At 38.8% G+C, this 115,343-nt stretch carries 101 protein-coding genes, 2 tRNA genes and 10 pseudogenes (1 of these 113 running past the window's edge); 64 read left to right on the forward strand and 49 right to left on the reverse strand.

All coding sequences use genetic code 11. The features are described 5' to 3' along the window. The 11 genes and pseudogenes from BN67_RS06595 to BN67_RS06645 all read right to left on the reverse strand — a co-directional run. A pseudogene (locus BN67_RS06595) lies at positions 1-272 on the reverse strand (DUF7146 domain-containing protein); the annotation flags it as partial. Between the two features lie 100 nt (positions 273-372). After that, entirely contained in the window at positions 373-573 is a 201-nt protein-coding gene (locus tag BN67_RS06600; RefSeq protein WP_019222130.1) for a helix-turn-helix transcriptional regulator, read from the reverse strand. Positions 574-781: 208 nt separating this feature from the next. Further along, complete coding sequence (locus BN67_RS06605) at positions 782-1,948, reverse strand: tyrosine-type recombinase/integrase (protein WP_019223351.1); 1,167 nt, start codon at positions 1,946-1,948, stop codon at positions 782-784. 251 nt (positions 1,949-2,199) lie between these two features. Next, positions 2,200-3,276 (reverse strand): major capsid protein, encoded by a 1,077-nt coding sequence (locus BN67_RS06610; RefSeq protein WP_019223352.1) that lies wholly within the window; start codon positions 3,274-3,276, stop codon positions 2,200-2,202. Positions 3,277-3,288: 12 nt separating this feature from the next. Further along, positions 3,289-3,657, reverse strand: a complete 369-nt coding sequence (locus BN67_RS06615; protein ID WP_019223353.1) for a head decoration protein — start codon at positions 3,655-3,657, stop codon at positions 3,289-3,291. Continuing rightward, a complete protein-coding gene (locus BN67_RS11775; RefSeq protein WP_019223354.1) occupies positions 3,654-4,001 on the reverse strand; it encodes a hypothetical protein in 348 nt (115 codons plus the stop codon). Before BN67_RS11775 ends, BN67_RS06615 begins: the two co-directional genes overlap by 4 nt. Next, positions 3,917-4,996: a S49 family peptidase gene (locus tag BN67_RS06625; RefSeq protein WP_019223355.1), complete on the reverse strand. Its 1,080-nt coding sequence runs from the start codon at positions 4,994-4,996 to the stop codon at positions 3,917-3,919. The genes BN67_RS11775 and BN67_RS06625 overlap by 85 nt, the downstream gene beginning before the upstream one ends. Beyond that, positions 4,986-6,553: pseudogene (locus BN67_RS12775) on the reverse strand (phage portal protein). Before BN67_RS12775 ends, BN67_RS06625 begins: the two are co-directional and overlap by 11 nt. Beyond that, a complete protein-coding gene (locus tag BN67_RS06635) occupies positions 6,553-6,801 on the reverse strand; it encodes a phage head-tail joining protein (protein WP_019223356.1) in 249 nt (82 codons plus the stop codon). The pseudogene BN67_RS12775 and the gene BN67_RS06635 overlap by 1 nt, the downstream one beginning before the upstream one ends. Before the next feature lie 3 nt (positions 6,802-6,804). Beyond that, on the reverse strand, positions 6,805-8,733 hold the full coding sequence (locus BN67_RS06640) for a phage terminase large subunit family protein (protein WP_019223357.1): 1,929 nt from the start codon (positions 8,731-8,733) through the stop codon (positions 6,805-6,807). A 30-nt stretch (positions 8,734-8,763) separates the two neighbouring features. Next, entirely contained in the window at positions 8,764-9,315 is a 552-nt protein-coding gene (locus tag BN67_RS06645) for a hypothetical protein (RefSeq protein ID WP_019223358.1), read from the reverse strand. Positions 9,316-9,377: 62 nt separating this feature from the next. Between BN67_RS06645 and BN67_RS06650 the strand changes: the two genes are divergently transcribed. Beyond that, a complete protein-coding gene (locus tag BN67_RS06650; RefSeq protein ID WP_026088200.1) occupies positions 9,378-9,692 on the forward strand; it encodes a type II toxin-antitoxin system RelE/ParE family toxin in 315 nt (104 codons plus the stop codon). Positions 9,693-9,708: 16 nt separating this feature from the next. Beyond that, positions 9,709-10,005, forward strand: coding sequence for a HigA family addiction module antitoxin (locus BN67_RS06655; protein WP_019223360.1), 297 nt, complete (start codon positions 9,709-9,711; stop codon positions 10,003-10,005). Positions 10,006-10,050: 45 nt separating this feature from the next. Here the strand turns inward: BN67_RS06655 and BN67_RS06660 are convergent, their stop codons facing one another. From BN67_RS06660 to BN67_RS06675, 4 genes are all read right to left on the reverse strand, one after another. Beyond that, on the reverse strand, positions 10,051-10,329 hold the full coding sequence (locus BN67_RS06660) for a hypothetical protein (protein WP_019223361.1): 279 nt from the start codon (positions 10,327-10,329) through the stop codon (positions 10,051-10,053). Further along, a complete protein-coding gene (locus BN67_RS06665; protein WP_019223362.1) occupies positions 10,326-11,057 on the reverse strand; it encodes a phage antirepressor Ant in 732 nt (243 codons plus the stop codon). Before BN67_RS06665 ends, BN67_RS06660 begins: the two co-directional genes overlap by 4 nt. Positions 11,058-11,649: 592 nt before the next feature. Continuing rightward, positions 11,650-12,228: a hypothetical protein gene (locus tag BN67_RS06670; RefSeq protein WP_019223363.1), complete on the reverse strand. Its 579-nt coding sequence runs from the start codon at positions 12,226-12,228 to the stop codon at positions 11,650-11,652. Positions 12,229-12,231: 3 nt separating this feature from the next. Continuing rightward, positions 12,232-12,552, reverse strand: coding sequence for a hypothetical protein (locus BN67_RS06675; RefSeq protein WP_019223364.1), 321 nt, complete (start codon positions 12,550-12,552; stop codon positions 12,232-12,234). Between the two features lie 505 nt (positions 12,553-13,057). Here BN67_RS06675 and BN67_RS06680 point away from each other — a divergent pair. Next, positions 13,058-13,381, forward strand: a complete 324-nt coding sequence (locus BN67_RS06680; protein WP_019223366.1) for a helix-turn-helix domain-containing protein — start codon at positions 13,058-13,060, stop codon at positions 13,379-13,381. Here the strand turns inward: BN67_RS06680 and BN67_RS06685 are convergent. Then, complete coding sequence (locus tag BN67_RS06685) at positions 13,371-13,988, reverse strand: hypothetical protein (protein ID WP_019223367.1); 618 nt, start codon at positions 13,986-13,988, stop codon at positions 13,371-13,373. The genes BN67_RS06680 and BN67_RS06685 overlap by 11 nt on opposite strands. Positions 13,989-14,010: 22 nt before the next feature. Beyond that, positions 14,011-14,460 (reverse strand): single-stranded DNA-binding protein, encoded by a 450-nt coding sequence (ssb, locus tag BN67_RS06690; RefSeq protein ID WP_019223368.1) that lies wholly within the window; start codon positions 14,458-14,460, stop codon positions 14,011-14,013. Positions 14,461-14,700: 240 nt separating this feature from the next. Between ssb and BN67_RS06695 the strand changes: the two genes are divergently transcribed. Together BN67_RS06695 and BN67_RS06700 are read left to right on the forward strand one after the other, a co-directional pair. Beyond that, on the forward strand, positions 14,701-14,892 hold the full coding sequence (locus BN67_RS06695; RefSeq protein WP_019223369.1) for a hypothetical protein: 192 nt from the start codon (positions 14,701-14,703) through the stop codon (positions 14,890-14,892). A 68-nt stretch (positions 14,893-14,960) separates the two neighbouring features. Then, positions 14,961-15,389 carry a type II toxin-antitoxin system HicB family antitoxin gene (locus BN67_RS06700; RefSeq protein ID WP_019223370.1) on the forward strand — a complete coding sequence of 143 codons (429 nt, stop codon included), beginning with the start codon at positions 14,961-14,963 and terminating at the stop codon, positions 15,387-15,389. A gap of 275 nt (positions 15,390-15,664) precedes the next feature. Here BN67_RS06700 and BN67_RS06705 read toward each other — a convergent pair whose 3' ends face one another. The 5 genes from BN67_RS06705 to BN67_RS11800 form a co-directional block, all read right to left on the reverse strand. Further along, positions 15,665-16,078 carry a hypothetical protein gene (locus BN67_RS06705; protein ID WP_019223371.1) on the reverse strand — a complete coding sequence of 138 codons (414 nt, stop codon included), beginning with the start codon at positions 16,076-16,078 and terminating at the stop codon, positions 15,665-15,667. A gap of 10 nt (positions 16,079-16,088) precedes the next feature. After that, positions 16,089-16,751, reverse strand: coding sequence for a hypothetical protein (locus tag BN67_RS14870; protein ID WP_019223372.1), 663 nt, complete (start codon positions 16,749-16,751; stop codon positions 16,089-16,091). A gap of 161 nt (positions 16,752-16,912) precedes the next feature. Continuing rightward, on the reverse strand, positions 16,913-17,134 hold the full coding sequence (locus BN67_RS14875) for a DUF1376 domain-containing protein (RefSeq protein WP_019223373.1): 222 nt from the start codon (positions 17,132-17,134) through the stop codon (positions 16,913-16,915). Next, positions 17,124-17,858: a DUF1376 domain-containing protein gene (locus tag BN67_RS14880; RefSeq protein ID WP_019223374.1), complete on the reverse strand. Its 735-nt coding sequence runs from the start codon at positions 17,856-17,858 to the stop codon at positions 17,124-17,126. The genes BN67_RS14875 and BN67_RS14880 overlap by 11 nt, the downstream gene beginning before the upstream one ends. Beyond that, positions 17,848-18,270 (reverse strand): crossover junction endodeoxyribonuclease RuvC, encoded by a 423-nt coding sequence (locus BN67_RS11800; protein WP_051011286.1) that lies wholly within the window; start codon positions 18,268-18,270, stop codon positions 17,848-17,850. Before BN67_RS11800 ends, BN67_RS14880 begins: the two co-directional genes overlap by 11 nt. 184 nt (positions 18,271-18,454) lie before the next feature. Here BN67_RS11800 and BN67_RS06735 point away from each other — a divergent pair, with 184 nt between their 5' ends. Continuing rightward, complete coding sequence (locus tag BN67_RS06735; protein WP_019223377.1) at positions 18,455-19,231, forward strand: hypothetical protein; 777 nt, start codon at positions 18,455-18,457, stop codon at positions 19,229-19,231. 19 nt (positions 19,232-19,250) lie between these two features. Here BN67_RS06735 and BN67_RS06740 read toward each other — a convergent pair whose 3' ends face one another. Further along, on the reverse strand, positions 19,251-19,667 hold the full coding sequence (locus BN67_RS06740; protein WP_019223378.1) for a hypothetical protein: 417 nt from the start codon (positions 19,665-19,667) through the stop codon (positions 19,251-19,253). A gap of 15 nt (positions 19,668-19,682) precedes the next feature. Next, complete coding sequence (locus BN67_RS06745) at positions 19,683-19,928, reverse strand: helix-turn-helix transcriptional regulator (protein WP_019223379.1); 246 nt, start codon at positions 19,926-19,928, stop codon at positions 19,683-19,685. Positions 19,929-20,026: 98 nt separating this feature from the next. Here BN67_RS06745 and BN67_RS06750 point away from each other — a divergent pair, with 98 nt between their 5' ends. From BN67_RS06750 to BN67_RS06780, 7 genes are all read left to right on the forward strand, one after another. Next, positions 20,027-20,629 (forward strand): XRE family transcriptional regulator, encoded by a 603-nt coding sequence (locus BN67_RS06750; protein WP_019223380.1) that lies wholly within the window; start codon positions 20,027-20,029, stop codon positions 20,627-20,629. A 166-nt stretch (positions 20,630-20,795) separates the two neighbouring features. After that, a complete protein-coding gene (locus tag BN67_RS06755) occupies positions 20,796-21,173 on the forward strand; it encodes a hypothetical protein (protein ID WP_019223381.1) in 378 nt (125 codons plus the stop codon). Positions 21,174-21,257: 84 nt separating this feature from the next. Next, complete coding sequence (locus BN67_RS13615; RefSeq protein ID WP_156791641.1) at positions 21,258-21,629, forward strand: Rha family transcriptional regulator; 372 nt, start codon at positions 21,258-21,260, stop codon at positions 21,627-21,629. 64 nt (positions 21,630-21,693) lie between these two features. Next, complete coding sequence (locus BN67_RS06765) at positions 21,694-22,434, forward strand: phage antirepressor Ant (RefSeq protein WP_019223382.1); 741 nt, start codon at positions 21,694-21,696, stop codon at positions 22,432-22,434. A gap of 138 nt (positions 22,435-22,572) precedes the next feature. Next, positions 22,573-23,400 (forward strand): phage recombination protein Bet, encoded by an 828-nt coding sequence (gene bet, locus BN67_RS06770; protein ID WP_019223383.1) that lies wholly within the window; start codon positions 22,573-22,575, stop codon positions 23,398-23,400. A gap of 1 nt (position 23,401) precedes the next feature. Beyond that, a complete protein-coding gene (locus tag BN67_RS06775) occupies positions 23,402-24,025 on the forward strand; it encodes a lambda exonuclease family protein (protein ID WP_019223384.1) in 624 nt (207 codons plus the stop codon). Positions 24,026-24,096: 71 nt separating this feature from the next. Next, positions 24,097-24,300: a helix-turn-helix transcriptional regulator gene (locus BN67_RS06780; protein ID WP_019223385.1), complete on the forward strand. Its 204-nt coding sequence runs from the start codon at positions 24,097-24,099 to the stop codon at positions 24,298-24,300. Between the two features lie 100 nt (positions 24,301-24,400). Here the strand turns inward: BN67_RS06780 and BN67_RS06785 are convergent. After that, a tRNA-Phe gene (locus BN67_RS06785) sits at positions 24,401-24,476 on the reverse strand. A 408-nt stretch (positions 24,477-24,884) separates the two neighbouring features. Here BN67_RS06785 and BN67_RS06790 point away from each other — a divergent pair. The 4 genes from BN67_RS06790 (at position 24,885) to BN67_RS06800 (ending at position 30,136) form a co-directional block, all read left to right on the forward strand. Beyond that, complete coding sequence (locus tag BN67_RS06790; protein ID WP_026088203.1) at positions 24,885-26,048, forward strand: phosphoserine transaminase; 1,164 nt, start codon at positions 24,885-24,887, stop codon at positions 26,046-26,048. Between the two features lie 277 nt (positions 26,049-26,325). After that, complete coding sequence (locus tag BN67_RS13620) at positions 26,326-26,484, forward strand: hypothetical protein (protein ID WP_192813128.1); 159 nt, start codon at positions 26,326-26,328, stop codon at positions 26,482-26,484. A gap of 691 nt (positions 26,485-27,175) precedes the next feature. Further along, positions 27,176-28,468 (forward strand): adenylosuccinate synthase, encoded by a 1,293-nt coding sequence (locus BN67_RS06795; protein ID WP_019223387.1) that lies wholly within the window; start codon positions 27,176-27,178, stop codon positions 28,466-28,468. Between the two features lie 234 nt (positions 28,469-28,702). Further along, on the forward strand, positions 28,703-30,136 hold the full coding sequence (locus tag BN67_RS06800) for a hypothetical protein (protein ID WP_019223388.1): 1,434 nt from the start codon (positions 28,703-28,705) through the stop codon (positions 30,134-30,136). Between the two features lie 152 nt (positions 30,137-30,288). On the opposite strand, the gene rpoH is transcribed toward BN67_RS06800, so the two are convergent. The 3 genes from rpoH to BN67_RS06815 all read right to left on the reverse strand — a co-directional run bounded on the left by rpoH (position 30,289) and on the right by BN67_RS06815 (position 33,784). Further along, positions 30,289-31,173: an RNA polymerase sigma factor RpoH gene (gene rpoH, locus BN67_RS06805; protein ID WP_019223389.1), complete on the reverse strand. Its 885-nt coding sequence runs from the start codon at positions 31,171-31,173 to the stop codon at positions 30,289-30,291. 151 nt (positions 31,174-31,324) lie between these two features. Beyond that, positions 31,325-32,323, reverse strand: a complete 999-nt coding sequence (locus tag BN67_RS06810) for an RluA family pseudouridine synthase (RefSeq protein ID WP_019223390.1) — start codon at positions 32,321-32,323, stop codon at positions 31,325-31,327. A 30-nt stretch (positions 32,324-32,353) separates the two neighbouring features. Beyond that, positions 32,354-33,784 carry an aldehyde dehydrogenase family protein gene (locus BN67_RS06815; protein WP_019223391.1) on the reverse strand — a complete coding sequence of 477 codons (1,431 nt, stop codon included), beginning with the start codon at positions 33,782-33,784 and terminating at the stop codon, positions 32,354-32,356. Positions 33,785-34,226: 442 nt separating this feature from the next. Between BN67_RS06815 and BN67_RS06825 the strand changes: the two genes are divergently transcribed. Together BN67_RS06825 and BN67_RS11810 are read left to right on the forward strand one after the other, a co-directional pair. Continuing rightward, the gene (locus BN67_RS06825; protein WP_019223393.1) at positions 34,227-36,767 is read left to right on the forward strand and encodes a DNA translocase FtsK; all 2,541 of its coding nucleotides are present in this window, start codon (positions 34,227-34,229) and stop codon (positions 36,765-36,767) included. Positions 36,768-36,974: 207 nt separating this feature from the next. Continuing rightward, positions 36,975-39,242, forward strand: coding sequence for a PAS domain-containing sensor histidine kinase (locus BN67_RS11810; RefSeq protein ID WP_019223394.1), 2,268 nt, complete (start codon positions 36,975-36,977; stop codon positions 39,240-39,242). A gap of 2 nt (positions 39,243-39,244) precedes the next feature. Here the strand turns inward: BN67_RS11810 and mscL are convergent, their stop codons facing one another. Continuing rightward, complete coding sequence (mscL, locus tag BN67_RS06835; protein ID WP_019223395.1) at positions 39,245-39,658, reverse strand: large conductance mechanosensitive channel protein MscL; 414 nt, start codon at positions 39,656-39,658, stop codon at positions 39,245-39,247. A gap of 759 nt (positions 39,659-40,417) precedes the next feature. Here mscL and BN67_RS15415 point away from each other — a divergent pair. The 10 genes and pseudogenes from BN67_RS15415 to edd all read left to right on the forward strand — a co-directional run. After that, a pseudogene (locus BN67_RS15415) lies at positions 40,418-40,868 on the forward strand (Arm DNA-binding domain-containing protein); the annotation flags it as partial. Positions 40,869-40,878: 10 nt separating this feature from the next. After that, positions 40,879-41,007: a hypothetical protein gene (locus BN67_RS15225; RefSeq protein WP_280101216.1), complete on the forward strand. Its 129-nt coding sequence runs from the start codon at positions 40,879-40,881 to the stop codon at positions 41,005-41,007. Between the two features lie 706 nt (positions 41,008-41,713). Then, positions 41,714-42,802 (forward strand): quinone-dependent dihydroorotate dehydrogenase, encoded by a 1,089-nt coding sequence (locus BN67_RS06865; protein ID WP_033313243.1) that lies wholly within the window; start codon positions 41,714-41,716, stop codon positions 42,800-42,802. A gap of 136 nt (positions 42,803-42,938) precedes the next feature. Next, positions 42,939-43,015, forward strand: a tRNA-His gene (locus BN67_RS06870). Between the two features lie 172 nt (positions 43,016-43,187). Further along, positions 43,188-44,615, forward strand: a complete 1,428-nt coding sequence (locus tag BN67_RS06875; RefSeq protein WP_026088205.1) for a glutamine synthetase family protein — start codon at positions 43,188-43,190, stop codon at positions 44,613-44,615. 11 nt (positions 44,616-44,626) lie between these two features. After that, entirely contained in the window at positions 44,627-45,910 is a 1,284-nt protein-coding gene (locus tag BN67_RS06880; RefSeq protein ID WP_026088206.1) for an NAD(P)/FAD-dependent oxidoreductase, read from the forward strand. A 121-nt stretch (positions 45,911-46,031) separates the two neighbouring features. Next, positions 46,032-47,507: a glucose-6-phosphate dehydrogenase gene (zwf, locus tag BN67_RS06885; RefSeq protein WP_019223402.1), complete on the forward strand. Its 1,476-nt coding sequence runs from the start codon at positions 46,032-46,034 to the stop codon at positions 47,505-47,507. 10 nt (positions 47,508-47,517) lie between these two features. Next, complete coding sequence (pgl, locus tag BN67_RS06890) at positions 47,518-48,270, forward strand: 6-phosphogluconolactonase (RefSeq protein ID WP_019223403.1); 753 nt, start codon at positions 47,518-47,520, stop codon at positions 48,268-48,270. A gap of 51 nt (positions 48,271-48,321) precedes the next feature. Beyond that, a pseudogene (locus BN67_RS14215) lies at positions 48,322-48,639 on the forward strand (phosphogluconate dehydratase); the annotation flags it as partial. 264 nt (positions 48,640-48,903) lie between these two features. Further along, positions 48,904-50,411, forward strand: a pseudogene (gene edd, locus BN67_RS13635) (phosphogluconate dehydratase); the annotation flags it as partial. Positions 50,412-50,465: 54 nt separating this feature from the next. Here edd and folD read toward each other — a convergent pair. Further along, a complete protein-coding gene (gene folD, locus BN67_RS06905) occupies positions 50,466-51,365 on the reverse strand; it encodes a bifunctional methylenetetrahydrofolate dehydrogenase/methenyltetrahydrofolate cyclohydrolase FolD (RefSeq protein WP_019223404.1) in 900 nt (299 codons plus the stop codon). 308 nt (positions 51,366-51,673) lie between these two features. Between folD and BN67_RS06910 the strand changes: the two genes are divergently transcribed. Beyond that, positions 51,674-53,584 carry an AsmA family protein gene (locus BN67_RS06910; protein WP_019223405.1) on the forward strand — a complete coding sequence of 637 codons (1,911 nt, stop codon included), beginning with the start codon at positions 51,674-51,676 and terminating at the stop codon, positions 53,582-53,584. Positions 53,585-53,665: 81 nt separating this feature from the next. Here BN67_RS06910 and BN67_RS14470 read toward each other — a convergent pair whose 3' ends face one another. Beyond that, on the reverse strand, positions 53,666-53,806 hold the full coding sequence (locus BN67_RS14470; RefSeq protein WP_019223406.1) for a hypothetical protein: 141 nt from the start codon (positions 53,804-53,806) through the stop codon (positions 53,666-53,668). 214 nt (positions 53,807-54,020) lie between these two features. Between BN67_RS14470 and BN67_RS06920 the strand changes: the two genes are divergently transcribed. After that, the gene (locus BN67_RS06920; protein WP_019223407.1) at positions 54,021-54,764 is read left to right on the forward strand and encodes a 16S rRNA (uracil(1498)-N(3))-methyltransferase; all 744 of its coding nucleotides are present in this window, start codon (positions 54,021-54,023) and stop codon (positions 54,762-54,764) included. A 71-nt stretch (positions 54,765-54,835) separates the two neighbouring features. Next, positions 54,836-56,209, forward strand: coding sequence for a glutamate--cysteine ligase (locus BN67_RS06925; protein WP_019223408.1), 1,374 nt, complete (start codon positions 54,836-54,838; stop codon positions 56,207-56,209). Between the two features lie 102 nt (positions 56,210-56,311). Here the strand turns inward: BN67_RS06925 and BN67_RS14895 are convergent. After that, positions 56,312-57,352: pseudogene (locus BN67_RS14895) on the reverse strand (tyrosine-type recombinase/integrase); the annotation flags it as partial. A gap of 1,661 nt (positions 57,353-59,013) precedes the next feature. On the opposite strand from BN67_RS14895, the gene BN67_RS06945 reads away from it, so the two are divergent. Then, on the forward strand, positions 59,014-60,342 hold the full coding sequence (locus tag BN67_RS06945; protein WP_026088208.1) for an L-cystine transporter: 1,329 nt from the start codon (positions 59,014-59,016) through the stop codon (positions 60,340-60,342). Between the two features lie 41 nt (positions 60,343-60,383). Here BN67_RS06945 and BN67_RS06950 read toward each other — a convergent pair whose 3' ends face one another. Beyond that, positions 60,384-61,268, reverse strand: a complete 885-nt coding sequence (locus tag BN67_RS06950) for a methyltransferase domain-containing protein (RefSeq protein ID WP_019223413.1) — start codon at positions 61,266-61,268, stop codon at positions 60,384-60,386. A 194-nt stretch (positions 61,269-61,462) separates the two neighbouring features. Here BN67_RS06950 and BN67_RS06955 point away from each other — a divergent pair, with 194 nt between their 5' ends. Together BN67_RS06955 and grxC are read left to right on the forward strand one after the other, a co-directional pair. Next, complete coding sequence (locus tag BN67_RS06955; RefSeq protein ID WP_019223414.1) at positions 61,463-62,248, forward strand: ComF family protein; 786 nt, start codon at positions 61,463-61,465, stop codon at positions 62,246-62,248. A 36-nt stretch (positions 62,249-62,284) separates the two neighbouring features. Beyond that, on the forward strand, positions 62,285-62,542 hold the full coding sequence (grxC, locus tag BN67_RS06960; RefSeq protein ID WP_019223415.1) for a glutaredoxin 3: 258 nt from the start codon (positions 62,285-62,287) through the stop codon (positions 62,540-62,542). A gap of 7 nt (positions 62,543-62,549) precedes the next feature. Here the strand turns inward: grxC and ubiG are convergent, their stop codons facing one another. Beyond that, complete coding sequence (gene ubiG, locus BN67_RS06965) at positions 62,550-63,293, reverse strand: bifunctional 2-polyprenyl-6-hydroxyphenol methylase/3-demethylubiquinol 3-O-methyltransferase UbiG (protein ID WP_019223416.1); 744 nt, start codon at positions 63,291-63,293, stop codon at positions 62,550-62,552. A 196-nt stretch (positions 63,294-63,489) separates the two neighbouring features. Between ubiG and BN67_RS06970 the strand changes: the two genes are divergently transcribed. Further along, positions 63,490-64,746 carry an aspartate kinase gene (locus BN67_RS06970; protein WP_019223417.1) on the forward strand — a complete coding sequence of 419 codons (1,257 nt, stop codon included), beginning with the start codon at positions 63,490-63,492 and terminating at the stop codon, positions 64,744-64,746. A gap of 381 nt (positions 64,747-65,127) precedes the next feature. On the opposite strand, the gene BN67_RS15230 is transcribed toward BN67_RS06970, so the two are convergent. The 3 genes from BN67_RS15230 to BN67_RS06995 form a co-directional block, all read right to left on the reverse strand. After that, positions 65,128-65,262: a hypothetical protein gene (locus tag BN67_RS15230; protein WP_019223418.1), complete on the reverse strand. Its 135-nt coding sequence runs from the start codon at positions 65,260-65,262 to the stop codon at positions 65,128-65,130. 1,140 nt (positions 65,263-66,402) lie between these two features. Then, positions 66,403-67,758, reverse strand: a complete 1,356-nt coding sequence (gene nhaA, locus BN67_RS06990) for a Na+/H+ antiporter NhaA (RefSeq protein ID WP_019223421.1) — start codon at positions 67,756-67,758, stop codon at positions 66,403-66,405. A 156-nt stretch (positions 67,759-67,914) separates the two neighbouring features. Next, positions 67,915-69,594 (reverse strand): hypothetical protein, encoded by a 1,680-nt coding sequence (locus BN67_RS06995; protein ID WP_244427041.1) that lies wholly within the window; start codon positions 69,592-69,594, stop codon positions 67,915-67,917. Positions 69,595-69,941: 347 nt separating this feature from the next. Here BN67_RS06995 and BN67_RS07000 point away from each other — a divergent pair, with 347 nt between their 5' ends. From BN67_RS07000 to BN67_RS07045, 8 genes are all read left to right on the forward strand, one after another. After that, positions 69,942-71,714 carry an SLC13 family permease gene (locus BN67_RS07000; RefSeq protein ID WP_019223423.1) on the forward strand — a complete coding sequence of 591 codons (1,773 nt, stop codon included), beginning with the start codon at positions 69,942-69,944 and terminating at the stop codon, positions 71,712-71,714. Between the two features lie 605 nt (positions 71,715-72,319). After that, positions 72,320-72,991: a DUF2659 family protein gene (locus tag BN67_RS07005; protein WP_019223425.1), complete on the forward strand. Its 672-nt coding sequence runs from the start codon at positions 72,320-72,322 to the stop codon at positions 72,989-72,991. A gap of 4 nt (positions 72,992-72,995) precedes the next feature. Further along, positions 72,996-74,405 carry a ribosome biogenesis GTPase Der gene (der, locus tag BN67_RS07010; protein ID WP_019223426.1) on the forward strand — a complete coding sequence of 470 codons (1,410 nt, stop codon included), beginning with the start codon at positions 72,996-72,998 and terminating at the stop codon, positions 74,403-74,405. Between the two features lie 1,412 nt (positions 74,406-75,817). After that, entirely contained in the window at positions 75,818-76,237 is a 420-nt protein-coding gene (locus tag BN67_RS07025; protein WP_019223428.1) for an AtpZ/AtpI family protein, read from the forward strand. Between the two features lie 11 nt (positions 76,238-76,248). Continuing rightward, positions 76,249-77,007, forward strand: a complete 759-nt coding sequence (locus BN67_RS07030) for a F0F1 ATP synthase subunit A (protein ID WP_019223429.1) — start codon at positions 76,249-76,251, stop codon at positions 77,005-77,007. Positions 77,008-77,061: 54 nt separating this feature from the next. After that, entirely contained in the window at positions 77,062-77,292 is a 231-nt protein-coding gene (locus tag BN67_RS07035; protein WP_004855165.1) for a F0F1 ATP synthase subunit C, read from the forward strand. Positions 77,293-77,429: 137 nt separating this feature from the next. Continuing rightward, a complete protein-coding gene (locus tag BN67_RS07040) occupies positions 77,430-77,996 on the forward strand; it encodes a F0F1 ATP synthase subunit B (protein ID WP_019223430.1) in 567 nt (188 codons plus the stop codon). 11 nt (positions 77,997-78,007) lie between these two features. Further along, the gene (locus BN67_RS07045; RefSeq protein ID WP_019223431.1) at positions 78,008-78,502 is read left to right on the forward strand and encodes a F0F1 ATP synthase subunit B; all 495 of its coding nucleotides are present in this window, start codon (positions 78,008-78,010) and stop codon (positions 78,500-78,502) included. Between the two features lie 1,072 nt (positions 78,503-79,574). On the opposite strand, the pseudogene BN67_RS14900 reads toward BN67_RS07045, so the two are convergent. From BN67_RS14900 to BN67_RS07065, 5 genes and pseudogenes are all read right to left on the reverse strand, one after another. Further along, positions 79,575-79,754 (reverse strand): annotated as a pseudogene (locus BN67_RS14900) (tyrosine-type recombinase/integrase); the annotation flags it as partial. 313 nt (positions 79,755-80,067) lie between these two features. Next, entirely contained in the window at positions 80,068-82,284 is a 2,217-nt protein-coding gene (glyS, locus tag BN67_RS07050) for a glycine--tRNA ligase subunit beta (RefSeq protein ID WP_019223432.1), read from the reverse strand. Next, positions 82,284-83,228 carry a glycine--tRNA ligase subunit alpha gene (locus BN67_RS07055; RefSeq protein WP_019223433.1) on the reverse strand — a complete coding sequence of 315 codons (945 nt, stop codon included), beginning with the start codon at positions 83,226-83,228 and terminating at the stop codon, positions 82,284-82,286. Before BN67_RS07055 ends, glyS begins: the two co-directional genes overlap by 1 nt. A gap of 100 nt (positions 83,229-83,328) precedes the next feature. Beyond that, on the reverse strand, positions 83,329-85,023 hold the full coding sequence (locus tag BN67_RS07060) for a tetratricopeptide repeat protein (protein ID WP_019223434.1): 1,695 nt from the start codon (positions 85,021-85,023) through the stop codon (positions 83,329-83,331). A gap of 94 nt (positions 85,024-85,117) precedes the next feature. Then, the gene (locus BN67_RS07065) at positions 85,118-86,134 is read right to left on the reverse strand and encodes a polyprenyl synthetase family protein (RefSeq protein ID WP_019223435.1); all 1,017 of its coding nucleotides are present in this window, start codon (positions 86,132-86,134) and stop codon (positions 85,118-85,120) included. Between the two features lie 265 nt (positions 86,135-86,399). Here BN67_RS07065 and BN67_RS07070 point away from each other — a divergent pair, with 265 nt between their 5' ends. From BN67_RS07070 to BN67_RS15320, 8 genes and pseudogenes are all read left to right on the forward strand, one after another. After that, the gene (locus BN67_RS07070) at positions 86,400-87,194 is read left to right on the forward strand and encodes a tRNA1(Val) (adenine(37)-N6)-methyltransferase (RefSeq protein ID WP_019223436.1); all 795 of its coding nucleotides are present in this window, start codon (positions 86,400-86,402) and stop codon (positions 87,192-87,194) included. 182 nt (positions 87,195-87,376) lie between these two features. After that, complete coding sequence (locus tag BN67_RS07075) at positions 87,377-88,225, forward strand: S49 family peptidase (RefSeq protein WP_019223437.1); 849 nt, start codon at positions 87,377-87,379, stop codon at positions 88,223-88,225. A 266-nt stretch (positions 88,226-88,491) separates the two neighbouring features. Next, positions 88,492-89,400, forward strand: a complete 909-nt coding sequence (locus BN67_RS07085; RefSeq protein ID WP_019223439.1) for a 4-(cytidine 5'-diphospho)-2-C-methyl-D-erythritol kinase — start codon at positions 88,492-88,494, stop codon at positions 89,398-89,400. Positions 89,401-89,705: 305 nt separating this feature from the next. Beyond that, positions 89,706-90,347, forward strand: a complete 642-nt coding sequence (locus tag BN67_RS07090; protein ID WP_019223440.1) for a ribonuclease HII — start codon at positions 89,706-89,708, stop codon at positions 90,345-90,347. Further along, positions 90,344-91,306 carry an L-threonylcarbamoyladenylate synthase gene (locus BN67_RS07095; RefSeq protein ID WP_019223441.1) on the forward strand — a complete coding sequence of 321 codons (963 nt, stop codon included), beginning with the start codon at positions 90,344-90,346 and terminating at the stop codon, positions 91,304-91,306. The genes BN67_RS07090 and BN67_RS07095 overlap by 4 nt, the downstream gene beginning before the upstream one ends. 1 nt (position 91,307) lies before the next feature. Beyond that, on the forward strand, positions 91,308-92,717 hold the full coding sequence (locus tag BN67_RS07100) for an FAD-binding oxidoreductase (RefSeq protein WP_019223442.1): 1,410 nt from the start codon (positions 91,308-91,310) through the stop codon (positions 92,715-92,717). A gap of 148 nt (positions 92,718-92,865) precedes the next feature. Next, the gene (locus tag BN67_RS07105; RefSeq protein WP_019223443.1) at positions 92,866-93,393 is read left to right on the forward strand and encodes a DUF6101 family protein; all 528 of its coding nucleotides are present in this window, start codon (positions 92,866-92,868) and stop codon (positions 93,391-93,393) included. An 893-nt stretch (positions 93,394-94,286) separates the two neighbouring features. Then, positions 94,287-94,451 (forward strand): annotated as a pseudogene (locus BN67_RS15320) (DUF4102 domain-containing protein); the annotation flags it as partial. 434 nt (positions 94,452-94,885) lie between these two features. On the opposite strand, the gene purD reads toward BN67_RS15320, so the two are convergent. Beyond that, the gene (gene purD / locus BN67_RS07120; protein WP_019223446.1) at positions 94,886-96,160 is read right to left on the reverse strand and encodes a phosphoribosylamine--glycine ligase; all 1,275 of its coding nucleotides are present in this window, start codon (positions 96,158-96,160) and stop codon (positions 94,886-94,888) included. A gap of 91 nt (positions 96,161-96,251) precedes the next feature. Here purD and ubiA point away from each other — a divergent pair, with 91 nt between their 5' ends. Then, the gene (gene ubiA / locus BN67_RS07125; RefSeq protein WP_019223447.1) at positions 96,252-97,256 is read left to right on the forward strand and encodes a 4-hydroxybenzoate octaprenyltransferase; all 1,005 of its coding nucleotides are present in this window, start codon (positions 96,252-96,254) and stop codon (positions 97,254-97,256) included. A gap of 92 nt (positions 97,257-97,348) precedes the next feature. Here the strand turns inward: ubiA and BN67_RS14220 are convergent, their stop codons facing one another. Then, positions 97,349-97,501, reverse strand: a complete 153-nt coding sequence (locus tag BN67_RS14220; protein ID WP_156791643.1) for a DUF4102 domain-containing protein — start codon at positions 97,499-97,501, stop codon at positions 97,349-97,351. Between the two features lie 737 nt (positions 97,502-98,238). Beyond that, positions 98,239-98,862 (reverse strand): pyridoxamine 5'-phosphate oxidase, encoded by a 624-nt coding sequence (gene pdxH / locus BN67_RS07135; protein ID WP_019223448.1) that lies wholly within the window; start codon positions 98,860-98,862, stop codon positions 98,239-98,241. A 327-nt stretch (positions 98,863-99,189) separates the two neighbouring features. Here pdxH and BN67_RS07140 point away from each other — a divergent pair, with 327 nt between their 5' ends. The 7 genes from BN67_RS07140 (at position 99,190) to BN67_RS07170 (ending at position 106,635) form a co-directional block, all read left to right on the forward strand. Continuing rightward, the gene (locus tag BN67_RS07140) at positions 99,190-100,110 is read left to right on the forward strand and encodes a DnaJ C-terminal domain-containing protein (protein WP_019223449.1); all 921 of its coding nucleotides are present in this window, start codon (positions 99,190-99,192) and stop codon (positions 100,108-100,110) included. 162 nt (positions 100,111-100,272) lie between these two features. Continuing rightward, positions 100,273-101,091 carry an enoyl-ACP reductase FabI gene (gene fabI, locus BN67_RS07145; RefSeq protein WP_019223450.1) on the forward strand — a complete coding sequence of 273 codons (819 nt, stop codon included), beginning with the start codon at positions 100,273-100,275 and terminating at the stop codon, positions 101,089-101,091. A gap of 169 nt (positions 101,092-101,260) precedes the next feature. Beyond that, on the forward strand, positions 101,261-102,349 hold the full coding sequence (aroC, locus tag BN67_RS07150; protein WP_019223451.1) for a chorismate synthase: 1,089 nt from the start codon (positions 101,261-101,263) through the stop codon (positions 102,347-102,349). Positions 102,350-102,364: 15 nt separating this feature from the next. After that, positions 102,365-103,471 carry a 3,4-dihydroxy-2-butanone-4-phosphate synthase gene (gene ribB / locus BN67_RS07155; RefSeq protein WP_019223452.1) on the forward strand — a complete coding sequence of 369 codons (1,107 nt, stop codon included), beginning with the start codon at positions 102,365-102,367 and terminating at the stop codon, positions 103,469-103,471. Positions 103,472-103,478: 7 nt separating this feature from the next. Then, positions 103,479-103,733, forward strand: a complete 255-nt coding sequence (locus BN67_RS07160) for an exodeoxyribonuclease VII small subunit (RefSeq protein WP_019223453.1) — start codon at positions 103,479-103,481, stop codon at positions 103,731-103,733. 231 nt (positions 103,734-103,964) lie between these two features. Next, positions 103,965-105,863: a 1-deoxy-D-xylulose-5-phosphate synthase gene (gene dxs / locus BN67_RS07165; protein ID WP_019223454.1), complete on the forward strand. Its 1,899-nt coding sequence runs from the start codon at positions 103,965-103,967 to the stop codon at positions 105,861-105,863. Between the two features lie 25 nt (positions 105,864-105,888). Further along, positions 105,889-106,635 carry a TlyA family RNA methyltransferase gene (locus BN67_RS07170; RefSeq protein ID WP_019223455.1) on the forward strand — a complete coding sequence of 249 codons (747 nt, stop codon included), beginning with the start codon at positions 105,889-105,891 and terminating at the stop codon, positions 106,633-106,635. 181 nt (positions 106,636-106,816) lie between these two features. On the opposite strand, the gene BN67_RS13660 is transcribed toward BN67_RS07170, so the two are convergent. Next, a complete protein-coding gene (locus BN67_RS13660) occupies positions 106,817-107,035 on the reverse strand; it encodes an Arm DNA-binding domain-containing protein (protein ID WP_083871982.1) in 219 nt (72 codons plus the stop codon). Between the two features lie 168 nt (positions 107,036-107,203). Between BN67_RS13660 and BN67_RS12830 the strand changes: the two are divergent. Then, positions 107,204-108,255, forward strand: a pseudogene (locus tag BN67_RS12830) (class I SAM-dependent RNA methyltransferase); the annotation flags it as partial. Positions 108,256-108,802: 547 nt separating this feature from the next. Here the strand turns inward: BN67_RS12830 and BN67_RS14910 are convergent. From BN67_RS14910 to BN67_RS07210, 3 genes and pseudogenes are all read right to left on the reverse strand, one after another. Further along, positions 108,803-109,330, reverse strand: a pseudogene (locus BN67_RS14910) (Arm DNA-binding domain-containing protein); the annotation flags it as partial. Between the two features lie 263 nt (positions 109,331-109,593). After that, positions 109,594-111,009, reverse strand: a complete 1,416-nt coding sequence (gene tldD / locus BN67_RS07205; protein ID WP_019223458.1) for a metalloprotease TldD — start codon at positions 111,007-111,009, stop codon at positions 109,594-109,596. Between the two features lie 106 nt (positions 111,010-111,115). Continuing rightward, positions 111,116-111,655: an invasion associated locus B family protein gene (locus tag BN67_RS07210; protein WP_019223459.1), complete on the reverse strand. Its 540-nt coding sequence runs from the start codon at positions 111,653-111,655 to the stop codon at positions 111,116-111,118. Positions 111,656-112,057: 402 nt separating this feature from the next. Here BN67_RS07210 and cyoE point away from each other — a divergent pair, with 402 nt between their 5' ends. The 3 genes from cyoE to BN67_RS07225 form a co-directional block, all read left to right on the forward strand. Next, complete coding sequence (gene cyoE, locus BN67_RS07215; RefSeq protein ID WP_019223460.1) at positions 112,058-113,005, forward strand: heme o synthase; 948 nt, start codon at positions 112,058-112,060, stop codon at positions 113,003-113,005. A 440-nt stretch (positions 113,006-113,445) separates the two neighbouring features. Then, on the forward strand, positions 113,446-114,501 hold the full coding sequence (ispH, locus tag BN67_RS07220) for a 4-hydroxy-3-methylbut-2-enyl diphosphate reductase (RefSeq protein ID WP_019223461.1): 1,056 nt from the start codon (positions 113,446-113,448) through the stop codon (positions 114,499-114,501). After that, a protein-coding gene (locus BN67_RS07225; protein WP_019223462.1) for a homoserine kinase crosses the window boundary here: on the forward strand, positions 114,501-115,343 show its 5' portion. The gene runs 117 nt beyond the window's last position; 843 of the gene's 960 nt are visible here — the first part of the coding sequence; it begins with the start codon at positions 114,501-114,503; its stop codon lies off the right edge, out of view. The genes ispH and BN67_RS07225 overlap by 1 nt, the downstream gene beginning before the upstream one ends.

Here is a 115,343-nt window from a genome sequence, read left to right on the forward strand (position 1 = left end):
TAGAATTTTTTCGATAAAGAGAGGTTTTGACCATAAGCATTTTCAAAACATGCTTGTGTATCAACAAGACCAATGTTTTTAAGAGCTTTGATGATCTGTTCAAAAGAGCAGCCAGCATGACAATGAAATAATAATTGACCATTATAACCATAAGTAAGAGCTAAACTAGGAGTGCTATCATCATGAGCAGGGCAATGGGCAAGTCCATAATGCCCATGCCAGACACCATGCAAGGCACGTGTTATGCCCGCAGCATGTGTATAAGAATACATTTTTTTATCCTATGATCTTGCGTCACAGGACGGATTTTGCTATTCATAATTTGATAAGTAATGAAGAGCCTTGTCCGTCCTTACGTGACAAGGTTTTCTTTTATGCAGCGTTGTTGCTACGGTTGTTTTTTGCTTTCTCAATCACACCGTGAAGATCAGATTGTAACCAACGCGACAAAAAACCAAACTTTAAGGGTTTTGGTAAAACACCGTTTGTCACATGACGGCGGAATGTTGAAACACTCATATGGAGCAATTTTGCACTTTCACGGTCTGTGAGAAGAGTATCATTTTCGGTCATTTAAAAATCCTTTCAGAACACAAATTGTAAACAAATCATAACCACTTATTAACCATATTTCTGCAGGATTGAAAAGTAATATTATCTATAAAAAACAGTCTTTTATCATGTATTTTTAAAATTGAATCTTGATGATTCTTAATGATACAATATGAGAAAATAGAGAGAAAAAGTTATCCACAGATTATGGGGTAAAATACCCCATCTCTTAAGTTTGACCGGTGACATAAGCAGCCCATTTATCCATATAAACACGGCGCTGTTCTAAATAGTCAGTGCGACGATAGGCACGCTCTACTTTACCCCCGACCGTATGACTTAGAATGGTTTCAGCGACCTCATAGGGAGCATCGGTTGTTTCAGCGAGCCAATTGCGTAAACTAGAGCGAAAACCATGGGGGCAGGCTTTAAGACCAATTTTTCTCATATATTTTGCCATACATTTATCACTAAGGGGACCTCGACCGGTTGCAGAGAAAAAGAAATCATTGCGAGAAAGCAGGCGCGCTTGTTTCAAAATTTCTAATGCCTCTGTTGATAAAGGGACGCGAAACTCTGTTGTAGCATCCCGCTTTCCTTTCATATTCTCAGCAGGGATTGTCCATATATCTCCATCAACTTGATCTTTATGCATACGACACAAAGGATTGGTACGAACACCTGTCAGAATAAGCAAACGCAAAGCCAGTTGTGTGAGGGTTGTTGTTTGGCAAAGTGTTTGATAAAAAGCCGGCACATCTTTCCAATCCATAGCTGGAAAGTTTTGCGTTTTATGGCGTTGTTTCCCTAAAAGAGCGCGTGCTTTGGCTGTGACTTGTAAATCAACATCCAAACCCAAAGCAGCCGCATGTTTGAGACAAAGATTAAGACGAATGAGTGCTTTCTCTGCTGTTCCTGCTTTTGTATGCCATATGGGGGCAAGCGTATTGCGTATCTCTGTTTGTGTAATCTCTGAAATGGGAAGACAGCCTAATTTGGGGAGTACATGAAGTTTTAAGGGTAGAAACCAGTTCCCATTTTTCCCATCTCCTTTTAATTCAGCTTTACGACTTTCAAAAGTCTCTAAAGCAATGTCTTTGAGATAATGAAGATTGCTTATTGCTTCACGCTTTTGTTTATTGCGTTCTTTAATAGGGTCACGCCCCTCACGTAAAACAGAGCGCCACCCAGTTGCCAATTCACGGGCTTGTTTTAAAGAGACATCTCTTAAGGCACCCAAGCCCATTTCACGACGGCGCCCATGAATGGTATAACGATAAATCCATTGAGCACCACCATCTTCACGCTTATGAAGGAGCAAGCCGGCACCATCATTATATTTGCCAGCCCCTAATGTTGCGACAGTCCTTGCATTAAGACGGTTCATAAGAGCCATTTTTAGTCCTTTCTTATACAAATTTAATCCACACACTCATCCCACTTGTGAGGTGCAAGTGAGTAGTTTTGATTGATTCAACATAAACAGGTTTGGAATGAGAGAATCTTACGTTATTCGAGACTCTCATTCAACATACAAAACAGTGAATTATCATTATAAATCAATATCTTGCAGTGCAGATGACGGGTTGCCCAAAGGTGTTGCGCACATCTTGAATCATTTTATTAAGCAACCCGTGCCATCGCATGTTATTTCCCTCCACTTACCGCTTTAAAGAGCATTTCAGGACGCGTGCAAATATAAAGCGGATAGCTGTATACCTCCGGTTTTACCCATGCATTACGGTCGTTATCAACGATCAACATGGTGTAGAGCGGTTTTCCAACCGTGTTGGCAAAATCCAAACTTTCTCCCGGTGCAAAGGTTTTTTGAAACACACCAGGGGCGTCCATGGGAAAGAATTGACATTCATCAGGTTTAATACCTATGGCGCGCTTTGTTCCAGCCTTCGCACTCACATTATAGTTGTGAATACTCCGGTAATTAATGAAAGTGATGCCCGCAAAGTCAAAACTACCAAAGCTCCCCGAACCAATAGTGCTTGGTGTTGCAATACCTCCGGCACTATTCAACGTTTGTGCAAGAGCTGTGTTGAGATAAGTCTCACGAATTGTTTTATGGTTTTTTAATTTGGAGAAAAATTCATTTCCACAAAGCCCAATAATGCGTGAACGATCAGAAAACGCTCCCTTTGAAACTTCAATCATTTTCATAATGACTTGATCAACATGGTCCGCAACATTGGTTGTCTCATTATTTAATTTAAAGTCAATCGGCTTTGGTGGTGCGATTTCCCATTCCTTGTACCAATCGACAATGACAGAGCCATCGGCATCAAGTACTACCCCTTGAACAGCGCCAAGTTGCATGTTTTCCCATGTCAATTCGATTTCAGAAATCAGTTTCTTTTGTTTTCTGGCAATATATTTCATTGCCGTCTCGAGTTGATCTTCTGTCCCAAATTCACGCCGGTTCTGGATTTCTTCTGATTTCACCGTGTCACTTTTGGCAATCCGTGTTGTTTTGAAAAACCGAAGATTACGCCTCTCTCTGTCACCTTCTGCCAAGGGGGCGCCACGTTCACTGGTTTGAATCAAGGACAATGTATTGTCACGTCTTTCAATATCAACCACTGTGGTGCTTGTTTCCACTTCCTCAAAAAGATCAAGAGAACTAATAAGACCCGGTTGAAACTCATAGTTTTCAATCGCTTTCATCATGGTCGTGGCTGAGAAAGCATCATGTTTAAAAAAATTCATATCCATGTGCGCATTCTCCTATCGCAATAGAATGTTGTTATGGTTTTCGAGAGACTGAATGGCAGCATTTTTTTGCTCGTCCGTAATGGCATCTGGCCATAGCAGTTCAGAAGCCTTTACAGTGCATAAGCGTGCTGTCATCACGGCCCGTTGATCGGCTTGAGAGGCATCAACAGTGGCAAAAGAAATTCCAGCAGGGATTTGACTCCCATCTGATGCTGCTGGATTAAGGGGGGTATATTTTTGTGATGCTGTAATTTTTCCCATGACAGTTCCAGCTTCAATGAATGCTCCTGATGCAAAAACCACTTCTTCGTTTGACATATCCGGATCGTAGGGTCCAAGATAAGCGCCATTGCGGATGTCTTCATAAAAAATTTGACTCATTTTATTCCCTTCCAAATTGTTTCCCATTTTGTATGAATTTTTCCCTTGCTCGTCCCATCACCATGGGGAGCAATAGGAGATAGTTTCAAAGAGGTGCTTCTGGATACGGCAGTGTCTAAAACAATCTTTTTTGCTTTTTCTAAGCTCATGCCGTTTTTAATTGCTTGTGCGGCATTAAAAGAAACACCCAAACTTTGGGCTTGTTTTTCAAGGGCTGTTAACGCCCCAGCACGTCTTCTTTCTTTTGCAAGGATAGCCCTTACATCTTCGTCCTTTTCTTCGTTGTCTTCGTCTTCTTCATCTTCTTGGTCTTGGTCGTCAAAGACTTCGGTGTTTGTATCCATGTCGGTATCGGCTTCTTCTTCTTTTTCTTCATCTTCATTGATGATTTCGATGATCTTTTCATCTTCATTTTCTTCAATTCGATATCTTGTGCGTGCCATATATTTTGTCCTTCTTTTGCTGTTGACATTGGGGGTGATGAAAGGGAAGCCTCTAGGGCTTCCAAGGCTTGTGCGAGGGTGCCCTGCGCATCCGCTAATCCAAGCTCTATGCCTTGAGACCCAATAAAAGTTTCTGCTTTTGTTTCACGAATTGCAGTAGCGCTCATGGATCTGCTTTGCGCTACCAAATCGACAAACATGTCATAGAGCAGCGCGCAATCTGCTTGCATTTTTTGAAAAGCCCTCTCTGCTAAAGGCTCGTGAGGATTGCCATGAACTTTGTGATCGCCTTCAAAAACAAACGTCCATTTATATCCGCTTTTTTCATCAGCGCCTGATTGATCAAGATGCGCACAAACCACACCAATGGAGCCCACAACCCCTGTGCGTGCGACCCAGATTTGAGAGGCAGAACAAGCAATGGCATAAGCCGATGAGCATGCAAATTCATTCGCATGTGCCCAAAGAGGTTTGTTGTGTTGTTTTGAAAGTGCTTTAAACTCTTCAACAAGGTCAAACACTCCACCGGCTTCTCCACCACCACTGTCAATATCAAGCAAGACAGCATGAACATCAGGTTGTTGAATAGCTTCACGAAAAGAGGCGCTTAAACCCTCATAAGACGTTAAGCCTGAGAGTGCACCAAGCCACGCACTGCGGCGTACAAGCGTGCCGTGAACGGGTATTATGGCAACATTGTTTTGTACCACATAGGCTTCAACTGGTCTTAAAGCCGTAGCATCATCTTGTGATAAGGCTTTAACTGGAAACTTTTCCCCTGCAAAAAGGCGCGGTGCAAGAGCATTAAGGATGATATCAAGCTTTGTGGAGGCAAGCATGTGTGGAACCCCAAAAAGCCGTGATGCCAAAAACGGCATATCAAGATTATTCACCATTTTTGTGTGCCTCGCTGCCTTGGTTGCTTTCATAACTCTCAGAAGAGTCTGAATCTTCATCATCAATCGCTTGATTTTCACCAGAAGGCGCTGCCATATCCGTGTCAAAAGATAAGCCGCGTGCACGAGCATCTGTGTGCTCTTCCTCAAGTTCGGCATGAATGCTGTCGATATCAAAGCCGCGCTCGGCTAGTGCCATGCGTCGTGTTTTCAAACCTGTACGGATTTCTTCTTTTTCTGCCGAAATATCTTTATTGGGATCAATCATTTCAAGCGGGGGCGCAAAGCTTTCACATTGAAGCCATGGCAAGGGATTTTCTTCCCATCCGGATAAGTGAACGCGTCCAGAAAGTACGGACATTTCAACAAAACGCTCCCACACAATGCGGTTAAACTGAAAGGCAATGATATGTTCACGCCATTGTTTGACATGCCGTCTAAACTGAATGATAGAGGTTCGCACATTGGAGAAGTTCCCCCGCGTAACATCCCCTGTCACAACGGCATAAGGCATATTGAGAGCAGAACAAATTTTTAAAATATTACGATACTGAAAAGCCTCATAAGAACCACTAACTTCAACAGGATTTGAGAATGTAATTTGTTTTTCGCCATCGACCACGTTAACCGAGCCAGGGTAAATTGGATGCTCTTCGGGGACCTCTTCAATCTTCTTTTCCACCTTCTGTTCAATTTTCGTTTTTTCACGATTGTCCTCTAACTCTGCCTCATGAGATTCCTTCCCTGTAATAAACACTGCAAAAAGAGCCGCTGTTTTTTTCGTTCAAGTTCTGCATCATCATAGGATTCGAGTTGAAAGATTTTTGTCATACAGCGCGTTATTTTTGGAGAACCGCGCAATTGTCCGGCAATCCTGCGCTCTTTGATATGAATGACCATTTCAGTAGGCACACGTATGCGTTCTTGACTTTCAAAGACTGTGTTGAAAGGGCAATCATCATAGGGGTGATGTTTCCAGAAATGATAAGCAACGCGCTTACCACTGGCATCGAATTCAATTCCCATACGAATGTAATTGCCTTCAATCTCAGCAGGTCCATTGTAAGTAAGGTCCAGCATTTCAGTGGGATAAACTTGCAACTGAAGAGGCACACCAGAGCGCCCATAAAGGTCAACATAATGCAATCTTACAAAGCATTCGCCGGTTAAAAAGACCTCTCGTGCAATGGTTGCTTGCAGACCATAAAAGCTGGCATCTTCATCGTAGTCTGCTTCATCAACCCATTGCCACCATAAGTTTAAAAGCTTTTTCTTTTCTTCTTGGAAGCCTTCAATGCGAGGATAAGGTTTAATCCCATCACTAACCGCCGCTGATACCCATTCCTCCGTTGCAGCCCCATAAAGAGATTCATTGTCATAAAGCCATCTTGAACGAGCAACAATGGTATCACCACATTCTTCAATCGCTTTATTGATATGTTTTTTTGCAGGGGCAAAACCACTCATACGGCGGCTTTTGCTTGCCGCTTCAAAATGGGGATTGTGTTGACGAGAAATTTTAAAAAAGCCTGTGAGTTTATTGAAAAATCCAGCCATTAATAGCCTCGTGAGATATTAAAATAGAACATGCGTGAACCTTTGCGCCCTTCAAGGTCCGCTATTTGCGTATTGATCATTTCAAGAGCTCTGCGCAGTTCCTCAACAGAGCGGTTGCTGACTTGCTTATCGCCATGGCGTACCGATTGTGCTCCCGAATAAAGAGCCTCTTCAATTTGTTCACGCCGCCTTTTTAAACTTTCCAGTCTGTCAATTTTGCTGTTTACTTGGTTCAAGTCTGTACGCATAAATTACCTCCAATCCCCTCGCATATAAGGATTTATCATTGTTCTGAATGGCTTCTTTTTAGGCTGTGCTGTCTGAGATCTTCTTGGAGAAGGAGAGGGCACATGTTCTGATATTGGCTGCTCTAAAGCGCCTTCAATTTTAAGTTTTTCCAAACGCTCTTCTAAGATATCGACTTCTCGGTTAAGGTTTATTCCTGCCGAAATCAGACCTTGTAAAGCAGCATAAGCATAGACCCTACAATCCAAGGCTTCGTTTCTTGCCTTTTCACTTTTTTGCCATTCGATACGCTTGAAGCCTTTAAAATATTTGATGACTTTTCTTTCAGCGGTTAGCTGGTCAAAATATTCCAGGTCAAGGCTTTTGTGAAAGTGTGTTGCACCAGCTCCCGTTGCTTCAGGACCCGATTTTTTAAACCGTGCTGTAATGATATCTTTCGCGGCATCAACCCCAACAATATAAAGATTAATCTGTCCTTTATTGTTTCTGCTTGGTCGGCGTGGCCATACCGCACGCCATCCCGCCTGTCCTTTAATACCCCAGATACGCCGCCCCTCACGCGGGCGTACATAATTATAAACTGCCTGTGTATGTCCACCACCGGTATCAATGCAAGCTGCTGTTATCTTGATACCCTCTTTATAGCCTGAATGCGGCCAGCGTTTTGCAAGATATTCATCCAATTGGTCCCACACTTCAAAAGAAGAGGGATCACCAAGGATCACTTGATAATCAATATGCCAACTTTCTTCTCCACGCCCCCACCCCACCACTTCAAGTTCTAAACGGTCATTTTGTACATCAATGCCTGCTGTCAACACGACGGCTTGTTCTGGTGCTAAAGGATACTCTTCGCGTTTTGCATAGAGACTGTCTGGATCAATAACTTCGCCTGTTCTGTCCTCCCATGGCTCTCCAAGCACTGTATTGACAAAAGGCTGTAGAAGAGCTGGATCATCCTTAGCATTTAAAAACTCTCTTGCACATTCCCCCCACGTTAGCCAAGGAGAATAAAGTGCCGAAATATGATAAGAGCGCAAATTGGGTCTGCTTGTCTCACTGGTGGGGACCCAGCATGCGCCTCTTTCTTCACACATGAGATCTGTTTTTCGGTGCTCGGCATGTTCATGACCACAATGCGCACAAACAAAAACAGCTTTTTCGGGAGCCCCTTTCGGCCATTTGATTTGTGACCAAACAATCGGCTGTAGTGTACCACATGCATCACAAGGTACGTTGTAATATCGCTGGTCTCCTAGCACAAAATCCTTTGCAATACGGCTTGTGTCACGGTGGGTGGGTGTGGACAATTTAAAGATCTTTCGTTGTACAAAGGTTGAGGTACGCTTTTCCGCAATCATCACCGGATCACCTTCGTTATCGACACTGAGAGGATAACCATCCACTTCATCGAGGATCAGATAACGAATAGGCATAGAACGCAAACCAGCTGCACTGTTTGCTCCTGTAAGCATTAACGCTCCACCATCAAATTCTTTCGAAAACATGGTATTACCACTGTCACGTGCTCGCGCTGGAGCTATGCGTTCACTTAAAACTGGACTTGCCATAATCATGGGATCAAGCCGCGTCTTTGAAAGCTTTTTGGCTGTCTCAACCGTGGGCATGACATAAAGAGCAAGTCCTGGACTATAATGAATAGCATAACCGCAGAAATTCAATCCCGCTTCAGACATGCCAACCTGCGCTCCTTTCATGACAATGGTTGTTTCAATAGGCACGTAAGAGGAAAGGTTATCCATGATTTCGCGCAAATAGGGGGTCCGCTTTGTTTTCCACAATCCAGGTTCAGCACTGGCTACCGTGCTAAGGTATCTATTTTTGTCCGCCCATTGGGAAACCGTATACGGTGGGTCCGGTTGTCTTGCATCATTGGCATGGGCGAAAAATTCTGTAACAGTATTCTCATCCATTATTCATTCTTTGCTCGTCCCAAAACTCTCTCATTCTGGAGGTTGGGGATCATGATAAGGAACGGGAATATGAACAGCTTCAAGCAAAGCCTTTCGTATGTAATAATCAATGGCACCGATTAGGCTTGCAGCATCACATCCAACCTGTGCGGCAATGCTTGCACCAAATCGATGAGGAAAATTCAACATGGCGTCACGGTGTGCTCTTCCAAACTCACGCGCTGCTCTCTTCACTTCTTCACGGTCAACGGTTGTTTCGCGTAAGCGTTCAAGAGCAATCTTCTCGCTTTCAAGGGCAACTTGCATTCGCTCCAGTTTAATCTTGTATTCATTGGCTCCCTCGACAGAGCTTTGCTTTATCTTTGCACGCGGTTGACCATCCGGTGATAAAAGTGCGTAAGGGCGCTTTGTGGGATTCTCATTCCAGATAGCCTCTGCAAGTACTTCATTAATAGAACCATCTTCAAAAAGAGCATGATCAAATTTTCCTGTTTTGAAACGAGAAACAACTGCATTAGGAGACACACCCATCTTTTTCGCAAACGCACGAAGCGATAAACCCTTACGCGTTTTCTTATTCATTTCCGCTCCTGTTTTTAAATATTTTTCAACATTTATCCTTTTCTTTAGATTGGTATCATGTTATGATACGCAAAAGAACGAATGAAGGTGACTTGGTGATTGAATCTTCTGCGGATAAGCGGTGTAAAGATCTTTTAGAAGGCAATCCACCTAAAGGTTTTCCCGCAACTCTAGTACGTATAGCCCAAAGGAAATTGTTTATGTTGGATAAAGCAGTTGATCTCAAAGACTTGCGCAGTCCTCCGGGAAATCGTTTAGAAGCATTGAAAGGAGAACGTAAAGGTCAATATTCTATTCGCATTAATGACCAGTTTCGTATTTGTTTTGAATGGCGTTCTAATGGTGCCTATGAAGTTGAAATTGTAGATTATCATTGATTTGTAGGAGGTAGAGATGAAAAATTATGTAGCAATTCATCCCGGAGAAATTTTACGGGAAGAATATTTAAAAGAATATGCTCTCTCTGCTTATGCCCTTGCAAAAGCATTGAATGTTCCACGCACGAGGATAGAACGTATTGTTGCGGAAAATAGTCCAATAACTCCTGATACGGCACTACGATTAGCCTATTTTTTTGATACTACAGCTGAATTTTGGCTTAATATGCAAGCTGCTTATGATGTTCATATTTTACAAACCGAAAAAGCAGATGAATTTGCCAAAATTAATAAATTTGAATGTATAGCTTAACCACCTCCCCATTTTTGAGAACGGGAAGGCAATTTCTGTTTTTACTTAAGCAACCTTTTTAATAGGGCTCTCGAAGTTCGGTTCATAAGCGCGCAATAAAGAATCCATGCTATGCGGTAACTCTGAATCACCAAAATCCGTTAGAACTGTTAAGATTTTAAGTATACTTGGCATCTCATCTTGAAGTTTTAAAATTAAAGCTTTTTCTATCACACTCATAGTGTCAACCAAAGCAGTACAATCTTTATCATTCATATTTTCATGTCTAGAAAATTGAGATAATGCCATCCATAAATCACACAAAAAATTAGTATCTATCTTCATTGCACACCTCCCTGAATTTGCTCTCTCAAACATGCCAATCCTCTAGATGTGATTTTCGTTGAAGGGAGCACCTTTTCTGTACCATCAGGTCTTTGAATGGTGATAGCAGGGCAGTCCATAAAACCTTTCTTGATTTTATCCTGATAAGGTAACAGAGGCGCCCCTGGAGCACGCCGATAAACCCAGTCATGTTTACGCAAATAATCGGTTAAATCCTTTGGTCGCACTTCTAACATCTTTGCTGCTTCAATCAAACCAAACAGACCATCAGAGCGTTTTAGACCTTTTAAAGCCTCTGCTTTTGGTTGCAATTCGGCAATGGCATAATCCTTTTGCTCGATTTGACTTTGTAGGTGATTCAAGACACCAAGTAATGCTTCAGGTTTGGAGTAATCAACTTGTGGTGTTGTTACTTGTTTCAAAAGCCGTTCACATTTGATAAAATATTCTCTGGCTTCATGTCCTTTATTATTACGCTCTATCATGGAAAGGTGTTTAGCCATGTCTAAGGTAATGTGATACTCTTTTACCTTTCCACCGCTTACTAAATTTTTAGTAAGCGTTATAAAGCTTATATTTTCCATAAACTTACATTCTTTAATGCGGTTTTTAATCCAGTCATTAAAGCGGGCTTTTATCTCCAAAAATGCATGTAAATCACGAGCATTGACGGTTTGAACAGTTTCTTGATCAATAACCTGTTCTGATATTTCTATAAGTGTGTTCATAATGAACTCCTTGGTAATAGATGTTTTTGATTGACGCTCAAAAGAGTGCCGGGTGCTCAAAAACACGGTACCAAGTCCGTCGTTATGCTTTCCCTGCGAAGGTATTTTATAGCACAACCACACCCGACAAGACCTTTATATGCTACCACATATAATGAGTCAAAATCTTTAATGTTCAGAAGATTGATTATTTCGGCAATCAATCCGCTTGGTACTTGAAGGCGTTTTTGAGGCACCTGATTCGATTATTCATATTAGTAGTTTATTGTCAAGTGACAAAAAACTTTTTTCTAAAAAATAATCTACTATTGTACAGTCTGTATATGAGTACACATTAAATTTGTTATTTATCAATATGTTATGTGTACAATGTACAGTCAATTTTAAAATTCTGTCGCTAGCGATAGTTCGCGCTAGCCTGCCCCGCAACGAAGCCAACCCGCTGGGAAGTACCTTTTGAATTGATTTTATTGACTTTTTTATGAAAAAAATAAAGCGTAGGTGATAATCTGTTTTTAAAATTGCTATAAGAATATGGAATGTCTAAACTCATAAGGATATGTAAGATATAGATAAAGCTTGAGAACATGATCTAGCCTTTTTTATTAGCAGCGTATTCTTGACGAGAAAGTTGTCTCTGTATATTTTTGGTTAATCTTTCATTGGCATATTGTGCAATAGCATTTGCAATCTCTGGCTTTGACATAACTTTAGCAATTGAAGGTCCTTCTTGTTTTGCAATGGGAAATTGGTCTCCATCATCTCTTTGAAACACATTCCCTCCCATTTTCAATTCAACGCGCTTTGGAAAACTGCCTCCCTTGATAAAACCATGGGGAAGAATTGCTCTTTTTCCAAACATTGTGTAAACGACACCGCGCTTTGTTTCTCTGGCTTTAAAAAATTTAAGAGGTATCGGTGTTCCAGAACCAATGATATCTGTCTCAAGAAACCTTGCTGTCGCTTTTTCTTTAATATAAACTCCTCGCTTCACACGCTTTAACTTGGCTGAGGTCATGTCAGCAACTTGCTTTTCGGCAAAACGCTCAACCTGCTTTGCTGAAGTATTAAGAGCATTGCGCAAAGCCCAATGAAGACGCGGTGCTTGCAAACTGGTAAAGGTCTTTTCAACCTGTTGAAGATACCATTTTTGGCGGATGATTAATTTCAACTTTTAAGCCTTTTTTGGGGTAGATGTTGATGGCTTGGAAGCTTTAGATGCTTTTGGTTTTTCGAGAGAGGTTTCCTCTGTCACTGTTTCAGATGCTATTTGGTTGGGTTCTTTTTCTACTTGCTTAATGTGTTCAATTGTTTTGTCGGGTTTTATTTTTGTTTTGACATCAACAAAAGGTTTAGCAGCATTTGCACGCTTGAGACGTGCGTAGACTTGATTAGAAATCTCAACAAATGGATTATTGGGAGTTGAAGTTTCAAAACGAACCGTACTTTTATTATCAGCAACAACACACATGGGTTTCGTGATAACTGCTTTCATTTTTGCTCCTCTTAAAATAAGCCAATGAATGATCTTTGGTATTAACAACACGAAATGGCCTGCTTGCTCAAAAAACAAGACTCTAAGCCACATAGAAAAATTCTATTTTATTCACTATCAAAAAAACTCCTCTTTCCTAGCCGTAATTGGAACTAAGATTGAGGAGTTAGGGGGGGTATTGACAAATAAAAAACGAAAAACACAAGGAGTTTTAAATAAGAAAACGGGACGATTGAATCAAAAAAGCAGGACTGAATTCCTGCTCACATAAAATTAGACACAACTCCCCCGTATGATTAATTGCATTTTAATTAAATTTTTTCGCAAAGTCAAGTAAGAAAAACCTTAAAATATAAAAATAAGTCATATATTATGTGAAAAATTTTAAAAAATTCGGGTTTTTAAACTTATATCGTTCACGAAATTTTTCAAAAAGAACGGCTTTGCGACAATAAGCTTTGAGATTGATAACCGCTTATCACTCGAAAATTTACAGAGGTTCAAAATGAAAAAAAAGAATGACCAGCTTAACAGTGTTGATGACACCATTCAAGAACTCGCGTCTGCACTCTTCGAGAGTGGTGCAATAGACAAAAAGACACTGCGTAAATTTGATAAAAATATGCTAACACCCATTCATGAATTTACACCGGAACAGCTGCGTAAATTGCGTGAACGTGAAAAAGTAAGTCAAGCCATTCTTGCTGATTATTTGAACGTATCAGTAAGCTTTATTAGTAAATGCGAACGCGGTGAAAGAAAACCTGATGGTGGCACCTTAAAGTTATTGGTACTCGCTGAACATAAAGGTCTTGACGCTATCGCATAATAGACGACCGCCATATATAAGCCTTTTCCTTTGTTATATTGATCTCTTGTGGATTGAAATGTCTATAGAGAATATCACATAAAAGACGTAAATCGACCATGTAATGAGACATAGCAATATCACGTAAGATCACATACTTTATAATAATCTCGAAGTTTGCATGAGGATTGTCTCTTTGCCCCTCTATAAGCGCCTTATTAACATCATCATAACGCTGAAGTGCCCGCTGATACCATTTTTCATATTCACCATTATCATTCAGTAAAACGACTCCTTTTTCCCATTCTGCTCCGGGTGAAAGGAGTGCTTGCTTATATTCATTCACCACATGGAGGTATTTTTGAGCAGCGTCATATTGATCCGGTGTAATGCCCTTACCTGGTTCCTTTTCGTTTAAGAGCACTAACCTGCCTAAATTGGTAGCAGAACGTGGGTCTCTCGCCTGTTCAAGGCTTAAACCCATTAACCTCGCCCTTGTTTCAAGAGCCGTTTTATCCAATGATTTGTTTGCCCTTGACAGCTGCTCACTTGGCTCGCGTCGATTGCTCTCAAGCTTATTCCGCCTCGTCTTCCTCTTGGCACGTAATTTTGCTGCTTTTGTTTTCATATTCTTCCCTATTTAAATCAGCTTAAAATGGGATTGCATTCTCAAAAGAATTATGTGATGAGGTATGTGCCATTGTGGAATGAATGCCCCCTGCTGGCTGATCATTTCTTGCACCTAGACTGCTTTGTCCCAACTTTTCTAAAAGCATAATCTCACCATGAAATGCCTTTAAAACAATCTCTGTGCTAGAATGATTGTTACCACTTTTATCTTGCCATTTACGGGTTTGTAATTGCCCCTCAACATAGACCTTTGAACCCTTGTGTAAGTATTGAAGAGCAATTTTTGCCAAATGTGGATTAAAAACGACAATGGAATGCCATTCCGTTTTATCTATTTTTTGATTGGTCTTTTTATCAGTATAGCTTTCAGAAGTCGCTATACTAAAATTGACTACTTCTGCTCCAGAAGTCATGATTTTTCTTTCGGGATTAGCACCAAGGCGTCCGATTAACATCACTTTATTTAGCATGTTTTTAATGACCTTAAACTTGTATTTAAATATATAAAAAGACCATAGCACAATTTGTTTATTTATTCAAATATTTCAATTTATTAATCACTATTTTTTAAAGTATTGCATTATAATTTTATTTGATAAACTCACTCAATAGCTGTGTTATAAAAAGGCAAGGCTTTTTTGCCTGATTTATTATTGACAATCGAACTTTTTTGTGCGATATTTGTTTTACGAAATTCAAGGGGAGGTTAAATGAAACGAGAAGCACTGCTTAGAGAGTTACGCAAAGAAGCCAGAAGAAGAGGTATTCATTATAGTGAAGCTCATGATGCAGGCAAAGGGTCACATTATTTGATAACTTTTGGAGACAAAACAACTGTTATAAAATCTGGTGAATTAACACCACTTTATGTGAAAATAATAAAAAAACAATTAGGAATATGAAATTCGTAATTCAGCCGCTTTAATTTTTCGTTTCAAAAGCATTTTGATCATAGCGAGGAGACCGAAACATGGAATATACTTATCAAGCAAAGTTTGAAACTGATCCTGATGGTGGTTTTGTTGTAACTTTTCCAGATGTACCTGAAGCAATAACAGCTGGAGAAAATAGAGCAGAGGCATTAGAGAATGCTGTTGAAGCTTTAGGGTTAGCATTACGTAGCTATTCTATGCGCGGTCTACCTTTACCCGTACCACAGCAATATAAAGGTCTTGTAGAGGTCACTGTAGATGCGTGGAATGCTCTTAAGCTCGCAGTGGTAGAAGCCTTTAATGAAGCGAATATTACAAAAACAGAATTGGCACATCGTTTGGGTAAAAAAGAAACAGAAGCAAGACGCATTCTTGACCCAAATTATCCAACGAAGCTTCAGACTCTAGAGCAAACACTGAGTGTTCTTGGCAAGCAAGTCGTTATTACAATAAAAAACGCGGCTTAACTATCTCCTCGTCTTTGAAGACGAGAAGATGAAATCATGTTTTTTCCTTAGCCGTTTACTGTTTTTTAAAAATAAATCTGCGAATACTCCCATGTTTAAGAACCTCATCTTTACTAATAGGTTAATTTACCTCAAATTTGTCCGTACAGAGTGTTTTGTATTTCGGATGTGTTTTTCATCATAAAATCTTTAAATCGCTTTTTACGGTGCCTTTCTGTCGATTTAAACGCATATCTCATCATAAAACAATCAGCAGTTTTCACTACTTTGCTGTTTTAAACATTCTTTTCAGCTCCTGAATCCGACTTTGGACCTCCAAACATTTCTTTCATCTGTCTCATGAGCTCTGCAAACTTTTCATCAGACATAAGCTTTCCCTGCGGTTTAACTTCTGGTTTATTAAGGCTAAGGATGATAGAGTCTGCTTTTACTCGAACGTTATCTTCAAGCCTTTCACAGTAGCTATAAAACTCCGGTGCTGAAGGCATGAATGTTGGATTTAAACCTTCTGCTTTGCCTTTAAAAACGTCATCCATAGCTTGCTTTAATGCCCAGCTACTTACCCCGTTAAGAGCATAAAAATAAGCAACCGCCATTGATTTTTGATCTGAAAACTGGCTCTTAAGACCATTAGCAAGCACCATAAATGCTGCGTGAATTTCCTCTTCAGTCGCTTTCTTCTCAAGCATTTTCAGCGCCTCATTGGCTACTGATGTAATCCTCTCCGCTTCTGAAGGTAAGGGTTTCTGATTGGGCAGCCAATGGTGTGGATATTCTTTCGTCATCCTTGAACAAAAAGCTGTATATACTATCTGCATTTTTGAGATTGGACATTTCGTGTACAACTCTACGACTCCAGTGGATTGGTTCATTTCCTTGTCTTCCATAATTTACTCCCTGAGAAGGTTTGTTAAAATCTTTTGCGTTTCGCACCCAGTTACGCCACGTTGCTTGCCAATCCAGCTTGGTAGCGTTTGCTCCTGATTTGGAACTCCAGTAATCTCTAAACTTTGCAATCTCGATTTTCACTCGCTCTGGAGGCAAGCCCTCTTGAATCGCAAAATCAAAATCGGGTTCGAAGTCTTTAGGCAATCGACCGCCGCGATGAGCTTGAGACTGTTTTGTTTTTTTCAAAACATTTTTTTGCTCGTGAATGGGAGGTTGGTTTTCTGATGATATTTCGCTTTGCTCTGACACAAGCTCCAAAACCTGATCAGTGTTTTGATCAAAGCTCTCATCAATTTCTTTTTTTGCTAATACGATAGTATTAGTTTTTTTATTATATATGTTATTGTTAATGTTATTGTGTTGTCGTGATGAACTCATCATGATGTCATCATGACCTCGTGATGACGTCGTCATGACTTCATCACGTTCTCTTGATGAGTTATCTTTCTGCTTATTTTTCTTAGTATTCGCAGCTTTTATAGCTCTTTCCGAAAGCCTATTTAAATTCTCATTGCAATTTAGTAACTCTTCTTCAACTTGTGTACTCCATAAATATCCATTTTCTAATTGAATAATTAATTTTTTCTAATGAGTTTTTCTAATGATTTTTTAAAGGTTCGCACTGAACAACCAACGACGCGTGCTAAAACAGAAGTGTCATCATAAATCGGTTCGCAGGCTCGATACATAAGAGCTGTGAGCGTGCTATAAGTAGCTTTCTCTGCTGCATCAGTGCCAGCAAAGTCCATAATCCACTCTTGATAAAAATTACGTACCCAAGGTAACTTATTTGACATAATCTTTACCCCCCATGTTTTCATGCAAGGTAAGATTGTCTAAATCTTCATCAAAGCAGTCGAGATCTTCTTCAATACTGTTGAGCTCTGCCTCAACGCGACAATTCCACAAATGTCCACTATCTGTTTGAATAAGTTTACCTCTCTTGATTAAATATTCGACAACAGTTGCAAACTTTTTTTGTGAGCAATTGCAAACGCGTGAAAGCGTTCCAAAATCATCTTTAAGCGGTGCTTTCTTATCATACATATATAAGATAAGCGTGAGATAAATTGCCTTTTGTTCAAACGTCATCCCAGAAGTGCCATGTAGCCAATCATACAAATAAAATTTTATCCAGGGTAGCTTATCTGACTTAGTTGACATGTTTACCCCCCCCATGTTTTCATGCAAGGTAAGATTGTCTAAATCTTCATTAAAGCAGTCGAGATCTTCTTCGATACTGTTGAGTTCCTCTTCAACGGCTGAACTCCAGACATATCTGTTGTCCAAAAGAGAGATGTGTCCAGTTTCTTCTAAAATATCTAATGCATCTGCAAGTTCGTTAACCGAACAGCAAGCCAATGCAGCCAATGTCCGTAAATTATTAGTAAGAGGTTTGCCAGTATGTAACATTTTTAATCGCAACCTCATGTAAATATTGCCTTCAAGAGGAGGCAATTCAGCAAGATTAAGAAGCCATTTTTCCACATTAATTTTTATCCATTTGTTCTTATTTGCCATACCCAACTTCCCTTTCTTTAACTAAATATAAAATTGATAAAGCGTCTGCTTCGTTATCATCTTTCGGTGCATGCCCTTTTGCACGCATTGCACTCATCATCTCTTCTTTCGAGGCATTCCCCTTTCCCGTTGTGGCTTTTTTTATTGTACCAACCGGAATACCTTCATAAGGAATTTGTTCGTGTTCACACCACGCCGTTAATGTCGCTAGCAAACCACCATAAATATGAGCGGCGTCTGTACCCACATGCCGGCGCACTTCTTCAAAATAAACTTCATCAATGCCCCCTGCTGTAGCTTTTATTTCTGAAAGCCATTGTTTAAAGCGCAGATAACGCATTCCACCGCCTTCAAAACGACGGGGTTGGAAATGAATGGTGCCACTAATGATATGACCATCCGCACCGCGTATTGCCCAACCAGTCTTGGTGCCTAGATCAAGACAAAAATGGTTTGTGCATGAGTGATCATAAGCCCCCCCTTAAGGTTCTACGTATTTATATGTGTGCTATGACAGAACGTGTTGTAATTGCCTGTCTTGCAAGAATGTTTGTGAAAAAGTACCCTCCCAACGATTCTAAAAAAGTGGGGGAGTTATGATGCAAGAATGGGTAAAGATATTTCTTACAGGTTTGGTATCATTTACTGTGTCGCTTTCGGTAGCGCTTATTTTAAGATGCAAAGACCGTAAAGAAGCAGCCAAAATCCGCAAAGATGATTTAGAAACAGCTGCAAAAAAACGAGAAGAAGATAGAGAATGGATAAACAAGCAATTTGCAGAAAGCCAAGAACAGACGATAGCCCTTAAAGAGCAAGCGATATCGACAAAAGATCTTGCAAAATGGTCAGAGGAACATATTAGAATTTTGTTAGATAACAAAAGAGTACAGGATTTGGGTTTGCCCCCTTCCATATATACAACTGGCCCACATTTTCCAACAAAAGATAAGTGGACACTTCTTTTTTTAAAGATAAAAAACAATGCACAAACTGTCATCCACGTTTTAAATATAAAGCTAAAAGATGGTTCTCGCTTTATTCTTGGATATGGCATCATATACAAGCCTGAAACTCGATGGCGGCAAATACAATCACCATATGTTAATCCTGATGCCAGTCCAACGTCACACAAATCACGCGGCCGCTGTGAGGAAGCAAAGGATTTTCGAACGGGACAAGAAATCGATGTTAATATTCCTATATCTCCCTCAGAAAATAAGTACACAGGAATCCCTATTTTTGTAGCAGCGCGTGAAGAAGATATAAAAGCCCAAGTTACTTTAATCATTACTCATACCTCCCCATTGAAACCAGAAACAACAATGACTGTAACTACACAAACCAACCTCATAGACTTTAAAAAATTGGATTAATTCACTTAGGCAAACATTTTTATGCTAAGTCTATTAATTCGATTTCTTCTTTTCTTTTTTCAATGAGTTCATCCCTTAAGGTATCAAGCTTATTTTTGATTGAGACCATAAATAAGATCAGCCCATTTAAGCGATAAAAAGATGACAACTCTTGAGAAAAATAATTATCAAACCAAGCCGTAAAAGCTTGCATAAACACAGATGAAAACCATTGATCAAAGTCATCGTACGGCAATAACGGAAAATAATTTCTATCATCACGCACAAAGATACTATGCAGCGTACAGACAAGAGAACCTTTTGATAAGGGATCTATGCTTATTTCATCTGTACTACGAGGCGAGCGGATAGTACAACATATGTCTTTCTGTCCAATCTTATTAACAAGATCAATCAACTGGACTTTGCTTATAGTGATCTGTGGGACATCTATCATCTCTAATCTTTCTCTTTAAGACTGTGAATGCTGCTGTGAGTGTTTGTTGTTAGCTGTAGGACTAGCAATAAAAACAGACATAGCGCTAGAACCATCTTTCAACTTTTGCAGTTTGAGATAACTTTTTAATGACAATCCTTTGCCTTGTTCCCAACGACAAACAGAAGCTTGCTTAACGCCTAAAAGGTCTGCTAATTCCTTTTGTGTTAGCGATAAACACTTTCGGATAGATTTAATCTTTAATTTTTCTTCTGTGTTCATTTGAATTGAATCCATTATATTAACCGTATACGCAATTGTATACAAGTTAATAAAAAAACAATAGATTTTTTTAATTTAAAAATCATAAGTAATTAATTATGACAAAAAACATCATTGCTACATTGCAAGTATTGCAATCTGAATTCGGTCTAAATCAAAAAGAGCTTGCAAAGAGATTAAATGTAACTCAAGCAACCGTATCAAGATGGTTGGGAAGTGAATCAGATCCTAGAGGTTCACATAGAGATGCAATTCTAGAACTTTATAAAAGCTTAAAGGGCTATAATCAAATCACTACACTTGTTCCTCTTATGGGATATGTAGGAGCAGGACTAGAAATTAATACAGATGTTGAGCAAATTCCAGAAGACGGACTTGAAACAATAGAAATACCATTTGATTTGCCTTTTGAAGCAATAGGATTCATGGTTCGTGGAGATTCTATGTATCCCGTGTATAAAGATGGTGATTTAATCGTAGTTAAACATCTGCAAACAAAACCAATAAGCGATTATTACGGTGATGAAGTTGTTGTTCTAATAGAAGATAACAGGCGTTTTATCAAACAAATTACTCGTTCTTCAGAGGGTGTTGTACTCAAATCATGGAATGCGCTCCCCATTAAAAATGCTAAGATAAAATGGGTTGGGGAAATAGTTGCAATACTGCCACGTAAATCTTATTATCCACTTATGAAATAATCTCAGTAAAGATTTTGATTCTATTATTCTAAAGACAATATTTATACATAAATGCAAAAAAGTGAAATATTCATAATTTTTTTCTTGATTTTATTTATACGTTTGCGTATAAGCATTATGTAAATTAACACAAACAATAGCCAAGAGGCGTTAGGGAGGGGAAATTATGAAAAATCCAGTTTTTATTAATTCCGATGAAATACTCTTAGCTATGTGTGAAAATGGCTACGGAAACGCACAAGCCGGTCCTCTCTTAGAGGAAAAAGAGATCTTAGATTTTATAGATGATTGCGATAACGCTATTCAAATCTTACGAATAGACCGATCAACTAATAGGTATGATGATATCTCTGAAGAAATTGCAGAATTGTATATTGAACACAATGAACGGCTGTGTTTTGAAAACAAAATACCTCATGACTTTGTCAAACACAGTGACGCATATGATGAGTATTTAGATGATCTCAAAAAGCAGGAATATGAAGATAAAACCTTCGGGACTTACGAGCAGCAAAATAAATTAAAACTGAGTGACGTGATCTAAAAGCACGAAGTGCTTTAAGCGCTGTTTCAAATCCAAAAAATTAAATAAGCACAATGAGAATGTCTCACAACAAAGAGGTGGAGCATGCACAATCGTCTTATGTCTACAAAAGACAATCATTTTAATAAACAAAGCATTCAAACCATGTCGAGTGTTGAGATAGCAGAATTATGCGGTAAAAGACATAGCCATGTTATGCGTGATATTAAGAAAATGCTTGAAGAAATTAACGAGCCCAAATTTGGGCTGGTTGATTTCAGTGGCACTTATATTGACGCAAAAAGGGAAACACGCCCTTGCTACAACCTCCCAGAACGCGAATGCCTAATCCTTGTTTCTGGCTATAGCATTGGCTCGCTAGACAAAATGATCGATCACTGGGAGGAGTTAAAAAACCAAGTCACTACACAACAATTTGACCTTTTATACCGCCCCGCAAAATTCTCTCACTGCTAGAAACTTTAACGCCAGCGAGGCGGGAGCGCTTTCTTTTGAAAGCTTTTAATCTTTGGAGAAAGAAATGACACAAAACTTAATAAATGTTAATCAAACTCAAATCGATGGTGAATTCGTTCAAACTGTAAATGCTCGTGAATTGCACGCGTTTTTAGAGATAAAATCTGAATTTAGAAATTGGATAAAAAATCGCATTAAAGAGTGCAAGTTTTGTGAAAATATAGATTTTATAACCGCGGTAAATTTTTACCGGGGTGCACAAATGAAAGAATATCACATTACATTAGATATGGCTAAACACCTTTCCATGATAGAGCGTAATGATAAAGGGCATGAAGCAAGAGAGTATTTTATCGAATGCGAGCGGCGTGCAAAGCAGGCAGCAGCACCTCAACAAATAGACTACTCAAGCCCTCAGGTAATGTTAGGGGTATTAACTCATCTAAAAAACGAAAATGAGCGTAAAGATATCGTAATTGCTGAATTAAAACCAAAAGCAATGGCTCTTGAAAGCTTACAACGGTCCGACGGTCTCTTCGGTCTTACAGAGGCTGCTAAAATTATGGAAATGCAACCTAGAGAATTCATTATCTTCTTACAAAAAAGAGGATGGGTTTATCGAAGAACATTCGGCTCTCCTTTATTGCCTTATCAAGACAAAATCAAAAAAGGTCTTATGGATTGTTCAACTCACACCCTTCAAACAACAAAAGGTACAGAAAAAGTTGTACCAGCTGCAAAAATAACCACAAAAGGCATGGGTGTTTTATCTGAACAGCTGAAAAAACAAATATGCATTCATTAAAGAGAAACGTCATATCTCAGAAATATAAACTAACAAATAAACAGTCTTTATAGACCCATATTTTCCCAAAACAAATAATTTTTCAACATTGCGTGATTCACGCCACAGAGCAATTGCGCATAAATCAAGGAAACAAATATGACAAACTCTCCTTTAACAACAATGGCAAGCAAATATGGATTTTCTCATGATCAATTTCGAAAGACAATTATCAAAACATGTATCAATCATAACTTCTCTGATGAAGAATTTGCTGCTTTTATCTCTGTAGCTAATACTTATGGTCTTAATCCTTTAACTAAAGAAATATACGCACTCCCTAAAAGGGGTGGTGGGATCATCCCTGTTGTCTCTATCGATGGATGGATTAAGATCATTAAATCTAATTCTAAATTCGATGGTATGACCTTTCAAGATCAACTCGATAAAGATGGTAATCTGATTGCTATTAAATGTGCCATTCGTCTCAAAGACATAAAAGACCCTATCGAAGTCACGGAATATTTAAACGAATGCAAACAAAAAAGTGACACTTGGCAAAAATACCCTGCACGTATGTTACGTCATAAAGCCACTATACAATGTGCTCGTTATGCTTTCGGGTTTTCAGGGATTTATGAAGAAGATGAAGCTGCCCGTATTAATGAAGTCAATCAGATGGTTGAAAATAAACCAGTCTCTCATGATATGCTGGAACAAATTAAAGAGTTAATGAACCAAACCAAAACAGAAGAAAACAACGTTTTCTCTTTTGTAAAAGTAAACAGCCTTAATGATATGACTTATGAACAAGCTCAAATAGTTCTAGATGGTCTAAAGAAAAAACAACGCTTGCAAATGACTGAAACGCAAAAATCCCTCCCACAAACAGAGCAAATAGACGCTCCTATACAAGATGCCGAGTATATCCATATTCAAGATATCGAATATACAGCACCCCAACAAGAACAAGAAATGGCGGTGTGATATGGAACAAAGAACGGCAGAATGGTTTCGAGCACGCTTGGGAAAAGTTACAGCCTCGAACATTTATAATATCATGAGCAAAACAGCAAAAGGATTGCCTACAAGCAAATATGAAGACTACAAAATAAAGCTTATCACAGAACGATTAACGGGCGAGGCAAGCCCTTCTTATGAAACTGAAGATATGCGCTGGGGTATAGAGCACGAAGACGACGCCTTACAAGAATATGGATTCATTTATGATGCCAATATTGTAAAATGCGGTTTTATCCAACACCCTACAATAGAAATGGCGGGTGCAAGCCCCGACGGTTTGATTGGTGATGATGGGTTAATTGAAGTCAAATGCCCAAGATCCGTAAATCACATGCGCTTTTTTATGGATAGCCAGATCAAGCCTGAATATCTTGCACAAATGCAATTTCAGATGGCTTGTACGGGACGAAAATGGTGTGATTTTATCAGTTATGATCCACGTTTTACGGATCAAAAAGCTCACCTACGCATGAAGATCAAACGTATCAATCGTGATGAAGAACAAATTCAAAAAATGAATCAAGCGGTCGAGATATTTTTGGAGGAAATAGAACGAGATCTGAAACAGATCTTGACACAAGCCGCTTGAAGTTATGGGGGTGCTCTCTCCTCCCAGCACCCCCACCCATTTAAGTAATATAAAAATAGAAAGGTAATGAGATGATATTTGATGATGGCGATAGATATGTAACAACCCGTGAATGTGCACGGCTTTTTAGTGTATCAACAACAACGATTCGTAATTGGGTGCTTCAAGGGGAGTTTCCTCAACCCTATAAGCTAGAGAGAGCAGTAAGATGGAGAAAAAAAGAGATTCTCGCTTTTACTCCAAAGAAAAATACGGAGCAAATAACAACAAATTAAATAAAATTGTATAAACCACAAGAGGTGGTCTAAAAGGTGGTCTGAAAAGCAGCGAATCAAATAAAAAATTATATATTTCAATATGTTAAACAAAGAAAAGTGGTGCCCAGACGCGGATTCGAACCACGGACACGCGGATTTTCAGTCCGCTGCTCTACCTACTGAGCTATCTGGGCACATTTCACAAAACACGTGAAACGCGTGCGGTTATAACATTAAAATTTTCTCTGTCCAGCCATCAAAAGCAAAATAATTGATTTTTTTATTATTTTATCTCTGTATTCTAAGAAATTACAATGATTTTTTTATCATAAAATAAACTTGATAGCTGTATGACTATGCGTTACTGTGTGATTATCAAGATGCTGTTTTATCGTAGTAATGATGCGAGCAAATGCCTTTAAAGAATCAATCTTGAGACATAATTGAAAAGAGATATTTCTTACCAGGTTTCCGCGTATTTTAAGCTCACGAAATAAATAGAAAACATTTTTGATTTCTCAAAAGACTATTGGCACAGTCTTTTACAATGATAATTTGTTTTTCTTTAAAGAAAAACAAATTATATAAATTAAAGGGGAGCAATGATGATGTTAAAAAAACCAAGTTTTCGTCCAAATAATCCTAATTTTTCTTCAGGTCCTTGTAGCAAGCGACCTGGTTGGAGTTTTGACGTTCTTAAAAAGGCATTAGTTGGGCGTTCGCATCGATCGAAAGAAGCGGGTTTAAGACTTGCTGAAATCGTTAATTTAACGCGTGAAATTCTTGAAGTACCTTCTGATTATCGTATAGGAATTGTTCCTGCTTCAGATACTGGTGCTGTTGAGATGTCTTTATGGTCTTTACTCGGTGAACGTGGCGTCGATATGGCGGCATGGGAAAGTTTCGGTTCGGGGTGGATTACAGATGTTGTTGAGCAATTAAAGCTTTCTGATGTGCGCCGTTTTGAAGCTCCTTATGGTGAACTACCAGACTTGACGCAAATTAATTTTGATCGTGATGTTGTTTTTGCATGGAATGGAACAACTTCTGGTGTACGCGTTCCTGATGCAAGTTTCATTCCAGATAATCGGAAAGGGCTCACAATTTGTGATGCAACATCAGCTGCTTTTGCACAAAATCTTGATTTTTCAAAATTAGATGTTGTTACTTTTTCATGGCAAAAAGTTTTAGGAGGAGAGGCAGCGCATGGTATGTTAATCTTAAGTCCTCGTGCTGTTGAGAGGCTTGAGAATTATGTTCCAGCTTGGCCTATCCCCCAAATTTTCTGTATGACAAAAGATGGAAAATTGATTGAGAGTATTTTTAAGGGCGTAACAATCAATACCCCTTCTTTGCTATGTGTTGAAGATTTCCTCGATGGATTAAAATGGGCTAAGGAGCAAGGTGGTTTGCGAGCATTAATGGCGCGAGTTGAGAAAAATTATGCTGTACTTGATGCTTTTGTTCGTAAAACACCGTGGTTAGAATATTTGGCAAAGGATCCTAAAATACGTTCTAATATATCTGTATGTTTAGATATTGTGGATCCAGTTGTTACTGCTTTGAGTGCTGAAAAGCGGGCTTCCTTTATAAAAGCGGTTGTGAACCGTCTTGATGAAGAGGGGGCTGCTTACGATATTGGTTCGTATCAATCTGCTCCTCCAGGGCTACGGATTTGGACAGGTATAACAGTTGAGGCTTCTGATGTTGAAATTCTAACAGAATGGCTTGAATGGGCTTTTCAGGTTGAAAAAGCACGGCTTTAAGGCGTTCTTAGCGATTTTTGTAATACGGCTTTTTAAAAAACAAAGAATATGGGAGATCGTGGTGATTTTCCATATTTTTGTGTCGTGCAAGAGCCTTTAGAGATAATGAAAATTTGTATTATCTTACGCTCTTAATGGGATCACGAGCCTCAGGAAAAACAGAACGCCACCTCGCTGCACGAGTTTGTTTTAACGAGATATGTCTGAGAGCTCTTAAGCCTATTTTGCGGCGGCGTTGGTGAATTGTATACCGATAAATCCATCGAGCGCTTACATTATGGCAGTTTGGTTGCGTGAGAATGTAAAGAATAATCATAGAACAATTAATGATCGGCATAAATTTGTCATAGACTTGTCAGGAAATGCGGGTAATCTTGGAGTTAGCTTGAACAATTCAGTCAATGATAAACGATCGCTTTATACAGAATCCCATTGAAAGGACATACGATGAAGCAGTGGTTTCGGGATTTTGGGATTACACTATAATTTCTAAGTTATGTTGCTGTAACAAGCCGGCACCATCATTCTTTTTACCAGCTCATGGTATATTTACAAACTTAATAGTGTCTATTTACGAGCTGCAACAACCTTTGAATGAAGGTGGTTCATGAGTGGCATTTTTCTTCTTTCTTCTCTTGTTTTACTCCATGTGCTAACCCTACTTATTTATGGCGTACAAGCCCAAGTGAACAAAATTGATTCAATATAAAGAGGTTTGAAATGAGAGAAGTTTATGGGTATTCGGGGTTATAATTCAAGAGAATAAACGACAAATACTCTTTATGAATCAATATATTGTAGATAATATATAAATTGCGAAAATTTACGAAGGTTATACAAATATTATATCCCATATTTTAGCAAAATCAAAAACCAAAAGCTCTAAACTTTGATACTTTTTTATGCAAAATAACGGATTTAAAATACAAGCTCTTTTTTAAGTTGTGGTACTTTCCGCTTTTATTATTTGCTACTTTCTTCTTTTATTATTATGAATTTGAAGATTTAATCTTCTGAAGATTGGGAAAAGTTAAAATGAAGAGTCGCACTTGCTTTAAGGTTTCGTTATAAAGAAACGTTTGTTTTTGAATGCTGGTTTTATTTGACCACACACGACGGAGAAAGTTATGGCCAATGTAGTAGTTGTTGGTACACAATGGGGTGATGAAGGCAAAGGTAAAATTGTAGACTGGTTGTCTGAGCGAGCAGATATTGTGGTGAGATATCAGGGCGGTCATAATGCAGGCCATACATTGGTTGTCGATGGAGTGAGTTATAAATTATCACTTTTACCGTCTGGTTTAGTTCGTGGGAAGTTATCCGTTATTGGGAATGGTGTTGTCGTTGATCCCCATCATTTTGTAGCAGAATTAAAAAAATTACGTGATCAAGGTGTAAAAATTACACCGGAAGTTTTACGGATTGCAGAAAATGCTCCTTTAATTCTTTCTTTGCATCGTGATCTTGATGCAACCCGTGAAAGTGGTTTATCGGGTTTAAAAATTGGTACGACAAGGCGCGGTATTGGTCCGGCTTATGAAGATAAAGTAGGGCGTCGTGCTATCCGCGTGATGGATTTGGCGGAGCCTGAGACACTTATGACTAAAATCGAACGGCTCTTAGGGCACCATAATGCTTTACGTCGGGGGATGAGCGTTGCAGAAATTGACCCTCAAGCGCTTTATGATGAGTTAATGCAAGTAGCGGATGAAATTCTACCTTTTATGGATTGCACATGGCGTCTTTTAGATGAAAATTATAAGATGGGAAAGCGTATTCTATTTGAAGGTGCGCAAGGTGCTCTATTAGATAATGATTTTGGGACTTATCCTTATGTAACATCTTCCAATACAGTTTCTGGGCAGGCATGTACTGGTTCAGGGATGGGGCCAGCTTCAATTCATTATGTTTTAGGTATTGCAAAAGCTTACACGACACGTGTTGGAGAAGGACCATTTCCAACAGAGCAGATAAATGATATTGGCGATCTCCTTGGGACGCGTGGGAAAGAGTTTGGTGTTGTGACGGGGAGAAAACGTCGGTGTGGTTGGTTTGATGCTGTTTTAGTACGTCAGATGGTAACGGTTTGTGGTGTGCACGGTATAGCATTGACAAAACTTGATGTTTTAGATGGGCTGGATAAAATTAAAATCTGTGTTGGTTATGAGCTTGATGGTAAAAAAATTGATTATTTACCCTCTTCTATGGGGGCACAAATGTGTGTGAAGCCTATTTATGAGACATTGGAAGGTTGGAAGAAAGCAACAGCACATGTATTAAGCTGGGAAGATTTACCGGTGCAGGCCGTCAAATATATACGTTATATTGAAAAGCTCATCGGTACGCAGGTTGCCTTATTATCCACGAGCCCTGAACGTGAAGATACGATTCTGATCACAGATCCTTTTGTAAGTTCATGATTATGTTGAGATTTCTGTATAGGTTTTCCGTTTGTCTTTCGTGTTTTTTATGAAGAAAGACAAAGGATCGGGTAAGAGAAAGATACAAAATAGCATTGTTTATTTTTCATATTCATTTTAAACTGCTACGATATATCAATATAAATAACAATGAATTTAAAAGGCTAAAATAAAGGTGTTTTTGGTCTTACAGCTGGGTTTTCTTTTCTCAGTTTGAGAAAGATTATAGAGGATATGGTAGATTTCGTTGGAATCTTAAAAAAGGCAATTGATGCGCAAAATAATATGACGCCACACGTGCGTAAGCGGATTTATAAACGAGCTATCGAAGCACTAGAACAACAGTTTGCCGTAGCAACAGTACCACAAGCAATAGCAGATGAGCAAAAAAAGAATTTGCAAAATGCCATTGCAATTGTTGAAGAAGAATATTCAGTGAGAGACAAAAAGTTATGTTCTTCAGGGATTGAGGGGAATTCTAAAAATATAGTTGAAGATGATGAACATACACAAAATTCCCACTTGTCACAAAGTGGTGCGTTTTCAAGGGGAAAAGCAGAAAGAAAACAAGAAGGGGCTACAAATTCAAAGGATCATACGTCGCTTGATAAGTCTTCTGTATTCGTGCTGCCAAATGCAGAGCCTGTTAATATGGAAGCTTATTCGGTTCCTGAGCATGTTGGGGGTAGTCGATTAAAAACTTTTCCTTCATCTGTGTCTTCACAAGGAGATAATCCGCATATCATTTCGCATATTTTTTCTCAAGCTGTACGTCGTGCTAATCGGTTGTCGATACGCAGGCGTATTGTGATAAGTGTTGCTGCTCTTTTTAGTTTTTTCGTCTTAACTGTTGGTGTTTGTATTGTTGGTGGGCGTGTGTTTCTATCAAGTGACTATCAGGCTCTTGGGGAAAATCTTCAAGTTTCTCACGCCTTACCAAAAGCACTTTCGACTCATCGAAAGTTAACAAAACGCTTATTAGAAGATGGGAGCGAAATTGATGTTGGTTTAAATCAAAAGGCAGATTCTTTGAATGAAGCAGGAACGTCAAAAATTGTTGCGAGCAATTCGGAACGATCAGGTGAAGCTATCTTTTACCAAACACGGACGAATTATGAGGCGGAAAAAGTGGCAACAGGAAATGCGCATTGGAAACTTATAAAAGAGTCTCGTGTGAAAGGGGCGCCGGAAGAATTGGCAATACAAGGTGATATAACGATTCCAGATGAAGGATTATCGCTACGGTTGATTTTGCGTCGTAATACTGATTTGTCTTTTCCTGCTGCGTATATTATGGATCTCATTTTTATTCTTTCGGATAAATTTTCAGGGCAAGCTATAAGCAGTGTTCAAGCATTAACTTTTAAAGCAAGTGAGCAATCCATTGGGCAGGCTTTAACAAAGACTGTTACAGCGAAGATTGGGAATGATTTTTTTCTGATTGCATTAAGCGGCAATCATCCACTTCTTGATCGAAATTTGCAATTGATGCGGGAATTGGATTGGATACGCCTGGTGTTAACGGATAAAAACGGGCGTATTAATGAATTGACTTTTACAAAGGGACAAACAGGTAAATCCATTTTTAATGAAGTAATTGGTGAATGGCTCACGCAACCAAATAAACGAACAGAAAATAAACAAACAGTTTTGGGTCAGAAAAAATAAAACTCCAATATGCGCGGAAGTAAAAAATATAAAAGAGAACTTTTATCGTTAAAGAATCTTGGCAGCTTAATCTTTAAAAGCACAAAGCCAACAACGCATATCCTGTCTTTATTTGAAGAATACACAAGTCGTTGGCTCTCTATTCAACAACGCTACGTTTGGCTTTGGAATAAAGCGACAGCTTTGATAGAATCTTGTACTTTTTCAAATGCACGCATTTCAATTTGTCGTACACGCTCTCGACTTATGTTAAACTCATGTGAGAGCTGGTCTAGCGTCAACGGTTGATCGCTTAAACGACGTGCTTTAAATATGCGCTTTTCGCGTTCATTCAAAGCATCCATAGCATTTGTAAGCATGGAACGGCGATTTTCCAATTCATTTTGTTCGATCAAAATCTGTTCTTGATTTTTGGAATCATCTACTAACCAATCTTGTAATTCACCATTTTCACCTTCTTTTGTGCGAAGAGGTGCATTGAGTGAAGTGTCACCTCCAAGTCGACGATTCATGGAGACGACTTCATCTTCTGTGACATTCAATTTTGTTGCAATTTCTTTGACTTGTTCGGCGTTGAGATCACCACTATCAAGTGCTTGCAATTTACTCTTTAACTTACGAAGATTGAAAAACAAACGTTTTTGATTAGCCGTTGTTCCTATTTTCACCAAACTCCAGGATCGTAAGACATATTCTTGGATTGATGCTTTAATCCACCATATAGCGTAGGTTGCAAGACGAAACCCACGCTCTGGTTCGAAGCGTTTAACAGCTTGCATAAGTCCTACATTTCCTTCTGAAATGACTTCTCCAATAGGTAATCCATAACCCCGATATCCCATTGCAATTTTAGCAACAAGACGTAAATGACTCGTCACCAACTTATGCGCAGCTTTTAGATCATTATGTTGGCGATAACGTTGCGCCAACATATACTCATCTTTCGGTTCGAGTATTGGAAAACGACACACTTCTTCTAGGTAACGATCTAATCCTCCGTCACCTATTGTTACTGATAACAGATTCATATGGGCCATATAGCACCCTCCTTTTCAATGAATTCCCTCATAAGGCAAATTCTTTTTCTCGAGATTATAACATCTCTTTAATGTGATACTAGCATAATTTTAAACTTTGTTCAAAAAAGATATTTTATTATGAAATCTTGAAAAGGTTAAAAGTTGCAATTTATTTTTTAAAATGCTTGATAAGTTCAGCCATGTCTTGAGGAAGTGGTGAAGAAAAAGACATAACTTTACCTGTAGTAGGGTGTTCAAAAGTAAGAAGAATTGCATGAAGTGCTTGTCGGTTAAATTGATCGATTGCATTTTTAATGATGGGATTAAGCGTGTTTGACTTCGTTTTAAAAGCATTTCCATAAACAGGATCACCGATGAGTGGATGTCCGATATACGCCATATGAACACGGATTTGGTGCGTACGTCCAGTTTCTAAACGACATTCCAGAAGGCTGGCAATAGATGTTGTTTCTGCATGCGTTGTGTATTTTTCTAGAAGAGAAAAATGTGTGACAGCATGTCGGGCATGAGGATGTCCGTGATGGACGACAGCTTGCTTTGTTCGGTTATGGGGAGAACGTCCAAGAGGTGCATCAATTGTCCAAGCATTACGGCTAGGGGTGTCCCAAATCAGGGCATGGTAACGTCGATCTAATGCGTTGGTACGTCCATGGTCAGAAAATTGGGCACTAAGATTTTTATGAGCAAGGTCATTTTTAGCAACAACCATAACGCCACTTGTATCTTTATCGAGACGATGAACAATGCCCGGGCGTTTAACACCGCCAATGCCAGACAGACTATTCCCACAATGATGAATAAGAGCGTTAACTAATGTTCCCGTCCAATTTCCATTCCCGGGATGAACGACAAGACCAGCTGGTTTATTAATAACAATGACATGATCATCTTCAAAGAGAATGTCTAATGCAATGTTTTCACCACGAGGTTCTGCATCGCGGAGAACCGGCATGGTCAGTTCAATAATTTGATGAGGTTTTAATTTTGTGTTTGGTTCCTTTACACATTGACCATCAATTTTAATATAGCCTTCACGGATGAGGGTTTGCAGACGTGAACGTGATAGGGCGTTGTGATATTGTTGAGCAAGCCACTGATCTAGTCTTTGTCCAAGGGCACCTTCATCCGTTATTTTCTGGGTTACCATCTGTTTCCTATTAAACTTTTCATAAAATCTTTACCAATATGAAATTGCTTTGCTATCAAGAAACTCTTCGATTCCCCAAAGTCCACCTTCACGAGCACGTCCAGAGAATTTTACACCTCCAAAGTAACTTCCATCGGGTAATCCATGCCCATTTACCTCTACCATACCTGATCGTATTTGTGCAGCAATACGACGAGATTTGTTACGATCTTGCGATTGTATATAGTTTGTAAGACCGTATTTTGTGTCATTGGCTATGGCTATGGCTTCAGCTTCTGTATTAAAGGGAAGCATTGAGAGAACTGGGCCAAAGATTTCTTCTTGAAAAATACGCATACTAGGTTTTACATCAGCAAAGACTGTTGGGCGTACATAATAACCGCGGTCCATTCCTATAGGTAAACCTGTTCCACCGGTAACAAGTGTTGCACCTTCATCAATTCCAGATTGGATAAGGTCTTGAATCTTATCATATTGTTTTTTTGAAACGACCGGACCAATGTGGTCTCCTGTTTGGTTGTTGGGTCCCACTTTTGTTTTTTCGGCAACTTTTTTAGCTATTTTTATTGCCTCCTTATAGATACTTTGTTCTACAAGCATGCGTGTTGGTGCATTACAGCTTTGTCCACTATTATAAAAGCAATGTTGCACACCTCGCTGCACAGCGTTTGCATCAGCATCGGCAAAGATGATATTAGCGCCCTTGCCACCAAGTTCTAGGCAGACCCGTTTTAAAGTATCGCTGGCATTTTTAGAAATATCTTTTCCTGCTTTGGTCGATCCGGTAAAGCTGATCATTTCCAGATCTGGATGCGCAGAAAGATAAGAACCAACGCCAGCACCATCTCCATTAACTAAATTAAAAACACCTGCTGGGAGAGCAGATTCATCTACAATTTCAGCAAAGAGCATGGCAGAAAGAGGAGCAATCTCAGAGGGTTTTAACACCATGGTGCAGCCCGCTAAAAGAGCTGGAATAACTTTAAGGGTTACTTGGTTCATAGGCCAGTTCCATGGCGTAATCAATCCTACAACACCGATAGGGTCATAATGAAGAATCGCTTGATCATTTCCTTTTACTAAAGTTTTTTGGAATGCAAACTCTTTGTAAACTTTGATAAAGTTGCGGATATGGGAACTACCGGTTGCGGTTTGCGCATTAAGGGCCATATCAATAGGCGCTCCCATTTCCATTGAAATGGTTTTTGCCATCTCTTGCGAGCGTTTTTCATAAATTTCTAAAATTTTTTCAACGAAGCCGAGACGTTCATGAGGCTGGGTTGTTTTCCATGTTTGAAAAGCTGTTTTAGCAGCCTCAATTGCTTTATCTGCATCTTGTGTGCTGCCTAAACTAATAACAGCACAAGCCTCTTCTGTTGATGGATCAATGACGTGTAGATCATGAGGAGTACTTGGATCATCCCATAGGCCATTGATATAAAATTTCCGCTTGTTAAACATGTTTTTCTCCCTTTGTTACATTATTATAATTTATCCTATTTGAACTCTTTTAGAGAAGAATAACAAGGGTAATCTTATCAAACGTCGAAAAATAAGCCTATTTTATGTCAGTAAGATGGGAAAGCTATAAGAGCATTTCTTATGCTAACAAATTGTATTATTGTATTAATTTATGAAGTGACAAGAAAAGAGAATAATGAGCGATTTCTATCATTTTTTCTAAAAGAATTTTTTTATAAAAAGATGGGGGATAGTTCTCATCTCATCATGCACTTTGCAATTTATCCGACATTTGTGAAAAAAGTCTCATTGAGAAAAATTTCTGCATGATTTTTGTTAAAAAATATCAGTCAGCAAAATGTTATTAACCTTCATATTATAATCTCCGTGTGTTCTTTTTGAAGAAGAGATTATACTCATTGCTATAAATTTGTTGGATGTCATGCATAATTCGAAAATAAAATCCATTTCTCCGTCTTCTTTTTCTGATGAGAGTTCTCAAGATATATCAGAAGGAAATTCATATACTAAGCTTGCCGAGATATCCTCTTATCCGGAAATCTGGAAAAAGGCATTCACCCTTGGACAAAATGTGCGTTTTACGCGAACACCAGAAGTTGAAATTTTGCGTCGTCGCATAGAAAAAGATCCCGTTTTTGCGAAACAATTTAAAGCTTTTACAGACAGGAAAGAGCAAAAAGATCCTACAAATATGATATGCTGCAATAAGGGGACAAAAGAAACTCCGTCAACAAAAAAGGTTGTTAACCCTCAATCAATAGAAAATAAAGCCTCCATTTGCTATGAGACAGTTTTAAAGCAATTGTCACAGCAAGCTATGAATAAGTCCCTTGAGAAGGATAAATTACAAGTAGAAAATATGCAGCAAAAAACAAAGCCTGTTTTTTATCTTTCTGATGATGCATTTTTTGAATGTGGATCCTTTATGTTAGAACAGGTTGATATGCAAACGTCTAGAGAGGTTGTAACACCGATTGGTGATACGGGGCATGAGATTGCTTCCAGTGCGACTTCTGCTTTTGATGAGTCGATTACTGCTCTTTATCGCGTTCTTGAATATCGATTTCCACAGTTTTACGATTCTCTTACATCAGAATCTTCAGCAGAAGGGATACGGAAAACAGAGAAAAATTCTGATTTAATACATACAAAGGGTGATTCTGTTAAAGAGGTTTCAAAGGATCATTTGAGACTTGCTGTTGAAGATTTAGCTGATACGTTAAGCAACAGAGATGACACATCAAATGATGGAGGGGCGACGAGAGAGACTCCAAAGATCAGTCGTCTTACTGATGATAGAGTTGCAGAAAACGTAAAGAGTGCAGAAGTTTCTTCTGGAATGAAACAACAAGGTAAAATATCGCGATCCGCTCGCACACTGTTAGGTGATCATCATTCTGCTTTTATGTCAAATATTCAATCTCGTGATCATGATGTTTATGAATTTCCTCCGATTCATTTATTGCAAAATCCCACTTTTCATGAAGATTCTGTGATTTCACAAGAAATATTAGAGCGTAGTGCTGGACTTTTGGAAAGCGTTTTGGAAGATTTTGGCATTAAGGGTGAAATTATCCATGTGCATCCAGGACCAGTGGTGACAATGTATGAGTTTGAGCCTGCAGCTGGAGTAAAATCATCACGTGTTATTAATCTTTCTGATGATATTGCGCGTTCTATGTCTGCAATTTCTACGCGTGTTGCTGTAATTCCTGGACGGAATGTTATTGGGATTGAGTTGCCAAATGCGGTTCGTGAAACCGTGTATTTAAAAGAATTAATCCAAACAAGGTCTTTTCGTGAAAGCCAATTTAAATTAGCTCTTGCTTTGGGGAAGGATATTAATGGTGAACCCGTCATTGCAGAATTAGCAAAAATGCCTCATTTATTGGTTGCAGGAACAACAGGTGCGGGCAAATCGGTTGCAATTAATACAATGATTTTATCAATCCTTTATCGAATGACACCACAGCAGTGTCGTTTGATTATGGTTGACCCTAAAATGCTAGAACTTTCTGTTTATGATGGCATTCCACATCTTTTAACACCTGTTGTAACAGATCCTAAAAAGGCGGTAACAGCTTTAAAGTGGGCGGTTCGTGAAATGGAAGATCGTTACCGCAAAATGGCTAAGTTGGGTGTGCGTAATATCGATGGTTTTAACGCACGTGTTGCACTTGCCGCACAAAAAGGCGAAATCATCATGTGTACTGTACAATCGGGTTTTGATAAAGAAAGTGGGGAAATACTTTATCATGAAGAAGCAATGGATCTCACGCAGCTTCCCTATATTGTTGTGATTGTTGATGAGATGGCCGATCTCATGATGGTGGCGGGTAAAGAAATTGAAAATGCCATTCAACGTTTGGCGCAAATGGCGCGTGCAGCAGGCATTCATCTTATTATGGCGACACAGCGTCCTTCTGTTGATGTCATTACTGGCACGATTAAAGCAAATTTTCCTACGCGTATTTCTTTCCAAGTCACATCAAAAATAGACAGTCGTACAATTTTAGGAGAACAAGGTGCTGAAACTCTGTTAGGGCAGGGAGATATGCTGCATATGGCAGGTGGCGGACGTATTGTACGTGTTCATGGCCCTTTTGTTTCCGATAAAGAAGTAGAGTCTGTGGTTGCTCATCTTAAAATGCAAGGCAAGCCTGATTATTTAACCACGGTAACGGATGCTGAAGATGAGAATAAAGACGGTGATTCTGCCAATTCAGTTTCCGGAGATTCGGAAGGAAATCTTGAAGAAGATGGTGAGGAACTTTATAGACAGGCTATCAAGATTGTCATGCGTGATAAAAAATGCTCAACATCTTATATTCAACGTCGACTTGCAATTGGTTATAATAAGGCAGCTTCTCTCGTTGAACGCATGGAAGAAAAAGGCATCGTTGGAGCTGCTAATCATGTTGGAAAACGTGAAATTCTGCTCGATGAATATAAGAATAAATAAAACAGTTTTAAGAATACTTTACCTCTAAAACGTGAAACGCTCATTTTTTTAATGGTTCATGCTTATTATGTGAGAGAGGTTGTTGCTGTGTGCTTATTTTACGAGTGAAAGATAAGAAATATAAAATGGGGAGTGACAAAATAGAAGCGATATTTTGTATTAAAACCACTGGTGCAGTGTGGTGAGTGATACAAAAAAGGATTTGAGATGTCTTTGACATTTTTAGATTATTTGGAATCGAAGGAAATTAAACAAGCTTTTATGCGGGGGCAGATGGCTTTTGTTCTCTCCTTTGATTGTAAAAATATTCTTTGGTCAAATGGTGCAGCGGCATATTTTTTCGGTTTTACGTCTGTTACAGCGATGATAAAGAAGCCGTTTTTTGGGGACAGTGCAGAATGCCAAAAGATATTGGGGGGTGCAGATTTTATTACGTTGTATGGTGCAAAGCACTGCACTGAATTTTCTATAGTTTCTATTGGATGTGGCTATTTAGGGAAGGTGTTTTTGCTAGAATCTTTGCGAGAAGGGGAGGTTTCTCTTCTTGCTGGCTTGGATGAGGCAACACTGTCTGTTGCAATAATTGATGAACACGGCACAGTGTTGGAATCTTCTTCTCATTTTTCTTTTGTTGATGAACCGGTCAGAATTTTATTACAGACGATTGATAATGAATCCCCAGTCAAAACAGTTTTGTCCATAGCAGGTATTCGTATGCAAGTTGGCGTTATCCGCTTGCAGGTGAATCCGGTACGTTTTTTGGTTTTATATGCACCATTAGAATCGAATGACTTGAAGAATAATCAAAAACTTTTTCATTTTACGACAGAACTTTTACCGCAGCGCTTCACCTGGAGGATAGACAAAGAGGGACGATTTTGTGAAGTTTCAAAAGAATTGGCTGAAATTGTTGGACCTCTCTCTTCCTCTATTTTAGGATCTGACTTTGATGCGCTTAGCAATAGATTTCATGATGAGCGATATCAGGAGTTTAGCAGTCTTGTTGCAGAACTTGTACCTTGGAGTAAACGAACAGTGCAGTGGCCTGTTGATGAGAGTTTGGAGTGTCTTGATGCTGAATTATCTGCTGTGCCAATTTTTGATGATGAACAATGTTTTGAGGGATTTCGAGGTTTTGGTATTTTGAAAAGACAAGAAAAAAGGCAAGAGAAAAAAGAGGAAAATTGGGAGACAAAAACAACGAGTCTTTCAGAGGTAGAGCGTTCAGCTTTTCGTGAGATTGCAGAACGATTGCGTGGAGAATTGCATTTATCTGTAGGATGTGAGCATGTGGATGAGGATGCGGCAGTTCAGTTGTCAAATGCGCAGGCATGGTCGGTAAATGCTGTGGAACAAACTCTCATAAAAGAACCTGCAGTGGTTTTATCCTTGTTGAATACAGCGATGGAGGGCGTTTTTTGGTTGGATGGACGAGGTTTTATTCAATCGGTTAGTCGTGCTGCTTTGGCACTCACGGGTTATGAGATCAATGAACTATTGGCACAGCCATTATCATCCTTGTTTATTTTGCAAAACCGACCGCTTGTTAAAAAATATTTTGAGTTGATCCGTATGAAGGGAAAAAATCAGGTTTTTAATTGCAGTTCAACAGTTGATTTAATGACAAAAAACCATAAAAATATAACAGTTTCTATGACAATTGTATCTTTGGCACGACAAGGCAATTACGCTGTTATATTACATAATGCGACAAAAACAGTTTTACTCATGGATAAAAAGGCAGAAGAGAATAAAAGAGCTGGAATTGTTCATGAAATACGGATCCCTTTGAATACTCTTATTGGTTTTGCAGAAATTATGAGGGATGGTCGTTTTGGTTCGATAGACAATGAGCGTTATCATGGATATTTATGTGATATTATCTCATCTGGAAAACATATATTATCGTTGGTTAATCAATTACTAGAATGTTCGAAAGCGAATTATTTGGGGAAAAATAACCAGCCAAATCTTCCGCTGAGAGCGGAAGAATTTGATGTAATAGCTTGTTTGCGTGCGAGTATGGCTTTTCTTGAAACACAGGCGAATCATAATGGTATTATCATGCGCATTGCTGCTCCAGTTTCTGTACCATTTATTCGTGTATCGCAACAGACATTTCGGCAAATTGTATGGAATCTTCTCTCCAATGCTATTCGTTTTACATCATCGGGTGGGCAGATCGTTGTTCATGTTTCTTATAGAAAAAAAGAGCGCGTCAAGATTTCAGTAAGTGATAATGGTATAGGAATGAGTGATGAAGAAATTGTGCAGGCACTCCAACCTTATGGTCAGATAAAGCGCAAAGACGGACGCTCTGATGACAGTAGCTTTGTTGGAACTGGTTTAGGGCTTCCGATGTGTAAAGCAATGGTAGAAGAGAGTGGTGGTCAATTTTTTCTCTTTTCAAAACCTGGTCATGGAACAACTGTGGAAATGTTTTTTCCTGTGTTCCATGAGAAAAATAGCGCGTAAATTTATTTCTTCTTGGCCAAAAGATCTCGGATTTCTGACAACAATTGTTCTTCTAGAGACATTTTGGGGGAGGACTTCTCTTCTTCTTGTTTGCGACGCAGTTTATTCATGGCTTTAACAAAAAGAAAAAGAATCCAAGCAATAATGAGAAAATTGATAAATAACGTGATAAAGTGTCCGTAGCTAATGGTAGCACCTGCTGCTTTAGCAGCACTCAGTGTTTCTTGTTTTTCACCAGCAAGCTGAATAAACATGTTAGAAAAGTCGATTCCGCCCGTAATCAGCCCAATGATTGGCATAAAAATATCATTGACAACTGAATTAACCAAAGCACCAAAAGCGCCTCCTATAATTACACCGATAGCAAGGTCAATCATATTGCCTTTTAGGGCAAATTCTTTGAATTCTTTAAGCATTGTGTTTTCCCCTTTACATATACGATAGTGATATTAAAGTATCGCTTTTGATGAAAAAGGAAAGAGCGGTTGTTATTTTCTTAAAAAAGTTGGCACCTCTCTTTAATTCTATTGCAGGTCTCTTCATAGTTTTATGGCGTTGTTTTTCCAAGAGGGCGTGTGCTTTGGCTATTGCTTGTCAATCAATATCTAATCCCAATGCCGCAGCATGTTTGAAACAAAACTTAAGACGAATCACCGCGTTCTCTGCTGTTGCAGTTTTTGTATGCCACATGAGAGCAAGCTTATTGCGTATATTTATTTGTGTAATTTCTGAAATGGCAATGCAGTCTCATTTGGGGTCCATGACGTTGTAAAGGTGAAAACCAGCCTCCAAATTTACCATCATTTTGAAATTCAGCCTTAGGGATTTCAAAAGCATCTACAACAATGTCTTTGAGATTATGAAGATTATGCATTGTTTCGCGCTTTTTTTCTCATGTTCTTAAAATGGGGGTACAACCATCACGCAAAACAGAATGCTACCACACATTCACACGGTTATTTTAAAGACACCTCTTTTATCGTTTTAAATCATATTTCATACACAGAATTGATTTATAACGATTATTTGCCATTATAGAGCTTGAATCACAACCCCAAATCTTGTGGGTTTATCTCATTTTAAGCCTTTTTATGTTAAATCAATTTTGTTTACTTGGCCGTATGCCATGAGTGGGGTTGGCATATGGGGGGAAACGAAAAAAGAAAGAAGGAAAAATGCCTCTCATGAACCGCTTTCATGCAAGGGCTGCTACAATACTATGAGTGCGTAAATAGACCTGAGCTTGTAAATATATTGGGCACTGGTAAAGAGAATGATGGTGCCAGCTTGTCCCTTTCTAAGCGTGAAGATGGTGGTGCGCGATGGATTTATTGTTATACAATTCACCCACATCGTCGTAAAATGGACTTAGGGGCTCTAAGATTGGCGCCACAGAAGTTTCTTTAAAACAAGCCCGTGAATGTGCAACGTGGGTGGCGTTCTGTTTTACATGAGGGGCGTGACCCCATTAAAGAACGTGAGGAACAAAAGCGTGAAGCAATGTGGTATCTTCATTATCTTAAAGACATTGCTTTAGAGACTTTTGAAATCCGTAAAGCTGAATTTCAAAATGATGGTAAGTTTGGAGGCTGGTTTTCACCTTTACAACGTCATGTCCTCCTCAAATGAGGCTGGATTGCCGTTTCATGACAACATTTGTGAATGGTATAGCGCAAAAGCTCTTGATTGGGTGACACCATCTTTACGCTTACTTTATGAAGATATAAAGCGGTGTATGGAAGGACAAGCCTACGCCATGATTTGATTTATCCATTCATGATATTGCGACAGTTTTTGCATCAAGACGGTTAAAGGTGCTTTTACTCTTTATTTAAAGCATTATGATCCACACAACCAATTTTGCTTATGGTGTGCAAGAAAAGTGCTTTTATTACGTGAATATCAACAGGTCTAAAATGAGAGAAACTTACAGTATTGTTTTTCTTAAATTTAAGATGTAGAAAGATAAATAAGAATTGTAAATCAATATGTTGACTTGTTTGCAAATGATTTTACACTTCATCACTTCATCACTTCATCACTTCATCACTTCATCACTTCATCACTTCATCACTTCATCACTTCATCACTTCATCACTTCATCACTTCATCACTTCATCACTTCATCACTTCATCACTTCATCACTTCATCACTTCATCACTTCATCACTTCATCACTTCATCACTTCATCACTTCATCACTTCATCACTTCATCACTTCATCACTTGAAAAAAGGGGAGCATCTTTTTCAAACATTAAAAGACGCTTTTTTATTCAGTATGCATAGATGTAAATATTAATAGCGATAATCTTATGAACTTCTCTGTCATTATCCTATAAAATCCTATAAACTTTTTACAATATGTGGATGTTTTTAGGTTAATGATATACCATCTTTATGGATGATCTTTTGTATGAGAAGATTTATGTGTGGTGCAGTTGGGGCGGGTTTATTTTTGGAGAAGGATTGATGAATTTCTTTCGTTGTATTGGTCGTTCTGCTTTGTTTATGTTGGATCCAGAACATGCACACCGTTTAGCGATTATTGGGTTGAAAAGTGGACTGAACAGTTGTCGGAAGATTATTGACAAGCGTTTGTGTGTAACGATTGCAGGTCTTGAGTTTAAAAATTTTGTGGGTCTTGCTGCCGGGTTTGATAAAAATGCAGAGGTTGTCGATGCTGTTTTTCGTTTAGGGTTTGGTTTTACTGAAATTGGGACCGTAACACCAAAACCTCAAGCGGGAAATCCCAAACCACGGCTTTTTCGCTTACAAGAAGATGAGGCGATTATTAATAGAATGGGCTTTAATAATGATGGACATCACATTGTTTACAACAGACTTCGCGCGCAGAAACAACGCGGTATTGTAGGAATCAATATTGGTGCCAATAAGGATACGATCAATAAAAATAACGATTATGTTGCGGGGATTACGCATTTTTATGATATTGCGCACTATTTTACGGTTAATATCTCTTCACCGAATACGCCAGGTTTACGCGATTTACAAGCGCGGGATAATTTACATATTTTGATGAATTCAGTTTCGCAGGCGCGCAGTGAGCAAAAGAAAAAGCATGGATTTTCTGTTCCCATTTTTTTAAAAATTGCACCTGATTTATCGGAAAAGGCGTTAGATGACATTGCTGAAGAAATAAAAGCTTCTGATTTTGATGGTCTCATCGTTTCCAATACCACTCTTTCACGCCAAGGACTTAACGATAGTCTCTTGAGTGGTGAAGAGGGGGGGCTTTCTGGCAAGCCACTTTTTGAACGATCAACGATTGTGCTTGCAAAAATGCGCCAAAAATTGGGGAAGGAAATTGCAATCATTGGTGTTGGTGGTGTCAAGGATGCTTGGACAGCTTTAGAAAAGGTGAAAGCTGGGGCAGACTTAGTTCAATTATATAGTGGAATGGTTTATAAGGGGCCAGATCTTGCTATAACTATTCTGGAAGAGATTTTGCAGATTATGCAGCAAGATAGCATTGATACTATCAAAGCTTATCGCGATCATCGTGTTGAAGATTGGGCAAAACGTGCGCTTCCTTCATGATAAAATGATTTTTCTGGATAAAAACTATAGGATTTTGGGAAAGGGGCTTGCAAACTCTTCTGATCTTCCTTATGTCACTCAGACAGAGAATAAGTGTTTATGAAATTGTAAGCAGTTATGGTACACTTATTTTTATGCGGTTGTAGCTCAGTTGGTTAGAGCGCTGGTTTGTGGCACCAGAGGTCGTAGGTTCAAATCCCACCAACCGTACCAATTTTTCACTATATTTGATAGAATAAGCGGCTTATAATGGTTACAAGTTTTTTTATCTTGGGAAGAGCGCTTGTATTCTTTAAAATGAAATTGATAAAGTTTTGCTATAAAGTTTGTAGAGGGGATGCGTGCAGGAAGGCAGAGCTTGATTGTTTTTTTAAGTTGGTATGTTATGGCTGTGAAAAATGGTAAACAAATGAAAAAAAAAGGTTCTAAGCCTGTTTTTCACTTTCTTAAAAATTTACGTGGTGTAAACAATTGGGAACAAGTTTCGCAATGGCTTGCTTTCCGTAATGCAGAAGATATTGAGTGTATTACACCTGATCAAGCGGGCGTTCCGCGTGGTAAGATGATGCTTTCTAAAAAATTTACCTCAGAAACATCATTGGCATTACCTTCAGCTGTTTTTATGGCAACAATTTCAGGAGATTATCCTGAAGATGGGCATGGTTTTGAATATCCCAAAACGGATGGTGATCTGCGTCTTGAGCCTGATCTTTCCACGTTAAGCATTGTACCATGGGAAGAAGCACCTACTGCACAAGTGATTTGTGATCTTGTGTATCAAAATGGGCAGGTTGTGGATTACACGCCACGAAATGTTTTGCGAAAAGTCATCAATTTTTACACGCGAATGGGGCTAAAGCCGGTTGTTTCACCAGAAATCGAATTTTATTTGGTGGAAAAGAATCCCGACCCTGATTATCCTCTGGTTCCTCCGGTTGGTCGTTCTGGGCGCTCAATTGGTGGAGGTCAGGGCTATTCAATTGCTGGTGTGAATGAATTTGATGAGTTTATTGATGATATTTATCATTTTTCAGAAGCACAAGGGTTAGAAATTGATACGCTTATTCATGAAGAAGGGGCTGGTCAGTTTGAAATCAATTTACGTCATGGAGATCCGATTGAATTAGCGGATCAAGTTTTTATGTTTAAACGAACCATTCGTGAAGCGGCACTTAAGCATAATATGTACGCGACTTTTATGGCGAAACCTATTCAAGGGCAGCCAGGTTCTGCTATGCATATTCACCAATCGGTTATTGATAAGAAAACTGGGTTGAATATTTTTACACAAGAAGATGGTGAGGAAAGTGCTTGTTTTCGCCATTTTATTGGTGGATTACAAAAACATATGGCAGGAGCACTTGTGATGCTTGCGCCTTATGTCAATTCTTATCGACGTCTTATGCCTGATATTTCGGCACCTGTGAATTTGCGATGGGGGTATGACAATCGTACTACGGCGTTTCGTGTGCCGCGTTCTTCCCCACAGGCACGGCGCGTTGAAAATAGACTTCCTTCCTCAGATGCTAATCCTTATTTAGTACTTGCGGCCTCTTTAGCTTGTGGTCTTATTGGTTTGCAGCAAAAACTTGCGCCAGATGAGCCAACAACAAGTAATGTGAATGTTGATAACATTGAATTGCCGCGTGGACTCATTGAAGCCGTGAGTTTATTTGAGCAAGATACAGCGATACGTGCTATTTTAGGAGATATGTTTGTAAGCACTTATGCGGCAATCAAGCGGCAAGAGTTCGAGACTTTTATGGAAGTCATTAGCCCGTGGGAGCGCGAATACCTTTTGCTGAATGTTTGAGTTTTATCACGATGATTGCTTATAATTCGATTTCTCCAGGAGTTTCTTGGTATGAAGACAGTTTAGAAGAACGGTTTTCTTATCCGTTTTTGAGCGAAAAGATACAGTGTGATGTGGTGATTATTGGAGGGGGATTTACAGGGCTTTCGGCGGCTTATCATCTCGCTAAGGCTGGAGTGCATGTCGTTTTGTTGGAAGCATCACGTTTGGGTGATGGTGCGTCAGGGCGTAATGGGGGGCAATTGGGAACGGGACAGCGACAATGGGTGGAAACTCTCGAGAAAAAATATGGTTTTGAGCGAAGTAAGGCACTGTTTGATTTAGCAGAAGAAGCCAAAAGAGATATTTTATCTTGGTGTTCAAAACCAGATTTCCAGTGTGATTTTATGACAGGACAATTGTCCGTGACACATAAAAAACGTGAGCTCGTATCTTATCAACGGCATATTGAGACGATGCAACGTTATGGTTATCATAGTCTCACTTTTATGGGGAGAGATGAGACAGAAAAGCGGCTTGGTTCATCTTTTTATTGCGGTGGCATTTATGATGCAGATACTGGCCATATTAATCCCTTAAAGCTAGTTGTTTATTTGGCAAAAAAAGCAAAAAACGCTGGTGCTAAACTTTATGAGAAAACAAAGGTTCGTGCGGTGAATCGCAATGGGCGCAACTGGAACGTGATAACAGAACAAGGCAATATAAAGGCTGAGCATGTTTTATTGGCAATCAACGCCTATAAACTTGGACTTCAGCATTTTGTTGAGAAAAATATTTTTTCTATCCGTTCTTATATTGGAGCAACTGAACCCTTACCAGAAGACAGTTCAATTCTTTTGGGAGGTGAATCGGTAGATGATTCTCGTTTTATGGTTCGTTACTTTCGCAAAAGCATTGATAATCGCTTATTATTTGGCGGAGTAGAAAGCTATGATAATCAGTATCCTACAAATTTAGATAAACGTATACGAAGGCAAATTGCGGAAATTTATCCTCATCTCCACTCTATAAATTTGACTCATCATTGGGGGGCAACAGTTGCTATTACGGTGGAACGTATGCCTTATGTTCGTCAACTGCACCCCGGTATCACTTATTGTGGTGGTTATTCAGGACATGGAGTGATGCTTGCACCTTTTATAGGGAAGTTATATGCTGAATGGTTAACAGGTAAGCGTGAACGCTTTACCACTTTTCAGAATTTGAAGATTTCATCCTTTCCAGGTGGAAGAGTTTTGCGTTATCCACTTGTATTTTTTGCAATGCATTGGTTTTCTTTGATGGATCATTTTTAATGGAATATTGTTTGAAATGGAGAAAATTAATGGCTTGTTTAGTATCTGTCTGTTTTAATGATTGAGAGCTTCTATAAATTATTTCAGCTTTCACTAATTGAATGGGAAAATAAACAAGTTCATGGCACGTAAAATTATTCCAGTTTCTCCCTTTGATTGTGTTGTTTTTGGTGGCAATGGTGATTTGGCCTTGCGCAAACTTTTACCTGCTTTATACCATTGTCAGTGTGTTGGGCAATTGCGTGAGCCAACACGTATCATTGGAGTTTCGCGTTCTTCGTTGAGTCATGAAGAATATCAAAACTTTGTTCGTACTTCTTTAGAACAACATGTTCATCCAGAAGATCTTAACGAAGTTGAACGTGATCGTTTTCTTGCACGTTTGAGCTATGTATCTCTTGATATCAATTCAAACCGAGGGTGGGAAGATTTAACTTTGTTATTGTCAAAAGATCCAGCTGATATCAGAGCTTTTTATTTTGCCGTTGGCTCATCACTTTTTGAGAATATCACGATGAAATTGGGGCAGAGCGGTTTGGTGACCCCACAAACACGGATTATCATTGAAAAACCTATTGGCTGGGATAGAAGGACAGCTGTTGAACTCAATGATATATTTGCAAAAGTATTTAGTGAAGATCAAATCTTTCGCATTGACCATTATCTTGGTAAGGAAACGGTTCAAAATTTGATGGCATTGCGGTTTGTTAATACACTTTATGAGCCCTTATGGAATTCTAACTATATTGATCATGTTCAAATAACGGTTGCCGAGTCTTTAGGCATAGAAGGGCGTGTAGAATATTATGAGAGTGCAGGTGCACTGCGTGATATGGTACAAAACCATATGCTACAATTGCTTTGTTTGGTTGCTATGGAAATTCCATTTACCAACAATGCAAATGCTGTACGCGATGAAAAATTGAAAGTTTTGCATTCTTTAACACCTCTTAATATTCATAATGTGGAACAAAATACCGTACGTGGGCAGTATCTGTCTGGTTTATCGGAAGGGGGTGCTTTGAAATCTTATCTTGACGATCTTGGAAAAGAGGTCAGCCAGCGTGAAACATTTGTGGCATTGAAGGTTAAAATGAATAATTGGCGGTGGGCAGATACACCTTTTTATTTACGAACTGGTAAGCGCATGGCCACAAGGATGTCTGAAATTGTTGTTGTTTTTAAACCCATCCCCCATAATATTTTTAAGACAAATTCAGATGAAATTTTTTCTAATCGGCTTATTATTCGTCTTCAACCTGATGAGGGTGTAAAACAATGGTTGATGATTAAGGACCCTGGCCCTGGGGGTATGCGATTTCGTCATATTCCATTAGATATGCGTTTTGCCTCTGCATTTTCTCAACGTAACCCTGATGCTTATGAACGTTTATTGATGGACGTTATTCGTGGAGATCAAACATTGTTTATGCGTCGTGATGAAGTTGAGGCTGCTTGGCATTGGATTGATCCAATTCTTGCAGGATGGGAAGCAATAAAACAGCCTCTTCATGGTTATCGCGCTGGTTCATGGGGGCCATCTGCGTCAACATTTTTGCTGGAACGGGATGGACGTGTATGGAACAACTTAATTTAGAGCAATAAATATGCATGGAATGAATATTGATCGTTTAAATTTTGAAACACCTAAGACTTTGGCTTTAGCACTGGCCGATCGTGTTGCAGCGGAACTGAGTGTGTCTGTTCTTGAGCGCAAAAGAGCAATTTTAGCGGTTTCTGGGGGCAAAACACCAGAACTGTTTTTTCATTATTTATCAAAAGCTGATATTGATTGGCAAAATATTATCATTACTTTGGTTGATGAACGTTTTGTTCCTGTGCACCATGAGCGTTCAAATGAACATATGGTACGGTGTCATTTATTGCAAAACTTTGCAGCGAAAGCACGTTTTATAGGCCTTTATCATAAAGCAATCACTGCTGAACTTGCTGCTTTTTCTGCAGCAAGTCGTATCAATACTTTACCAAGACCTTTTGATGTTACTGTTTTAGGAATGGGAACGGATGGACATACTGCTTCCTTTTTTCCTGGTGCTGACCGTTTGAAGCAAGCGCTTGATCTTCAAACACAAGCGCTTGTTTTACCACTTCATGTGAAGGGTGTTCTTGATCAAAGACTTTCGCTGACTTTGCCTGTTATCATACAGTCTCGTTGTCTTGTTCTCCATTTTGAAGGCAATCAAAAACGCGATTGTTTTGAGGCAGCCTGTCAAGATGGACCTGAAATGGAAATGCCTGTTAGAGCAGTTTTGCGTCATGCGCATCATCTTGTTCAAGTTTATTGGTCACCGGCTGAAAACGAAATCAGCGAGAAAAACCATGATACGGATATACAATAGACAGGCATCTCAGCTTTGATGATGAGATGCATAAGTAAGGGGGGAATAAACATGAAACTTTCTAAAACAATTGCTACGGTTATACAAAGGATTTATGAACGCTCTCAACCAACAAGAGAAATTTATTTAGACCGTATTGCGAAGGCACAGGAAAATCGTCTCAAGCGGAGTTTTTTGGGCTGTGCCAATCAGGTTCATGGTTTTGCAGCTTGTGGTCCAATAGATAAAGAGCGTTTAAAACATAATATTGTTGGAAACATTGGTATTATTACTGCGTATAATGACGTACTTTCAGCGCATCAACCTTTTGAGTCTTTTCCTTATTTAATTAAAGAGGTTGCTCGTATGGCTGGTGGTGTGGCACGCTTAGAAGTAACAAGCCGGTCCCATCATTATATTTGCCAGCTCTCAATGTTGCGACAGATCTTGCATTAAGACGGTTCATAAGAGCCATTTTTAATCCTTTCTTATACAAATTTAATCCACACACTCATCCGCTTGTGAGGTGCAAGTGAGTGGTTTTGATTGATTCAACATAAGCAGGTTTGAAATAAGAGAATCTTACGTTATTCGGGACTCTCATTCAACATGCAAAACAGTGAATTATCATTATAAATCAATACCTTGTTACATGTAGCTGGTGGTGTGCCTGCAATGTGTGATGGCGTGACACAAGGCTATGCTGGGATAGAGCTTTCCCTTTTTTCACGTGATGTGATTGCAATGGCGACAGGCTAGGCTTATCATACGATACGTTTGATCCTGCATTGTATCTTGGGGTTTGTGATAAAATTGTTCCTGGCTTAGTGATTGGAGCGCTCACATTTGGTCATTTACCAGGAATTTTTGTTCCTGCTGGCCCCATGACCAGTGGCCAAGGCAATGATGAAAAAGCAAAAATGCGCCAGCTTTATGCAGAAAATAAGATAGATTGCCAAGCATTATTGGAATCAGAAGCACGTTCTTATCATGGTCCAGGAACATGTACATTTTATGGGACCGCTAATTCAAATCAGATGATACTGGAGATGATGGGGCTACACATGTTTGGAGTCTCTTTCATCAATGCAAATACACCATTGCGTGATGCTTTAACAAAGGAATCTACGAGGCGTGTGCTTGAAATGGCTGTTCTTGGTGATAATTATAAGCCACTTGGAATGATCGTAGATGAGCGTTCTTTCGTGAATGCTATTGTAGGATTGAATGCAACAGGAGGGTCTACCAATCATGCCATTCATTTGATTGCTATGGCGGCTGCGTGTGGTATTCAATTAACATGGCATGATATTACAGAAATTTCGTCCGTTGTACCTCTTTTGGTACGGATTTATCCTAATGGTCTGGCTGATATCAACCACTTTCATGCAGCTGGTGGTATGGGTTTTGTTATTCACGAGCTTATTGAAGCGGGATTAGTGCATGAAGATATTTGTACAGTTTTTGGGAAAGACCTTAATGCCTATGCCATTGATGCAAAATTTTGCGCTGATGGTCGTGCGGTGCGTGAGCTTGCTCTTCGTGAAAGTGGCAATCATAAGATCTTAGCAGGGTGGAGAAAACCATTTCAACCTGATGGTGGTATTCGTGTTTTAGCGGGAGATTTGGGGACAGCTATTATGAAATTTTCAGCTGTTCAACCTGAGCATTGGCGAATTGAAGCACCCGTTCTTGTCTTTAATGATCAAGAAGAATTGCAAAAAGCTTTTAAAGCTGGAGAGTTGAATGATAAAAACTTTATTGCGGTTATTCGTTATCAAGGGCCCAAAGCCAATGGTATGCCAGAGCTTCACGAATTGACAACAATTTTAGGGGTTTTACAAGATCGCGGTCAGAAGGTCGCGTTGGTAACAGATGGACGTATGTCAGGTGCCTCAAGAAAAATTCTTGCGGCAATCCATGTGATACCAGAGGCTTTGGATAATGGTCCGCTTGCACGTTTACAAGATGGTGACATTGTTTGTCTTGATGCCCATGCAGGAAAATTAGCACTTTTGGAAGATATCGCAAAATTTCATGCATGAACAGTCATGTTTCTTGATCTTTCAAAGAATGAAGATGGTGTTGGGCGTGAACGGTTTCATGTTTTTCGTCAATCTGTTAATCGTGCAGATCAAGGAGCTTCTGTTTTTAGGGTGTAAACAAAGCGGGCAAAGAAAAAAAGACTGCCTGTGCAACAAAAATGTACAAAGTCCTTAAAATTTGGGCACAGGGAGATTATTTATCCGGGCAGCAGTTTTCAGTGTATTGACCATGAGCATGGCAATAGTCATAGGTCCAACGCCTCCTGGAACAGGGGTGATTGCGGTGGTTTTTCCTTTTACTGCTTCAAAATCGACATCACCAACAAGACGCGTTTCCCCCACACCCTTTTCTGGTGCTGCAATGCGGTTAATACCAACATCAATAACAATCGCCCCCTTTTTAACCCAATTTTCTTTAATCATTTGTGGGCGGCCTACCGCTGCCACTAAAATATCAGCGCTACGACAGACATCATCAAGGTCACGTGTACGACTGTGGGCAATTGTGACGGTGGCATTAGCGGCTGTGAGGAGGGTAGCCATAGGTTTACCGACAATATTAGAGCGTCCAACGACAACGGCATCAAGACCAGATAAATCTCGTCCGCATTTTTTTTCGATCATCATCATAGCACCGGCTGGTGTGCAGGGAATGATAGTATCTTCCAACGCGTTTGCTGCGAGCTTTCCTATATTGATGTAATGAAAACCATCAACATCTTTTTGAACAGCAATAGCTTGTGTTATATGGTTCGTATTCATATGGGCAGGCAAGGGAAGTTGTACCAAAATACCGTGGATTTTAGGGTCAGAATTTAATGTTGCAATGAGTTGAAGGAGTTCTTTTTCTTGTGTTTCTCGGGAAACCATATGTTTAATGGAAAAAAAACCACATTCTTCTGCTTTTTTGCTCTTTGAAGCGACATATACTTGGCTTGCAGGGTCATCTCCAACAATGATAACGGCTATACCTGGTTGTATATTATAGTTATTGCGGAGTTTTGTTGTTTCAGTCTTAACTTTTACAATGATCTCTTCAGCAAGCTTTTTTCCGTCGATAATATTTTTCATGAGAGAGATCCTTTCGGTAGAGCTGTTTGTTTTCTTATAAAAAAATTCTGATACGCAATAGCACTTTGTAGCAATATTTATATGAAAACTGTAAGAATTGAGATATTTTATAATTTTATATGACTTTAGAATAAGTGTTTTGTAAAGAAGCAGCAATATTGCTGTTTTCATAAACTTTGGATAAAAACAAGAATAATGAAGTTATGAAATGAAATATAGTGTAATTTTAAAATTGTAAGAATTTTCTTAACAATCATTTAAATTTGCTTTTGACCTATTTTATAAGGCTGAAAATGTAGAGGAAGATTGTGCGCGTCAGAATAATAAAATTTTTGAGCGGAATTTTTATTACAATTATTTTTTTGTTTGAGGTCGGTATTCTTGCTTTACCTTATATTGTGTCAACAGATACGATTCGTGTGCGTTTAGCACAGGACTTGAGTGCGTGGACAGGGTATAATGTACAATTGCGCGATCCTCCGCGATTGAATCTCTTTCCTTATCCTAAAGTATTTCTTTCTGGTGTTATTTTAACATCAAAAATAAATAACGTTGTACCGTTAATGGAAGCGGAATCAATAGAAGTTGACCTTTCTTTGATAGATCTCCTTTGGGGCTCTGTTTCTTTTTCAGAGACACGCATTGTACAACCACAGTTTATTATGGAAAAGCCCATTAAAACAGTGGCTGATTTTTTTGAGAGATTTTCACGCTCACAAGGTGCGTTCGGATTAGCAATACGCAATGCTCGTGAAATATTGACGCATAATTCGGAGCAGCGAGATATAGAGCGCTTTTTGAAACAACCTTTTGGGCGGATTGTCATCGAAAATGGTGTACTTTTGTATCATGATAATTGTTCCAGTATGGCAGAAAAAATAACGGGATTAGATGCAACTTTAGATTGGCCGGAATTGATGCAGGAAGCGCGATTTCGTGCAACGGCTCGTTGGCGAGGAGAATTGACAAAATTGTCCATTGAGGCCGATAAAGCATTGCTGCTTTTAGCAGGAGGAAAAAGTCAGATTAAGGCAAGTCTTAATTCTGTGCGTGGTGGTATCACCTTTAGCGGGCAGGCACAATTATCTGAATATTATATTTTTGACGGAAAGATATCAATGCGTTCTCCGGGTTGGAATCAGACATTGAATTGGATTGGAGGGACTTGGACTGAAGGAATTAGGATTGGAGGCAATCAGCTTTGGGGACACAGATTAAAAGCACCTGTTGTGTGGGAGTCTCGTTTTTTAGCGCGACCAATGCATATCCAAATGAATAATGTTACATTTCAGATGGGGACAACAAGTGCACGTGGCGCTTTAGAACTTGATTTCCAGGATTATGTTCCAATTATAATGGGCTCTTTAGCATTTGATAATTTGGATTTTAACCTTTTGGGATCGATATTTTCTCCCATGAAAGAGAATCGTTTATTTTTTGATATGACAATTTTTGATCATATTGGGGTAGATATCCGTCTTTCTGCACCGCAAGCAAAAATAGGGAATATTCCGCTTGCTGATTTAGCTGTTGCAATACAAATGAGAAATGGGCGTGGTATTTTTGATATTGGACACGCTCATATTTTTGGTGGCTTGCTTCAAAGTAATGTCGAAATTACATCATCTGGCAAGAAAGTGCGGATTAAAGGGCGTGTTTCAGGGACTTCCATTGAGGCGCAGGATGTTTCAGAGGCTTTAGGAATTTTTCCATTTGCACAAACCAAAGCGCATTTTACGATGACGTTGCAAACGCTTGCTGGTTCTTGGTTAGAATTTTTTGCAAAAATGCGGGGTGAATTAGCACTCAATATGTCTTTTGGACGGCTATTAGGATATGATATGCATGATTTACACGCAAAACTTTCAGAAAATGAGCAGTTTCTTTTAAAGAATAACAAGGCTCTTTCAACAGATTTTGATCGTTGGGATATTAAAACAAATTTTTCAGATGGTATGATAAAGATAACAGAGTCATTGCTACGTACAGCAGATTGGAGCTTATCTATTCAAGGTGCAATAGCGACTGCTTTTGCTAAGAAACAGCAAAGTGAATGGACACTGCAAGCACAATTACAAAAAAACAACAGTTCAAAAACGCATTGTAGAGATATTGAATGCCTCGTAAATAGCCTTACATGGCCCTTTATCTTTTCTCTTCATTCTAAAGGGCAAGATTATAGTAATTTTTGGGTTAAAAGGAATATTGATACAGATTGAGTTTCGTTCTGCATAACTGACAAGAATTTGAGAAAATTATTTTAAAATATGGTTTCAGGTATAAATTAGTATATTTCTCAATCAAACCTGAGAAGAAATGCCATAACCATCTTTAGAAATTATGTGGTTTCCATCTGCAACAACAGAGCCGATGCCTACAGTAATAAGAATAAAGGCTAGGAAGGTGGTAACAGTAATGATTGTTGCTTTTTTAGCAGACATATTTTCTCTCCAATCATGTGATCAAACACTGAATGCAATGGTGAATAAGTATATTATTATAAAAAAGATAGAATCACTTAAATGCTCTCTTTGTTCCCACAATTATTTCATAAAACTAAAAAAACTCTATAATTCTATAGATATAATTTTTTCCCTTTGTTATATCTTTTTCCTCATTTTTTAGGTGACACGAGCGAGCTTTGGTACGATTTTTATGCGTATAAATTATAAACTTAAAAGGTTATTTATTCTACAGCCACTTGCTTTGAATGAAGAAATAAAAATAGAGGGTGCGCAAGCCTCTTATCTTATACGTGTTTTGCGTATGCGGGAAGGTGCTGAAATTTTACTTTTTAATGGACAAGATGGTGAATGGCTTGCTAGACTCATTATGGTTGAAAAAAAATTTGTTGTGGTTCGGGTTATCCATCAAGAAAGACTACAAACAGCGTATTCGAATCTTATTTACTGTTTTTCTCCACTCAAAAATGCCCGTTTGGATTATATGGTGCAGAAAGCTGTGGAAATGGGGGTATCGGTTCTGCAACCTGTTGTAACACATCATACACAAGTGACACGTATTAATATGGCGCGTATGGAGGCTAATGTTATTGAAGCTTCTGAGCAGTGCGGCATTTTATCTTTGCCCGAGTGCTTATCTGCCGTGTCGTTGGCAAAATTGTTGTCATGTTGGGATGAGACACAGCCTTTATTTTTTTGTGATGAAACGCATAAATCGCATAATGTATTGCCTCTTTTAAAAAAACATGAAATGACTAGACCAGGTGTTCTGATTGGACCAGAAGGTGGATTTAGTGAAGAGGAGCATAAGTTTTTAAAAAAACATCCGTTTGTGATTCCGATATCATTAGGTCCGCGTATTTTACGCGCTGACACTGCAGCTGTTGCTGCTCTGGCTCTTCTTAATGCGACAAGAGGGGATTGGTTAATTGATTGAGAAATAGACATCTGTAGAACATTCTACAATTCATTTAAAATGATGGAACTTATGATGGGATAGAGTAAGTTATGGCGCTTGATATAACGGATGAAAGTGAAATTTATAACTTAGATGCCTTGGTTAGCTATTTCCAAGGGGGGTGCAAAACAGAAAATGATTGGCGTATTGGTACAGAACATGAGAAGTTTCCATTCTATAGAGATGGTTTTGCTCCTGTTCCTTATGAAGGTGCGAGAGGGATTCGCGCGCTTTTAGAAGGTATGAAAAGGGCTTTAGGATGGGAACCTATTTTAGATGAAGGGAATATTATCGGGCTCGTAGGACCAGTGGGGCAAGGTGCTATTTCTTTGGAACCTGGGGGACAATTTGAATTATCTGGCGCGCCGTTAAAAACAGTTGGTCATACTTATTGCGAGGTGGTGGAACATTTAACGCTTCTCAAAAAAGTTTCAGAGCCATTGGGGATTGGTTTTTTGGGTATGGGTGCTAGTCCCAAGTGGACATTGGTTGAAACGCCGCGAATGCCTAAGTCACGTTATCAGATTATGACTAATTATATGCCAAAAGTTGGTCATAATGGTCTCGATATGATGTATCGCACATCAACGGTTCAGGTTAATTTGGACTTTTCATCTGAAACGGACATGCGGCGAAAAATGCAAGTTTCAATGAAATTACAATCCATTGCAACAGCATTATTTGCCAGCTCTCCTTTTACGGAAGGGAGTCCCAATGGCTTTTTATCTTGGCGCTCTGAAATTTGGTGTAATACTGATAATCAGAGAACTGGAGTTCTTCCCTTTATTTTTTCAGAGCGTTTTGGTTTTGCGGATTATGTTGAATGGGCACTTGACGTACCAATGTATTTTGTTTTGCGTGACGGTCATTATCACGATTGTACAGATATCACTTTTCGTCAGTTTATGAATGGAGCATTAAAAGGAAGAATTGCAAATTCAGTCGCAAATATGGGGGATTGGATTAATCATTTGTCAACTTTATTTCCGGAAGTGCGTTTAAAACGATTTTTAGAAATGAGAGGCGCGGATTGTGGCTCTTGGAAACGTATTTGCGCGTTATCAGCTTTTTGGGTTGGGCTTCTTTATGATAGTGAAGCACTTAATGAGGCAGAGGCCTTAACAAAAGATTGGCGTTTTGAAGAAGTTTTGGATCTGCGCAAACGTGTTCCTAAAGAGGGATTAAAAACACCTTTTCGTCAAACCATCATTTTAGAAATAGCACGTCAGGTTATTGCTATTTCACGTAAGGGGTTAAAAAATCGTCGGCAGTATGATGCGAATGGTTTGGATGAGGCAGGTTTTCTAGTTCCTTTGGAAGAGGTGATTGCAATGGGGCAAACAGATGCTGATAAATTTTTATCTCTTTACCATTCCATTTGGCGTGGAACGATAGAACCCATATTTTTAGAATGTGCCTACTGAGAAAAGAGAGAGAAAGTTATTCACAGATCATGGGGTAAAATGCCCCATATTTCAAGTTTGACCCGTGACATAAGCCGCTCATTTTTCTATAAAAACACGGTACTATTTTAAATAGTCTGTACGACGATAAGCACGCTCTACTTTACCCCCGACCGTATGCGCTAAAATAGTTTCTGCTACTTCATAGGGCGCATCAGTTGTTTCAGTTAGCCAATTACGTAAACTAGAGCGAAAACCATGGGGGGATGCCTCAAGCCTTGTTTTTTTCATGTATTGTGACATGCTATTTTCTGCAAGAGGACCACGAGCGTACGTAGAAAAAAGGAATTCATTGTGTGTGAGAGGGCGTGCTTGTTCACTCACTTTGAGTGCTTCTAATGATAAAAGGACGCGAAACTTTGTTGTCGCATCACGCTTTCCTTTCATATGTTCGAGCCAAGAAAAGTCCATATATTCCCTTCAATCTGATCTTCAAGAATATGACGAAAAGGATTGGTTCGAACACCCGTAAGAATAAACCAACGCAAAGCCAAATTGTATTATGCTTGTTGTTTGGCAAAGTATTTGATAAAAAGCCGGCACATCTTTCCAAGCCATTGCAGGCATATTAGTCACTTTATGGCGTTGTTTTCCTAAGAGGGCGCGTACTTTCTCTGTTACTTGTCGATCAACATCCAATCCCAATGCAGCAGCATGTTTGAAACAAAGATTAAGACGCATGAGTGCTTTCTCTGCTGTTGTTGCTTTTGTATGCCATACGGGGGCAAGCGTATTGCGTATCTCTGTTTGTGTAATTTCTGAAATGGGTAGACAGCCTCATTTGGGGAGTACATGAAGTTGTAAAGATGAAAACCAATCTCCAGACTTATCATCATCCTTTAATTTAGCTTTACAGCTTTCAAAAATACCCACAGCCTTTGAGAGAATGAAGATATCGCATTGCTTCACGCTTTTGTTTCTCACGCTCTTTAATGGGGGCACGACCCTCATGTAAAACAGAACGCCACCGCGTTGCACGTTCATAGGCTTGTCTTAAAGAGACTTCTCTGAGAAACACTTAAACCCATTTTGCGGCGCTGGTTTAGTGAATTGTATAATGATAAAGCCTGTATACTAATAAACCCATTGAGCACCACCATCTTCACACTAATAAAGAGACAAGCCGGCACCATATCTTTACTAGCTCATGGTGTTGCGAAAAGTCAGCACCGTCATCTATTTACCAACTCATGGTATCTTGACAAACTTGTGAGATTGCGACATCCCCTGCATGAAGGCTGTTACTGAGAGGCATTTTCCTCCTTTCTTCTATAATTTGACCCTTATGCCAATCCCGCTAATAGTATAAAGCCAAGTGAAAAAATTGACTCAATAGAAAAAGATTTGAAAAGAGAGAACCTTATGGATATTCAGGGGGATGATCCAAGAGAAATAACGACAAATAGTCATTATAAATCAATATATTGCTACAGTAAAAAGTCTAAAATTATTTCTTTATATACCGAAATGGGATTAATGTATGGATAAAATTTCCTGAAATAGAAGAATGCCCCTTACGGCTTGCTTTAATGCAGTCGTTACAAAAATCGCAAGCGAGCAAAGAAATTGAGAGCTGGCAAATAGAAATGATAGCATGTGATGATACTAGCTTGTTTTTTGCAAGGTGAAAATGGTGATTCATAATGGACTTTGTATGATGCTCTTTATGGGAATTTTTGTGCAATGGATTGAAGAGTCATGAAAGAGATTTCTTTGAAAGGCTGCGTGAATGCGCAAACGATAGTGGTCTGTATTTCGTGGGGAAAAAATTCCACGAAAGAGCATGATCAATAAAAGCGTGAGGCAATGCATAAGACAGAAGTTTTATCAAACACTTTTATATATTTTCTTGCTATTTCTATTTCGGTCTTCTAAAGATCTACAGTTTTTATTGAGAGAGGTTTTATAGAGCTGATTGTGTTGGTGTAGATTGCGCGTGTTTCTGCTTTTATTCGTATAAAAGATAAATTATATGGGGGATCTTAGAAAATTTAGATTGTGTTTTCAGATTATAGACAAACTCTGGATATAGAGCGATTACCGTGCATGGTGTTTGTTAATGAACTGACAGGCGATGATATTGGTATATTTTACTTCCTTGGTACTGTGATATTAATAACAGTACAATTTTTGTTTGGAATATAACGTTGTGAACTCCAAAATTTTCGTGTTTTCAATTTTTTGTTTTTTCAAGAAAAAATGAAAGTGCACAAAAACACCTTTCACAACAGAAAATATGAATGATCCTTGACGGTTAGAAAAAGCTTTATAAAGGTTTTTCAAATAAAATCAGATGTGTTTTTAAATAAACAAGGATCAAACTTGTTGAGAGGATACAGATAAAAAGAGAGCGAATAATGGTTTATATTGTGTTAAGTAAACATGTTTCTGGTGTAATTCGATAGGGTTTTCATTGTTGCCAGAAAAGATTTTTTAAATAGTATAAGTAAACAGGAACAGCACGCATATAGAGGTTCCTGCAATATAGAGTTTTATAGAAGGGGCGTTTGCGTTTTGTTTTACATTGTAAATCTTTTATTGAAGAATAAAATCTCATAAATGAAGTGGGAAATGCTCTTACTTTATTTTTATCCTATTTAGAGGGATATTAAGAGTTAGAAAATTCTCTTTTAATCTATAAATTAAAAAATAATGTTTTTATGAAAGCTTCGTAAGCTTTATATGTTATGTTCAAATATTACGCATTGAGTTTGAGCATCAATATTACTTTTCGATATCCAGCATCGTAATAGTAGGCATAAACAATGACATTTAATTTTTTTATCAATCTATTTTTATTCGTTATTTTTTTGTTATTGATTGCCCAAAGTAACAGGGCGAAATGGAGCCTTTCAATACGTGTTATGTTAGGACTCATCGTTGGTTTGATTTTTGGAAGTATTTTACAAGTTATTTATGGAGAAGATAACACCACTTTATTAAAATCTGTTGAATGGTTTAATATTGTTGGTAATGGTTATGTTTTGTTACTACAAATGATTGTTATGCCATTAGTTTTTACTTCTATTATTTCGGCTGTTGCGCATTTGCATTCTGTTTATGCTGTTGGAAAAATAAGTGTTATAACACTTTCGATATTGCTCTTTACAACGGCTCTTTCAGCATTGGTTGGCGTTTTGGTGGTGAATGTTTTTGGATTAACCGCGAATGGTCTAGCACATGAAGGGCAGAATGTTTCTGTTGCTTTGGGAGGCCATATTTCTCAACTTGAAAATATGAGTGTTCCACAGATGATTTTATCTTTGATTCCTAAAAATCCCTTTGCGGAGTTAAGTGGCGCTAAGCGTACATCAATTATTAGTGTTGTTATTTTTGCAACATTTTTAGGAGCTGCTGTTCTTCTTCTAAAGAAAGATGATGCAGAAAAGGGGGAAAAAGCGCTTTTATTTATTCAAGTGGCTCAAGCTTGGATTATGTGGCTAGTTCGTATTGTAATTGCTTTGACTCCTTACGGTATTTACGCACTGATGACGAAGGTGGGAGCAACCTCGCATATTGCAGAGGTTTTAAGTTTATTGCTTTTTATCATTGCTTCTTATGTTGGTATTCTTTTGATGTTTGGGGTTCATGGTGTCTTGCTTGGTATATCAGGGATTAATCCGTTTCATTTTTTCAAAAAGGTTTTACCGGTTTTAACATTTGCTCTGAGCAGTCGTTCAAGTATAGCAAGTATTCCTTTGAATATTGAAGCTCAAACAAAATGGATTGGTGTACCGCAATCAATTGCGAGTTTTGCAGCTTCTTTTGGGGCAACGATTGGACAAAATGGTTGTGCAGGGCTTTATCCCGCAATGCTGGCAACGATGATAGCACCATCTATGGGGATTAACCCTCTTGATCCCACCTGGATTGCTACTCTTGTTGGTGTTGTAACGTTGAGTTCTATTGGTGTTGCTGGCGTTGGTGGTGGTGCTATTTTTGCTGCATTGATCGTTTTACCAATTATGGGTCTCCCTGTTTCTTTGGTTGCTGTACTCATTTCTATTGAACCTTTAATTGATATGGGGCGTACAGCTTTAAATGTAAGTGATTCAATGTTAGCTGGAACGATAACCAGCCAGATGTTACGGTAAATGGATAAAAGCGTCTTTGAAAAATAATGTGCCTGTTGAATCTATGTTTTTTTCTGTTGTTTGACGAAAACATCTGCAAGAGACTTTTGCGCCGAGCCTGGTTGCATAGGTTTTTGCTGGTTGGGGTGTGGTGCCCAGCCAGAGAGCCAAATGAAAGAAAAGTTTGCGCGAATGCGACCATCTGGATCGCTAAATCGTTGTGCATAGATTTCAGCCGCTCGAGAAAAAAAGCGCTTGGATACTGGACTCCGTGAGCGATTGATAAGTGCATTTTGCATTCCCATAGCTTTAAGATCATGCATAAGATCAAACATTGTATTGTAACGTATTGTAACATTTTCAATATCTGCAACAGGTAGGGCAAAACCGGCACGCTGTAAAAGAGCACCAACCTCTCGAATATCAGCAAATGGATGGATCCGAGGGCTTACACCGCCATAGATTTCCATTTCCGCATGTAAGAGGCTTTCATGCAATTCTACAAGTGTATCAGCACCTGCCATAACCGCGAGAAATAAACCATCTGGTTTAAGGATTTGTTTTATCTGTTTCAAAACACCAGGGGTATCATTGGTTGATTGGAGTGAAAGAAGTGAAACGATAAGGTCACAATAATTTTGAGGAAAATCCAGAATCTCTCGATCACGTAAATGAAATTTTTTGTCATAGCTTTGATATATTGTATCGGTTTCAACGCGTTCTACACAATGAACTTTTCCAGAGTTCAGTAAAGCTTGTGCGGCAAGATCTGTATGGCTGTGCAAATCGAGAGCTAATGGAAAAGTACGGTCAACGGTACTGAGGCGTTTATAAAGATCTTCAGCCATGTGAGAGAGTAAAAAATCATATCCTTCTTTTGCCTTTTGAAAAGCACGTTTGCGGAATTGTTCAATGCGGTCGTGATCAAAAATTAAAGGATGTGACATATTGTCAAAGGTCTTTCGGTTAGGAATGCGTGCATTTTGAGAAGGTTTCTTTTCGTGCAAGTTTTATCAAGTGTATCAAGTTTATGATGTGAAAGAAAAACAAATTTATAAGAAGTAAGGGTTTTTAAAGGAATTAAAGTTAGAAAATACAAGATATTTTTTGTATAGGAAAGCTATAGAAGCTTAAATTAACCATGTTATGCTTGCAAGAAATAGCTTTAAATGGCGGGAATAGATTAAGTGAGTTTTTTGAGCGCTTTCTCACAATTCTATATCCTCCGATTTGCCATGGATGTAAGCAAAGAGTTTCTGCTTGTGGTACGATTTGTTCTGAGTGTTGGAAAGGCCTTCAATTTATCACAAAACCTTATTGCCCTGTTATGGGAACCCCTTTTGTTTGTGATATGGGGGAGGGTTTTCTCAGTGGTGAAGCCCTTAAAAGTTCTCATCCTTTTTCGCGTGTTCGCTCGGCGATTGTTCATAAAGGGGTGGCACAAGCTTTGATAACACGCTTAAAATATGGGGATCATATAGAGTTGGCATCTTTTATGGCAAATTGGATGGCATTTGCTGGGCGCGAGATTATTGATGATTGTGATGTTATTATTTCCGTTCCCTTGCATTTTCGTCGTTTTTTGAAGCGACGTTATAATCAATCTGCTGAGCTTGCGCGTCATATCGCGGCTGTGCAGAAAAAGAATTTTAAACCTGGCTGGCTTGTCCGCCATCGGCATACCCGCCCGCAGGTGAGTTTATCTTCTCGGGAACGAAAATTAAATGTGCTGAATGCTTTTGAAGTGCCGCATAAAGTTAAAAAACATTTAGAGGGACGTTCTATTTTGTTGGTTGATGATGTTTTCACAACAGGTGCAACGGTGACAGCGGCAGCAACAACATTAAAACGTGCAGGTGCGCGGCGGGTTGATGTGCTCACATTTTCACGTGTTCTAAAAGGAGATTCTCTTTTTCCTAATTCTTGAAGAGTTTAAATTTGAAAAAAATTGGAGAATAACACTATGAAAAAGGTAATAATTTATACACGTCCTCACTGCCCTTATTGCATGAAAGCGCGTGATTTGCTTGATAAAAAAGGGGTAAAATATACGGATATTGATGCTTCCACATCTCTTCGCCAAGAAATGGTGCAGCGCGCAAATGGGCGGGATACATTTCCGCAAATTTTTATAGGCGATTATCATGTTGGTGGTTGTGATGATCTTTATGCTTTAGAAGATGAGGGGAAACTCGATGCTTTGTTACAAAGCATAAAATAGCGACTTTCTAAGGTCGTTTTGCAAGAAGTAGATAGTTAACCTCCATATTTTTTGAGTGGTTCCAACTGTCGTTTAATGGATTATAGGCAATACCTATGCCGTCAATGACGGTGAGAGTGTTTTTTGATAAGAGATTTTTCAATTCTTGGGGTTTGAGGAATTTTTTATAGTCATGGGTTCCTTTGGGAAGCCAACGTAAGATGTATTCAGCACCTATAATGGCGAGCCCCCATGCTTTCCATGTGCGATTAAGTGTTGAAACAAACATCAATCCGTTGGGCTTGAGCATTTTCGCTGTGGTTTCTATGAAGAGATTAACATCAGAAACATGTTCAACAACTTCCATATTGAGTATAATATCAAATCTTTCTTCTTCATTAGCCAGTTCTTCTGCGGTTGTGGTGCGGTAATCAATGGAGAGTCCGTTTTGGGCTGCATGGATTTTTGCGACTTCAATATTTGTTTGCGCAGCATCAGCCCCTACAACCGTAGCACCAAGACGCGCCATTGGTTCGCATAACAAACCACCTCCGCAGCCGATATCAAGAATTCTCAAATTTTCAAAAGGTATAAGCGAAACAGGATCGCGATTAAACTCTAAACAGATTTTTTCTCTAATGTACGCAAGACGTGCGGGATTGAATTGATGGAGTGGACGAAATTTTCCTTGTGGATCCCACCATTCTGCAGCAATTCGTGAAAAATGATCAATTTCATTTTGATCAATAGTGGTCTGTGTTTCATTTATCATATCGTTATCCTTTTACTTTTTTATCATAAAGTCGAGTGGATTTTATGATAAAGTCAAGAAAAAATATTATAAGCATAATTCAATTTGCACAAATGGTAGATATTCTGTATGTGGAAAAGAGATTTGTTAATATGGTGGCAAAACCTTATTCTCATTGTCGTGTGAGATAAGAAATATAAAGGTAAGAGTGTTATTGATGGCGCGGATTGTGATGAAATTTGGTGGAACATCTGTCGCAAACATTGAGCGTATTCATAATGTTGCACGGCATGTCAAAAGAGAAGTGGAGGCAGGCAATGAGGTTGCGGTTGTCGTATCCGCGATGGCTGGAAAAACCAATGAACTTGTTCAGTGGACGTGTGATGCTTCGCCAATCTATAAAGATGCCTATGAATATGATGTTGTTGTTGCATCTGGTGAACAGGTAACGGCGGGGTTGTTAGCTCTTACACTCCAAGCAATGGGGGTGAATGCGCGTTCATGGCTTGGTTGGCAAATTCCTATTCATACGGATAGTGTACACAGTCGTGCACGTATTACAGATATTGATGGATCTTTTTTAATACAGCGTTTTCAAGAAGGACAGGTGGCTGTTATTGCTGGTTTTCAGGGAATAGCGCCAGATAATCGGATTTCTACCTTAGGGCGAGGCGGATCAGATACAAGTGCTGTTGCCATAGCTGCGGCGATACAAGCTGATCGCTGTGATATTTATACAGATGTGGATGGGGTTTATACAACAGATCCACGTATAGAACCTAAAGCACGCCGTTTGCAAAAAGTTGCTTTTGAAGAAATGCTGGAAATGGCTTCTCTTGGAGCAAAAGTTTTGCAGGTTCGTTCTGTTGAGTTGGCAATGGTTCATAAAGTTCGTACCTTCGTGCGCTCAAGTTTTGAGGATCCTGATGTGTTAGGTCTGGAGGATCCGACAAATTCTTCTGGAACACTTATTTGCGATGAGGATGAAATCGTGGAACAACAAAATGTTACTGGTATTGCTTTTGCTAAGGATGAAGCACAAATTTCCCTCCGTCGGTTGGCAGATCGTCCAGGGATCTCCGCAGCAATTTTTGGCCCCTTGGCTGAGGCGCAGCTTAATGTTGATATGATTGTGCAAAATATTTCTGAAGATGGTTCAAAAACAGATATGACTTTCACTGTACCATCGGCAGATGTCGATAAGGCGGTTGCGCTTCTTGAGGAGAATCGTAAAGAGATTGGATTTGATGTTATCCAATTTGAAAGCGATCTTGCAAAGGTTTCTGTTATTGGTATTGGAATGCGCAGCCATGCAGGTGTTGCAGCTACAGCATTTAAGGCTTTAGCTGAAAAAGGTATTAATATTCAAGCAATTACAACGTCAGAAATCAAGATTTCTGTTTTGATTGATAGTGCTTATACCGAGCTTGCTGTCAGAACATTACATGCTGTTTATGGCCTTGATAAGGGCTAGACATTTTTAGCTCTAAAAGAATTTCCATATAATATTAAGAGCTTTATATGTGTAGAGGAGTTGAGCGCTTATCCGATACGGATTGAATAGGATAAAGAAGTATGCGCATCACTCAAATACGCTCTTTGAGAGGAAGTTTTGTCGGTGTTGGGTAAAATGAAACGCGTGAGCTTGGTTTTATGAGATTATTCTCATGGCAATTGCTTCAAGAAGGGTGAATAGTATATATCATTGATACTTTGTATTTTTTCAAACGATCTGTGAGAACTTTATGTGGGTTTTGAAATAGGAAGACGGTAGTATATGAAGTTTTAAATTTGCAGACTTACCACCATCCTTTAATTTGGCTTTACGACTTTCAAAAGTCTCTAAAGCAATATTTTAAAGATAATGAAGATACCGCATTGCCTCATGCTTTTGCTTTTCGCGTTCTTTAATGGGGGCATGCCCTTCACGTAAACCAGAACGCCACCATGTTGCATGTTCAAGGGCTTGTTTTAAAGAGACATGTCTCAAAATCCTAAGCTCATTTCACGATGATGTGGGTGAATTGTATACCGATAACTCCATTGCGCACTATCATCTTCACGTTTATAAAGGTACAAGCTAGTACTATCATTCTCTGTAACAGCTTATGGGATATGTACCAACGCGTAGTATATATTTAAGAGCTCATATTGTTGTGGCCATCCTTGCATGAAGACGGTTCATGAGAGGCATTTTTCCTCCTATCTTCTATAATTTTACCCCAATTTTTATCCACATACTAATCCCACTGAGTGTGTAAAGCCAAGTGAACAAAATTGATTGAATATAAAGAAGGTTTGAAATGAGAGAATCTTACAATATTCGGGGTTATGATCCGAGCTGGATAATGAAAAAAATTCTTATAAATCAATAGATAGAGTAAATATATCTATTGATATTGTGTAATGTTTCAAATAGTTTCTGAGAGTTTTATGTGTGCTCGTGGATTGAACGTTCTTCTTTCATGATGAAGCCGAGAAGGAAGTACATTATAAGGCCGTGTGGTAAGACAAAGGATAAAAAAGCTTAAATAGAAAGATAAATACGGTTTTAGCCTTCAACTGATGAATGGAGTTGCCTTTCTTGCCAAACTTACGCATCCACAAATTTATTTGATCAAGATTGAGAGTAAGAAAATTTATGCACTATCCTCATCCGACACAAGCAATGCAATTGCAGAAAATACAGATGCTGACTAATGGCATCTCTTTATATAAAGCTTTTGGAGATTTTTCTGGTACTTAATGCCCAATTTTAATAATGTTATAAACATTTATAATGATGTGACTTCATATGAATCTACACATAGCACGAACGGTGTCTATTCAATAAGAAAAAAGCCAGAAACATTTATTTGTCCACTGTATTTGGGGGGACACAAAGCGCCGATTATAACTTGTGGTAAAATAGAGAGCGCCATATAACTCAAGCTTGAGGGACAAATAAAAACCTCAATGAAGAATTTAGACAAAAATTTCTTGTCAGGGAAGATTTTCAAGAAAGGCATGCATTAAATTTTTTCTTCTTTGCTGAGAGCTTTATAGTTTTTGATTTTTTTCTCTTATTGACATTGGATATGGGCTCATTGGCATTGAATACAGTAAAAAAAATCTTATAGCTTTTTATAAATCAGCTAGCATGCGCTTTTTTATTGCGTTTGATGTAAATAAAACCATATCCGAGACCGAACAAAGCAGATAAACCAGATCCACAAAGGACACTAATTTTTGCAGAATCAAGCAGAATGATATCTTTAAAAGCAAGCATCGAAACAAAAATAGACATTGTAAAGCCAATACCTGCTAAAAATCCAATAAGTAAAATACCTGTCCAAGTCATTTGAGGAGGCAGACGGCAGAGTCCTGATTTGACGGCTAAATAGCTGGCAGCAATAATACCCAAAGGTTTACCAATAAAAAGACCAATAACAACACCGAGTACAACCAAGAATGACCCATGAGAAGAAAGATCAAAATTTGCAAAACTAACACCAGCATTTGCAAAGGCAAAAATTGGCATGATACCGTATGCGACCCATGGATGTAATATTTTCTGAATACGTGTCACTGGTGCTATCATATCACGTTGTCCTTTACGCATTTTTTTCAATGCGGTTGAGACATGATTGAAGTCTTTTTTTGTATCTTTTTCTTGAAGAACTTGCATTGCGTTGCTTAATATAGTGAGTGGCGCAACAAGAGTACGAGGGGGGGAAACGGGAGTCATCATCCCTAAAATAACGCCGGCAAGCGAGGGATGAACACCTGTTACCATCAAACCCCACCAGATGATCGCACCAGGAAGAATATAAAGCCGTGCTGATGCGAGTCCAATCCATTGAAAGAAGAGCACTAAAGCAATACCTGCTGCTGCAATAATGAGACCACTAGGATCAATGTTTGTTGAGTAGAAGAAAGCAATAATAAGAACAGCAATAATATCATCAATAATTGCTAAGGATAAAAGAATGATATGTAAGTTAGAAGGAATTTGTTTCCCAAGCAGAGCAAGAATGCCAAGTGCAAAGGCAATATCTGTAGCTGTTGGCACAGCCCAACCATGTGTATGGCCCCCGTTAAAGTTAAAGCTGAGATAAATAATTGCAGGAAGACAAACGCCGCCTATTGCTGCAACAATTGGCAAAACTGCTTGTTTAAAGTCAGCAAGAGCACCTTCATGAATTTCACGCCGGATTTCCATTCCTGCAACGAGAAAGAAAACAGTCATGAGAGCGTCATTAACCCAAAAGTGTAAATCCCACGAGAGGGTGAAATACCCTAAGTTAAAGCCAAAAGATGTATGCCATAAGGATTCATAGAGAGAAGCATATTGAGAATTAGCAAAAATAAGTGCAAGAGCAGCGGCTAATAAAAGAACAATTCCACTGAGAGCTTCAATATGAAGAAAACGCTCGATAGCGGAAAGCGCTTGATTTGTGACACGAGAAGCGCGGTTAGGGAGACGATTTGAAGATAAATCAGACATGAACAACTCCAAGTATCGGCAATTTCATAAATAATATTTTTCGGTACAAATTATTATTCTTTATGGTAACCTCCTCTATCATATAACAGAAAGAAGAGGAATAATGCTCTAAAGTTTATAGACAAGATCATTCTATTTTAAAGTGGAAGATATTTTTTAAGGTGATGCTTCATTCTTTATGGTGAGATGGACTTTATTCAAAACTGTGGACAAATCATTTTGTAGGGCAGATTCGAGATCAGCTATTGTGAGCCCTTTATTGTCTTTTGCTTTCATCTTAATCATCAATGTTTGGGGATTTTTAGCAAAATCACCTAAAGATTTCGAAATTTTTTCCGCTTCAGCATGATTTTTTAAAAATATTTTCGGGCTTTGTGTCATCATCAGATAGAAATCGTCATAGAGTTCTTTTTTAAGATCATGTTTTTTGTCATTCAAGTTTTGTGCAAGATAAGAAAAAAGCTTATCAATGAAACCAGAATCCGTATAATGAATGTCAATTTCAGTAATACCGGAATCCTGCAAAGCAGCAATCATTGCGTCTTTTTCAGCAGAGAAGAGTTTTTCATCAACATCAACAGTTTTTGCTACCATTTTTCCAGACGCTATATTTTTTATGTTGAAAGACCCTGTATAAAAGAGTACGTGTTTTTTTTCATCATAAGAAAAATCGATTTTTTCTGAAAGATCAAGCCGTTCAAATCCCATTTTTTTGAAAAGTTCTAAATCTTTTTCTTCCATTTTTTTAGGTAAAATTGAAAGGTTATTAAAAGAGATCAGAAATTTTTGGGGGAGTGGATGTTTCCACAGGCCTTGTTTAAATTGAAATGATTCAAATGCTGCTTGAAACTGTGGTGTCTCAACGTTGAGATCACTCATTTCTGCATCAGCTAAAGTAATAGTAGATAGGGTGTCTACAAGAACGTCATACCGTGATTTTTTTTGAGACTCTAGATGGTTTATTTTTCTTGTATTAAGATAATTTTTAATCAATTTTCCAGGAATCTGTTCGGATGTTTTTACTTTAAAACCAGATGTTTTAAGGGCGCCAAGAGAGAAAGAGGTACTTTTCTCTTTTCCTTCAAAAAGGTCGATCATTACCTTTTTGAGAGAAATAGGGCCGATAACGGTTTTTTCTTGATTGACAGGATTATTTTTCCCCAAAATCATAGAATATATGTAGTTAATGTCGATATCATGTGCCTCTATCATATTACTTTTTGTGACAATATTCATCTGTTTAGCATTATTTTTCTCTATCGTTTTAAGGGCCATATTTTTGATGCCAACAGAACCAATATGAGCATTTTTAAAATGAGAAAGCTGAAAATCTTTTATCTTAAGTTCCCCCTTATTCTCTACAAAAACACGTATATTGGGAGCAACAATTGAGGCAAGTTCAATACGCATTATGGATTGTAAAAGCTGTGATGTAATAGCTCTATTCTTTTCCTTTAAGAAGACGCTATTAAGAGAGATTTTAGGAATTTGTACATGAATATCACCATATACTAAATCAACATTATAAAGTGTAAAGATTCCAGGAATGAAGAAAATAGGAGGGCGAGCAGAAATAGCACCAATTTTAAGTGATGTGCCCGTAGGAACTGGTAGTGTAACATTCTTCAAATTGACTTTGCCGGTAAGACTGATTTCGGATGTTTCTGCTTTTATAGAGCGGCGGGCTACTTCCCGTTTTACAAAGCTGTTAAGATAAGGCTTTGCCACATAAAAACTACCAACAACGATAATCACCAAAATGGCAATAAATCCAATAATACAAGCCATCCAGTATTTTAAATTACTGCGATACCCACTATGAAGATTGCTCATCATTTTTTCTTTCACTTAATATGTTATTCTTTATGAGAGCGAAAATATTTCTAAAACAACGACAAAGAAGATATAAATACTCTATATCTCAGTTTCTGCTTTTTCCCTCTATTTATGGTAGAAGCATTCCCAATCTTTTTTGCAATACGCTTTTATAAAATGTCAACAATTTTCTTTAATTTCAGCATATGATAACAAATTCTATAAGAAGGGGGATGTTGATCATAATTTTTAGAGCTTTAATTTATTCTGCAGTATATCCATCTTTTCTTTTATCTTGCTGCTGTTTATCGGAATAGTTAAAACATAAATAATTGTTCATTCTAATCTGATGGGAAGAGATAGGTCGCATGACAGAAAATCAAATAATGGCTTTTTCTATTATTGGTCTCATGATGGTTGTTTTTATTTGGGATCGATTTCGTTATGATCTTGTCGCTATTTGTACATTACTGATCTCTTGCGCTGTTGGACTTGTGAGCCCAAAAGAGGCATTTAGCGGTTTTAGCAACGATATTGTTATTATTGTGGGGAGTGTATTTGTTGTTAGTACAGCTGTCTCACGTTCTGGTATCATGGAATTTGTCATTCAGCGGATATGGCCAGATGTAAAGTCAGTACGGATTCAATTAGCTTTTTTGGTTCTTTCTGTCGTGTTTTTGTCCATGTTTGTTAAAAACATTGGTGCTTTGGCTATTATGATCCCGATTGCTTTTCAATTTGCTCGTCGTTCCCAGGTTTCACCCTCTGTTTTTTTAATGCCAATGGCATTTAGTTCTTTGCTAGGGGGGTTGATGACCCAGATAGGAACTTCTCCTAATGTTGTTATTTCAGCTATGCAAGAGCGTTTGGCAGGGGCTCCTTTTACCATGTTTGATTTTACACCGGTTGGTGCAGCTGTTGCTGCTGTTGGTGTTTTATATTTGGTCTCTTGTTATTGGCTTTTACCTGTGCGTGTACATTCAGGGGTATCGTTTGATGACGCTATTGATATTCGTAATTATGTTTCAGAAGTGCATATTCCAATAATCTCACCAGTTGTAGGGAAAACCATCGTTGATCTCGTTAAGCCATCAGGTGGTGATGTCATGGTGGTTCAAATTATCAGAAATAAGACATCTATTTCGCCATTGCCAGATTTTATTTTATCTGAAAACGATATTGTTTTGCTGGAAGGTTCGCATACTGGTTTAGACAGTGTGATGAATTCTGCGCGCTTAGAATTTTTTACAGATCGAACTATTTCTACGGAGGATAAAGACAGCGATATAAATATTGTTGAAGCAGTTGTCACACATAATTCACCCCTTATTGGCGTGAATGCGAAGGAGTTTTCGTTATTGGATCGCTATGATGTGAATTTTCTTGCGTTAAGTCGCCAGCATGAAAGAGTACGGGGCAGGCTTAGTGATATTGTCTTCCATCTTGGAGATGTGATTGTTTTGCAAGGACAGGATACGGTTATTCCAAATTTATTGCGGGAATTAAAATGTTTACCTTTGGCAAGACGAAACCTTGTATTTGGTAATTTACGGCATGGTCTTGTCTCTTTAGCTATTCTTTTTATAGCAATTATTTTTACAGCTTTTCAGATTGTTCCCGTTGCCTTTTCTTTTTTTTCTGCTGCCGTTGCAATGGTTCTTTTTCGCGTTTTGCCTGCGCGTGATTTGTATCAGGCATTAGATGGCAAAATATTAGTGTTGTTAGCAGCTCTTATTCCTGTGAGTGAAGCATTAGAGAAGGTAGGCTGCACAGATCTCATAGGCCAATGGCTAAGTCAGTTGGCGGTATTTTTCCCACCATTTGGTGCATTAGCACTTATGTTGGTGACAGCTATGTTGGTAACACCCTTTTTGAATAATGCAGCGACGGTTATGATGGTAGCACCAATCGCCTCAAGTTTTGCTCATTCTCTTCATTATAAGCCTGAAGCTTTTTTAATGGCTGTTGCAATTGGTGCGGGCTGTGAGTTTCTCACACCTATAGGACATCAAAGCAATATGCTTGTGATGGCGTCAGGGGGGTATCGGTTTAGTGACTATCCACGTTTGGGGGCTCCGTTAGCATTATTGATAGTCATTGTTGCTGTTCCAATGCTGATGTGGATTTGGCCGTTACAATAAGGTATTAAAAAAATCGTAGAGGTCAATCATAAAAGGTTGCTATATGGGGATAAGGTGAAAGAAAGGAGGTATGATAAAGGAAGCTTTTAGAATTCTCATGGAGTTTTATCATAAATCTTTGGCGTTTCCTTATGTTCCGAAGAATCATACCGAAGGAACATATTTTGTATTTTCTAGACAGTTTTTTTGAATGATGAAATGTGCGCACTATCTGAGGATATTTTTAGTAAATGCACTTTTCAGCACCGTATGCTGTGCCTATGCTTTCGATAAAGGGCTACAACCATTGCTTTTAAGTTTCTTAAAGGTGTTTTTTGTACAATGTTAATGTAAGAAACAGGGGGAGGCGCTCTTGAAAGACAGGAAAGTATGCATAGCGCGTGTAAAAATATGATAACTTAATAAAGAATGTAAAAACTGTAAGATGAATCAAAAGGCAATTCCATTGTTTTTGATTGATACTGTTGCGCAAGCTTGAAAGATTCAGATATATTGATTTAAAAATAAGAAATGAGAAATTTTAAGTTTTTTCATGAATGAGGGCTATCATCTTTATTTATTTATGCGTAAAAGTACATAAAGTCGTTTTTTCCAAGGTATGATACATGTCGTATGATAGTTTTATTGCTGAAGTTAATGCAGAGTTTCGTCAAGAAAAGGCTCTTGCTTTTTGGAGACGTTATGGTTTTTCAATTATTGCTGCCGTTATTGTTTTTGTGCTGATGATTGCTACTTATCAAATTTATCATCATAGGCAAATAAAACAAGCAGAACAGGTTGGTGATATATTTATCAAAAGTCTTGATTTTGCAGAAACACACCACTTTGATGAGGCCCTGAAACAATTAAAGAATGTTCAAGACTCTCATTTTGGAGGATATCCTTTTCTGGCCCGTTTGCGTGAAGCTTCTTTATTTATGGAACAAGGTGACGCTGTGAAATCTGTGGAGGTTTTCGATTCTGTTGCTGCTGATGAAAAAGCACCACAGATTTTGCGGAAAGTTGCAAAAGTTCGTGCAGCTTATATTTTAGTTGATACAGGAACTTTCGATGATGTTGAAAAGCGTGTCAAAGATATGGCAAATGATACTGATCCTATGCGTATGTCTGCAAGAGAAGCTTTGGGTTTAGCCGCATATAAAGCAGAGAAGATGGATGAGGCGTTTGATTATTTTCAGAAAATTTCTGAAGAAGGTGCTCTCGGATCAAAAGTAACAGATCGGGCGCGAATGATGCTTGAGCTTATACAAGCTGAAGGCAAGGCAAATAAAGGATAAATTTATGAGCCTTACCATTGCTATAGTTGGTCGCCCTAATGTTGGGAAGTCAACGCTGTTTAATCGTTTGGTTGGGCAAAAATTGGCTTTGGTTGACGATAAGCCAGGTGTGACACGTGATCGGCGTATTCATGCAGCAAAACTTCAAGATTTGCGTTTTGATGTGATTGATACGGCAGGGTTAGAAGAAGCGGGTGATCATACACTTGAAGGTCGTATGCGTTCTCATACAAAAGCTGCAATTGATGAAGCAGATCTGATTTTATTTGTGTTTGATGCGAAGAGTGGGATAACACCAATTGATTTAAATTTTGCCTCATTGGTGCGTAAGGCGGGAAAGCCGATAGTGCTTGTTGCCAATAAATCTGAGTCAAAAGCAGCAATAGGGGGAGAATATGAAGCGTGGTCGTTAGGTTTGGGGGAGCCTTGCCCAATATCTGCTGAACATGGTTTGGGGTTTGCGGATCTTTATGAAGCCATTATAGAGGCTATTGGTAAAGAGCGTGCTTTTGGCAAAAAAAACGAAGAAGAACATGTACAGTCTGCATCTGTTGGTGATGATGTGGATGAGGCGTTTGTTTACGATGAAAACAAACCCATTCGAATTGCGATTGCGGGGCGTCCAAATACAGGAAAATCAACCCTTATTAACAGTATGTTGAAACAAGACCGTTTGTTGACAGGGCCTGAAGCGGGGCTTACGCGTGATTCTATTTCAGTAGATTGGAAATGGCGTGGTCGTCATCTTAAGCTTTTTGATACTGCGGGCTTGCGTCGGAAATCAAAAATTCAAGAAAAATTAGAAAAACTTTCTGTTGCAGATACGTTACGTGCAATTCGTTTTGCAGAGGTTGTGGTCATTGTTTTTGATGCGACGGCACCTTTTGAAAAGCAAGATTTACAGATTGTTGATCTTGTTATTCGTGAGGGACGGGTTCCCCTTATCGCTTTTAATAAGTGGGACCTTATTGAAAATAGTCAGGCAACATTGATTGATTTGCATGAAAAATGTAGCCATCTTCTTCCTCAGGTTCGCGGTTTGAGAGCTGTCCCTTTATCGGGCCAATATGGTCAAGGGATTGATAAGCTGATGGAAAATGTCATGATGATGCATCGTGTATGGAATCGTCGTATTTCAACAGGGCAATTAAATCGGTGGCTTGAAACTGTTGTGACACATCATCCACCACCTGCCGTTTCAGGGCGAAGGCTTAAAGTTAAATATATCACACAGGTCAAGACACGTCCTCCAGGGTTTATAATTTCTTGTTCGCGACCAAAAGTTATGCCTCAATCGTATTTACGTTATCTTTCCAATGGACTGCGTGATCGGTTTGATATGCCTGGTATACCAATTCGCATATCGTTACGGGCATCGGATAATCCTTTTGCAGCACGTTCGAAAAAGAAGTGATCTCTTTTCATTTTTTTTAGTGAATAAAATCTGCAGTACAGAGCTTGTTTGAAAGATCAGCTTTTTCATGCGTTGTTGCCTTTAAAGAGTGAAAACGAATAAGCCATTGTCAGTCAATAATGTCGTTACTTTATAACAAAAAAGATATTGCGTGGTTGAATGATGGAATATTTCCTTTTTGAAATTGTGTTAAAATATTAAACACAGAAACCTTCTTTTATTTCAACGTCCCTCACTGAGAAATAAAAATATCATTAACTGGAAATGTGATGAAAAGAATCAAAAAGCCTTTGAAAAGGAACATACGCATATTTTATAAAATTTCTTAAAGACAAGAGCAGATATAATCGTTGGGAATGAGGGAAAATAATGATAATATGCCCTTTATGGAAAAAAGATTTTAGTATTTTTCTATAAGAAATAGCATGAAGCAAAAGTGTTCATTTACGGCGGTTTATTGAATTGCCAAAAAGCAAAAATATTTGCTTCACCTCTCGATATTCAAATGAGGGAGAAAAGACTTTCAAATGAATGACGTTTGCACAAAGTGCTGCAATGTTGATGCTAAAACCTTGCTTATGGAATCCCATTTCTGGAACTTGCATAAAGTTGCAAACTTTTTTGTGCAACATATTGATTTATAATATTATTTGTCGTTCTTTACTTTGAAGGTACACCTACATATTGTAAGCTTCTCTCATTTCAAACTTATTTGTATTGAATCAATTTTGTTCTTGGCTTTATCTCATAAGAGGGATTGGCATGTGGATAAAAATGAGTGAGGAAAGAAAAAAAACGCCTCTCATGAACCATTTTTATGCAAGGGTTGTCGCACAGTATGAGTTCGTAAATATACACTACGCATTGGTAAATATACCATGAGCTGCTTAAAGAGAATGATGGTATCGGATTGTACCTTTCTAAACATGGATGGTGGTGCTCAATGGCTTTATCGTTATACAAGTGCCCCACATCGTCATGAAATGGACTGAGGAGCTTTAAGAGAGGTCTCTTTAAAACGAGCGCATGAATGTGCAACATGATGACGTTCTATTTTGTGCATGATAAAAATGCAGAATCATCATTAATGGAGCGCACTCTTAATTTTATTAATGCTGTATGAAATGTGCAACATTTATGGGGAGGGTATTTCTCAATATGTGTCTAAAGTTGCGTGAGAGGGTAATAGAGTTTGCGAACGATGAGGCAAGAATAGCATGATCTTGCCAAGTGAGGATGATTATTTTAAGGTGTATGCGTGGTTGAAATCTATCAAATTGAAAGACACATTATTTGTACGATAAATTGTGAGAGACTTCTTTTAGCGTCTTGACGAATAAATTCAGGATCAATATGATGTTCACGGTTTCATGAGATCATTATTTACTCTGCTTTTAACTAAGGAGCTGATTATGGCGAAGGGCGATAAACCCGTTGTGCCACAGAAAGAGGCTAAAGGGAAAAAGCAGGAGGATTGTTCTTCAGAGGATTTGGAATGTCGTAGTCGAAAGTTAGGTTTAGCTTTAATGCGTCAAGAAGCGTTAAAGAAGCGGGAGTATAAGAAGAGGGGAGAAGAACAACAAGATGGGTTTGCACGTGCAGTCAAGCTTTCGAGTGAGTTTCTGGCGAGTATTATTGTAGGCGCTGTTTTGGGCTTGGGGTTTGATAAAATAGTAGGTTCATTGCCATGGGGGCTGGTGTTTTTTCTTTTTCTTGGATTTGCTGCCGGTATAGTGAGTATTCTTCGGTCTGTGGGGTATATTGCTCCCAGTCAATTAGGGCAAAAAGGCGTATCGCGCCAAGGTAAAGGGGCCAATAAAAAGGTCCGATAAATGAGGTTGATGTGACAACGCACGCTCCAGATCCTGTTCATCAGTTTGAAGTTTCACGGCTGATTAATATTTCTATAGGGAATATGGATTTATCTTTTACAAATGTATCGTTTTTTATCATCGCTACAGTTGTTATAACTTCAGTGTTTCTCTTCATGTCATCATCCAGTCGTGGATTGGTTCCAACACGGATGCAGTCGCTTTCAGAAATGGCGTATGAGTTTGTAGCCTCGACTTTGCGAGAATCAGCTGGTGTCCAAGGGATGCAATTTTTTCCTTTAGTTTTTTCTCTCTTTACTTTTATTTTGGTTGCTAATTTTATTGGTCTTTTCCCCTATTTTTATACAATTACTTCCCAAATTATGATTACCTTTTCATTGGCAATGTTGGTGATTTTGACGGTGATTGGCTATGGTTTCTACAAGCATGGAGTTGGTTTTTTGAAACTGTTTGTTCCAAGCGGTGTGCCTGTTATGATTTTGCCTCTTGTGACGATGATTGAGGTGATTTCTTTTCTCTCTCGTCCTATCAGCCTTTCACTTCGTCTTTTTGCTAATATGCTTGCTGGCCATATTACTCTCAAAGTATTTTCGGGCTTTGTTGTCTCAATGATTGGGGTAGGCATCATAGGTGTTGGCGGTTCTGTTTTACCGCTTATCATGACCGTAGCGATTACCGCTCTTGAATTTTTAGTTGCATTTCTTCAAGCTTATGTGTTTACGGTTTTAACGTGTATGTATCTTAATGATGCAGTTCATCCAGGACATTAATCAAACTGGCGGTTTTCCGTCGAATAGTGCAATTTCGCTTTAAAGGAGAATAATATGGAATTAGTGCTTGCAGCAAAATATATTGGTGCTGGTCTTGCTTGCTTTGGTATGGCGGGGACAGCTTTAGGACTTGGGAATATTTTTGGGAGCTATCTTTCTGGTGCATTACGCAATCCATCAGCAGCTGATAGCCAGTTTGGTCGTCTCGTTTTTGGTTTTGCTGTGACAGAAGCTTTGGGTATCTTTTCATTACTCGTTGCTTTGTTACTTCTTTTTGCGGTTTAATCAGCTTCAAAAGGGTATGGTGATTCTCTTAAATTGAGAGGCGGGCATGCCCTTTTAGCTTTTAGTGGAAGAAGTGTTTGTCAATCGTTATCGGTTTTTAGGGAACCTTAATGAAGTTGTTTGAAGGATGAAAGAAGATGTTTATTTCGAGCGCTTACGCACAGGCAACTGAGACTCCCATAGGACAGATCAAAGAGGCCGCAGGGTATGCAGAGCGTGTGTTTCCGCCTTTTGATTTTGTACATTTTGGTTCGCACTTTTTTTGGTTGGCAATTTCTTTCGGGCTCTTTTATCTCTTTATTTCTCGTGTGATTGTACCGCGTATTGGTGGTGTTATTGAAACACGCCGAGATCGCATTGCATCTGATTTGGATCAGGCAATGCGTATGAAGCAAGAAGCGGATGCTGTGGTTGAAATTTACGAGCGGGAATTGGCAGAAGCCCGTTCACAGGCTCATGTGATAGCGCAAGTAGCTAGCGAAGAACTAAAAGAAAAAGCTGAACTTGAAAGAAAGAAAGTTGAAGAGAGTTTAGAAAAAAAATTATCAGATGCTGAAAAGCAGATAACAAAAATTCGCGATAAAGCTATGCAAAATGTTGGTGCTATCGCTGAAGAAGTGGCTCTTGAAATTGTTAAAAAATTGATTGATGTAGATATCAGTAAAGAGGCTGTGCGTTCAGCTGTTAAGAGTGCAGATTACTGAGGAATATAAGGATGACTGATGCTTTTTGGGCTTTTGTCGGGTTAGTTATTTTTTTTGCTCTTTTGGTCTATTTCAAAGTTCCACAGATGGCTGTGCGTTATCTTGACGCGCGAGCAAAACGGATTAAGGATGAACTGGATGAGGCTCTGCGCCTTCGTGAAGAGGCCCAGGAAGTGCTGGCTGAATATCAGCGCAAACACGCAGAAGCAGAGAAGGATGCACAAGAGATTATTGCGGCCGCTAAACATGAAGTGGCAGCTATTATTGCTCAGTCTCATGCAAAAGCAGAAGAATATGTAAAGAATCGCAATAAATTAGCAGAACAAAAAATTGCTGAAGTCGAAGCCGAAGCGATACGTATGGTTTCTTCATCGGCTATTGATTTGGCGGTTTCAGCGGCTCGTACACTTATCGCAAAAGAATTGGATTCTGATAAGGCGAATGAGCTTATAAAGGAGTCTCTTTCTAAAGATTCTCTTACCAAAATGAAAACATACCTGAATTAATGGCATCTTGAGAAATTTAAAGGATACTTCTTTCAATAGCATCGTTTTTCTTCGGGATAGGAGTTTTAAACTTTTCTTTTAGGTACTCTTTTAAGCATTTTGTTTAAAAGAGGTGTTTCTGGAGTTTGTCTCTTGGTATCTTTTGGAAAGATTATGAGATCTACGGGATATGAGTATTTCGGTATGAAAGTATAGTTGGCAAAACAATGATTTATAATGGTAGTTTGTTATTATGCATTCTGAGTCATACCTACCGAATATTGTAAGTTTCTCTCATTTCAAACTTCTTTTATGTTGAATCAATTTTATTCGCTTGGCTTATACTCTACCAGCGGGGTTGGCATATTGGGTAAAATGAGAGAAGACAGGAAAAAATATTTCTCATGAACCTGCCTTCATGCAAGAGTTATCGCAATCTCATGAGTTGGAAAAAAATACCAAGTATAACGCATTGATTTATAATAGTTTTTATCATTTCTCATCTTGAATCATAATTCTGAATACCCATAAGACTTTCTCATTTTTAAACTTCTTTATGTTGAATCAATTTTATTCACTTGGTTTTATGCTATAAGCAGGGTTGATATATGGGATAAAACGAGAAAAGAAAGGGAAAAAATGGCTTTCATGAACCTGCTTTCATGCAAGGGTTATTGCAATCTCATGAGTTAGTGAACATCTCATGAGGTGGCAAAAATAGTATAGTGGTGCTGGCTTGTCCCTTCATCAGTATAAAGGTGGTAGTACTTAATTGCCATCACCTTTATTTATGAATGAGCGTAAAAATTGCGGTTGTTCTTCTTAAGACGGTTCATGAAAAGTGTTTTGCTCATTTCTTAAAGAATTTATCTCTCTATTTCTTTTTTTGTGAAATGTAAGAAGCTGATTTTCTCTTTATAATAAGAGAGGTTGAAGTGGTCGAAGTTTGACTTTATTTTGTATTTTTGTCTCATATATAAAACGATAATTTATGATTATAAATCAATATACGATTGTTTAAAAATTTATGAAAATTTTTGACGAGTTCTTATAAATTATCATTTATGCTATGAGTTTTATCATGACTTGAAAGTCTCTTCTGTTTTAAAGAGACATCTCTTAGAGCTCCTAAGTTCATTTCGCGACGATGTGGATGAATGATATGACAATAATAAAGCCATTAAGCACCACCATCTTCACGTGTAGAAAGATACAAGCTAACATCATCATTTTCTTTACCGGCACCCCATATATTTACCAACTTATAGTATATTTATGAGCTCATGAAATTACGACAGCCCTTGCATGAGGGCGGTTTATGAGAAGGCATTTTGCCTCCATATGCTAATCCTGCTTATGGCATAAAGCCAAGTGAACAAAATTGATTCAAGACAAGTAAGTTTGAAATGAGAGAAGCTTACAATATTCGGGGGTATAGTTCAGGCTCCATAAAGACAAATTATCATTATTAATCAATGTATTGCATGTTGTATGCGGAAGTACTTTTATAGTGTTCTTAATATTCATGCATGAAAATATTAAAGGATAGAGATTTTTATTTTTACTAGCATCTAAGATGAGGAGTCTTAGATGACAAGTTTTGAAAAATCTGCAACCGTTTGTGTAAGAGTGTGGATACGTTTGAGAAGAGCAAGGCGGTTAGAGCGGATATTGGCATCTTTATCGTTTACCAAGACTTTTTCGAAAAATATATCAATAAGTTTTCCAAGTGGTGCTAATGCATCAAGTGTATGTGATAAATTTTCTGCATTGATGTGATCACGAACCTTATTTTCTATCTCAATGATTGATTGATAGAGTTGTTTTTCTTCCTTTTCAAAAAAGAGTTCAGGGTTAATTTCATCTTTTATGATTGTATTTTTTCGAAATTCATTTTCGAGAATATTTACAGTCCGTTTTACAGCAGCTAAAAAGCAGACCCCATCACCTTTATGGATAAAGGCGATGAGTGCTTCGACACGGCGCGCAATCGATAAAAAGTCATCAGAATCTTTTCTTAAGAGCGCTTCAATAGCGTCATAACGAGCACCTTCTTCTTTGAGATAGATTTTCAAACGTTCATGAAAAAAGGATAATAGATCTGATAAAATATGCTCCGTTTTTTCTGGAAGGAGATTCTGTGTTTTTTCTATTTGAAAGATTTCATATTTGTTTGTTTGTTGCCAGAAAAGATTGGCTGCCTGATGAAATAGTGGCATAAGGTTGATCTGCCGATTATGCAAGAGCACAAGCCTAATAATTCCCAATGCTGCTCGTCTTAACGCATAAGGGTCTTTTGAACCGGTCGGTTTTTCATGAATGAGCCAAAAACCAATAAGTGTATCAATTTTATCGGCAAGAGAAATTGTTATGGAAAGAGGGGCTGTGGGGATATGATCTGTTGGACCTAGAGGCTTATAGTGGTCTTCGATTGCTTCAGCTATATGAGGGTTTTCTCCTTGAAGAAGAGCATATTTTCGTCCCATGAGTCCTTGAAGTTCAGGAAACTCTCCCACAATTTCTGTTTGCAAATCAGCCTTTGCAAGGATTGCTGCACGTTTCGCTAAGAGAGGATCTGCTTGGACGAGTGGAGCAATTTTTTGTGCGAGAGCTGCAATGCGTTCGACTCTTTCACCCTGAGTGCCTAATTTTGCATGAAAAGTGACATTCAAATGATCAAGTCGCGCCATTCTTTGATCGAGAGGTTTTTTTAAATCGAGATCAAATTTTTTTACAGAAGATTCCAAGTTTTTAATATCGGGCAAATCATGCTGGTCTGTTTGCCAAAAATAGAGTGCATCGGAAAGACGCGCACAAACAACTTTGCTGTTTCCCTTAGAAATCTCTTTGCCCGCATCGCTTGCAAGCAGATTAGAAACAAGAATAAAATGATGAGAGAGTTTATTTTTTTCTCCCTGTTTGCGTGTAACAAAACATTTTTGATGAGCACGAATAGTTAAACGAATAATTTCAGGAGGAATATCAAGAAAAGATGGATCAAAATTTCCTATAAGCACGACGGGCCACTCAACAAGTCCTGCCACCTCTTCTAAAAGAGCACTATCTTGAACAAGTTCTAAACCATTTGCAAAACAGAGGTTTTGAGCATCCGCCAAAATAATATTTTTTCGCCTTTCGGCATCAAGAATTACTTTATGCGCTTCAAGTTTGGCAATATAATCATCAAAACGGCGGATTTGAAGGGGGGTTCCATCGCTTAAGAAGCGGTGACCATAGGTTATATTATTGGTTGTGAGAGAATCAATACTAAACGGAACAACCCGCGTTTCACCAATTTCTGGTCCGAAGATGCACAGAATATTCTGTAAGGGTCGTATCCATTTAAGTGCTCCACTTTTGGCTGAATCTTTCCCCCAACGCATAGATTTTTGCCACGGAAAGTTGCGGATCGTATCTGGTAAAATATCAGCAATAATTTCTTCTGCATCTCGGCCTTTTTTGATCGTTTTTGCAATATAAAAATCGCCTTTTTTACGATCATGTGCAATTTCTGCTTCAGAAATATCGTGCAATCCGGTTGAGCGTAGAAAACCATCAATCACATGTTGTGGTGATTTTGTACTGGGTCCTTTCCGCTCTATATAAACGTTTTTTGAACGTATAGAAAGACCGCGTATATCCAGTGTGAGACGGCGAGGAGTCCAATATTCTCGGGCGGCTTTGTAGGTCAATCCTGCATTCACAAGCTGATCAGTAACAGATTTTTTAAGGTCTGCAGCAGCTTTTCGTTGCATGCGCGCAGGGATTTCTTCACTGAAAAGTTCAAGAAGAAGATCAGACATTAGACTTCTCCTTTCGTATGCATTTGCCCAGCTTCTGTAAGCAGGAAGGATTCGCCACAGCGGCGTGCGAGATCGCGAACGCGAAGAATATAACTTTGTCGCTCCGTTACAGAAATAACGCCACGTGCTTGCAAAAGATTAAAAATATGACTGGCTTTAATACATTGATCGTAGGCTGGAAAAACACAACGGTGCAGGGCATTTTCTTTATTTGGTTTTCCAGCTTCAAGAAGTGCAAGACATTCACGTTCTGCATCGATGAAATGCTGGTGTAGCAGTTTGATATCAGCAAATTCAAAGTTATAATATGAATATTCCTGCTCTGTTTGTAAAAAAATATCTCGATAACTTATCTTGTTTTCTCCCTCCAAACCATTAAAGTTAAGATCATAGACGTTATCAACACCTTGAATATACATTGCTAGGCGTTCAAGCCCATAGGTAAGCTCTCCGGAAACTGGAGCACATTCAATTCCGCACACCTGTTGAAAATAGGTAAATTGAGAAATTTCCATTCCATCGCACCAGCACTCCCATCCAAGCCCCCAAGCACCAAGAGTTGGACTTTCCCAATCATCTTCAACAAAGCGAATATCATGAAGTTTTGTGTCAAGACCAATGGCTTGTAAAGACTCGATATAAAGTTCTTGTAAATTGGGGGGAGAGGGTTTGAGAAGCGTTTGGAATTGATAATAGTGCTGTAGGCGATTTGGATTTTTACCGTATCGTCCATCTGTTGGGCGCCGAGAGGGTTGGACATAAGCTACTTTCCAAGGGCGGAGTCCTAGTGAACGCAGCGTTGTGGAAGGATGAAAGGTTCCAGCCCCAACTTCCATATCGTAAGGTTGCAAAATTGCACATCCATAATGTGCCCAATAATTTTGCAAAGTTAAGATAAGTCCCTGAAAAGAACGCTTGGGATTAAGATGTTCAGGCAGTTTCACGCTTTATACTCTTTAAGGTTTGATCATAGACAGAGGCTAAAGAAATTTTAGCCTCTATACTTGTCTATTGTTTCATGGGATTATGGTCAAGCATCGTTATTTATTGCAAGCCAAATTTCAATTTTTTTTCGATGCTTTTGGAGTTTTTTGCCTCTCCATCAATGGCATGATTCCATTGAAATATTGCTTCACGTTTGCGTCCAACTTGCCAATAAGCATCACCCAAATGATCATTTAATGTTGGATCTTCAGGTTGCAGTTTAACAGCATTTTCTAATATTTGAACCGCTTTATTATATTGTTTAAGCTTATAATAAGTCCACCCGAGAGAATCGAGAATGTAACTATTTTGCGGTTGTAGCGAAGAGGCTTTTTGTAGCATATGGAGCGATTCTTCAAGCTTTTGATCACGTTCAACAAGTGAATAGCCTAGATAATTAAGAACTTGGGGTTGATTGGGAAAAAAATCAAGCGCTTTTCGCAAGTCACTTTCGGCTTTTGGCCATTGATTTAAACGCTCAAAAGCTATACCGCGCTGATAAAAGAGTTTCCAATCATCTCGTTGAAAGTTCTTTCTTTGTGCGATCGCTTGATCCAGCGTTTGGGTGGCCTGGGAAAATTTTTTATCTTGCATGTAAAAAGCAGCAAGCGTTATCAAAATATGGCGATCATTAGGAAATTTTTTTTTTAATGATGTGAGCAATTTGATAGCTTCATTGTATTTATTTTCATTTGCAAGAAGGAATGCAAGCTGAAATTGCCCATCTCTATAATAAGGTGATTTCGGTGATAAGGCGTAATAAAGTTTAATGGCTTGATTCGGATCACCCAATTTGGCAGAAATATGTGCGAGTTGAAACAATGTTGCATCATTTTGAGGGTATAAGGCTAAAGATAATTGTTTGAAAATGCGTGCAATGCGTCCTGAGTTTTTGTGCTCGAGGGCTGTTCCAAAGTCGTATAATACTTCACCTGCACCCTGTTGAGGTGTGTTAACTAACCTTTCTAGGTGGGCGTTTTTTTCAATTTTTTCTCGGACATTTTTAAGAACTTCTCGGCCTGACAACATTTGTTCGCCGTTCTTAATCGTTTGAATGGCTTGAGCGCGCATGTTATGACGCAATTGAAATGAGGCGTATGCTAGGATAATACGTTCATAGGTATTGGGGGCTATAAAAGTTCCCTGTTTGTTACTAAGTGCTTGAATGAAATATTTTTTTGCATCTTTTGTATGGTTTGCAAGGTCATTCATAAGTGCAAGGTGATAATGTATAAAAAGGTTGTACCAAGCCGGTCCTTTTATCTTTTCAAGATAAGCGATTGCTTGAGATTTTTTTCCGGACCCGAATGTGATCCAAGCACTGATGAGTTCAATGAGTGGATTATTGGGTGTTGGGGATGGTTTTAATTGTAAAAGAAGCGTGGCATTTTTATAGTCTTTCTTAATAAGACTTTCCATAGATAATGTGAGGGAAACAAAGGGGGTTATGGTCTCTTGTTCTTTTAGTTTTTTTGCTTGTTGAACAGCTTCTTTGAAGTTTCCCACAAAAAGCATAGCTTCAAGGAGATCTTTTTGTGTTTCAATGTTATCAGGTTTATAAGTAAGCGCTTTTTTAAAATAATCTATGGCAAGATCTGTTTTGTTTTCATGATTAGCAACCCTCCCAGCAAGATATGCACCCGTAAATGAGGTTGTATTGATAGTGCTGTTTATTTTGCTATAGGCGGCTGATGGCATCAGCATGATACCCGCAATAAAGAGAATAAAAAAGCGGGATACTGTCGCACTGCACATAGAGCTAATCCTTTTCAAGATAATCAATTGATGGTAGAGTTTAAAAATCATATCCTATGGCTTTATTGAAAAATATTGGAAACCTTGCAAATCATTAGTTTACACGTGTGATACAAAAATCAACAGTCTCAATAAGGGCATAGAGAGCTGGGCTTTCATTCATTGTCGCAAGCGCGTCTATTGCACGTTTTCCATACATGCGTGCTTGCTTTATTGTATCCGTGAGACACTCATATTTTTCTATTAAATGTCGTGCTTGTGTGAAGGCTTCATCATCGTTATTGCCATTTTCAAGAGCTTGTTTCCAGAATGCCTTTTCGACCGTACTACTACGTGCATAAGCAAGGATAACCGGCATTGTAATTTTGCCTTCTCTAAAATCATCTCCTGTATTTTTTCCCAAATATTGGGCAGCGCCACCGTAATCCAGTGCGTCATCAATTAATTGGAAAGCAAGTCCTAAAAATGTTCCATATTCACGCAATGCAGAACGTTCTTTATCTTTATAACCAGCAATAATGGGGCCGACTTCAGCGGCAGCTGAAAAAAGTGCTGCTGTTTTTGCGTTGATGACTTTAAGATAATCTGAAGTATTGGTTGCTATATTTTTTGCAGCAGAAAGTTGCATAACTTCCCCCTCAGCAATGATGGCAGAAGCATTTGCTAAGACAGAGAGTGCGTCTATAGAGCCAACATCAACCATCATTTTAAAAGCTTGTCCCAAGAGGAAGTCACCAACAAGTACACTTGCTTGATTTCCCCAAATCATGCGTGCAGTAGATTTTCCGCGTCGTAAATGACTTTCATCAATGACATCATCATGCAATAAGGTTGCTGTATGCATAAATTCAACAGCTGTTGCGAGCTTTATATGCCCATCACCTTGATAACCAAACAGACGAGCGGAAGCTAACGTAATCATTGGACGTAATCGTTTTCCACCTGATGAAATAAGATGGTTGGAAATTTCAGGAATCATTTCAACCTCTGATTTTGCCATAGAGAGGATAAATTGATTCACACGCTTCATATCACTTTGTGTAAGATTGATGAGAGATTGGAGGGGTATCTGATGATTTCTCATTTGATCTGGTTTTATGGCAGCATTCAATATGTTTACTCCTGGAGTATTGCAATGGATAGAAACGAACTTGATTTTTTTAGTATCATAAAGGGGGTTTTATTTTGATACAAGCTTTTGATGCCGCTTTAAAGCGGAAGTTATTGTTGCTATTGGCAAGGAATATTTCTAAAGCTTGTGTCATGTTACTATGATAAAGTGATGAAAAGAGATGAAAAAAATTGCAAAAGCTTTACTTTTAAGGGCAATTAGTTAAGAAAAAGCATAGTTTATCAAGATGAACATTAGGCTTTAAATGGATGAAATAACGAATCAGAGTGATGAGACAATTGATAGTTTTCATCGTGGGAAGTTTTATTTGGTTCAACCGCGTAAACGCGGTCATCGTTCTGGCATGGATGCTATGTTATTAGCCAGTTTAGTTCCCAATCATTTAAAGGGAAAAGTTGTTGATTTCGGTGCTGGTGCTGGTGCTGCAGGGTTGGCAGTTGCTTCACGTTGTCTAAAAGTTCATGTGACATTGGTTGAACGATCAGCTTTTATGGTGTCTTACGCGCAAAAAACACTTATGCTAAAACAAAATGAAGAGCTTGCTGAACGAATTTCTTTATTAGAAGCAGACGTTGCTTTGAAGGGAAAGGATCGTTTAAAAGCGGGGTTGGCAGATAACTCTTTTGATTTTGCGATTATGAATCCACCTTTTAATAGTCCTACGGATCGCAAGACACCTGATAAGCAGAAGTCTGAGGCACATGTTATGCTTGCTGAAGGGATGTTTGAGAATTGGTTGCGCAGTGCAGCAGCAATTGTTAAACCAGGTGGATATTTGGGGTTAATTGCTCGTCCGCAATCGCTGAATGATATTTTGCATGCTTTAGAAGGTCGTTTTGGTGGTGTGTGTATTATTCCTGTTCATGCACGTGTCAAAACGGCAGCAATTCGTCTTTTATTTTATGCAAAACGAGGAAGTAGGGCAGCTTTATCTGTACTTCCAGCATTGATTATGCATGAAGGTGATAGCCATGCTTTTTCACCTCGGATTGACGAAATCAATAATGGATGTATAAGTTTGTGGGAATTTTTAAAATGATATTTGGTGGTTTTCAATTTATTATTTAAATTTAAAATAAAGTTTTGTTTTTTGGGGAAGGCTTTAACTTTGTGGGAAATTTTATTTCTGGTTGCAATGTGGATGTTGATTGCTGCTTTTGGATATTATCGCGTCCTTCCTGTCTGTTGTTCTTTTTGTTAAATTAAGGAGATTTCGTTTTGATGGGTGTTATTAAAAACCTTATTCCACGTCGTTTTTATTCCAATAAGCTTGAAATTCCTGTTGTGCGCCTTCAAGGGGCCATTATGGTTTCATCTTCACCGGTAGCGCGGTCACTTTCATTAGCGAGGTGTGCAAGTCTTTTAGAAAAGGCTTTTGCATATAAAAAAGCGCCAGCTGTTGCACTTATTGTTAATTCTCCTGGTGGTTCGCCTGTACAGTCACGTTTTATCTTTAAGCGTATTCGTGATTTAGCAGAAGAAAAAAAGAAACAGGTTCTTGTGTTTATTGAAGATGTAGCTGCATCGGGTGGTTATATGATTGCTTGTGCTGGGGATGAGATTTTTGCTGATCCTTCTTCGATTGTTGGTTCTATCGGGGTTGTTTCAGCGTCTTTTGGTTTTCCAGAGCTTTTGAAGAAAGTTGGTGTTGAGCGGCGTGTTTACACAGCGGGAAAGAACAAGGTTACATTAGATCCCTTTCTGCCTGAAAAGAAGGCAGATATTGAGCATTTGAAATCTCTGCAACTTGAAATTCACCAAACTTTTATTGATTTGGTTAAAGAGCGGAGGGCAGTGAAGTTGTCAGATGATCCAAACATTTTTACAGGAATGTTTTGGAACGGAAAGAAAGGCCTTGAACTTGGCCTTATTGATGGATTGAATGATGTGCGTTCTGTATTGAAAGAGAAGTTTGGAGAGGATACAAAGCTTCGCTTAATAGCGCCCTCAAAAGGTCTTTTGGGGACTAAAACTCCTTCAGGAGTTACTTCCCATGCAGTTCATACAGCCATTGATAGTGCTTTGATGGCAGCAGAAGAGCGTGCACTTTGGCAACGTTATGGTTTGTGATTGGCTGTACAGTGCGATACTCAATGGGTGAGTGATTTTGCGGGTGAATGATTTTGCCTAAAAATGGTTGTGAGAAGGAAAAAGCTTGAAATGATACGAATGGTTGTATTCAGTTTATTATGTATAATAGCTCTTCGTATTTATAATATATTGAGGAAAAAATTACAGAGAATGTTACAGGGAGGATATCATACACAAGCGAGGCCACATATGGAGAAAAGAGGGATATTGATAAAAGATCCCTGTACGGGTGAATATTACGTCAGATGATATCAGATGTGCAAGCTTCGTTCAAAAGGCGTTTTTATGTCTTTACACCTGTTAAGTTGAATCTCGCTCTGCATGTTGTTGGGCAGCGTGCTGATGGCTACCATTTGATAGAAAGTTTGGTTTATTTTAGTCTTAGTGGTGATTGTCTAAGTTATGCACCTTGTGAAAGGGATCGTTTTGTTTTAACGGGTCCATTTGCAAATGCACTTGTTCCCGATTCCAACAATTTGGTTATGCGTGCACGTGATTTTATGTGCAAAATCTTTCCCAAAAGTGCTGAATCTTCCTGCTTACAACTTGTGAAAACGCTTCCTATTGCTTCGGGCATTGGTGGTGGGTCGGGGGATGCTGCTGCTGTTTTGAGTATATTACGCCAGCAATGGAATCTTGAGTGTTCTTGTGAGGAACTAGCGAAGATGAGCTTGGTGCTTGGTGCTGATGTGCCTATGTGTCTTTTTGCATTGGAATATCAGCAGCCGCTTTTTGTGAAAGGAATTGGTCAAGATATAACACGACTAAAAGAGGCTTGCTCTCTTGCAATGGTCTTGGTGAATTGTGGACAACAAATCGCAACAAAAGCTGTTTTTAAGGCTTTGAAGCATCATGATCATCCTTCCTTAAAAATTGATCCAGAAGCTTTGAAAACGGTTGATTCATTGGTTGAAGCTTTAAAAGAGACACGCAATGATCTCTTTTCTCCAGCATTGAAGATTGCGCCTCAATTAGCTAAAGTGTTATCCACATTAGATGCGTGTGGCTCTCTTTTTTCTCGTATGTCTGGGACAGGAGCAACCTGTTTTGGTATTTTTAAAGATCAACAAACCGCAAAAAAGGCAGCTCTTTTTATTAAGTCTAGGCATCCAAGCTGGTTTGTAAAACCTATTATGACTTTAGGAAAGATCTGATAAATAAATATATGAAATAAAAAATTCTATTTGATAATGATTCTGTCATATGTCATGGAAGAGTTAAGACATATAAATTTTAAGTGCTTTTTGTCCTTTCTAGATCAAATGTCCCCATGCAAGGATGGCATTTTAGCAGAGGAAACAAAGAGCAATACAGAAGTTTCGATAGTTTGTTTTTTTATTTTTGTGCCTATCCAAAAATTTCCTAGAATGTTTAGGAGACCATTTTTATTATAAGCTTACGGGAAGGAGAATGTCTGAAAAATGCAGTGTATTTTTCATTATGTGCGTGATTGATCAAAATGTGTAATTTACCATATCAGCCAAATTTTGCGTATGAATTGGGTTTACACAAACAAGGTTTTTTTCATGTCGCCGGTGTTGATGAAGTCGGGCGTGGGCCTCTTGCTGGACCTGTCGTGACAGCAGCTGTTATTCTAGATAAAGACCATATTCCTGAAGGGCTGAACGATTCAAAAAAACTCTCTATCAGACGACGCAATGAACTTTATGATGAAATTTTGCGAAGTGCATTAGCCGTTTCACTGGCTAGTTTTTGCGCACGCACGATTGATCAATCTGATATTAGAAAAGCAACTTTGGAAGCTATGCGTCGCTGTCTTACAGGATTAGCAGTTCCAGTGCATTATGCACTCATTGATGGACGTGATATTCCTTTTGAATTACCATGTCCAGCAACTGCGGTGATTAAAGGTGATCAACGATCGGTTTCGATTGCGGCAGCTTCTATTATTGCCAAAGTAATGCGGGATCGGATGATGGAATGTGCGGGGCAAGTTTATAAAGGTTATGGTTTCGAGACACATGTCGGTTATGCAACGTTGGCGCATCGTGTTGCTCTTGATCAATACGGACCAGTTGTGGGATTACATCGTTATAGTTTCGCGCCACTCAAAGAGCGCTATAGGGATGATATGTTATGACAGTTCTTCCTTTCAATAGTGCTTCGATGAGAGAGGCTATAGCACTTCTTGGACAGGGGAAGTTAGTAGCATTGCCTACAGAAACTGTCTACGGATTGGCGGGTGATGCAACCAATGGACGAGCAGTGTCTTCTATTTTTTCTACAAAGAGGCGTCCACAATTTAATCCTCTTATTGCGCATGTAAGCAGTATCATGATGGCAGAAGGTTATGTTGAGATTGATTCTCTTTCACGTAAACTCATGGAGGTATTTTGGCCAGGACCCTTGACAGTGGTTCTTCCTTTAAAGGCACAGCATAATATCCATCCTTTAACCACTTCTGGTTTGGATACATTAGCTGTCCGTTTTCCCGATAGTCATTTTGCAGAAGTTGTACAATGTTTTGGTCGACCTCTTGCGGCTCCTAGTGCAAACCGATCAGGGCGTCTTAGCCCGACTTCAGCAGAAGCTGTCTTGGCATCTTTAGGAGGCTCTGTTCCTTTGATACTTGATGGAGGTCCGTGTAAAATAGGGCTTGAATCAACGATTATTAAAGTGTGTGATAAGGATATTTATCTTTTACGTCCTGGTGGGATTGCGGTTGAAGAAATCGAAAAGGTTGCAGGACAACCGCTAAAACGGAGAGATCAACGGGCTGCAATCGAAGCACCGGGTATGTTAAAGTCGCATTATGCACCAAATGCTGCTCTTCGTTTGAATGTAGAAAAGGTGGAACGTGGTGAAGCACTTTTAGCATTTGGGCCAAAACGCATTATGGGGATTGAAAATGCTGTTTCTGTTTTAAATCTCAGTGAAAATGGATTGTTAGAAGAAGCGGCTTCTCATTTATTCCAATATATGAGGCAATTAGATTCATTGAATGTCAGATCTATTGCCGTAGAATCTATTCCTCAATATGGATTGGGAGCGGCTATTAATGATCGTCTTATACGTGCGGCAGCTCCAAAGGAGGAATAAGATGAAGCAGGAATTAATAGAAAGCTTTAGAAAAATTGTTGGTGAGGCACATGCGATAACAGATCAGGCAGTAATTGCACCCTATTTGCTTGAAGAGCGCGGGCTTTTTCATGGAAAAACCCCCTTACTTTTACAGCCATCTTCTACGGCACAAGTATCGTCAATTATGCGCTTAGCTAGCCAAACACGCACACCGATTGTTCCACAGGGGGGCAATACAGGTCTTGTAGGTGGTCAACAGCCCGATGAAAGTGGGAGTGCTGTTCTTTTATCCACTCAACGATTAAATAAGATTAGATATATGAATCGTGAGGGTAATTTTGCTGTGGTGGAGGCTGGCGTTATTTTACAAGATTTACAGAAAAAAGCAGATGAGTTAGAGTGCTTTTTCCCTCTTTCTTTAGCGTCAGAGGGTTCTTGTCAGATAGGGGGAAATCTTTCATCTAATGCTGGGGGGACAGCGGTTTTAGCTTATGGTAATATGCGTGAGCTTTGTCTTGGTTTGGAAGTTGTTTTGCCTGATGGTCGTATTTTAGATGATTTGCGTTTTGTAAAAAAAGACAATAGCGGTTACGATTTGAAAAATTTGTTTATCGGTGCGGAAGGAACTTTGGGCGTTATAACAGCAGCAGTTTTAAAACTTTTTCCAAAGGCTAAAGGAAAAGCCGTTGCTTTGGTTGGTTTGTGCAGTCCAGCTAAGGCTCTTGAATTTTTCTCTTTTGCTCAATGCCATGGAGGGGGAATGTTGACCGGCTTCGAGCTCATGGGACAGATCAGCTTGAAAATGGCTTTAGACTACAAGATGTGTCAGAAGTCTCCTCTTGAACATAAACATGAATGGTATGTACTGGTTGATATTTCATCATTACACAGTGAGGATGAGGCTTCATCAGTGCTTAATATTATCTTAGAAAATTCTTTAAAGGAATCTGTGATAGAAGATGCCGTTGTTGCACAGTCTTTAAAGCAGCAGGATTTTTTTTGGCAATTGCGTGAAAGTATATCACCTGCACAGAAGCGTGCGGGAAGGTCCATTAAACACGATATTTCTGTACCACTTTCTGTTATTCCTGATTTTATTGCTGAGGCTGCACATATTGTTGAAGAGATTGTTCCAGGTGCGCAGATCGTTTGTTTTGGTCACATGGGGGATGGAAATTTACACTACAACATTACACAACCCATAGGAGTTGATCCGGCAGTATTTTTGCAGTTATGGCCACGAATCAATCGTAGTATTCATAGTTTAGTAATGCACTATCAAGGTGCATTTTCTGCTGAGCATGGAGTTGGTCAACTAAAACGTGAGGAACTTTACACTTTCAAATCAGCTGTTGCGTTGGATCTGATGCAAGGGATTAAGAAAATGGTTGATCCTTTAGGAATTATGAATCCTGGAAAAATGTTATAATTCAATAGAGATGAGCTTTGTCATGTATTTTTGTTTAGATTTCAATAACCAAAAAAGAAACCAGTTGTTTTTTATTCAATCTTTTAATAATCAAATGAGGAAAAGCTGTTAAAGAGTGTATAGATTAAAATAAATTGGGACACTGTATATGGCTAATCAATGCTTTAATCAGGCAAAAGCGGTGCTTGAATTCCGGTTAGATCCGTGCCATTTGCCACAAACAACAACATATCTTTCATCAAAAACGGGCAACAAAATAATGTGTTCGTTAAGTGAACGTGGTGTTTTTTTTAAAACAGAGATCCTTTCAAGCTTATCACGTCTCATGCCCTCTTATCATTTCAAAGGAATTGCGGCACGCACTGTGAAGACCTGTTCAGGAGAAAGAGCTGTTGCATTAGAGTTGTTTCATGAAGAGGAGGAAGCTTGCATTCCACTTTTAGTTTCTAGAGATTTGAATAATGTTCTTCTAGATTGGCGATTATGGGCGGATACTTATGAGCTTCCTATGCTCATGATCAATGAAGATAATCGCATTATAACTGTCAAAGATCATTCTGCTTTACGTCAGTTTTTTTGTACGACATCGCTTTCTCAAAAAAAACGCTTTTTACTTCGTTACAAAAAACGGTTAGGTTTGCGTTTGGTCGTCGCGAATCGTGTTGCGCTACAGTGAAAGCATGTATTCATTTTTTGTGCTGATGGGGAGGTTTATTTTCACGGTACTCTGCGTTTATTGATTGTGGGTGAGAATTTCATCCCACCACATATGTTTGCAGAAGGCTTTCATGGTATGAGACAGTTCTTTCATGATGTGATGATAAACGATTATCGTAGTGCCTTTCTCCTTAGGGAGTAAATCTTCAATGACAATAGAGGCAGCTTGTGGATGAATTAAAATTTTGGTTTTGTAACATGATTCAACTGCGTGAAGGGTGCAATAGGAAAAAACTCTTGTATAAAGGAAAAAGATAATTTACAAAATCTTCTTATATCGAATGGAAGGTGAAAATATCGTGAGCATTTTTCTCTTCAAACTTTTCTAAATGCTCAATCAATCAAAATTGTTGCCTTTCACAAGTTGGCACCATCATACACTTTATCAGCGCATGGGTGTTGCGACAACCTTGCATTAAGACGATTCATAAGAGGCATTTTTCCTCCTTTCCTCTATAATTTTTACCCATCTGCCAACCCCACTTATGGCATAAAGCTAAGTGAATAAATGAGCAACACAATAGCATTCTTTTGTAAGGGCGTTTTTTTGTGCGTGAGGAAGCAATTCTATTTCAGAACGCATAAATAAAGGTGATAAAAAATATACGCTTTTTATTGTCCAATTCAGGTAAGTAAGAGTTTATTTGTAAAAAATGATGAGAAGGTGTATTTTTAATCATGCAACACATTGATTTATAATGATAAATCATCATACACCTTGAATTATAATCCCGAATATTATAAGATTCTCTCATCCCAAACTACTTTATCTTGAATCAATTTTATTCACTTAGCTTTATGCCATAAGTGGGGTTGGCAGATGGGTAAAAATTATAGAGAAAAGGAGGAAAAATGCCTCTTATGAATCGTCTTAATGCAAGGTTATCGCAACACCCATGCGCTGATAAAGTGTATGATGGTGCCAACTTGTACCTTTATAAGCGTGAAGATGGTGGCGCGCAATAGCTTTATCATTATACATTTCACGGACGACGCCGTGAAATGGGATTAGGGTCTTGAAGACATGGCTCTTTAAAACAAACCCGTGAACAATAGACACATAAAATTATCATACAGTTGCGATTACAAATTCATATTCAGAAAATTTTTTTGTTTTGTGATGGGCACGAAAAGCACGTGCACAATATTTTTTCTCACCTTGAATCACAACCTCGAATACCCATAAGATTCTCTCATTTCAAATCTTTTTATGTTGAAGAAATTTTGCTCACTTGTTTGTATACCATAGGCGGGGTTGGCATAAGGGGTAAGATGAAAAAAGAAAAGAGGAAACATGCCTCGTATAATCCGCCTTCATACAAGAACTGTCGCAACACTATGAGTTGGTAGATATACTACGAGCTGGTAAATATCATGAGTCATACAAAATTATTAGCAGATTTCTGTATTTTTGTTATCTTCAAGAATGATAAAAAAATTGCTTCAAAGAGTTAACTTTCTCGTGCAATAGCACGCCATCCAATATCGCGGCGGACAAAACCTTCTGGCCAATCGATACAATCGACAGCGTCATAGGCGCGCTTTTGTGCTTTGCTCACGGTTTCTCCTGTTGCGGTTATATTTAAAACACGTCCACCATTCGCAATGAGTTCTCCATTACATAATGTTGTACCAGCTTGAAAAACCTTCACATTAGGAAGAGTATTAGCTTGATCAAAGTTGCGGATAACCGTCCCTTTTTGGGGCGAATTTGGGTAACCTTTTGCCGCCATAACAACAGTCAAAGCAGTTTTTTCAGACCATTGAAGTTTTCTTTGTTCAAGATTTCCTTGAGCTGCGGCAACAAGAAGTGGCAGAATATCCTCTTTGAGCCGCATCATTAAAACTTGGCATTCAGGATCGCCGAATCGCACGTTAAATTCGATGAGTTCAGGTCCTTTTTGTGTGATCATTAATCCGACGAAGAGAATGCCTTTAAAAGGCGCGCCCATTGCACTCATGCTTTGGAGAGCAGGTTCAACAATTTCTTTAAGGGTACGATGAACCATTTCTTCAGTCATAATGGGTGCTGGGGAATAGGCACCCATGCCGCCGGTATTTGCGCCAGTATCACCATCCCCCACACGTTTGTGATCTTGTGCTGATCCAAAAGGAAGAGCAATCTTACCATCACAAAGGCAAAAGAAGCTCGCTTCTTCACCTTCAAGAAAGGATTCTATAACAATCTTTTTCCCTGCATCACCAAATGCGTTTTCAAAACAGTTATCAACAGCGTTGAATGCTTCTTCCATGGTTGTTGCAACCGTAACGCCTTTACCAGCTGCTAAGCCATCAGCTTTAATAACAATGGGAACACCTTGTTGACGAATGTAGGCTTTTGCATTCATAGCGTCATTAAAGCATTGGTAAGTCCCAGTAGGAATGTCACTCTTATAACATAGATCTTTTGTGAAAGCTTTTGAACCTTCTAGCTGAGCAGCTTTTTGAGTTGGTCCAAAGACACAGATATGCGCCTGATTAAGAGAATCTGTTATACCTGCTACAAGTGGTGCTTCTGGCCCGACGACCACAAGGTCAATAGAATGTGTTTTACAAAATTCAATGATAAGAGGATGGTTATCAATGTTCAAATCGACATTTTTACCAAATTCCATAGTTGCAGGATTTCCAGGAGCACAATATAATTTTGTAAGCAGTGGTGACGCTGCTATTTTCCATGCTAAAGCATGTTCTCGTCCGCCTGAGCCGATAAGAAGGATGTTCATTGCTTACTCCTATCATAGAAGATAATTAAATATATTCTCTTGTCATAAGAATGAAATGCTTCTATCGCAAGACTAAAGGTAAAATTATTTGATGAAAAAAAATAAAAATATTGCACATATTCAATCGTGTGAGCATCAGGGACGAGTTCTGGATGCCTCCTCCAAGCAGTGGGTTTACCGGTTTTTTCCTCCTTCATTATGGTTTTATGCTCAATTGGCGCGTTGGGATCGTCCTATTGGATGGCAGTTGTTGATGTGGCCTTGTTTTTGGTCAACAACAATGGCTTTTCTTTCTTATGAAGTCCACCCCTTGCCTCTTTTATCAATGCTCTTTCATTGGTTTTGGTATCTTTTTCTTTTTTTTCTTGGTTCTATCGCTATGCGCGGTGCAGGGTGTACTTGGAATGATCTTATTGACTATAAAATTGATTCTCAGGTGGAGAGAACGCGTTCTCGTCCGTTACCAACAGGGCATGTGAGTCGGTTTCAGGCAAAAATTTTTATCTTAATACAATGTTTGGTTGGTTTAGGCGTTTTATCACAATTTAACAGATTTAGTTTTTTTCTAGGGATATCATCATTGATTGCGGTTGCTCTTTATCCTTTTATGAAACGCGTGACACACTGGCCGCAGTTTTTTCTAGGCATTGCATTTAATTGGGGGGCATTAATGGGATGGGCTGTTGTGTGTGAAAATCTCAGTTTGCCCCCGATTTTACTTTATATAGGATCGATTTTGTGGACAATAGGATATGATACAATTTACGCACATCAAGATAAAGAGGATGATGTAACTGTTGGTGTAGGTTCCACGGCACTTCTCTTTGGGAAAGGCACCAAGCGTGCGTTGGTATTTTTGTATAGTGGCTTTATCATATTCGTGAGTTTAGCATTTTATCTGGCAAAGGTTCCAGTGATCAGCTTTTTAGGGATTTTTGTAGCAAGTATTCACATGTTCCTTCAAATTAAGGTCATTGATATAGATGACAGTGCACAATGCCTAAAGCTTTTCAAATCAAATTCATTTATTGGTTTTGTGATTTTCGCGGGTTTAGTGTGTAGTGGGCTCTGGATGGTGCTTTATCCCGCTGTTTAAGAAAAGCAAAAAATAAAATCAGTTTTATGTATGTGGTGCTGAAATGGGGGCACGCTCCTCATGTAAAACAGAACGCTACCCACGTTGCATGTTCACGGGGTCGTCCGTGAAATGGTATAACGATAAGGCCATTGAGCACCACCATCTTTACGCTTATAAAGGTACAAGCCGGTACTATCATTATATTTACCAGCGCATGGATGTTGCGACAGTCCTTGGCACTTAAGGCGATTCATGAGAGGCATTTTTCCTCCTTTTCTTACTAATTTTTATCCACATGCCAATCCTGCTTATGGTGTAAAACCAAGTGAATAAAATTGATTCAACATGAAGTGATTTGAGATGAGAGAATCTTATGGGTATTCGGGGATGTGATTCAAGGTGAGAAACGATAAAAAAACGTTATAAATCAAGGTATTGAAATAAGTATTTATCGTGTGATGCCTGAAAGAAAAGGAAATAAAAATCCAAGAATGTTGTTATTCTCATTACTTTTATCCTCTGTGATTTTGTTCTGTTTGCAGTCTATGGTTGAGATTTTTTTTGCTGTTTGAGAGCTCTCTTTCGATGTTTTTCATAGAAAATTGTAATGGTATTGGATTTTATCTATTTCTAAGGGTGCGTGAAAACAGATTTGAGTGAGAATATCTGAACCCATTATTTTGCCCTTAATGCAAATGAGACATGTTCACTTAATATGATCAGGATTGAGAGAGGCAAGATTATTTCATTGTTTTATGCGTTGCTTAAATGTTGGCTGAATACCTTGGGGAGTATGGAGTGAGCTTTTTCATGTGGGAAAGTTTTTTATAATGACACTATTTTTTCAGTTGTGTAGGAGGAAAAGGATTGCAATTGGAAATTTGTACATAAAAAACAGAACTCTTCAGTTTTAACTGTAATTAATAGTTTCTTTTGGGCTTTGCAAAGAGTCGCCTCATTATTTATGAAGATCAATTCTTATGCTTTAAAACTTGAAAAATTAGGGATAAAGTTTTTGTATTTTCCAATCATTTTGCTCGACGCAATCGCGTGTAAAGAGCAAACGATCATGTAAACGAAATGGACGATCACGCCAGAATTCAAGAGAAAGGGGTTTGACTCGAAATCCAGACCAATAAGGCGGGCGCGGGATATTCCCTATTGCATAATGCGTTGTATATTGAGCAATTGCTTTTTCGAGAACAAAACGATCTTCTAAGGGGTGAGATTGTTTGGATGCCCACGCACCAATCTGGCTGCCACGTGGTCGCGATTGGAAATAGGCATCTGCTTCTTGAATTGTAACTTTTTCGACAATACCCCGAATCCTGATCTGTCGGCGAAGCGATTTCCAATGAAACCCTAAGGATGCTTTCATAGATCTTAAGATTTCTTGTCCTTTTTGGCTTTCATAGTTGGTATAGAAGACGAAACCTTGAGGACTATGATCTTTAAGGAGAACCATACGAACATTAGGCAAGCCTGTTTCATCCACTGTTGCTAATGCCATAGCGTTCGGATCATTTATTTCACTCACTGTTGCTTCTTCAAGCCACTTTGCAAAAAGTGTAAAAGGTTTTTGCATTTGCATAAAATCATCATCTGTTTGTTCTTTATTACTCATAGTATCTCCCAATATCAGTGTATACGAGTGCAAGCTTTTATTGACTTCGTTGTCAGGAAATAAAAGGATGTTTTTTCTTATTTCAAAAAGCCAATGTCCTCACATACTATTAACGCTATTATATGATTTAAATCATTTTTATTTTTAGCATAAAATGCAATACGCTATATGAAATAAAATACGCATTTTATCTGGTATTTTAACGTCTTTATGAACATATAATAAAAAGAATAAGGCATTCTGTGAAAGAACGAATGGAGCTGTGAGAGATATTGAACAATCGATCAGTTGATATTTTGAAAATGAAAAAATTGAAAAGAGGGCAATATGCGTGATCCGTACGCGATTTTGGGTGTGGCACGTACCGCGAAACCACAAGAGATTAAATCGGCATTCAGAAAGTTAGCAAAGAAATATCACCCAGACCACAATACGGGTGATATGAAGGCTAAGGAAAAATTTTCTGAAATTAATCAAGCTTATGAAATTATAGGTGATAAAGATAAAAAAGCACAATTTGACCGTGGTGAAATTGATATGGAAGGGAGACCACTGTATCAAACCTATGGTGCTGATGAAAGCTTTGGCAGGAGACATAATCCCTTTTCAGGAAGCGCGAAGGGGTTTGATTTTGGTTCTTCAGGCGGCGCAAGTTTTGATGCAAGCGATATTTTTCGCGATTTATTTGGAGGAGGAGGGGGCTTTTCGAATTCTGCAAAATATAACAGATTCCAGCAAGATAATAGGTCTCAACAAGGGGCTCATGTTCGTGCGCATCTTTCTGTTACATTGGAGCAGCTGGTTGGTGCTGAAAAAGTGGAAGTTGTTTTTCCTAATGGGAAAAAGTTAAAAATTAAGCTTCCAGACTATGTTGAAAATGGCCAAACCATTCGTTTAAAAGGCCAGGGCGAAAAAGTAGCCTATGGACAAACAGGGGATGCATTGGTCACCATTCAAATTCAAAAACATCCTCGTTTGCGGGTTGAAGGAAGGGCACTCCACCTTGATTTGCCCGTTCCTTTAAAACATGCTGTTTTGGGGGCAAAGGAAGAAGTGGAGACTTTGGAAGGGCGTGTGGTTTTAACGATTCCTGCCTGGTCAAGTTCTGATCGCATTTTGCGGTTGAGAGAAAAAGGACTTCGTTTAAAAAATGGCAAAAGAGATGATCTTTATGTGCATATTCGTATTATGTTGCCAGAAGGTGGAGATGCTGCTTTAGAACAATTCTTGCAGCTGCAAAAAAGTTAGTTTTAAAAAGTTTAGTTAGAGGCACAACGTACCAATAGGATCTTTGTATGAGATAAAAATAGAGTTTTTGTTTGATTTTAAACCAATTGCTTGAAGAAAGAGTTGACCTATGCCATAGGGCAGATAAATAATATTAATTTTAACAGTAACGGGGCAGTGCTAATGACTAAAGAGAATGGTTTATTGTACGGCAAGCGTGGTTTAATTTTGGGGTTGGCTAATAATCGCTCTATTGCTTGGGGGATAGCAAAGGCAGCGAGTGCAGCAGGAGCAGAGCTCGCTTTTACCTATCAAGGTGAAGCAATGAAAAAGCGTGTTGAGCCTTTGGCTGCGGAAGTACAAGGGTTTATTTGTGGTCATTGTGATGTTTCTGATAGTGTATCTATTGATGCCGTTTTTAAAACGATAGAGGAAAAATGGGGTAAGCTTGATTTTTTAATTCATGCAATCGGTTTTTCTGATAAAGATGAGTTAAGCGGTCGTTATATTGATATTAGCGAATCGAATTTCATGATGACCATGAATATTTCCGTTTACTCCTTAACAGCTTTAGCAAAGCGTGCAGAAAAATTAATGTCGGGTGGCGGTTCGATTTTAACACTTACCTATTATGGTGCAGAAAAGGTTGTTCCCAATTATAACGTCATGGGCGTTGCAAAAGCGGCTCTTGAAGCAAGCGTAAAATATCTTGCTGTTGATTTAGGTCCCCAAAATATTCGTGTGAATGCGGTCTCTGCCGGCCCCATCAAAACTTTAGCTGCTTCTGGTATTGGTGATTTCCGTTATATTTTGAAATGGAATGAGTATAATGCGCCTTTACGCCGTACGGTGACAATAGAAGAAGTGGGTGATTCTGCTCTTTATTTCCTTTCAAATTTGTCTCGTTCTGTTACAGGTGAAGTGCATCATGTAGATTCAGGTTATAATATCATAGGTATGAAAGCTGTTGATGCACCAGACATTTCTGTCGTTAAAGCATGAAGTTTGATTGATAAAATCTGTCTGCGACAATGATGGTTTGACCGAATTTAAAACAGTCAATATATTTTGAGAGAGGCTGTTTATGCTAGAAGAAAAACATGCCGTGTGGTTTTGTGTATACTTGTGGGTTGTATAGACATATATTTGACGAAGAAATGGTTTATTTTTCATGTCGCATAATACATTTGGTCATTTGTTCCGCGTAACGACATGGGGAGAAAGCCATGGTGTTGCTCTTGGTTGTGTTATTGATGGTTGTCCTCCGGGAATTGTGTTTACTCTTTCAGAGATCCAATCTTATCTTAATAAACGTCGACCAGGACAATCTAAATATACGACACAGCGCAAAGAATTGGATCAGGTAGAGGTTCTTTCAGGAGTTCTTATTCAAGACGATGGGATAACATTGGTGACAACAGGAACACCAATTTCTCTATTCATTCGCAATACAGATCAGCGGTCTAAGGATTATGGTTCTATTGCTCATCAGTATCGTCCTAGTCATGCAGATTATACGTATGATGTTAAATATGGTCTTCGTGATTTTAGAGGTGGCGGACGTGCGTCAGCACGTGAGACGGCAGCACGTGTTGCGGCAGGCGCGCTTGCGCGTAAAATTGTTCCTGGTTTGATTGTACGAGGGGCTGTAATAGCAATTGGCCCTCATCATATTAATCATGATCGTTGGAATTGGTCAGAGGTTGATAACAATCCTTTTTTTACACCTGATGCAGAGATGGTGCAGGTTTTTAGCGACTATATAGATAAAATACGCAAGGATGGTTCCTCCATTGGAGCGGTTGTGGAAATTGTTGCAGAAAATGTTCCGGCAGGTTTAGGAGCACCTATTTATGCAAAACTTGATCAAGACATTACCTCATTTCTCATGTCGATTAATGCGGTGAAAGGTGTTGAAATAGGTGATGGTTTTGCCGCAGCCCGTTTAACGGGAGAAGAAAATGCTGATGAAATGCAGATAGGAAAGGATGGAAACCCACTTTTTTTATCGAATCACGCAGGTGGTATCTTAGGGGGAATATCAACTGGGCAGCCTATTATCGCACGCTTTGCTGTGAAGCCCACTTCATCAATTTTAACGCCTCGTCGTTCGATTGATATTGATGGGAATGAGGTAAAAGTTATAACAAAGGGACGTCATGATCCTTGTGTTGGGATTCGTGCTGTTCCTGTTGGTGAAGCAATGGTTGCTTGTGCTATTGCTGACCATTATCTTAGGCATCGCGGTCAGGTTGGGTGATTTGAAAGGTGAATAATGCTATATGACGAAAAAAAGATTGTTTCTGCACTGCGGGCTTTTGAATGTGGTGAAATTGTTATTGTTACCGATGATGACGATCGTGAAAATGAAGGCGATTTAACAGTTGCTGCGGCCCATTGTACAGAAGAAAAGATGGCGTTTATCATTCGTCATACAACGGGCATTGTTTGTGCCCCGATGCCAAAAGAAGAAGCGCAACGGTTTAATCTTGTTCCTATGGTGTCGGATAATTATTCTGCGCATCGTACGCAATTTACTGTTACCGTTGATTTTAAACATGGAATAACAACAGGAATTTCAGCACATGACCGCACATTAGCGGTGCGTAATCTTGCCAATTCAAGCGCTGGTCCCAATGATTTTGTTCGTCCAGGGCATATCTTTCCTTTGATTGCACATGAAGAAGGCGTTCTGAGGCGTTCAGGGCATACGGAGGCAGCCGTTGATTTATGTAAATTGGTTGGTTTGCCGCCAGTTGGTGTTATCGGTGAGTTGGTCAATGATGATGGGAGCGTTAAACATGGAGATGAGATTACAAAATTTGCACAAGATCATCGACTGCATAAAATAACGGTTGCGGATTTGATTGCTTATCGTCAACGTAAAGAAATCTTGGTCAAGCGTGTTGGCGCAATGCCTATTGAAACATCAATAGGGTCAGCAGTTGTTCAAAGTTATCAACTTCCTTGGGAAACAGTGCAACATATTGCAATCGTTTTTGGTGATATCTGTGAGGGGAAAAATATTCCTGTTTGTTTGTATCATGAAAATATTTTAAATGATGTTTTTGGCCGGTCTTCAGAGATTACGGCTATCATGCAGCGTATGATGAAAAAAGAAAAGCGCGGCGTGTTTGTTTATTTGCGTGAAGGGTCTGTTGGTGTAAAATCAGCTCTTGGTATTCAGGATAGGGTAAAAAAAGGTTTAGAAAGCCATGCGCAGGCAGTTGAACGTGAAGAAGAGTGGCGCCAAATTGGTTTAGGATCACAAATTTTAAAACATTTAGAAATTCGTTCTGTTATTGTTTATGCTGCTAAAGAGTGCCATTTTATGGATCTAGAAGGTTTTGGAATTCATATATCCAGAAAAAATATTTTGTGAGAATTGTATGAAAAAAGAAGTAGAAAATGAGGATGTTGCGGCTTTAAGTTTTGAAGAGGCACTGAAGCAGCTTGAAGCAATTGTTGAAAATTTAGAACGTGGGGATGTTCCTTTAGAACGATCCATTGATATTTATGAGCGTGGTGAAGCTCTTAAAAAACATTGTGAGCGACTCTTGAAAGTGGCTGAAGCGAAAGTTGAGAAAATTCAATTTTCAGGTGAAGGGCAGCCGGAAGGTGTAGAGCCTCTTGATTCTGAGTAATTGTCAGTCTTTTGAGGGTTTCATTATGAGGTAGAAGATGCAGTAAAATGGCATGAAGGGGACGCATTTTATTGCTTTCTTTTTTATAAACTAAGTGAGAAATGGAAAAAGCCGTAGAGCATTACATTACTAAGAGAAAATGTTTTTGAGTAAAAATATGCAAATCTCTAAATAAACAAAGTATATTCTTATCATTTTGCTTTTTTATGAGATAATATTGAGGAGTCTTTTTTGTCTCAGCCATTGACGCCATTACTTGACCGTATTTGTTTCCCGCGTGATTTGCGGGCATTGCCTGAATCTGATTTGGTAAGGTTAGCGGATGAATTGCGGATGGAAACAATTGATGCGGTTTCTGTCACAGGTGGTCATCTTGGTGCGGGGCTTGGAGTTGTTGAGCTCACTGTTGCGCTGCATTATGTTTTTAATACACCTGAGGATAGACTTATTTGGGATGTTGGTCATCAAGCTTATCCGCATAAAATTTTAACAGGTCGTAGAGAGAGAATTCGCACGTTGCGTCAAGAGGGTGGATTATCGGGTTTTACGAAGCGTTCAGAAAATGTGTATGATCCATTTGGTGCTGGTCACTCTTCCACTTCCATTTCAGCGGGTCTTGGTATGGCGGTGGCAAGCGCTTTGAAAGCAGAGGAAAGACGAAACATCATTTCTGTGATTGGTGATGGTGCACTGTCCGCTGGTATGGCTTATGAGGCAATGAACAATGCTGGTGCTTTAGATGCACGCTTAATTGTTATTCTTAATGATAATGATATGTCTATTGCACCTCCTACAGGGGCGATGAGTGCGCATCTTGCGCGGTTGGTCTCCCGTCCTTCTTATCGTAGTTTGCGTGAACGGGTGAAAATGTTCAGCGAAAAATTGCCAAAATTTTTTCTCGATAAAGCACGTCGTTCAGAAGAATTTGCGCGTGGTTTATTGGTTGGGGGAACCTTGTTTGATGAGCTGGGTTTTTATTATGTTGGGCCAATAGATGGTCACAACTTAAGGCATTTGTTACCTGTTTTAAAAAATGTTCGTGAATATCCCAATGGTCCTGTCTTGGTGCATGTCGTTACGCGTAAAGGGAAAGGGTATGCACCTGCGGAAGCATCATCTGATAAATATCATGGTGTGAATCGTTTTGATATTATAACAGGGAAACAGGTTAAATCACCAAGCAATGTTCTTCCTTATACGAAAGTATTTTCTAAAGCTTTAATAGAAGAAGCAACACATGATGATAAGATTGTGAGTATAACGGCGGCAATGCCAACGGGAACAGGTCTTGATGCCTTTGCTGAAAAATTTCCTGAAAGAATGTTTGATGTTGGTATTGCTGAGCAGCATGCTGTCACTTTTGCAGCAGGACTTTCTTGTGAAGGGTATAAGCCTTTTGTTGCGATTTATTCCACTTTTTTACAGCGTGCTTATGATCAGATTATTCATGATGTCTCGATTCAAAAGTTGCCTGTGCGTTTTGCTATTGATCGAGCAGGTTTTGTGGGGGCAGATGGCGCAACACATGCTGGGAGTTTTGATATTGTTTTCTTGGCTACTCTTCCTGAATTTGTTGTTATGGCTCCCTCTGATGAAGTTGAATTGATGCATATGGTTCGTACTGCGGTAGCTTATGATCAAGGTCCCATTTCTTTTCGTTATCCGCGTGGTGAAGGTGTTGGCATGGATTTACCCCAGCGTGGTGAGCTCTTAGAAATTGGAAAAGGGCGTGTTCTGCGTGAAGGAAATAGAATAGCTTTGGTTTGTTTTGGAACTCGGATGTCAGAAGTGTTGGTTGCTGCTGACACGTTGGCAGCAGAAGGACTGTCAACAACAGTTGCAGATGCACGGTTTGTAAAACCTTTAGATAAGGATTTAATGCGTCGTTTGGCGCGTGAGCATGAAATCTTGGTGACAATTGAAGAAGGTGCGGTAGGTGGATTTGGCGCGCACTTATTGCAATTTTTGGCACAAGAAGGACTTTTAGAACGCGGTTTGAAAGTGCGTACATTACAACTTCCTGATGAATATCTCAGTCATGGTTCACCAGCGAAAGTCCTTTCGCGTGTTGGGCTTGATGCGGTTGGTATTGTCAAGACGGTTTTTACGGCTTTGGGTCGTGAAATGTAGACAGTGCAGAAAATTTGAGTATGAAATGGCCATTAAAAAAAGGCTCGATATTCTGTTAGTTGAAAAAAACTTTTTTATGACGCGATCACGGGCACGTGATGCGATTATGCGCAAAACCGTTAAAGTTGATGGTGAAATTATTTTCAAAGCGGGGCAAATTATTTCTGATGATGCAGAGATTATCGTGTGTGATCCGGCCCAAAATTATGTTTCACGTGCGGCATTAAAGTTAATTAGTGCTCTTGATGCGTTTCCAATTGTTACCGATAACGTGACTGCCATTGATATTGGTGCGTCAACCGGTGGTTTTACACAAGTTCTTTTAGAACGTGGCGCAGCGCATGTTATTGCTGTTGATGTTGGTCATCATCAATTGGATGTGCGTTTATCCAAAAACAGTGCTATCACTTTCTTAGAAGGCTTAAATGTGAGAGATTTCAAACAAGAACATTTAGGTGGACGAAAAATTGATCTCATTGTTTCAGATGTCAGTTTTATTTCTCTCAAACTTGCATTGCCTCCTGTTTTGTCTTTAGCCGAGAAAGGAGCTCAAGCTGTTTTATTGGTCAAGCCTCAATTTGAGGTTGGACGCAATCATCTTGGTAAGGGTGGAATATTGAAAGATTCATCAATGGCAAAAGAAACTGCTGAAAGGCTTTTTGATTGGTTAAATTTGCAAAGAGGGTGGAGTGCAAAAGATATGATTCTTTCACCTATTGCGGGTGGTGATGGTAATTTGGAATATTTGTTATTCGGAGAAAAACAAGAGTGAATGACACCATCAGAATTGATCATATTGAAGTGAATGGGAGTGGTGTTGTAAAGACCTTATATGGCTTGGTTTCTGTCCCTTTTACCTTACCAAGAGAGTGCGTCGAAATTGCCATTCATGGAAAAAATATGACAGTTATTGCATTAAAAGAAAAGTCACCAGAACGTATTGAGGCTCTTTTTCAGCATTTTAGAGAATGTGGAGGGTGTTTACGGGCTTGTTTTAAAGAGACATGTCTTAGGGAACCTAAGCCCATTTCACCGCGTCGTCCGTGAATTGTATAACGATAAAGCCATTGCGCGCCACCATCTTTACGCTTATGAAGGTACAAGCCGGCACCATCATTATATAGCTCCCAATGTTGCGACAGCCCCTGCTGAAGGCGGTTTATGAGAGGCATTTTTCCTCCTTTCCTCTAATAATTTTTACCCATCTGCCAACCCCGCTTATGGCATAAAGCTAAATGAATAAAATTGATTCAACATAAAGTGATTTGAGATGAGAGAATCTTACAATATTCGGAGGTATGATTCAAGTTAGATAATGATGATTTATCGTTATAAATCAATGTGTTGCATGTGCATTTCAACATTGGAATGCTGAGGCTTATCGTGCATGGAAACGACAACGGGTTGTTGAGGCACTAAAAGAGTATGGACTTGATGTTGTTGTTTCGCCTTTACGTAAATGTAAGTCTTATAGCCGCCGGCGAATAACACTCACAGTATTTATGACACCACAAGGTTATAAAGCTGGTTTTAATCGTTATCTTTCTCATGAGGTTGTTTCTCTTAAGGAGTGTCCAGTAAGCTGACCAGAGATTATATCTAAATTGGATGATATTAGGATACTCTGTGCTTTTCTAAAGAATCATGTGAAACGATTTCAGGTTACAGTCACATGCGTTGAAAATGGTTTGGATGTTGCTTTTAGTGGCTGTGTCATACGCCATGATTCACTGCATCAGAAAATGATACGTGCAGCTCTTTTATGCGGTATTATGCGGTTATCTGTTGAAGGTGAAGTTTTAGTTGAACAAGAAAAACCATTGATTTCCTTTGCAGGTGTTTCTGTGAAATTTCCGGCTGGAGGGTTTCTTCAAGCAACATCTGAAGCAGAAAATATCATGGGCGATATTATTTTGACTCATTTAAAAAAAGCAAGAAATGTTGTTGATTTATTTTCAGGAGTAGGAACCTTTACTTACGTATGGCGAAAAAGGTGCATGTTCATGCGGTAGAAAATGATCAAGCGGCGTTGGCAAATTTAGATTCAGCAGCACGTTCTATAACCGGTTCGAAAACAGTGACCTGTGAAAAACGTGACCTCTTTCGCCGTCCACTTTCTGCAAAGGAGTTTGCTTGTTTTGAGTGTGTTGTTTTTGATCCTCCACGTGCTGGTGCAGAAGAACAAGCGCGTGAGCTCGCAAAAACAAAAATTCTGCGTGTCATAGCTATTTCATGCAATCCTGTTACATTTGCACGTGATATATCTCTTCTTGTTGCAGGCGATTATACAATAGAACAGGTTATACCGATAGATCAATTTTTATGGTCACCACATGGTGAAGTTATTGCTGTTTTAAGCAAACGTAAAGCAAAGGCAGGCTGGAGACTTTAGTATAAATCAAATTTTTAAAATGCCCTTGAGTTTTACAATCAAATTGAGTTTTGCAATCAAATTTATTGGGGATTTCTTGATGATAAATGCCAATAAGTAATAATAATTCATTTATTTCTAGATTAAATCAGCGCATCAGACTCAATCATAATTTCTTATTTTGAACCAGCTTAATGATAATCGAAAAACATTTATTTGTACATGAAAGAGGAGTGATGGATATAAAAAACGTGCACTCTATAGCTGTGATGAATGATTTTATCATGTAAGAGCAGAGGCAGAATTGAAAACAGGTAATCATCATACAGACGGCTTATTATTTTATGATACTATTAATTTATAACGATAAATTTAGTTATTTGTATTGAAGCATAATCCCGAAAATTGTAAAATTTTCTCATTTCAAACCCCTTTATGCTGAATCAATTTTGTTCACTTGGTTAGCAGGGGTAGTGTAGAGGTAAAACTGTAGAAAAAAGAGGAAAAAATGCCTTCCTAAGAGGGTGCGTGCTTTGGCTGTTGCTTGTAAATCAACATCTAATCCTCATGCAGAAGCATGTTGGAAACAAAGATTAAGACGAATGAGTGCTCTCTCTGCTGTTTCTTCTTTTGTATGTCATAGTGGAGGCAAGCGTATTGCATCTGTTTGTGTAATTTCTGAAATGGAAAGACAGCCTCATTTGGGGACTATATGAAGTTGTAAAGATGAAAACCAATATCCAGATTTATCATCATCCTTTAATTCAGTTTTACGGCTTTCAAAAGTCTCTCAAGCAATGTCTTTGAGATAATGAAGATTATGCATTGTCTCACACTTTTGTTTCTCACGTTCTTTAATGGGGTCACGACCTTCACGCAAAACAGAATGCCACGCACGTTGTATGTTTACGGTCTTGTTTTAAGAGACATGTCTTAAAGCCCCTAAGCCCATTTCACGACGGCGTCCGTGAACTGTATAGTGATAAAGCCATTGAGCGCCACCATTTTCACGCTTATGAAGGGGCAAACCGGCACTATCACTCACTTTACCAGCGCATGGGTGTTGCGACAGCCCTTGGCACTTAAGGCGATTCATGAGAGGCGTTTTTCCTCTTTCCTTCACTCATTTTTACCCCTATGCCAACCCCGCTTATGACATAAAGCTAAGTGAATAAAATCGATTCAATATAAAGTGGTTTGAGATGAGAGAATCTTACAATATTCGCGGTTGTAATTCAAGGTGAGAAACGATGGAAAATTCTTATAAATCAATATGTTGCTTTTAATGATCCGCCTTAATGCAAGGGTTATCGCAACATTGAGAACGGGTAGAGTGGACAATGGTGCAGGCTCGTTGTTTTATAAATGCACCCCACCAATCGTCATATTATTAATGCGTAAATGAGGTTGCCCAACACCAACAGGAACATTTTGACCTGCTTTTCCGCATATACCAATACCATTATCGAGTTTGCTATCATTGCCAATCATCGTAATACGTTTCATGGCTTCTGGTCCATTTCCGATAAGGGTTGCACCTTTAATAGGTGCGACAATTTTACCATTTTCTACTCGATAAGCTTCTGTACATTCAAAGACAAATTTTCCAGAAGTAATATCAACCTGTCCTCCACCAAATGAAACAGCATAGATGCCGCTTTTGAGTGAGGATAGAATTTCTTCAGGCGTTTTGTCTCCTCCGAGCATCATAGTATTGGTCATCCGAGGCATTGGTGCGTATGCATAGGATTCACGTCGTCCATTTCCGGTTGGATTCATTCCCATGAGTCGAGCATTGAGTCTATCTTGCATGAAACCAACAAGTTTTCCATCTTCAATAAGAACATTATACCCTGAGGGCGTTCCTTCATCATCAATGGTGAGGGAGCCGCGGCACTGAGGAATTGTACCATCATCAACGACTGTGACCCCTTTTGCGGCAACTTGTTGGCCTAAAAGCCCAGCAAAAGCAGATGTTTTTTTACGATTAAAATCACCTTCTAAACCATGTCCTACAGCTTCATGAAGCATAACACCGGGCCACCCATTGGCTAAGACAACATCAAATGTTCCTGCCGGTGCCGCTTCTGCTTCTAAGTTGGTTAAAGCCATGCGCAAAGCTTCATCCGCAGCCTTTTTCCAATTTTCTTCATGAATGAATTGGCTAAATTCTTGCCGTCCACCACATCCATAAAAACCATTTTCACGCCGATTACCTTTGGCGGCAACGACAGCTATAGAAAGTCTGACAAGAGGGCGGGTATCACGAACGACTTGCCCATCCGCACGTAAAATTTCTACGTGTTGTAGCGACCCAGAAAGAGAAACAGTCGCTTGGTGTACTTTATCATTCTTGGCACGTAAATAAGCATCAATTTTTTGTAAAAGCGCACTTTTTTCTTCAAAGGATGGAGTCTCAAGAGGATTATGTGGTTGATAAAGCTTTTTATTGGTTTTTTGAGGTGCCACACTGTAAGGTCCTGCTTGATTGTTATACGTAACAGTTTTCGCTGCTTCACTGGCACGTTTGAGTGCAGCTACTGATAATTCACTAGAATGCGCATATCCAGTAGCTTCTCCAGCAACAACGCGCATACCAAACCCCATATCTTGGTGAAATGAGCCATTTTTAAGCTGTCCATTATCAAATAAAAGAGATTCGCTTTCTGTATATTCAAGGTAAAGTTCACCATCATCAGCATGATGAAGCGTCTCTTGTACAAGTGATTGCACTTTGGATGAAGCAATATCAAAATGATCAATCAGCGATTTCATAGTGGATATCCTATTTTGGTGGGTTTTGAGAAAATTTCCATTGATTTTGTTTGAGAAGCTATAAAGTATGCAAGATATTCTAAGAGTTCAATGTGCACATATTTTATTATGTTGGCAGGGTTGCATAGGCATCACTAAGACCATGGAGATCGACAAGCCCCCCAATGGCTTGTTCTGGAGTGATGAAAATAAAGTAGGTTGCAACTTTCCCCTTTAAAAAGCGTTGTAGCACGTCGTCTTTAAGGATAGCTTCCGCAACACAATCATCACCAAGACAACGGCGATATTCTACTCTTCCCATATCTTTATCGTCAATTTTAATTCCAACACCAGGGCGCAGTTCGACGCGGATTGGAGCAAAAACACGCATCAAAGTACCTTGATTTTTAGGAAGTTTATAAAACATAACACGCAAAGTAATGTCATGGCGATCTTTTATGTGTACATTTTGTACAACTTCACATTGTATATTAGGTGTGCCTGGTGGCAACGAACAAACCTTTGTCCATGCCCCATAAGTTTGCGGGGCGGGAACATTTTGCGTACTGGATATCTGTGCAAATGCATGATTGGTAAAAACATGATAGAATGCATAAATAATCGCACAAATAAAGAAAGCTTTTTTTAGAAATTGATAAAAGACCACAGAAAACCCTAACTACTCCACCATTATATTTTTACCCATAGCTATGTGCAAAAACAGTCTCAAACTGGAATTGTATAACACAAAACCATTATTTATTTAAACAGATTAATCGGTATACACAATAGAAAAGAAAAAGTGGAAAAATAACCTATCATAAAAGATAAGATTTTTAGCGTTGCTTTATGACATATTTTTACGATAGGTCTGTAGCGTGAGAAATAATGACTGTATGTTGAAAAATGTATTTTTGTTGCAAACATTTTTATCTGTTTTTAGAAATATCCTATAATGAAGAAGAGCATCCTGTATGTTCTCAAAAATGCTGTAACATGAACAGCTTATTTTCTAATACACGAGATGATATTTGTTTATGGGTAATGGTAAGAAGGGTTTTCGAGTGGAATGTCTATTTCAGAAGAATTATCGACTGCAGGTGATAAATCGATTCCACCAAAAGCGTGTATTGGTGATTACATCACATTATTAAAACCACGTGTTATGTCATTGGTTGTGTTTACAGCTTTGGTGGGATTGGTGGTGTCACCTGTTCATGTGAATCCATTTTATGGTTTTTTGGCAATTTTGTGTATTGCAATAGGTGGGGGGGCTGCAGGGGCACTTAATATGTGGTATGACGCTGACATTGATGCGATGATGGAACGTACCGAAAGCCGCCCCATTCCGATGGGTAAAATTAGCTCTCAAAGGGCGTTTATTTTTGGTATGGTTTTGGCTATACTCTCTGTACTGACTATGGGGCTTTTCGTTAATTGGTTTTCAGCACTTTTTCTTGCATTCACCATTTTCTTTTATGTTGTTATCTATACAATTTGGCTCAAGCGTTTAACGCCACAAAATATTGTTATTGGCGGTGCAGCTGGCGCTTTTCCACCAATGATTGGATGGGTTGCGGCAACGGGTACAGTGAGTGTTGAGAGTTTTTTATTATTTTTAATCATTTTTATGTGGACTCCACCGCATTTTTGGGCTCTTGCTCTGTTTTCATCTCTTGATTACGAGGCAGCGGGTGTTCCTATGATGCCAAACGTGCGGGGCGAAAACTCAACAAAAAAACAGATCTTATTGTATACTGTTCTTATGGTAATATGTGCAGTAGGGCCTTATATTATCGGTCTTGGAGGGGGATTCTATGGTATCTCTTCGACAATTTTGGGTATTCTTTTTATTCGTTTGTCTTACCGTTTGTGGAAAGCTGATACACATGATGAAACCATTTTAATGGCAAGAAAAACATTTTTCTTTTCATTATTTTATTTGGCGGCTCTTTTTGGAATTCTTTTTCTGGAATTTTTATACAGTTTTTTATTATCTTTTTTAGCAAACAGTTAACAATCAAAACAATAAATTATCATCAAGGATAAGCATTATACAATTCTTGTTTCTATGACAGTTTTTGTTTTTTATTCCAGCTGTTTTGAAGATTTCTTTCGATTTGAGAGCAAGTTTTCTATAATGCACACCATTTTGCATAAAATAGAGGGCATTTTTGCATAAAGGGAAAGCATGTCAGTCTAGCAAAAAGGTGCTCCCAATGGATGGGAATTTCAGAAGTCTGTTTAGAAGACTTTTCAGAGAAAAATCTTATCTACGATAATTCGTGAATATCATGAAAAGTACAAGCTTAGAAGAGCTTTTCTTGAAAAAATACTATAAGAAGACGCTATATGGTGTTACAAAAGAGTGTGGTATTTTCAATTTTTCTCTTTTGTAATGCATAACAATAGCCTGTTTAAAACTGTGGCAAAATTTATAGATATTAAGGATGATTTATGTCTATGCTTCCTCCTTTAACGATACGTCTTTGCGGTCCGCGTGGATTTTGTGCAGGGGTTGATCGTGCTATTCAGATTGTCCTTCTTGCTTTGAAAAAATACGGAGCTCCAGTCTATGTTCGTCATGAAATTGTGCACAACCGTTATGTTGTTGAAGGACTACAGCAACGTGGAGCCATTTTTGTTGAAGAATTGGATGAGATACCAGAAGAACACCGCAGCCAACCTGTTGTATTTTCTGCCCATGGTGTGCCGAAATCTGTACCAGAAGAGGCGCGTCGCTATAATTTGTTCTATCTCGATGCAACATGTCCATTGGTTTCTAAAGTTCATAAACAGGCGATAAGGCATCAACGGCATGGCCGTCATGTTATATTGGTTGGGCATTCTGGTCATCCTGAGGTAGTAGGAACAATGGGACAGCTTGAAAAAGGGGCTGTAACCTTGATTGAAACGATCGAAGATGCTTTACATTATCAACCAGATGAGCCGGATAAATTAGGATTTGTAACACAAACAACACTGTCTGTTGAAGATACAGCAGGGATTCTGGAAGTGTTGCAACGACGTTTTCCCACATTAGAAGCTCCAGCTGCTGAATCAATTTGTTATGCGACGACCAATCGACAAGATGCTGTTAAGGCTGCGGCATTGGGGAGTGATTTATTTCTGATTGTTGGGGCACCAAATTCCTCCAATTCTCGGCGTTTGGTGGAGGTTGCTGAAAGGTTTGGTGCTCACCAAGCTGTTTTAGTGCAGCGTGCTGATGAAATTGATTTTGATCGTCTAGGACCTCTTTCCGTTGTAAGTCTTTCAGCAGGGGCGTCTGCTCCAGAAATCATTATTGATGAAATCATTTCAGCTTTTCGTGGGCGTTATCATGTTACAATAGAATTGGCTGAAACAGTGGTGGAAACAGAAAAGTTTTTAGTGAGTCGAGAATTGCGTGATGTCACCTTAACTTCTCAAGACATGGCTTTTGTTAATGGTCAAGCTGAAGCACTGAAAAATGAAAATCAGGAAATGCATATGTCTATAACGAAAGCAAAATAATGGCAGTTCATACAGAGATTCATCCAAATGATTTGAAGGTATTTTTGACACGTTATTCAATAGGTTCGCTTTTATCCTACAAAGGGATAGAGGAGGGAATCGAGAATTCTAATTTTATGCTATATACAACAGAAGGGAAGTTTATCCTTACACTTTATGAAAAACGTATTTCAAGAGATGATTTGCCTTTCTTTTGTAAACTTATGCAACATTTGAGGAAACGGGGAATTCTTTGCCCTCAAGTTGTAGAACAGAATGATGGGACAATGATCGGTGAATTAGCAGAACGCCCTGCTGCTCTTATTACGTTTTTAGAAGGCGTATCAGTTGAGAATCCTGACCTATATCATTGTGGTGAAGTCGGTTCTAATTTGGCGCAATTGCATTTAGCAGGATATGATTTTGCACTGAGTCGTAAGAATACTCTTTCTGTTGCAGACTGGAAGTTATTGTGGGAACATTGCCAAACAAGCAAAGATGTGTTGTTAAAAGAGTTTGGGCAAAAAATTGAGAGAGAACTGGCTTTTTTACAAGAAAACTGGCCATCAAATTTACCGACAGGCATTATTCATGCTGATTTATTTAATGATAACGTGTTTTTTTTGAATCATCGTCTTTCGGGAATTATAGACTTCTATTTTGCTTGTAATGATTTTTTGGCTTACGATTTAGCGATTTGCTTAAATGCTTGGTGTTTTGAACAGAATCATTCCTATAATCTTAACAAAGCACGCAGACTGTTAGAAAATTATCAAAAAATAAAGCCATTGGTTCCCTTGGAATTGAATGCAATGATCCTATTGGCACGTGGTGCCTCTTTACGCTTTTTACTCACACGTCTT

Origin of the sequence: Bartonella rattaustraliani AUST/NH4 (genome assembly GCF_000312565.1) — a bacterium.
In the GTDB taxonomy this organism is placed as follows: Bacteria; Pseudomonadota; Alphaproteobacteria; order Rhizobiales; family Rhizobiaceae; genus Bartonella; species Bartonella rattaustraliani.

Bases quoted from the DNA above. Each gene is read 5' to 3' on its own strand.
- BN67_RS06600 (WP_019222130.1), bottom strand. From the start codon at position 573: ATGACCGAAAATGATACTCTTCTCACAGACCGTGAAAGTGCAAAATTG.
- BN67_RS06605 (WP_019223351.1), bottom strand. From the start codon at position 1,948: ATGGCTCTTATGAACCGTCTTAATGCAAGGACTGTCGCAACATTAGGG.
- BN67_RS06610 (WP_019223352.1), bottom strand. From the start codon at position 3,276: ATGGATATGAATTTTTTTAAACATGATGCTTTCTCAGCCACGACCATG.
- BN67_RS06615 (WP_019223353.1), bottom strand. From the start codon at position 3,657: ATGAGTCAAATTTTTTATGAAGACATCCGCAATGGCGCTTATCTTGGA.
- BN67_RS11775 (WP_019223354.1), bottom strand. From the start codon at position 4,001: ATGGATACAAACACCGAAGTCTTTGACGACCAAGACCAAGAAGATGAA.
- BN67_RS06625 (WP_019223355.1), bottom strand. From the start codon at position 4,996: ATGGTGAATAATCTTGATATGCCGTTTTTGGCATCACGGCTTTTTGGG.
- BN67_RS06635 (WP_019223356.1), bottom strand. From the start codon at position 6,801: ATGCGTACAGACTTGAACCAAGTAAACAGCAAAATTGACAGACTGGAA.
- BN67_RS06640 (WP_019223357.1), bottom strand. From the start codon at position 8,733: ATGGATGAGAATACTGTTACAGAATTTTTCGCCCATGCCAATGATGCA.
- BN67_RS06645 (WP_019223358.1), bottom strand. From the start codon at position 9,315: ATGAATAAGAAAACGCGTAAGGGTTTATCGCTTCGTGCGTTTGCGAAA.
- BN67_RS06650 (WP_026088200.1), top strand. From the start codon at position 9,378: ATGATACGCAAAAGAACGAATGAAGGTGACTTGGTGATTGAATCTTCT.
- BN67_RS06655 (WP_019223360.1), top strand. From the start codon at position 9,709: ATGAAAAATTATGTAGCAATTCATCCCGGAGAAATTTTACGGGAAGAA.
- BN67_RS06660 (WP_019223361.1), bottom strand. From the start codon at position 10,329: ATGAAGATAGATACTAATTTTTTGTGTGATTTATGGATGGCATTATCT.
- BN67_RS06665 (WP_019223362.1), bottom strand. From the start codon at position 11,057: ATGAACACACTTATAGAAATATCAGAACAGGTTATTGATCAAGAAACT.
- BN67_RS06675 (WP_019223364.1), bottom strand. From the start codon at position 12,552: ATGAAAGCAGTTATCACGAAACCCATGTGTGTTGTTGCTGATAATAAA.
- BN67_RS06680 (WP_019223366.1), top strand. From the start codon at position 13,058: ATGAAAAAAAAGAATGACCAGCTTAACAGTGTTGATGACACCATTCAA.
- BN67_RS06685 (WP_019223367.1), bottom strand. From the start codon at position 13,988: ATGAAAACAAAAGCAGCAAAATTACGTGCCAAGAGGAAGACGAGGCGG.
- ssb (WP_019223368.1), bottom strand. From the start codon at position 14,460: ATGCTAAATAAAGTGATGTTAATCGGACGCCTTGGTGCTAATCCCGAA.
- BN67_RS06695 (WP_019223369.1), top strand. From the start codon at position 14,701: ATGAAACGAGAAGCACTGCTTAGAGAGTTACGCAAAGAAGCCAGAAGA.
- BN67_RS06700 (WP_019223370.1), top strand. From the start codon at position 14,961: ATGGAATATACTTATCAAGCAAAGTTTGAAACTGATCCTGATGGTGGT.
- BN67_RS06705 (WP_019223371.1), bottom strand. From the start codon at position 16,078: ATGCTTGAGAAGAAAGCGACTGAAGAGGAAATTCACGCAGCATTTATG.
- BN67_RS14870 (WP_019223372.1), bottom strand. From the start codon at position 16,751: ATGACGACGTCATCACGAGGTCATGATGACATCATGATGAGTTCATCA.
- BN67_RS14875 (WP_019223373.1), bottom strand. From the start codon at position 17,134: ATGTCAAATAAGTTACCTTGGGTACGTAATTTTTATCAAGAGTGGATT.
- BN67_RS14880 (WP_019223374.1), bottom strand. From the start codon at position 17,858: ATGGCAAATAAGAACAAATGGATAAAAATTAATGTGGAAAAATGGCTT.
- BN67_RS06735 (WP_019223377.1), top strand. From the start codon at position 18,455: ATGATGCAAGAATGGGTAAAGATATTTCTTACAGGTTTGGTATCATTT.
- BN67_RS06740 (WP_019223378.1), bottom strand. From the start codon at position 19,667: ATGATAGATGTCCCACAGATCACTATAAGCAAAGTCCAGTTGATTGAT.
- BN67_RS06745 (WP_019223379.1), bottom strand. From the start codon at position 19,928: ATGAACACAGAAGAAAAATTAAAGATTAAATCTATCCGAAAGTGTTTA.
- BN67_RS06750 (WP_019223380.1), top strand. From the start codon at position 20,027: ATGACAAAAAACATCATTGCTACATTGCAAGTATTGCAATCTGAATTC.
- BN67_RS06755 (WP_019223381.1), top strand. From the start codon at position 20,796: ATGAAAAATCCAGTTTTTATTAATTCCGATGAAATACTCTTAGCTATG.
- BN67_RS13615 (WP_156791641.1), top strand. From the start codon at position 21,258: ATGCACAATCGTCTTATGTCTACAAAAGACAATCATTTTAATAAACAA.
- BN67_RS06765 (WP_019223382.1), top strand. From the start codon at position 21,694: ATGACACAAAACTTAATAAATGTTAATCAAACTCAAATCGATGGTGAA.
- bet (WP_019223383.1), top strand. From the start codon at position 22,573: ATGACAAACTCTCCTTTAACAACAATGGCAAGCAAATATGGATTTTCT.
- BN67_RS06775 (WP_019223384.1), top strand. From the start codon at position 23,402: ATGGAACAAAGAACGGCAGAATGGTTTCGAGCACGCTTGGGAAAAGTT.
- BN67_RS06780 (WP_019223385.1), top strand. From the start codon at position 24,097: ATGATATTTGATGATGGCGATAGATATGTAACAACCCGTGAATGTGCA.
- BN67_RS06790 (WP_026088203.1), top strand. From the start codon at position 24,885: ATGATGATGTTAAAAAAACCAAGTTTTCGTCCAAATAATCCTAATTTT.
- BN67_RS13620 (WP_192813128.1), top strand. From the start codon at position 26,326: ATGGCAGTTTGGTTGCGTGAGAATGTAAAGAATAATCATAGAACAATT.
- BN67_RS06795 (WP_019223387.1), top strand. From the start codon at position 27,176: ATGGCCAATGTAGTAGTTGTTGGTACACAATGGGGTGATGAAGGCAAA.
- BN67_RS06800 (WP_019223388.1), top strand. From the start codon at position 28,703: ATGGTAGATTTCGTTGGAATCTTAAAAAAGGCAATTGATGCGCAAAAT.
- rpoH (WP_019223389.1), bottom strand. From the start codon at position 31,173: ATGGCCCATATGAATCTGTTATCAGTAACAATAGGTGACGGAGGATTA.
- BN67_RS06810 (WP_019223390.1), bottom strand. From the start codon at position 32,323: ATGGTAACCCAGAAAATAACGGATGAAGGTGCCCTTGGACAAAGACTA.
- BN67_RS06815 (WP_019223391.1), bottom strand. From the start codon at position 33,784: ATGTTTAACAAGCGGAAATTTTATATCAATGGCCTATGGGATGATCCA.
- BN67_RS06825 (WP_019223393.1), top strand. From the start codon at position 34,227: ATGCATAATTCGAAAATAAAATCCATTTCTCCGTCTTCTTTTTCTGAT.
- BN67_RS11810 (WP_019223394.1), top strand. From the start codon at position 36,975: ATGTCTTTGACATTTTTAGATTATTTGGAATCGAAGGAAATTAAACAA.
- mscL (WP_019223395.1), bottom strand. From the start codon at position 39,658: ATGCTTAAAGAATTCAAAGAATTTGCCCTAAAAGGCAATATGATTGAC.
- BN67_RS06865 (WP_033313243.1), top strand. From the start codon at position 41,714: ATGAATTTCTTTCGTTGTATTGGTCGTTCTGCTTTGTTTATGTTGGAT.
- BN67_RS06875 (WP_026088205.1), top strand. From the start codon at position 43,188: ATGGCTGTGAAAAATGGTAAACAAATGAAAAAAAAAGGTTCTAAGCCT.
- BN67_RS06880 (WP_026088206.1), top strand. From the start codon at position 44,627: ATGATTGCTTATAATTCGATTTCTCCAGGAGTTTCTTGGTATGAAGAC.
- zwf (WP_019223402.1), top strand. From the start codon at position 46,032: ATGGCACGTAAAATTATTCCAGTTTCTCCCTTTGATTGTGTTGTTTTT.
- pgl (WP_019223403.1), top strand. From the start codon at position 47,518: ATGCATGGAATGAATATTGATCGTTTAAATTTTGAAACACCTAAGACT.
- folD (WP_019223404.1), bottom strand. From the start codon at position 51,365: ATGAAAAATATTATCGACGGAAAAAAGCTTGCTGAAGAGATCATTGTA.
- BN67_RS14470 (WP_019223406.1), bottom strand. From the start codon at position 53,806: ATGTCTGCTAAAAAAGCAACAATCATTACTGTTACCACCTTCCTAGCC.
- BN67_RS06920 (WP_019223407.1), top strand. From the start codon at position 54,021: ATGCGTATAAATTATAAACTTAAAAGGTTATTTATTCTACAGCCACTT.
- BN67_RS06925 (WP_019223408.1), top strand. From the start codon at position 54,836: ATGGCGCTTGATATAACGGATGAAAGTGAAATTTATAACTTAGATGCC.
- BN67_RS06945 (WP_026088208.1), top strand. From the start codon at position 59,014: ATGACATTTAATTTTTTTATCAATCTATTTTTATTCGTTATTTTTTTG.
- BN67_RS06950 (WP_019223413.1), bottom strand. From the start codon at position 61,268: ATGTCACATCCTTTAATTTTTGATCACGACCGCATTGAACAATTCCGC.
- BN67_RS06955 (WP_019223414.1), top strand. From the start codon at position 61,463: ATGTTATGCTTGCAAGAAATAGCTTTAAATGGCGGGAATAGATTAAGT.
- grxC (WP_019223415.1), top strand. From the start codon at position 62,285: ATGAAAAAGGTAATAATTTATACACGTCCTCACTGCCCTTATTGCATG.
- ubiG (WP_019223416.1), bottom strand. From the start codon at position 63,293: ATGATAAATGAAACACAGACCACTATTGATCAAAATGAAATTGATCAT.
- BN67_RS06970 (WP_019223417.1), top strand. From the start codon at position 63,490: ATGGCGCGGATTGTGATGAAATTTGGTGGAACATCTGTCGCAAACATT.
- nhaA (WP_019223421.1), bottom strand. From the start codon at position 67,758: ATGTCTGATTTATCTTCAAATCGTCTCCCTAACCGCGCTTCTCGTGTC.
- BN67_RS06995 (WP_244427041.1), bottom strand. From the start codon at position 69,594: ATGATGAGCAATCTTCATAGTGGGTATCGCAGTAATTTAAAATACTGG.
- BN67_RS07000 (WP_019223423.1), top strand. From the start codon at position 69,942: ATGACAGAAAATCAAATAATGGCTTTTTCTATTATTGGTCTCATGATG.
- BN67_RS07005 (WP_019223425.1), top strand. From the start codon at position 72,320: ATGTCGTATGATAGTTTTATTGCTGAAGTTAATGCAGAGTTTCGTCAA.
- der (WP_019223426.1), top strand. From the start codon at position 72,996: ATGAGCCTTACCATTGCTATAGTTGGTCGCCCTAATGTTGGGAAGTCA.
- BN67_RS07025 (WP_019223428.1), top strand. From the start codon at position 75,818: ATGGCGAAGGGCGATAAACCCGTTGTGCCACAGAAAGAGGCTAAAGGG.
- BN67_RS07035 (WP_004855165.1), top strand. From the start codon at position 77,062: ATGGAATTAGTGCTTGCAGCAAAATATATTGGTGCTGGTCTTGCTTGC.
- BN67_RS07040 (WP_019223430.1), top strand. From the start codon at position 77,430: ATGTTTATTTCGAGCGCTTACGCACAGGCAACTGAGACTCCCATAGGA.
- BN67_RS07045 (WP_019223431.1), top strand. From the start codon at position 78,008: ATGACTGATGCTTTTTGGGCTTTTGTCGGGTTAGTTATTTTTTTTGCT.
- glyS (WP_019223432.1), bottom strand. From the start codon at position 82,284: ATGTCTGATCTTCTTCTTGAACTTTTCAGTGAAGAAATCCCTGCGCGC.
- BN67_RS07060 (WP_019223434.1), bottom strand. From the start codon at position 85,023: ATGTGCAGTGCGACAGTATCCCGCTTTTTTATTCTCTTTATTGCGGGT.
- BN67_RS07070 (WP_019223436.1), top strand. From the start codon at position 86,400: ATGGATGAAATAACGAATCAGAGTGATGAGACAATTGATAGTTTTCAT.
- BN67_RS07075 (WP_019223437.1), top strand. From the start codon at position 87,377: ATGGGTGTTATTAAAAACCTTATTCCACGTCGTTTTTATTCCAATAAG.
- BN67_RS07085 (WP_019223439.1), top strand. From the start codon at position 88,492: ATGATATCAGATGTGCAAGCTTCGTTCAAAAGGCGTTTTTATGTCTTT.
- BN67_RS07090 (WP_019223440.1), top strand. From the start codon at position 89,706: ATGTGTAATTTACCATATCAGCCAAATTTTGCGTATGAATTGGGTTTA.
- BN67_RS07095 (WP_019223441.1), top strand. From the start codon at position 90,344: ATGACAGTTCTTCCTTTCAATAGTGCTTCGATGAGAGAGGCTATAGCA.
- BN67_RS07100 (WP_019223442.1), top strand. From the start codon at position 91,308: ATGAAGCAGGAATTAATAGAAAGCTTTAGAAAAATTGTTGGTGAGGCA.
- BN67_RS07105 (WP_019223443.1), top strand. From the start codon at position 92,866: ATGGCTAATCAATGCTTTAATCAGGCAAAAGCGGTGCTTGAATTCCGG.
- purD (WP_019223446.1), bottom strand. From the start codon at position 96,160: ATGAACATCCTTCTTATCGGCTCAGGCGGACGAGAACATGCTTTAGCA.
- ubiA (WP_019223447.1), top strand. From the start codon at position 96,252: ATGAAAAAAAATAAAAATATTGCACATATTCAATCGTGTGAGCATCAG.
- BN67_RS14220 (WP_156791643.1), bottom strand. From the start codon at position 97,501: ATGCCTCTCATGAATCGCCTTAAGTGCCAAGGACTGTCGCAACATCCA.
- pdxH (WP_019223448.1), bottom strand. From the start codon at position 98,862: ATGAGTAATAAAGAACAAACAGATGATGATTTTATGCAAATGCAAAAA.
- BN67_RS07140 (WP_019223449.1), top strand. From the start codon at position 99,190: ATGCGTGATCCGTACGCGATTTTGGGTGTGGCACGTACCGCGAAACCA.
- fabI (WP_019223450.1), top strand. From the start codon at position 100,273: ATGACTAAAGAGAATGGTTTATTGTACGGCAAGCGTGGTTTAATTTTG.
- aroC (WP_019223451.1), top strand. From the start codon at position 101,261: ATGTCGCATAATACATTTGGTCATTTGTTCCGCGTAACGACATGGGGA.
- ribB (WP_019223452.1), top strand. From the start codon at position 102,365: ATGCTATATGACGAAAAAAAGATTGTTTCTGCACTGCGGGCTTTTGAA.
- BN67_RS07160 (WP_019223453.1), top strand. From the start codon at position 103,479: ATGAAAAAAGAAGTAGAAAATGAGGATGTTGCGGCTTTAAGTTTTGAA.
- BN67_RS07170 (WP_019223455.1), top strand. From the start codon at position 105,889: ATGGCCATTAAAAAAAGGCTCGATATTCTGTTAGTTGAAAAAAACTTT.
- BN67_RS13660 (WP_083871982.1), bottom strand. From the start codon at position 107,035: ATGCCTCTCATAAACCGCCTTCAGCAGGGGCTGTCGCAACATTGGGAG.
- tldD (WP_019223458.1), bottom strand. From the start codon at position 111,009: ATGAAATCGCTGATTGATCATTTTGATATTGCTTCATCCAAAGTGCAA.
- cyoE (WP_019223460.1), top strand. From the start codon at position 112,058: ATGTCTATTTCAGAAGAATTATCGACTGCAGGTGATAAATCGATTCCA.
- ispH (WP_019223461.1), top strand. From the start codon at position 113,446: ATGTCTATGCTTCCTCCTTTAACGATACGTCTTTGCGGTCCGCGTGGA.